The organism is Saccharopolyspora halophila (assembly GCF_039531955.1).
Lineage (GTDB): Bacteria > Actinomycetota > Actinomycetes > Mycobacteriales > Pseudonocardiaceae > Saccharopolyspora > Saccharopolyspora halophila.
On sequence record NZ_BAAARA010000008.1, the window covers coordinates 399,712 to 511,354 of the forward strand.

115 protein-coding genes, 3 tRNA genes, 1 pseudogene and 2 riboswitches (1 of these 121 cut by a window edge) are annotated in these 111,643 nt (G+C 69.6%); of the genes and pseudogenes, 45 read left to right on the top strand and 74 right to left on the bottom strand.

Annotation, left to right across the window (positions count from 1 at the left end; translation table 11 throughout):
• Positions 1 to 263: 263 nt before the first annotated feature.
• From ABD289_RS14420 to ABD289_RS14445, 6 genes are all read right to left on the bottom strand, one after another.
• The gene (locus tag ABD289_RS14420; RefSeq protein ID WP_344131623.1) at positions 264 to 650 is read right to left on the bottom strand and encodes a hypothetical protein; all 387 of its coding nucleotides are present in this window, start codon (positions 648 to 650) and stop codon (positions 264 to 266) included.
• 570 nt (positions 651 to 1,220) lie between these two features.
• Positions 1,221 to 1,937: an HIRAN domain-containing protein gene (locus ABD289_RS14425; protein ID WP_344131626.1), complete on the bottom strand. Its 717-nt coding sequence runs from the start codon at positions 1,935 to 1,937 to the stop codon at positions 1,221 to 1,223.
• Positions 1,927 to 2,817, bottom strand: a complete 891-nt coding sequence (locus ABD289_RS14430) for a HipA domain-containing protein (RefSeq protein ID WP_344131629.1) — start codon at positions 2,815 to 2,817, stop codon at positions 1,927 to 1,929. The genes ABD289_RS14425 and ABD289_RS14430 overlap by 11 nt, the downstream gene beginning before the upstream one ends.
• A 152-nt stretch (positions 2,818 to 2,969) precedes the next feature.
• Positions 2,970 to 3,041, bottom strand: a tRNA-Val gene (locus ABD289_RS14435).
• Between the two features lie 103 nt (positions 3,042 to 3,144).
• Positions 3,145 to 3,609 (bottom strand): peroxiredoxin, encoded by a 465-nt coding sequence (locus tag ABD289_RS14440; protein ID WP_344131632.1) that lies wholly within the window; start codon positions 3,607 to 3,609, stop codon positions 3,145 to 3,147.
• Positions 3,610 to 3,748: 139 nt separating this feature from the next.
• Positions 3,749 to 4,183, bottom strand: a complete 435-nt coding sequence (locus ABD289_RS14445; RefSeq protein WP_344131635.1) for a DUF3052 domain-containing protein — start codon at positions 4,181 to 4,183, stop codon at positions 3,749 to 3,751.
• 298 nt (positions 4,184 to 4,481) lie between these two features.
• On the opposite strand from ABD289_RS14445, the gene aceE reads away from it, so the two are divergent.
• The gene (gene aceE / locus ABD289_RS14450; protein ID WP_344131638.1) at positions 4,482 to 7,244 is read left to right on the top strand and encodes a pyruvate dehydrogenase (acetyl-transferring), homodimeric type; all 2,763 of its coding nucleotides are present in this window, start codon (positions 4,482 to 4,484) and stop codon (positions 7,242 to 7,244) included.
• A gap of 95 nt (positions 7,245 to 7,339) precedes the next feature.
• Positions 7,340 to 8,383, top strand: coding sequence for an isocitrate/isopropylmalate dehydrogenase family protein (locus ABD289_RS14455; RefSeq protein ID WP_344131641.1), 1,044 nt, complete (start codon positions 7,340 to 7,342; stop codon positions 8,381 to 8,383).
• Between the two features lie 40 nt (positions 8,384 to 8,423).
• Here the strand turns inward: ABD289_RS14455 and ABD289_RS14460 are convergent, their stop codons facing one another.
• Entirely contained in the window at positions 8,424 to 9,071 is a 648-nt protein-coding gene (locus ABD289_RS14460) for a nicotinamide mononucleotide transporter family protein (protein ID WP_344131644.1), read from the bottom strand.
• 93 nt (positions 9,072 to 9,164) lie between these two features.
• Positions 9,165 to 9,294, bottom strand: a riboswitch (FMN riboswitch).
• Between the two features lie 149 nt (positions 9,295 to 9,443).
• Here ABD289_RS14460 and ABD289_RS14465 point away from each other — a divergent pair.
• Complete coding sequence (locus tag ABD289_RS14465; protein ID WP_344131648.1) at positions 9,444 to 9,680, top strand: DUF3263 domain-containing protein; 237 nt, start codon at positions 9,444 to 9,446, stop codon at positions 9,678 to 9,680.
• A gap of 103 nt (positions 9,681 to 9,783) precedes the next feature.
• Here the strand turns inward: ABD289_RS14465 and ABD289_RS14470 are convergent, their stop codons facing one another.
• Positions 9,784 to 10,716 (bottom strand): peptidoglycan recognition protein family protein, encoded by a 933-nt coding sequence (locus tag ABD289_RS14470; protein ID WP_344131651.1) that lies wholly within the window; start codon positions 10,714 to 10,716, stop codon positions 9,784 to 9,786.
• 131 nt (positions 10,717 to 10,847) lie between these two features.
• A complete protein-coding gene (locus tag ABD289_RS14475; protein WP_344131654.1) occupies positions 10,848 to 11,639 on the bottom strand; it encodes a mechanosensitive ion channel family protein in 792 nt (263 codons plus the stop codon).
• A 221-nt stretch (positions 11,640 to 11,860) separates the two neighbouring features.
• On the opposite strand from ABD289_RS14475, the gene ABD289_RS14480 reads away from it, so the two are divergent.
• From ABD289_RS14480 to ABD289_RS14505, 6 genes are all read left to right on the top strand, one after another.
• Positions 11,861 to 13,075, top strand: a complete 1,215-nt coding sequence (locus ABD289_RS14480) for a PucR family transcriptional regulator (RefSeq protein ID WP_344131657.1) — start codon at positions 11,861 to 11,863, stop codon at positions 13,073 to 13,075.
• A 186-nt stretch (positions 13,076 to 13,261) separates the two neighbouring features.
• Positions 13,262 to 14,182, top strand: a complete 921-nt coding sequence (locus ABD289_RS14485) for an ACP S-malonyltransferase (RefSeq protein WP_344132085.1) — start codon at positions 13,262 to 13,264, stop codon at positions 14,180 to 14,182.
• Positions 14,179 to 15,159 (top strand): beta-ketoacyl-ACP synthase 3, encoded by a 981-nt coding sequence (locus ABD289_RS14490; RefSeq protein ID WP_344131660.1) that lies wholly within the window; start codon positions 14,179 to 14,181, stop codon positions 15,157 to 15,159. Before ABD289_RS14485 ends, ABD289_RS14490 begins: the two co-directional genes overlap by 4 nt.
• 65 nt (positions 15,160 to 15,224) lie before the next feature.
• Positions 15,225 to 15,464, top strand: a complete 240-nt coding sequence (locus ABD289_RS14495) for an acyl carrier protein (protein ID WP_344131663.1) — start codon at positions 15,225 to 15,227, stop codon at positions 15,462 to 15,464.
• Positions 15,461 to 16,705: a beta-ketoacyl-[acyl-carrier-protein] synthase family protein gene (locus ABD289_RS14500; RefSeq protein ID WP_344131666.1), complete on the top strand. Its 1,245-nt coding sequence runs from the start codon at positions 15,461 to 15,463 to the stop codon at positions 16,703 to 16,705. The genes ABD289_RS14495 and ABD289_RS14500 overlap by 4 nt, the downstream gene beginning before the upstream one ends.
• 81 nt (positions 16,706 to 16,786) lie before the next feature.
• Positions 16,787 to 17,356 carry a carboxyl transferase domain-containing protein gene (locus ABD289_RS14505; protein WP_425564689.1) on the top strand — a complete coding sequence of 190 codons (570 nt, stop codon included), beginning with the start codon at positions 16,787 to 16,789 and terminating at the stop codon, positions 17,354 to 17,356.
• Between the two features lie 216 nt (positions 17,357 to 17,572).
• On the opposite strand, the gene ABD289_RS14510 is transcribed toward ABD289_RS14505, so the two are convergent.
• Positions 17,573 to 18,133 (bottom strand): hypothetical protein, encoded by a 561-nt coding sequence (locus ABD289_RS14510; RefSeq protein ID WP_344131670.1) that lies wholly within the window; start codon positions 18,131 to 18,133, stop codon positions 17,573 to 17,575.
• Positions 18,134 to 18,188: 55 nt separating this feature from the next.
• Positions 18,189 to 18,704: a DUF3145 domain-containing protein gene (locus tag ABD289_RS14515; protein WP_344131673.1), complete on the bottom strand. Its 516-nt coding sequence runs from the start codon at positions 18,702 to 18,704 to the stop codon at positions 18,189 to 18,191.
• Positions 18,705 to 19,095: 391 nt separating this feature from the next.
• Here ABD289_RS14515 and ABD289_RS14520 point away from each other — a divergent pair, with 391 nt between their 5' ends.
• Positions 19,096 to 20,307, top strand: a complete 1,212-nt coding sequence (locus ABD289_RS14520) for a hypothetical protein (RefSeq protein WP_344131676.1) — start codon at positions 19,096 to 19,098, stop codon at positions 20,305 to 20,307.
• Here ABD289_RS14520 and ABD289_RS14525 read toward each other — a convergent pair.
• The 3 genes from ABD289_RS14525 to ABD289_RS14535 all read right to left on the bottom strand — a co-directional run bounded on the left by ABD289_RS14525 (position 20,294) and on the right by ABD289_RS14535 (position 22,599).
• Positions 20,294 to 20,938, bottom strand: a complete 645-nt coding sequence (locus ABD289_RS14525) for a hypothetical protein (RefSeq protein ID WP_344131679.1) — start codon at positions 20,936 to 20,938, stop codon at positions 20,294 to 20,296. The genes ABD289_RS14520 and ABD289_RS14525 overlap by 14 nt on opposite strands.
• Before the next feature lie 108 nt (positions 20,939 to 21,046).
• Positions 21,047 to 22,060 carry a hypothetical protein gene (locus tag ABD289_RS14530; RefSeq protein WP_344131682.1) on the bottom strand — a complete coding sequence of 338 codons (1,014 nt, stop codon included), beginning with the start codon at positions 22,058 to 22,060 and terminating at the stop codon, positions 21,047 to 21,049.
• Positions 22,057 to 22,599 (bottom strand): SigE family RNA polymerase sigma factor, encoded by a 543-nt coding sequence (locus tag ABD289_RS14535; protein WP_344131685.1) that lies wholly within the window; start codon positions 22,597 to 22,599, stop codon positions 22,057 to 22,059. Before ABD289_RS14535 ends, ABD289_RS14530 begins: the two co-directional genes overlap by 4 nt.
• A gap of 235 nt (positions 22,600 to 22,834) precedes the next feature.
• Here ABD289_RS14535 and ABD289_RS14540 point away from each other — a divergent pair, with 235 nt between their 5' ends.
• The gene (locus ABD289_RS14540; RefSeq protein WP_344131688.1) at positions 22,835 to 23,659 is read left to right on the top strand and encodes an LLM class F420-dependent oxidoreductase; all 825 of its coding nucleotides are present in this window, start codon (positions 22,835 to 22,837) and stop codon (positions 23,657 to 23,659) included.
• A gap of 182 nt (positions 23,660 to 23,841) precedes the next feature.
• Here the strand turns inward: ABD289_RS14540 and ABD289_RS14545 are convergent, their stop codons facing one another.
• Positions 23,842 to 24,447, bottom strand: coding sequence for a TetR/AcrR family transcriptional regulator (locus ABD289_RS14545; RefSeq protein ID WP_344131691.1), 606 nt, complete (start codon positions 24,445 to 24,447; stop codon positions 23,842 to 23,844).
• A gap of 146 nt (positions 24,448 to 24,593) precedes the next feature.
• Between ABD289_RS14545 and pobA the strand changes: the two genes are divergently transcribed.
• From pobA to ABD289_RS14570, 5 genes are all read left to right on the top strand, one after another.
• Positions 24,594 to 25,766 carry a 4-hydroxybenzoate 3-monooxygenase gene (gene pobA / locus ABD289_RS14550; RefSeq protein ID WP_344131694.1) on the top strand — a complete coding sequence of 391 codons (1,173 nt, stop codon included), beginning with the start codon at positions 24,594 to 24,596 and terminating at the stop codon, positions 25,764 to 25,766.
• A gap of 54 nt (positions 25,767 to 25,820) precedes the next feature.
• A complete protein-coding gene (locus ABD289_RS14555; protein WP_344131697.1) occupies positions 25,821 to 26,519 on the top strand; it encodes a class I SAM-dependent DNA methyltransferase in 699 nt (232 codons plus the stop codon).
• A gap of 55 nt (positions 26,520 to 26,574) precedes the next feature.
• Complete coding sequence (locus ABD289_RS14560; RefSeq protein WP_344131700.1) at positions 26,575 to 27,396, top strand: LLM class F420-dependent oxidoreductase; 822 nt, start codon at positions 26,575 to 26,577, stop codon at positions 27,394 to 27,396.
• Between the two features lie 217 nt (positions 27,397 to 27,613).
• Entirely contained in the window at positions 27,614 to 27,934 is a 321-nt protein-coding gene (locus ABD289_RS14565; protein WP_344131704.1) for a hypothetical protein, read from the top strand.
• 197 nt (positions 27,935 to 28,131) lie between these two features.
• Positions 28,132 to 28,206: transfer RNA gene (locus ABD289_RS14570), tRNA-Ile, on the top strand.
• Between the two features lie 185 nt (positions 28,207 to 28,391).
• Here the strand turns inward: ABD289_RS14570 and ABD289_RS14575 are convergent.
• From ABD289_RS14575 to ABD289_RS14635, 13 genes are all read right to left on the bottom strand, one after another.
• Positions 28,392 to 29,567, bottom strand: a complete 1,176-nt coding sequence (locus tag ABD289_RS14575) for a site-specific integrase (protein WP_344131707.1) — start codon at positions 29,565 to 29,567, stop codon at positions 28,392 to 28,394.
• Positions 29,567 to 29,749, bottom strand: coding sequence for a helix-turn-helix domain-containing protein (locus ABD289_RS14580; protein ID WP_344131710.1), 183 nt, complete (start codon positions 29,747 to 29,749; stop codon positions 29,567 to 29,569). Before ABD289_RS14580 ends, ABD289_RS14575 begins: the two co-directional genes overlap by 1 nt.
• 2 nt (positions 29,750 to 29,751) lie before the next feature.
• Positions 29,752 to 31,278 carry a replication initiator gene (locus ABD289_RS14585; protein ID WP_344131713.1) on the bottom strand — a complete coding sequence of 509 codons (1,527 nt, stop codon included), beginning with the start codon at positions 31,276 to 31,278 and terminating at the stop codon, positions 29,752 to 29,754.
• Between the two features lie 107 nt (positions 31,279 to 31,385).
• On the bottom strand, positions 31,386 to 32,294 hold the full coding sequence (locus ABD289_RS14590; protein ID WP_344131716.1) for a hypothetical protein: 909 nt from the start codon (positions 32,292 to 32,294) through the stop codon (positions 31,386 to 31,388).
• 9 nt (positions 32,295 to 32,303) lie between these two features.
• Positions 32,304 to 32,495: a hypothetical protein gene (locus ABD289_RS14595; RefSeq protein ID WP_344131718.1), complete on the bottom strand. Its 192-nt coding sequence runs from the start codon at positions 32,493 to 32,495 to the stop codon at positions 32,304 to 32,306.
• Positions 32,496 to 32,537: 42 nt separating this feature from the next.
• Positions 32,538 to 33,926, bottom strand: a complete 1,389-nt coding sequence (locus ABD289_RS14600) for a cell division protein FtsK (protein ID WP_344131721.1) — start codon at positions 33,924 to 33,926, stop codon at positions 32,538 to 32,540.
• A gap of 90 nt (positions 33,927 to 34,016) precedes the next feature.
• Complete coding sequence (locus ABD289_RS14605) at positions 34,017 to 34,205, bottom strand: hypothetical protein (protein ID WP_344131724.1); 189 nt, start codon at positions 34,203 to 34,205, stop codon at positions 34,017 to 34,019.
• Positions 34,205 to 34,465 carry a hypothetical protein gene (locus ABD289_RS14610; RefSeq protein WP_344131727.1) on the bottom strand — a complete coding sequence of 87 codons (261 nt, stop codon included), beginning with the start codon at positions 34,463 to 34,465 and terminating at the stop codon, positions 34,205 to 34,207. The genes ABD289_RS14605 and ABD289_RS14610 overlap by 1 nt, the downstream gene beginning before the upstream one ends.
• Positions 34,466 to 34,474: 9 nt before the next feature.
• The gene (locus ABD289_RS14615; protein ID WP_344131730.1) at positions 34,475 to 34,663 is read right to left on the bottom strand and encodes a hypothetical protein; all 189 of its coding nucleotides are present in this window, start codon (positions 34,661 to 34,663) and stop codon (positions 34,475 to 34,477) included.
• Positions 34,660 to 34,995 (bottom strand): hypothetical protein, encoded by a 336-nt coding sequence (locus ABD289_RS14620; protein WP_344131733.1) that lies wholly within the window; start codon positions 34,993 to 34,995, stop codon positions 34,660 to 34,662. Before ABD289_RS14620 ends, ABD289_RS14615 begins: the two co-directional genes overlap by 4 nt.
• Positions 34,959 to 35,252, bottom strand: coding sequence for a hypothetical protein (locus ABD289_RS14625; RefSeq protein ID WP_344131737.1), 294 nt, complete (start codon positions 35,250 to 35,252; stop codon positions 34,959 to 34,961). Before ABD289_RS14625 ends, ABD289_RS14620 begins: the two co-directional genes overlap by 37 nt.
• A gap of 134 nt (positions 35,253 to 35,386) precedes the next feature.
• Complete coding sequence (locus ABD289_RS14630; RefSeq protein ID WP_344131740.1) at positions 35,387 to 35,599, bottom strand: hypothetical protein; 213 nt, start codon at positions 35,597 to 35,599, stop codon at positions 35,387 to 35,389.
• A 412-nt stretch (positions 35,600 to 36,011) separates the two neighbouring features.
• Positions 36,012 to 36,374 (bottom strand): hypothetical protein, encoded by a 363-nt coding sequence (locus tag ABD289_RS14635; RefSeq protein WP_344131743.1) that lies wholly within the window; start codon positions 36,372 to 36,374, stop codon positions 36,012 to 36,014.
• A 125-nt stretch (positions 36,375 to 36,499) separates the two neighbouring features.
• On the opposite strand from ABD289_RS14635, the gene ABD289_RS14640 reads away from it, so the two are divergent.
• The 3 genes from ABD289_RS14640 (at position 36,500) to ABD289_RS14650 (ending at position 38,245) form a co-directional block, all read left to right on the top strand.
• Positions 36,500 to 36,859, top strand: coding sequence for a winged helix-turn-helix domain-containing protein (locus tag ABD289_RS14640; RefSeq protein WP_344131746.1), 360 nt, complete (start codon positions 36,500 to 36,502; stop codon positions 36,857 to 36,859).
• A gap of 165 nt (positions 36,860 to 37,024) precedes the next feature.
• Positions 37,025 to 37,768 (top strand): helix-turn-helix domain-containing protein, encoded by a 744-nt coding sequence (locus ABD289_RS14645; protein WP_344131749.1) that lies wholly within the window; start codon positions 37,025 to 37,027, stop codon positions 37,766 to 37,768.
• A gap of 6 nt (positions 37,769 to 37,774) precedes the next feature.
• Complete coding sequence (locus ABD289_RS14650) at positions 37,775 to 38,245, top strand: NUDIX domain-containing protein (protein ID WP_344131752.1); 471 nt, start codon at positions 37,775 to 37,777, stop codon at positions 38,243 to 38,245.
• On the opposite strand, the gene ABD289_RS14655 is transcribed toward ABD289_RS14650, so the two are convergent.
• Positions 38,238 to 38,783, bottom strand: coding sequence for an HD domain-containing protein (locus tag ABD289_RS14655; protein ID WP_344131755.1), 546 nt, complete (start codon positions 38,781 to 38,783; stop codon positions 38,238 to 38,240). The two genes, ABD289_RS14650 and ABD289_RS14655, sit on opposite strands and share 8 nt — an antisense overlap.
• 106 nt (positions 38,784 to 38,889) lie before the next feature.
• Here ABD289_RS14655 and ABD289_RS14660 point away from each other — a divergent pair, with 106 nt between their 5' ends.
• From ABD289_RS14660 to ABD289_RS14670, 3 genes are all read left to right on the top strand, one after another.
• Positions 38,890 to 39,585, top strand: a complete 696-nt coding sequence (locus ABD289_RS14660; protein ID WP_344131758.1) for an HIT family protein — start codon at positions 38,890 to 38,892, stop codon at positions 39,583 to 39,585.
• A 580-nt stretch (positions 39,586 to 40,165) separates the two neighbouring features.
• Complete coding sequence (locus ABD289_RS14665; RefSeq protein WP_344131762.1) at positions 40,166 to 40,468, top strand: hypothetical protein; 303 nt, start codon at positions 40,166 to 40,168, stop codon at positions 40,466 to 40,468.
• A gap of 474 nt (positions 40,469 to 40,942) precedes the next feature.
• Positions 40,943 to 41,629 (top strand): AAA family ATPase, encoded by a 687-nt coding sequence (locus ABD289_RS14670; protein ID WP_344131765.1) that lies wholly within the window; start codon positions 40,943 to 40,945, stop codon positions 41,627 to 41,629.
• 152 nt (positions 41,630 to 41,781) lie between these two features.
• On the opposite strand, the gene ABD289_RS14675 is transcribed toward ABD289_RS14670, so the two are convergent.
• Both ABD289_RS14675 and ABD289_RS14680 read right to left on the bottom strand, forming a co-directional pair.
• Positions 41,782 to 42,084, bottom strand: a complete 303-nt coding sequence (locus ABD289_RS14675; RefSeq protein WP_344131768.1) for a hypothetical protein — start codon at positions 42,082 to 42,084, stop codon at positions 41,782 to 41,784.
• A gap of 85 nt (positions 42,085 to 42,169) precedes the next feature.
• Entirely contained in the window at positions 42,170 to 42,406 is a 237-nt protein-coding gene (locus tag ABD289_RS14680) for a winged helix-turn-helix transcriptional regulator (protein WP_344131771.1), read from the bottom strand.
• A gap of 210 nt (positions 42,407 to 42,616) precedes the next feature.
• Here ABD289_RS14680 and ABD289_RS14685 point away from each other — a divergent pair, with 210 nt between their 5' ends.
• Positions 42,617 to 43,138, top strand: coding sequence for an AAA family ATPase (locus ABD289_RS14685; protein ID WP_344131774.1), 522 nt, complete (start codon positions 42,617 to 42,619; stop codon positions 43,136 to 43,138).
• 26 nt (positions 43,139 to 43,164) lie between these two features.
• On the opposite strand, the gene ABD289_RS14690 is transcribed toward ABD289_RS14685, so the two are convergent.
• The 3 genes from ABD289_RS14690 to ABD289_RS14700 all read right to left on the bottom strand — a co-directional run bounded on the left by ABD289_RS14690 (position 43,165) and on the right by ABD289_RS14700 (position 46,937).
• A complete protein-coding gene (locus ABD289_RS14690) occupies positions 43,165 to 44,190 on the bottom strand; it encodes an HD domain-containing protein (protein WP_344131778.1) in 1,026 nt (341 codons plus the stop codon).
• Positions 44,191 to 44,557: 367 nt separating this feature from the next.
• Positions 44,558 to 45,082, bottom strand: coding sequence for a hypothetical protein (locus ABD289_RS14695; RefSeq protein WP_344131781.1), 525 nt, complete (start codon positions 45,080 to 45,082; stop codon positions 44,558 to 44,560).
• A gap of 142 nt (positions 45,083 to 45,224) precedes the next feature.
• The gene (locus ABD289_RS14700) at positions 45,225 to 46,937 is read right to left on the bottom strand and encodes a carbon starvation CstA family protein (RefSeq protein ID WP_344131784.1); all 1,713 of its coding nucleotides are present in this window, start codon (positions 46,935 to 46,937) and stop codon (positions 45,225 to 45,227) included.
• Positions 46,938 to 47,077: 140 nt separating this feature from the next.
• On the opposite strand from ABD289_RS14700, the gene ABD289_RS14705 reads away from it, so the two are divergent.
• A complete protein-coding gene (locus ABD289_RS14705) occupies positions 47,078 to 47,911 on the top strand; it encodes a hypothetical protein (protein WP_344131788.1) in 834 nt (277 codons plus the stop codon).
• A 249-nt stretch (positions 47,912 to 48,160) separates the two neighbouring features.
• On the opposite strand, the gene ABD289_RS14710 is transcribed toward ABD289_RS14705, so the two are convergent.
• Genes ABD289_RS14710 through ABD289_RS14720 form a run of 3 tightly spaced genes read right to left on the bottom strand, consistent with a single transcriptional unit; the run spans position 48,161 to position 51,041 of the window.
• Positions 48,161 to 48,979, bottom strand: a complete 819-nt coding sequence (locus ABD289_RS14710; protein WP_344131791.1) for an ABC transporter ATP-binding protein — start codon at positions 48,977 to 48,979, stop codon at positions 48,161 to 48,163.
• Entirely contained in the window at positions 48,976 to 49,971 is a 996-nt protein-coding gene (locus ABD289_RS14715; protein WP_425564690.1) for a FecCD family ABC transporter permease, read from the bottom strand. Before ABD289_RS14715 ends, ABD289_RS14710 begins: the two co-directional genes overlap by 4 nt.
• Positions 49,972 to 50,006: 35 nt before the next feature.
• A complete protein-coding gene (locus tag ABD289_RS14720; protein ID WP_344131797.1) occupies positions 50,007 to 51,041 on the bottom strand; it encodes an ABC transporter substrate-binding protein in 1,035 nt (344 codons plus the stop codon).
• Positions 51,042 to 51,097: 56 nt separating this feature from the next.
• Positions 51,098 to 51,299: riboswitch (cobalamin riboswitch) on the bottom strand.
• Between the two features lie 129 nt (positions 51,300 to 51,428).
• On the opposite strand from ABD289_RS14720, the gene ABD289_RS14725 reads away from it, so the two are divergent.
• Positions 51,429 to 52,385 (top strand): alpha/beta fold hydrolase, encoded by a 957-nt coding sequence (locus tag ABD289_RS14725; RefSeq protein WP_344131800.1) that lies wholly within the window; start codon positions 51,429 to 51,431, stop codon positions 52,383 to 52,385.
• A gap of 242 nt (positions 52,386 to 52,627) precedes the next feature.
• Here ABD289_RS14725 and ABD289_RS14730 read toward each other — a convergent pair whose 3' ends face one another.
• Entirely contained in the window at positions 52,628 to 52,831 is a 204-nt protein-coding gene (locus ABD289_RS14730; RefSeq protein ID WP_344131803.1) for a hypothetical protein, read from the bottom strand.
• 398 nt (positions 52,832 to 53,229) lie between these two features.
• Here ABD289_RS14730 and ABD289_RS14735 point away from each other — a divergent pair, with 398 nt between their 5' ends.
• Complete coding sequence (locus ABD289_RS14735) at positions 53,230 to 53,553, top strand: hypothetical protein (protein ID WP_344131806.1); 324 nt, start codon at positions 53,230 to 53,232, stop codon at positions 53,551 to 53,553.
• 56 nt (positions 53,554 to 53,609) lie between these two features.
• The gene (locus ABD289_RS14740) at positions 53,610 to 54,473 is read left to right on the top strand and encodes an SAM-dependent methyltransferase (protein WP_344131809.1); all 864 of its coding nucleotides are present in this window, start codon (positions 53,610 to 53,612) and stop codon (positions 54,471 to 54,473) included.
• Positions 54,474 to 54,523: 50 nt separating this feature from the next.
• Here the strand turns inward: ABD289_RS14740 and ABD289_RS14745 are convergent, their stop codons facing one another.
• The 6 genes from ABD289_RS14745 to ABD289_RS14770 all read right to left on the bottom strand — a co-directional run bounded on the left by ABD289_RS14745 (position 54,524) and on the right by ABD289_RS14770 (position 64,817).
• Positions 54,524 to 54,724: a DUF4177 domain-containing protein gene (locus tag ABD289_RS14745; RefSeq protein ID WP_344131812.1), complete on the bottom strand. Its 201-nt coding sequence runs from the start codon at positions 54,722 to 54,724 to the stop codon at positions 54,524 to 54,526.
• An 88-nt stretch (positions 54,725 to 54,812) separates the two neighbouring features.
• Positions 54,813 to 57,011: an ADP-ribosylglycohydrolase family protein gene (locus tag ABD289_RS14750; protein ID WP_344131815.1), complete on the bottom strand. Its 2,199-nt coding sequence runs from the start codon at positions 57,009 to 57,011 to the stop codon at positions 54,813 to 54,815.
• A gap of 2 nt (positions 57,012 to 57,013) precedes the next feature.
• On the bottom strand, positions 57,014 to 63,097 hold the full coding sequence (locus ABD289_RS14755; protein WP_344132088.1) for a WXG100-like domain-containing protein: 6,084 nt from the start codon (positions 63,095 to 63,097) through the stop codon (positions 57,014 to 57,016).
• Positions 63,098 to 63,105: 8 nt separating this feature from the next.
• Positions 63,106 to 63,420: a WXG100 family type VII secretion target gene (locus ABD289_RS14760; protein ID WP_344131818.1), complete on the bottom strand. Its 315-nt coding sequence runs from the start codon at positions 63,418 to 63,420 to the stop codon at positions 63,106 to 63,108.
• On the bottom strand, positions 63,420 to 63,989 hold the full coding sequence (locus ABD289_RS14765; RefSeq protein ID WP_344131821.1) for a YbaB/EbfC family nucleoid-associated protein: 570 nt from the start codon (positions 63,987 to 63,989) through the stop codon (positions 63,420 to 63,422). Before ABD289_RS14765 ends, ABD289_RS14760 begins: the two co-directional genes overlap by 1 nt.
• Before the next feature lie 192 nt (positions 63,990 to 64,181).
• The gene (locus tag ABD289_RS14770) at positions 64,182 to 64,817 is read right to left on the bottom strand and encodes a TetR/AcrR family transcriptional regulator (RefSeq protein WP_344131824.1); all 636 of its coding nucleotides are present in this window, start codon (positions 64,815 to 64,817) and stop codon (positions 64,182 to 64,184) included.
• 90 nt (positions 64,818 to 64,907) lie between these two features.
• Between ABD289_RS14770 and ABD289_RS14775 the strand changes: the two genes are divergently transcribed.
• The 3 genes from ABD289_RS14775 to ABD289_RS14785 all read left to right on the top strand — a co-directional run bounded on the left by ABD289_RS14775 (position 64,908) and on the right by ABD289_RS14785 (position 68,478).
• On the top strand, positions 64,908 to 66,374 hold the full coding sequence (locus ABD289_RS14775; RefSeq protein ID WP_344131827.1) for an MFS transporter: 1,467 nt from the start codon (positions 64,908 to 64,910) through the stop codon (positions 66,372 to 66,374).
• Positions 66,371 to 67,570 (top strand): FAD-dependent monooxygenase, encoded by a 1,200-nt coding sequence (locus ABD289_RS14780; protein WP_344131830.1) that lies wholly within the window; start codon positions 66,371 to 66,373, stop codon positions 67,568 to 67,570. Before ABD289_RS14775 ends, ABD289_RS14780 begins: the two co-directional genes overlap by 4 nt.
• Before the next feature lie 116 nt (positions 67,571 to 67,686).
• Positions 67,687 to 68,478 (top strand): hypothetical protein, encoded by a 792-nt coding sequence (locus ABD289_RS14785; RefSeq protein ID WP_344131833.1) that lies wholly within the window; start codon positions 67,687 to 67,689, stop codon positions 68,476 to 68,478.
• A gap of 204 nt (positions 68,479 to 68,682) precedes the next feature.
• On the opposite strand, the gene ABD289_RS14790 is transcribed toward ABD289_RS14785, so the two are convergent.
• The 4 genes from ABD289_RS14790 to dnaG form a co-directional block, all read right to left on the bottom strand.
• Positions 68,683 to 68,754 (bottom strand) — tRNA-Asn (locus tag ABD289_RS14790).
• A 111-nt stretch (positions 68,755 to 68,865) separates the two neighbouring features.
• Complete coding sequence (locus tag ABD289_RS14795) at positions 68,866 to 69,627, bottom strand: trans-aconitate 2-methyltransferase (RefSeq protein WP_344131836.1); 762 nt, start codon at positions 69,625 to 69,627, stop codon at positions 68,866 to 68,868.
• 73 nt (positions 69,628 to 69,700) lie between these two features.
• Positions 69,701 to 70,213, bottom strand: coding sequence for a hypothetical protein (locus ABD289_RS14800; protein ID WP_344131839.1), 513 nt, complete (start codon positions 70,211 to 70,213; stop codon positions 69,701 to 69,703).
• Positions 70,210 to 72,102 carry a DNA primase gene (gene dnaG / locus ABD289_RS14805; RefSeq protein WP_344131842.1) on the bottom strand — a complete coding sequence of 631 codons (1,893 nt, stop codon included), beginning with the start codon at positions 72,100 to 72,102 and terminating at the stop codon, positions 70,210 to 70,212. Before dnaG ends, ABD289_RS14800 begins: the two co-directional genes overlap by 4 nt.
• Positions 72,103 to 72,171: 69 nt before the next feature.
• Here dnaG and sigJ point away from each other — a divergent pair.
• Positions 72,172 to 72,918: pseudogene (sigJ, locus tag ABD289_RS14810) on the top strand (RNA polymerase sigma factor SigJ); the annotation flags it as partial.
• 53 nt (positions 72,919 to 72,971) lie between these two features.
• Here sigJ and ABD289_RS14815 read toward each other — a convergent pair.
• From ABD289_RS14815 to ABD289_RS14840, 6 genes are all read right to left on the bottom strand, one after another.
• Positions 72,972 to 73,538 carry a carboxymuconolactone decarboxylase family protein gene (locus tag ABD289_RS14815; protein WP_344131846.1) on the bottom strand — a complete coding sequence of 189 codons (567 nt, stop codon included), beginning with the start codon at positions 73,536 to 73,538 and terminating at the stop codon, positions 72,972 to 72,974.
• Positions 73,539 to 73,621: 83 nt separating this feature from the next.
• Complete coding sequence (locus ABD289_RS14820; protein ID WP_344131850.1) at positions 73,622 to 74,713, bottom strand: serpin family protein; 1,092 nt, start codon at positions 74,711 to 74,713, stop codon at positions 73,622 to 73,624.
• A 314-nt stretch (positions 74,714 to 75,027) separates the two neighbouring features.
• On the bottom strand, positions 75,028 to 75,213 hold the full coding sequence (locus ABD289_RS14825; protein WP_344131853.1) for a hypothetical protein: 186 nt from the start codon (positions 75,211 to 75,213) through the stop codon (positions 75,028 to 75,030).
• Between the two features lie 185 nt (positions 75,214 to 75,398).
• Positions 75,399 to 76,694 carry a deoxyguanosinetriphosphate triphosphohydrolase gene (locus ABD289_RS14830; RefSeq protein ID WP_344131856.1) on the bottom strand — a complete coding sequence of 432 codons (1,296 nt, stop codon included), beginning with the start codon at positions 76,692 to 76,694 and terminating at the stop codon, positions 75,399 to 75,401.
• Between the two features lie 40 nt (positions 76,695 to 76,734).
• Complete coding sequence (locus ABD289_RS14835) at positions 76,735 to 77,388, bottom strand: YdcF family protein (RefSeq protein WP_344131859.1); 654 nt, start codon at positions 77,386 to 77,388, stop codon at positions 76,735 to 76,737.
• A gap of 73 nt (positions 77,389 to 77,461) precedes the next feature.
• Positions 77,462 to 78,847: a glycine--tRNA ligase gene (locus ABD289_RS14840; protein ID WP_344132091.1), complete on the bottom strand. Its 1,386-nt coding sequence runs from the start codon at positions 78,845 to 78,847 to the stop codon at positions 77,462 to 77,464.
• Between the two features lie 234 nt (positions 78,848 to 79,081).
• Between ABD289_RS14840 and ABD289_RS14845 the strand changes: the two genes are divergently transcribed.
• On the top strand, positions 79,082 to 79,510 hold the full coding sequence (locus ABD289_RS14845; protein WP_344131862.1) for an ArsR/SmtB family transcription factor: 429 nt from the start codon (positions 79,082 to 79,084) through the stop codon (positions 79,508 to 79,510).
• Complete coding sequence (locus ABD289_RS14850) at positions 79,507 to 79,932, top strand: Fur family transcriptional regulator (protein WP_344131865.1); 426 nt, start codon at positions 79,507 to 79,509, stop codon at positions 79,930 to 79,932. The genes ABD289_RS14845 and ABD289_RS14850 overlap by 4 nt, the downstream gene beginning before the upstream one ends.
• A gap of 166 nt (positions 79,933 to 80,098) precedes the next feature.
• Here the strand turns inward: ABD289_RS14850 and ABD289_RS14855 are convergent, their stop codons facing one another.
• The 5 genes from ABD289_RS14855 to recO form a co-directional block, all read right to left on the bottom strand.
• Complete coding sequence (locus ABD289_RS14855; protein WP_344131868.1) at positions 80,099 to 80,788, bottom strand: TIGR03943 family putative permease subunit; 690 nt, start codon at positions 80,786 to 80,788, stop codon at positions 80,099 to 80,101.
• Entirely contained in the window at positions 80,788 to 81,792 is a 1,005-nt protein-coding gene (locus tag ABD289_RS14860; RefSeq protein ID WP_344131871.1) for a permease, read from the bottom strand. Before ABD289_RS14860 ends, ABD289_RS14855 begins: the two co-directional genes overlap by 1 nt.
• Before the next feature lie 197 nt (positions 81,793 to 81,989).
• Entirely contained in the window at positions 81,990 to 82,409 is a 420-nt protein-coding gene (locus ABD289_RS14865; protein ID WP_344131874.1) for a hypothetical protein, read from the bottom strand.
• Positions 82,406 to 83,242 (bottom strand): isoprenyl transferase, encoded by an 837-nt coding sequence (locus ABD289_RS14870; protein WP_344131877.1) that lies wholly within the window; start codon positions 83,240 to 83,242, stop codon positions 82,406 to 82,408. The genes ABD289_RS14865 and ABD289_RS14870 overlap by 4 nt, the downstream gene beginning before the upstream one ends.
• A gap of 67 nt (positions 83,243 to 83,309) precedes the next feature.
• Entirely contained in the window at positions 83,310 to 84,107 is a 798-nt protein-coding gene (gene recO, locus ABD289_RS14875; RefSeq protein ID WP_344131880.1) for a DNA repair protein RecO, read from the bottom strand.
• Positions 84,108 to 84,231: 124 nt separating this feature from the next.
• Here recO and ABD289_RS14880 point away from each other — a divergent pair, with 124 nt between their 5' ends.
• Positions 84,232 to 84,591, top strand: a complete 360-nt coding sequence (locus tag ABD289_RS14880) for a DUF4190 domain-containing protein (RefSeq protein WP_344131883.1) — start codon at positions 84,232 to 84,234, stop codon at positions 84,589 to 84,591.
• A 37-nt stretch (positions 84,592 to 84,628) separates the two neighbouring features.
• Here the strand turns inward: ABD289_RS14880 and ABD289_RS14885 are convergent, their stop codons facing one another.
• From ABD289_RS14885 to hemW, 13 genes are all read right to left on the bottom strand, one after another.
• Positions 84,629 to 85,048, bottom strand: a complete 420-nt coding sequence (locus ABD289_RS14885; protein WP_344131886.1) for a DUF2752 domain-containing protein — start codon at positions 85,046 to 85,048, stop codon at positions 84,629 to 84,631.
• Complete coding sequence (locus tag ABD289_RS14890) at positions 85,048 to 85,509, bottom strand: CD225/dispanin family protein (RefSeq protein WP_344131889.1); 462 nt, start codon at positions 85,507 to 85,509, stop codon at positions 85,048 to 85,050. The genes ABD289_RS14885 and ABD289_RS14890 overlap by 1 nt, the downstream gene beginning before the upstream one ends.
• A gap of 84 nt (positions 85,510 to 85,593) precedes the next feature.
• Entirely contained in the window at positions 85,594 to 86,406 is an 813-nt protein-coding gene (locus tag ABD289_RS14895; protein ID WP_344131892.1) for an RDD family protein, read from the bottom strand.
• Between the two features lie 126 nt (positions 86,407 to 86,532).
• Positions 86,533 to 87,438, bottom strand: a complete 906-nt coding sequence (gene era / locus ABD289_RS14900; protein ID WP_344131895.1) for a GTPase Era — start codon at positions 87,436 to 87,438, stop codon at positions 86,533 to 86,535.
• 95 nt (positions 87,439 to 87,533) lie between these two features.
• Positions 87,534 to 87,899: a cytidine deaminase gene (locus tag ABD289_RS14905; protein ID WP_344131898.1), complete on the bottom strand. Its 366-nt coding sequence runs from the start codon at positions 87,897 to 87,899 to the stop codon at positions 87,534 to 87,536.
• Positions 87,892 to 89,214, bottom strand: coding sequence for a hemolysin family protein (locus ABD289_RS14910; RefSeq protein WP_344131901.1), 1,323 nt, complete (start codon positions 89,212 to 89,214; stop codon positions 87,892 to 87,894). Before ABD289_RS14910 ends, ABD289_RS14905 begins: the two co-directional genes overlap by 8 nt.
• A 9-nt stretch (positions 89,215 to 89,223) precedes the next feature.
• Entirely contained in the window at positions 89,224 to 89,781 is a 558-nt protein-coding gene (gene ybeY / locus ABD289_RS14915) for an rRNA maturation RNase YbeY (protein WP_344131904.1), read from the bottom strand.
• Entirely contained in the window at positions 89,778 to 90,842 is a 1,065-nt protein-coding gene (locus tag ABD289_RS14920; RefSeq protein ID WP_425564681.1) for a PhoH family protein, read from the bottom strand. Before ABD289_RS14920 ends, ybeY begins: the two co-directional genes overlap by 4 nt.
• Before the next feature lie 258 nt (positions 90,843 to 91,100).
• Positions 91,101 to 91,466 carry a histidine triad nucleotide-binding protein gene (locus ABD289_RS14925; RefSeq protein ID WP_344131907.1) on the bottom strand — a complete coding sequence of 122 codons (366 nt, stop codon included), beginning with the start codon at positions 91,464 to 91,466 and terminating at the stop codon, positions 91,101 to 91,103.
• A gap of 210 nt (positions 91,467 to 91,676) precedes the next feature.
• Positions 91,677 to 92,408 carry a 16S rRNA (uracil(1498)-N(3))-methyltransferase gene (locus ABD289_RS14930; protein WP_344131910.1) on the bottom strand — a complete coding sequence of 244 codons (732 nt, stop codon included), beginning with the start codon at positions 92,406 to 92,408 and terminating at the stop codon, positions 91,677 to 91,679.
• Between the two features lies 1 nt (position 92,409).
• The gene (gene dnaJ / locus ABD289_RS14935; RefSeq protein WP_344131913.1) at positions 92,410 to 93,582 is read right to left on the bottom strand and encodes a molecular chaperone DnaJ; all 1,173 of its coding nucleotides are present in this window, start codon (positions 93,580 to 93,582) and stop codon (positions 92,410 to 92,412) included.
• A 66-nt stretch (positions 93,583 to 93,648) separates the two neighbouring features.
• Positions 93,649 to 94,674, bottom strand: coding sequence for a heat-inducible transcriptional repressor HrcA (gene hrcA / locus ABD289_RS14940; RefSeq protein ID WP_344131916.1), 1,026 nt, complete (start codon positions 94,672 to 94,674; stop codon positions 93,649 to 93,651).
• Between the two features lie 184 nt (positions 94,675 to 94,858).
• The gene (gene hemW / locus ABD289_RS14945; RefSeq protein WP_344131919.1) at positions 94,859 to 96,085 is read right to left on the bottom strand and encodes a radical SAM family heme chaperone HemW; all 1,227 of its coding nucleotides are present in this window, start codon (positions 96,083 to 96,085) and stop codon (positions 94,859 to 94,861) included.
• Between the two features lie 65 nt (positions 96,086 to 96,150).
• Between hemW and ABD289_RS14950 the strand changes: the two genes are divergently transcribed.
• The 11 genes from ABD289_RS14950 (at position 96,151) to ABD289_RS15000 (ending at position 110,983) form a co-directional block, all read left to right on the top strand.
• On the top strand, positions 96,151 to 96,243 hold the full coding sequence (locus ABD289_RS14950) for a putative leader peptide (protein WP_344131922.1): 93 nt from the start codon (positions 96,151 to 96,153) through the stop codon (positions 96,241 to 96,243).
• Between the two features lie 120 nt (positions 96,244 to 96,363).
• Positions 96,364 to 98,061, top strand: coding sequence for a nitrite/sulfite reductase (locus ABD289_RS14955; RefSeq protein WP_344131925.1), 1,698 nt, complete (start codon positions 96,364 to 96,366; stop codon positions 98,059 to 98,061).
• A complete protein-coding gene (locus ABD289_RS14960; protein WP_344131928.1) occupies positions 98,058 to 98,216 on the top strand; it encodes an Insertion element protein in 159 nt (52 codons plus the stop codon). The genes ABD289_RS14955 and ABD289_RS14960 overlap by 4 nt, the downstream gene beginning before the upstream one ends.
• Entirely contained in the window at positions 98,213 to 98,938 is a 726-nt protein-coding gene (locus ABD289_RS14965; protein WP_344131931.1) for a phosphoadenylyl-sulfate reductase, read from the top strand. Before ABD289_RS14960 ends, ABD289_RS14965 begins: the two co-directional genes overlap by 4 nt.
• Before the next feature lie 107 nt (positions 98,939 to 99,045).
• A complete protein-coding gene (gene cysD / locus ABD289_RS14970) occupies positions 99,046 to 99,981 on the top strand; it encodes a sulfate adenylyltransferase subunit CysD (RefSeq protein ID WP_344131934.1) in 936 nt (311 codons plus the stop codon).
• A gap of 411 nt (positions 99,982 to 100,392) precedes the next feature.
• Entirely contained in the window at positions 100,393 to 101,727 is a 1,335-nt protein-coding gene (locus tag ABD289_RS14975; RefSeq protein WP_344131937.1) for a sulfate adenylyltransferase subunit 1, read from the top strand.
• Entirely contained in the window at positions 101,724 to 102,473 is a 750-nt protein-coding gene (locus ABD289_RS14980; protein WP_344131941.1) for a sirohydrochlorin chelatase, read from the top strand. Before ABD289_RS14975 ends, ABD289_RS14980 begins: the two co-directional genes overlap by 4 nt.
• A gap of 143 nt (positions 102,474 to 102,616) precedes the next feature.
• On the top strand, positions 102,617 to 102,859 hold the full coding sequence (locus ABD289_RS14985; RefSeq protein WP_344131944.1) for a hypothetical protein: 243 nt from the start codon (positions 102,617 to 102,619) through the stop codon (positions 102,857 to 102,859).
• A 227-nt stretch (positions 102,860 to 103,086) separates the two neighbouring features.
• A complete protein-coding gene (locus ABD289_RS14990) occupies positions 103,087 to 107,859 on the top strand; it encodes a type VII secretion system-associated protein (protein ID WP_344131947.1) in 4,773 nt (1,590 codons plus the stop codon).
• 6 nt (positions 107,860 to 107,865) lie between these two features.
• Positions 107,866 to 110,151, top strand: a complete 2,286-nt coding sequence (locus tag ABD289_RS14995; protein ID WP_344131950.1) for an ADP-ribosylglycohydrolase family protein — start codon at positions 107,866 to 107,868, stop codon at positions 110,149 to 110,151.
• 55 nt (positions 110,152 to 110,206) lie between these two features.
• Entirely contained in the window at positions 110,207 to 110,983 is a 777-nt protein-coding gene (locus tag ABD289_RS15000; RefSeq protein ID WP_344131953.1) for an enoyl-CoA hydratase family protein, read from the top strand.
• Positions 110,984 to 111,198: 215 nt separating this feature from the next.
• On the opposite strand, the gene ABD289_RS15005 is transcribed toward ABD289_RS15000, so the two are convergent.
• Together ABD289_RS15005 and ABD289_RS15010 are read right to left on the bottom strand one after the other, a co-directional pair.
• Positions 111,199 to 111,600, bottom strand: coding sequence for a barstar family protein (locus tag ABD289_RS15005; protein WP_344131956.1), 402 nt, complete (start codon positions 111,598 to 111,600; stop codon positions 111,199 to 111,201).
• A gap of 5 nt (positions 111,601 to 111,605) precedes the next feature.
• Positions 111,606 to 111,643: the end of a guanyl-specific ribonuclease gene (locus ABD289_RS15010; RefSeq protein ID WP_344131959.1), read on the bottom strand. Its footprint extends 382 nt past the window's final position; the window shows 38 of its 420 coding nt (coding positions 383–420); the start codon falls outside the window, past its right edge — the gene reads right to left on this strand; it ends in the stop codon at positions 111,606 to 111,608.

A 111,643-nucleotide genomic window follows, 5' to 3' on the forward strand; every position in this document is an offset into this window, starting at 1 on the left:
TCGATTCCCCGCGTTCGGTTGTAATCCGCCTCGCGTGACAGGAAGTCGGCAGGAAGAGGTGGAAGACGCAACATCGCCGGGCCAAGAACGACTTCCACGTGCGGCCGACTCGTGAAACCGTGTCCGCCTGCGTCTTCGGGGATCAGCCTGCGCGAAACGGCTCAACCTGGCCTTCCAGTTGATACGGGCACGGACGCGCAGCGAAATCTCCGGGCGCGCTGTGGGGGATCAGCGTGCACCTGATCCCCCACAGACTTTCCCGACTAGACCGTCTTGACCATCAGTGTGATCACTGCCGCGCCAGCTGAGACAAGTGCCCCCACTGCCGAGAAGCTCGCAGCGATCCCGTTAAAGCCCGAGAGCAGACGCTTGATCAGCTGACCCCAAGCTGACTTTCGAACGAACCACTTGAGCTTCTGCCACCGATGTTCCCTGATCCAGCAGCCCATCAGGATCCCGCTCGCGTTATTTCGACAGAACTCTTCTTTCCGGGTCTCAGCACAGCACCACACGGGAGCTTGAAAGAGACTGTAGAGAAAAGCTATTGCCGACAGAACGACCAGGATATTCGGCCCTAACGAACCGCTGAACCAGCCGTACACAACAACAATCGCAACAACGTATCCCCAGTACTTCCGTAGCGACTTCACGTGACGTCAACGTAGTTGATCAACGGCGATGCACCGCAGGACCAAACGGGTGTTTCTGGGGTGCGCGCCCTTTCAACACCCCTCGATCCCTGACCAGAATGCTCGACTCCGACGTAGCGAGCCGACGGGGCAATGGCGGCCACGACGCTGAGATCGAAGGGGACGACTGGGATGGATGCACCGCAGCGGGTGCGATCACGTTCGGCCCGGCGATCGCCGCCATCTTCAACAAGGCCTCTGGCTGGATTCACGCATCTTCCACGGCGACCTGCCCCCGGAAGACGACTGGCTCATCCGGAAGCGATAACACTGGAGTCAGCAAGCCACCACGATGATCCTCCCACCGCGCCCTGAGCCCCGCACGGGTGAACCGCGCCCTCCCTTGGCGTCGACCCAGCGGCGAGATCTCCCCGTCAGGAGCCCGAGGCAGGTGTTGCCCAAACCGCCCGAGGGCTGAGGTCCCACGTTGGAGCACTACCGCGAACCCGAGCGCAGTGCGTTGCTCATCACCGGCGTATGAGCGCTGCGAGCTGGTCGGCCGCATGGCGCAGCTGGCCGGGAGCTTGGAACCTATCCGGCTTCGATCTTGCACAGCAGGCGCAGGTGCGGCGGAGCATCCATGTTCACGCGCTCTGCGGTCAGGACCAGCGAGGATGCCTGGTTCCGCAGATTGTGCACATCGTCCACTAGCCAGTCGGGCACATAGCCGACGGGCTCATCCACGACCATGTCAATGAGAATCGCTCGGTTGTTGACCGGATTATCCGGTTCGCATCGCAGTTCGAGTCGCTGGCCTTCATGGAGCTGTTCGAGCCGCTCGTTCGCGCCGGGAACGTGTCGCACTCCGGACGCCAGGAATCGGCTGACCACGCTACCGTCCGACCCGAGACGCAGGTCATCGACAATGTGAAACGTGTCAGTAGCTCGCGGCGCACCGGTTCGCGCCATCACCTCGAACGGGGTGTCCGAGCCTGGTTCGTCGAGCCCGATCCAGTGCCGGTAGGTCGGGTACGAGTCTCGTCGGTGTGACATCACCCGGTTGCCGAAGAAGGCCGGAAGCTTGTCGGACACGTAGACCGAGTCGAAGTCCGGAAACTCGACCAATGGCTGGAAATCGCCGCGCCGTGCCGCTTCCAGGTAGCGGAACGCGTAGCGCCCGTCAACCAAGTGGTCAAGCGCGGCGACCCGCACGAACGCACGAGTCTCCGGGTTCTGCCAAATCAGGAGCAGTCGGCCTGCGCTGCGGACGGGGAGCGCCTGCATCTGGGTTAGCACCTCAGTCGCCATCGAGCACTCTCCTTCGGTTCACCGTCAGCAACTCTACACAGAAGCTACGGGCCGGGTCTGACATTATCGACGCTGGAACGCGCTGTACCAGCGCTTCCAGCTCGATTCGCTTGACGGCAGCCAGCCGTTCTAGCCAGTAACAGCGTGCTTCAGGCTCTGCCAGCGCCAAGGCACCCCTGGCGATTTCCACCAGGGTGGGCTGCCCCGCGAAGTGATGGCTGCGCCCTTTTCGCACCCAGGTCATGAGCTGATCCGGGTGTTCTACACAAGACCGCCGTTTGGAATCCTTCTCCTGGAAACCGAGGCAGTTGCCGTGATCATAAGACAGGTAAAGCCACCGTTCCGTTCCGCCGGTCACAGCCGCCCAGTTCTCATGGTGTCGGTCACGACCACCTATCCACGCGTCCAAGAGCAAATACCCGCACCACACGTCGAACGCCGTAAACCTGCTGAGGTCGTCGTGCCGCTCCGGCGGCAACACGTCGTTCAGGCACCGGCGAACAGCCTCGGGCGTATACCGTGGATTCGGACGACTGAGTTCTGGGTCGTAGTCAGGATCGACACGGCGGAGCAACTCGTTACCGTGCTCCAGCCTGCAGCCTGATGGCACGAGAGACCGGGAGACAATACCGCGCTTGTCGCCGTGCAGGGCTGGTCGGACCTCCACGGTTGGCACCCCGATGAGTTCCCCGAGCTGATGCGCGACCCACTCTGCCCAGTCCTCACCGCGTACGACGCCATCCCGCAGTCTGGCGTATTTGAACAACCACGAGGTGCCAGCAGGATCCCGGACCCAGTACTTCTCCTTTGTACCGAGCTGCTCTTCGGTTTCGTCGGAGTCCCACTCCTTGACTTCTACAGGATGCCAGGCTGGAAACATTTCGCTGCCATTTCGGGTTGGCCATAGTATCGACGTTGCCTCGGCCCCTGTAGGCCTTCTTAGAATCCGGCACGGGACCAACAGCAGAGGGCCCCACGTCCACGAAGAGTGACAAGGAACCTGGCAGAACCGTTATAGGCGTTCAAAGACGGTGGGCACAGTTGGGTTCGAACCAACGACCCCCTGCTTGTAAGGCAGGTGCTCTTCCGCTGAGCTATGTGCCCTGGTGGTGGTCGCACCGGCGGCGCCGGGTGAACACGCCGGAAACCTTACCGGGGTGTTCTGCCCGGTTTCGCAACCGGTCGACCACCTGTGCGCTGCGGCACGTCAGCTGGTGACCTCGGCCAGCGCCTTCTTCCAGACGTCCTGGTCGCGGGCCTCGCCCGGCTGGTTGACCTCGGCGAAGCGGACCTTGCCCTCGGTGTCGATGAGGAAGGTGCCGCGGTTGGCCATACCTGCGGCGTCGTTGAACACGCCGTAGGCCTTGGAGATCTCGCCGTGCGGCCAGAAGTCGCTCAGCAGCGGGAAGGTGTAGCCCTGCTGCTCGGCCCAGGCCTTGAGCGAGAACGGCGTGTCCACCGAGACGCCCAGAACCTGAACATCGTCGTTCTGGAACTCGCTGATGTCGTCCCGGACCTGGCAGAGCTCGCCCTGGCAGACCCCGCTGAACGCGAACGGGTAGAACACCAGAAGCACGTTCTTCTTGCCCCGGAAATCGGCCAGCGAGACCTTTTCCTTGTTGTAGTCGGGCAGCGTGAAGTCCGGCGCCTGCGCACCGACCTCGACCGTCATGAGAACACCCTCCTGCTCGAGGTGACCTTGTCGTCGCCGAACCTACACGCCGCGCGACTAGTGGGCACCGATGGCGCGCCACGGTGCCCACTGGCCGGACGTCATCGGGTTGGACGTCGTCGGTCGGACGTAGTTCGGTTCAGCGCCGTGCCTTGGCCCGGCGGTAGGCCAACCTGGTACCGATCCAGCCCTCGCTGATGCTGGAATTCCCGGTCTGGGCCAGGTTCGCCGTCGATGCCGCCTCCGCAATGTCGGCGGGCTCGACGTAGCCGTCCCGGCCGGTCTTGGGCGTCAGCACCCAGATAACCCCATCATCGGACAGGGGCGTCATCGCATCGAGAAGCGTGTCCGTGAGGTCACCGTCGTCTTCCCGCCACCACAGCAGCACGACATCGACCACTTCATCGGCGTCTTCGTCGAGCAGTTCGCTCCCGCAACGCTCCTCGATCCGGGCCCGGACATCGTCATCGACGTCCTCGTCCCAGCCGAGCTCCTGGACAACCATCTCCGGCTCGATGTCGAGCTTCTCGGCGACGTCGGCTTCGCCTTTACCGGCGTCTCCCGCGGCGACCACGGTTTGCTCACTCCTCCAATGCACCGGTGCGGTGACCATCCGGCCCCGCACGTCTTCTCAACCTGGCCGATAGCGAACACTGCGGACCGCTACCAGCGCAACTGCTAGGCGTACGACACGCCGTAGCAACGCGTTGAGATCCGACTCTAGACCGGCTTCGCCCGCACGGACAGCCCGCAGTCCCCGATAACCCGGATCCGGTACCTACATCCGCGCCGGATATGCGGGACGATGGCAGTGTCGGATGTCACCTTCCGATCGACCCTGCCACGCATCCCGACGTAGTCGAGGAGTTCCCTTGTCCCCGCTCAACAACGACGCAGCCGCTACCCAGCGGGTCCGGGTAATCCGGGAAGGCCTTGCCTCTCACCTGCCCGATATCGACCCCGAGGAAACCGACGAGTGGCTGCAGTCCTTCGATTCGGTGCTTTCGGCCGGCGGGCAGCAGCGCGCCCGCTACCTGATGCTGCGCATGCTGGAGCGCGCCCGCGAGACCGGAGTCGGCGTCCCCTCGCTGACCAGCACCGACTACGTCAACACCATCCCGACCGAGCAAGAGCCGTGGTTCCCCGGCGATGAGGAGACCGAGCGCCGCTACCGGGCGTGGATGCGCTGGAACGCCGCTGTGATGGTGCACCGCGCGCAGCGTCCGGGCGTGGGCGTAGGCGGCCACATCTCCTCGTTCGCCTCCTCGGCCAGCCTCTACGAGGTCGGGCTCAACTGGTTCTTCCGCGGCAAGGACCACCCCGGCGGTGGCGACCACCTCTACCTGCAGGGACACGCCTCCCCCGGCATCTACGCGCGCGCGTTCCTGGAAGGCAGGCTCAGCGAGCACCAGCTCGACGGGTTCCGGCAGGAGCACTCGCACGCCGGGGACGGCGGCGGCCTGCCGTCCTACCCGCACCCGCGGCTGATGCCGGACTTCTGGGAGTTCCCCACCGTGTCGATGGGCCTCGGCCCGATGAACGCGATCTTCCAGGCCCGGTTCAACCGCTACCTGCACGACCGCGGCATCTCCGACACCTCCCAGCAGCGCGTGTGGGCCTTCCTCGGCGACGGCGAGATGAACGAGCCCGAGTCGCGCGGGCTGCTGCACACCGCGGCCAACGAGGGCCTGGACAACCTCACCTTCGTGATCAACTGCAACCTGCAGCAGCTGGACGGGCCGGTGCGCGGCAACGGCAAGATCATGCAGGAGCTGGAGGCGTTCTTCCGGGGCGCCGGCTGGAACGTGATCAAGGTGATCTGGGGCCGCGAGTGGGACTCGCTGCTGCACGCCGACCGGGACGGCGCCCTGGTCAACCTGATGAACACCACGCCGGACGGCGACTACCAGACCTACAAGGCCAACGACGGCGCCTTCGTCCGGGAGCACTTCTTCGGTCGCGACCCGCGGACCAAGGAGATGGTCAAGCACCTCACCGACGACGAGATCTGGGGCCTGCGCCGAGGCGGGCACGACTACCGCAAGGTCTACGCCGCGTACAAGGCTGCCACCGAGCACCACGGGCAGCCGACGGTCATCCTGGCCAAGACGATCAAGGGCTACGGCCTGGGCGCGCACTTCGAGGGCCGCAACGCCACGCACCAGATGAAGAAGCTGACCGTCGAGGACCTGAAGCTGTTCCGCGACAGCCTGCGGATCCCGATCCCCGACGAGCAGCTCGACCCGTACCTGCCGCCCTACTACCACCCCGGCCAGGACTCCCCCGAGATCCAGTACATGCAGGAGCGGCGCAGCCAGCTCGGCGGGTACCTGCCCGAGCGGCGGGCGAAGTCCAAGCCGCTGGTGCTGCCCGGCGACCAGGTCTACGAGGTGATCCGGAAGGGCTCCGGCAAGCAGGAGGTCGCCACCACGATGGCGTTCGTCCGGCTGCTCAAGGACCTGGCCAAGGACAGCGGGATCGGCGAGCGGATCGTGCCGATCATCCCGGACGAGGCGCGGACCTTCGGGATGGACTCGATGTTCCCGTCGCAGAAGATCTACAACCCGAACGGGCAGCTGTACACGCCGGTGGACTACCAGCTGATGCTCGCCTACCGGGAGAGCGAGCAGGGCCAGATCCTGCACGAGGGCATCAACGAGGCGGGCTCGACGGCCTCGTTCACCGCCGCGGGCACCAGCTACGCCACGCACGGCGAACCGATGATCCCGGTCTACATCTTCTACTCGATGTTCGGCTTCCAGCGCACCGGCGACGGGTTCTGGGCCGCGGCCGACCAGATGGCGCGCGGGTTCGTGCTGGGCGCCACCGCGGGACGCACCACGCTGACCGGTGAGGGCCTGCAGCACGCCGACGGGCACTCGCAGCTGCTGGCCGCGACCAACCCGGCGGTGATCGCCTACGACCCGGCCTGGGCGTTCGAGGTGGCGCACATCGTCAAGGACGGGCTGCGCAAGATGTTCGGCGAGGACCCGGAGAACGTCTTCTACTACCTCACGGTCTACAACGAGCCGTACCAGCAGCCCGCGGAGCCCAGCGGACTGGACGTGGACGGCCTGCTGCGCGGGTTGTACCGCTACCAGGCCGCGCCGTCGGGTTCCGGGCCGCGCACCCAGCTGATCAGCTCCGGCGTGATCCTGCCGCAGGTGGTCAAGGCCGCGCAGATGATGGCCGAGGAGTGGGGCGTGCGGGCCGACGTGTGGTCGGCGACGTCCTGGTCGCAGCTGCGTCGCGAGGCCGAGCAGATCGACCGGCACAACCTGCTGCACCCGGACGCCGAACCGCAGGTGCCGTACGTGACCCGCGCGCTGTCGCAGTCCGAGGGCCCGGTCGTGGCGGTCAGCGACTGGATGCGCGCGGTACCGGACCTGATCCGGCCGTGGGTGCCCAACGAGATGGTCAGCCTCGGCGCCGACGGCTTCGGGTTCTCCGACACCCGTCCCGCCGCCCGCCGGGTGTTCCTGGTCGATGCCGAGTCGACGGTGGTCGCCGCGCTGCAGGCGCTGGCCCGGGCGGGCCAGGTCGACAAGAGCAAGGTCGTCGAGGCGGTCCGCAAGTACCGCCTGGACGACGCGCAGGCGGCGGGCCCGCAGACCTCGGACTCGGGCGTGGCCTGACCCGCGAGCCCTCCGGCGGTCGCGCACGAGCGTGCCGGCCGCCGGAGGGCCTCCGGTCGTCGGACGGGCTTCGGCCCTGGTTCATACTGCGGCGCATGGTGCGGATCGGCTGCGTTGACGGTGACGGGATCGGGCCGGAGCTGATGGATTCCACCCGCGAGATCCTGCGGGCGGCGGCCGAGCTCGACGGTGTCGAGCTCTCGTTCGGGCAGGAGTCCGGCGGTGCCGGGACCTACCTGGCGACCGGCGAACCGCTCGCGCCCGGAGCGCTGGAGCGCTTCCGGACCGACTACGACGCGGTGCTCAAGGGCCCGGTCGGCCTGCCCGAGGTGCGCAAGCCGGACGGCACCGAAGCGGGCGTGCTCGGCGGTGTGCTGCGCAACGGCCTCGACACCTTCGCGAACGTGCGCCCGGTGCGGCTGCTTCCCGGCGTGCCCGGGACCGCGGAGCGGATCGACTACGTCCTGGTGCGGGAGAACACCAAGGGCCTGTACCTGTCCAGGGGCAGCGGGGTGCGCAACGAGCACGCGGCCAGCGATCAGCTGCTGATGACCCGCGCCGGGGTGGAGCGCGTGGTCCGCTTCGCGTTCGAGACCGCGCGCGGGCGCCGGGGCGCCCCCGAGGACGGGGTGCGGCGGGTGACCTGCGTAGACAAGAGCAACGTCCTGCGCAGCTTCGCGTTCTTCCGGGACGTCTTCGACGAGATCGCCGCGGCGTACCCGGACATCGAGGCCGAGCACCGCTACACCGACGCGGCCGCGCACGACCTGGTCGCCGATCCGGGGCACTTCGACGTGCTGGTCACCGAGAACTTCGTCGGCGACATGCTCAGCGACCTCGGCGCGGCTACCGTCGGCGGCCTGGGCATGTGCCCGGCGGCCAACATCGGCGACGCGGCGGCCTACTTCGAACCCGCTCACGGCAGCGCGCCGGGAATCGCCGGGCAGGACCGGGCCAACCCCATCTCGCAGGTGCTCTCGGCCGTGCTGCTGCTGGAACACCTCGGCCTCGCCGGGACCGCGAACCGCATCGCCTCGGCCGTCGAGTCGGCTTGCGCGGACGGCGCGATCCGGCTGACCGGCGGCGTCCCGGAAGGCGGCACGAAGGCCGCCACCGCGGCGATCACCGACCGGCTCTGAGACCTGCCCGCTCACTCGTGGCGCGCGGGACGCCGCCGCGTCAGGCCTCGGCGGAGGTCGGCTGCTGGGCGCGCTGCAATCGCGCGGTGCGGTTCCAGCTCCAGAAGCCGTGGATCACCAGCGCCGCGAAGACCAGGTAGATGGCCGCGCTGAAGTGCAATCCGGAGGCGAACTGCAGCGGCACGCCGACCGCGTCGACGGCCAGCCAGACCAACCAGAACTCGACCAGTCCGCGCCCCTGCGCCCAGAACGCCACGGCGGTTCCCACGAAGATCCACGCGTCCGGCCAGGGCGCCCAGGAGGCGTCCAGCGCCGAGAGCAGCAACGCGAACGCGGACGTGCCGGCGGCCAGCACGCCCACCAGCACCAGGCGTTCCAGCCCGGTCGCGCGGCGGATCGCCACGCCGTAGACCGGGTCGGTGCGGCGCTTCCAGGCCCACCAGCCGTACACCGAGATCAGCAGGATCACGACCTGCCGGATCGCCAGCCCGCCAAGGTGAGCCGAGGCGTAGACGGCGAACAGCAGCACCGTCGCCGAGACCTGGACCGGCCAGGTGGCGACCCATCGGCGCTGCGCGAGGAAGACCACGGCGAGCGCGCATAGCTGCCCGACCAGTTCGGCCCACGAAATGTGCTGGCCCAGCACGGTGATCCCGTTGTCCAGCAACCACTGCCCCACTGCTTGCACGCCCGCTCCTCCCGCCTGGACGCGCCGGGGCGTGCGCGGGCCGTCGAAGCGCCCGCGGCACCGAAAGCGCGCGCACGCGGGCAACGACCGCCCGTGCGCGTCCTCTCATCCGGACTATCACCGTCGGTACCGGAGTTCCACCGGTTCGGCCGGCTCCCCATCCCGGGAGCGGTTCGCGGACTGTCACCGCCGGTTCGGATTTTCACCGAGCCCCGGAGCGCACGAGTTCGTACGAATCCGTCCAACATCATTCGCCCGCGGATCTGTTCCCGGCAGCGGAGGTAAGCCGGATCACAGCTGCCCGGATGGCCGATCGAACAGGCGTGCCCTGATCGGTAGACTCGATCAGTCAGATCCGAGGAGGGAGCGCCGATGAACGACACCGACCGCGCCATCCTCGCTTTCGAGCTCGAGCACTGGCACTACCCGGGCAACAAGGAGCGCATCATCCAGGAGCGCTTCGGGTTCTCGCCCAACCGCTACTACCAGCGGCTCAATCGGCTGCTCGACGAGCCCGAGGCCCTGGCGCAGCAGCCCGCGCTGGTCAAGCGGCTGCTCAACCGGCGCGACCAGCGCGCTCAGCGCCGCCGGGTCACGCACGAGAGCTAGGCCCGCTCGCGGGTTGCTCTGCCACTCCCGCTGCGTGCCACACCGGCGGCCGTTCCGACTGCGGAACCCGGCTCGTGCCACGCGGGTTCGCACCCGGAAGCTCCTAGCGCTGCGCGGGCTGCCGTTGTTGTTGAATGCGGACCAGCTCGGCCAGCAGCGGAGCGGCCTCCTGCGGGGAGAGGGCCTCGAAGGCCGCTTTGATCGCAACCGGCCCCTGAACCGGTGCGTGCGCGCCCTTTTCCGGAACCGGCGCTTTCCCCGGCCCGGGCGCCTGCCCCGCCGGGGCACCTTCCGGCGCCTTCTGCGCCGCGGGCTCGTCGTCCGCGGGCACCACTTTGTTGACCAGGTCCACGAGCATCGCCACGATCGTGCGCGGGCCGACCTCGGTCTGCCAGCCCCTGATCTCACCGTTGGGCCCGCGCGGACCGAGCAGTTCGTGTTCCAGGCGCCGCAGCACGGCATCCTGCTCCGGAGTCATCTCGTCCTCCCGATCCTTGCCCACCAAGTCGGCGCGGAAGCGATCCATGTCCACGTGCCCTGGGTCGATCTTGCCGGTCACGCTGGTCTCCTTGTGCCCGCGCGCGGCTTCCACCGGCAGTCCGAGGTGCCGCAGCACGGCGTGCGTCGCGGTGATCGCCGCGCCGTACTGCTCCGGGCTGGGCCCCTGCTCGACGCCCTGGTAGTCCCATTCGAAGCCGACGTAGAGCGTGTTGCCGTCACCGGCGGGATTCGGGCCCGAAGCCTTGGCCTCGCCCGCGTGGTGGGCCCGGCCCGCCGCGATCAGGTGCACCACGCCGTCGAAGCCGATGACCGCGTGGCACAGCGGCCCGGGCAGATCGGATCGCCCGTCGATGCACAGCCGCACGCTGGGCGCCGGATCCTCGTAGGAGGCCGGCGTGGCGGTGTGGTGCTCGAGCACCCCGATCGGCGCGGGCTGCTCTCCGGAAGCGGTGCGTTCCCGCCAGCCACCGGTCTCCACCACCGCCAGCCCTTCCGCGCGCAGCACGTCGGCGAGCCAGTCCAGCGGCAACGCCACGGGCGATCACCCCCAGGTCCGATCTCCTCCGGCTCATGGTGTCCGGACTCCACGCGCCCGAATACAGCCAACGGCGTGAAAAATCGGGGCCCACCCGATGGGCGGACCCCGATTCATCCAGTGCGCTCAGGTCACTGCTGCGGCGGCTGCTCCCCCGGCTGCGGCATCTGCTGAGTCTGCTCGGCGCTCGCGGCACCGCCTGCGGCACCGCCTGCGGCACCGGCGGAGGCACCGGCGGAGGCACCGGCGGAGGCACCGCCCTTGCCGCCGAACTGCTGCTCGGCGTTGTCCAGCCAGCGGCTCCAGCGCTGCTGCATCGGCTGGATCAGACCACCGCCGACGCCGACGATGATCACGCCGGCGGCCGCGGCGAGCGCCGCGATCAGCACCGGGGTGGTCACGGTGACGGCGATGCCGATCTGGTTCAGCGCCGCGATGATGCCCAGCGCGAGGATGACGCCGAACGCGATCTTGCCCATCAGCGGGCCCACCGGGCGGTTGCCCAGCGCGCTCTGGACCAGGTCGCCGACCGCGCGACCGATCGCCGCGGCGACCAGAACGAGCACGACCGCCACCAGAATGTGCGGCAGGAACAGCACGACCTGGTCGATGAGGTCCTTCACCGCGTTCGGGCCGAATGCGCTCAGCGCCAGCTGCAGGAAGATTAGGAAGATGAAGTAATAGACCAGCTTGACCAGAATGTCAGCGATATCGATGTTCGAGTTCTTGGTCATGTCGCCGAGGCCGGACTTGGCGATGAGCTTGTTGAACCCGAGCCGGTTGAACAGCATCGAAATGGCCTTGGAGACGGCCTTCGCGATCAGCCACCCGACCAGCAGAAGGATCAGGAAGACGATCAGCTTCGGCACGAAGGTGGCAACCGCCGACCAGGCCGCCGCCAATCCCTGTTGGAGAGCTCCCACTATTTCTCCTCAAAAGCAAAAGGTGAAGTCGCGTCGTCGCGGAATCGTTCTCGATCAACTTCGGAGCGGCAACTACAACATGCCCCACGAATTGATGAATGCGACCACACGATAGGTAACATAGTGATTACTTAGCGCGTTCGAACATGGATCGGCGACCTCGCTCACGCCTTCCGCCCGCCGTGCAACGGGGCAAATCGGCGGCGTGCGATTCTGTGGCCATGAGTACCGAAGACGCTGGTGAGCGGGACACCGGTACACGCACTGAAATCTCGGCAACCACCCTGCGCGGCATCGAACGGGCCTCCGGCGGCCTGGCCACGGCCAGCATCACCGCGATGGAGCAGCAGCTTTCGTGGTTCAACCGGCTGCCCGCCGACCAGCGGGCCAGCGTGCAGCTGGTGACCCAGACCGGCGTGGCCAACTTCGTGGCCTGGCTGGAGGACCCCACCCAGTCGATCCGGCTGACCGCCGAGGCGTTCCGGCACGCGCCCCAGGACCTCTCCCGCTGGGTCAGCCTCCGCCAGACCCTGGAACTGGTGCGGGTCGCCATCGACATCTTCGAGCAGGACCTGCCCGGCCTGGCCGAGCAGGAGCACGAGGAAGCCCTGCTGCGGGAGTCGATCCTGCGCTACACCCGCGAGGTCGCCTTCGCCGCGGCCACCTCGTACGCGGCCGCGGCCGAGGCCCGCGGCGCCTGGGACGCCCGGCTCGAAGCGCTGGTGGTGGACGGCATCGTGCGTGGCGACGCCGAGGAATCGCTGCTGTCCCGCGCCGCCGCGCTCGGCTGGGACCCGGGCTCGGAAGCCACCGTGCTGGTCGGCACGGCGCCCTCGGACGACCCGCCGACCATCGTCTACCAGGTGCGCAGCAGGGCCGCCCGGGTCGGCTGCCCGGTGCTGCTGAGCGTGCAGGGCACCCGTCTGGTCGTGGTCTTCGGCGGCAGCGGCGAAGGCCGGGGACGCGAGCAGACCGTCGACCGGCTCGCCGAGGCGTTCGGCGACGGCCCGGTGGTCGTCGGCCCCACCACCCCCAGCCTCGCCGAGGCGCACCGCTCGGCGGGCGACGCGATGTCCGCGCTGCGGGCCGTCGTGGCCTGGCCGACCGCGCCCCGGCCGGTGCCCTCGGGCGACCTGCTGCCCGAGCGCGCCCTGGCCGGTGACCCCGAGGCCGAGCGCCAGCTGGTCGAGCAGATCGTGCTGCCGCTGGCCGATGCGGGCGGAGCGCTGATGGATACCGTGGACACCTACCTCGAGGTCGGCGGTGTGCTGGAGAACTGCGCCAAGCAGCTCTACGTGCACCCGAACACCGTCCGCTACCGCCTCCGCCGCGTCGCCGAGCTCACCGGCCGCACGCCCTCGAACGCCCGGGACGCCCACGTGCTGCGGAGCGGGCTCGCGGTCGGCAGGCTCGCCAAGGCGCGCGGGCTGTGGTGACCAGCCCGGGGGCCGCCGAAGCGGCTCCGTCACCTGTCGGCCACGTACGGGTCAAGTTCAACAACATTGCGAGATGTTTCCGGACCGGGTACGCGCCTCGGTTGTAGACACTCCACAATTTTGCCCGCCGGACTTCGTTTCTCCCGGCATCACCCCGATCAAGCCTTGGAGTGTTCAGTGTCAAGTGTGATCGCGCTTCTCGCCCCCGGACAGGGGTCGCAGACCCCAGGGATGCTTAACCCGTGGCTCGAGCTCGACGGCGTCGCCGAACGGCTGGCCGCTTGGTCGGAGCTGACCGGCCTGGACCTGACCCGCCTCGGCACCACCGCCGACGCGGAGGAGATCAAGGACACCGCCGTCACGCAGCCGCTGGTGGTCGCCCTGTCGCTGATCGCCGCCGACGAACTGCGGCGCCGGGTGAACGTCCCGGCCGACGCCCCGGTCGCGGGCCACTCCGTGGGTGAGCTCGCGGCGGCCGCGGTGGCGGGCGCGCTGAAGTCGGACGACGCGGTGGCCCTCGCCGCGGTGCGCGGCCGGGAGATGGCCGCGGCCTGCGCCCTCGAGCCCACCGGCATGTCCGCGCTGCTCGGCGGTGACGAGGCGGCCGTGCTCGCGCACCTGGAGAAGCTGGGCCTGGACCCCGCCAACCGCAACGCCACCGGCCAGATCGTGGCCGCGGGCAAGACCGGCGCGCTCGAGCAGCTGGCCGCCGAGCCGCCGAGCGAAGCCCGGGTCCGCCCGCTGCCGGTCGCCGGGGCCTTCCACACCCGGTTCATGGCTCCCGCCAAGGAAGCCATGGCCAAGCACGCCCAAGAGGTCAAGGCCAGCGACGCCGAGCGGCCGCTGCTGTCCAACGCCGACGGCGCGGTGGTCACCGACGCGGGCGAGATCCTGCGCCGCCTGGTCAACCAGGTGACCAGCCCGGTCCGCTGGGACAGCTGCATGGCCACCCTCGCCGATCGCGGCGTCGACGCGGTCGTGGAGTTCCCGCCCGCAGGCACCCTGGCCGGGCTGGTGCGCCGCGAGCTCAAGGGCGTCAAGACCGTCGCCCTCAAGACCCCTGCCGACCTGGACAAGGTCGCCGAACTGATCGGGAGCCCCGAGTGAGCCTGCCCCGCATCGCCACCAATCCCGCCATCGCGGGGACCAAGCTGCTGGGCTTCGGTAGCACCCAGGGCAACCGGATCGTCACCAACGACGACCTGGCCGAGTTCGTCGACACCAACGACGAGTGGATCCAGCAGCGGGTGGGCATCGTGCACCGCCGCCTCGCCGACGACGACCAGACCGTGGTCAGCATGGCCGTCGAGGCCGGGGCCAAGGCCGTCGCCGACTCCGGGCTGAGCCCGTCCGATGTGGACCAGGTGGTCGTCGCGACCTGCACCATGCCCGGTGGGATCCCGAACGCCGCCGCGCAGGTGGCCGATCAGATCGGGATCAAGGCCAAGGGCGCCTACGACCTCAACGCGGCCTGCGCCGGGTTCGTCTACGCGATCTCGCAGGCCTCCGACGCCGTTCGCGCCGGTTCGGCGCGCAACGTGCTGGTGATCGGCTCCGAGCGGTTCCAGGAATGGCTGGACTGGGAGGACCGCGCGAACTGCATCATCTTCGCCGACGGCGCGGGCGCCGCGGTGGTCGGCGCGGCCGAGGAACCGCAGCTGGGACCCGGTGTGCTGGGCAGCGCGGGCGACCTGGTCGACACCATCTACCTGCGCGAGAACAAGTACATCTACCAGGAGGGCCAGTCGGTCTTCCGTTGGGCGACCACGCAGATCGCCCCGGTCGCGGCGCGCGCGGTCGAGGCCGCCGGGCTGCAGCTGTCCGATGTGGACGTGGTGGTGCCGCACCAGGCCAACCTGCGCATCGTCGAGGCCATCACGCGCAAGCTGCAGAACCTGGGTGCCCGCGATGACCTGATCATGGCGCGTGACATCGTCTACTCCGGCAACACCTCGTCGGCATCGATCCCGCTGTCCATCGACCACATGCGATCGGCCGGGGAAATCCCGAGCGGGGCCGTGATGCTGCTCGTGGGCTTCGGAGCCGGGCTGTCCTACTCTGCCCAGGTCGCCGTCTGCCCCTGACACCCAGAAACCGCCGCGGGCTTCCTGCGCCCGCGGTTCAGCAAGAACCAGGAAGGGAAAACCCAGTGTCGAACGAAGAAATCACCTCCGGTCTGGCCACCATCGTCGAGGAGGTCGCCGGTGTCGACGCCGCCGACGTGACCACCGACAAGTCCTTCGTCGACGACCTGGACATCGACTCGCTGTCCATGGTGGAGATCGCCGTGCAGGCCGAGGACAAGTTCGGCGTCAAGATCCCGGACGACGAGCTGGCCAACCTCAAGACCGTCGGTGATGCGGTGGATTACATCACCAAGAACGCATGACCACGGATGTCGTGATCACCGGGCTGGGCGCGACGACGCCGCTGGGCGGTGACGTCGCGTCCACCTGGGACGGACTGCTCAACGGGAGGACCGGTGTCCGCCGCCTGGAAGCCGAGTGGCTGGACACCTACGAGCTGCCCACCAAGATCGGCTCGCCGCTGGCGGTCGAGCCGAGCGAGGTGCTGCCCCGCGTGCAACTGCGGCGGATGGATCGCTGCGAGGCCATCGCGGTGATCGCCGCCCGCGAGGCGTGGGCCGACGCGGGCATCGAGATGCCCACCGACGAGTCCGAGGCCGTGGACCCGGACCGGCTCGGGGTCTCGCTGGGCACCGGCATCGGCGGCCCGCTGACCCTGCTGGAGCAGAACGATCTGCTCAAGGCCTCGGGACTGCGCAAGGTTTCGCCGCTGACCGTGCCGATGCTGATGCCCAACGGCCCGGCCGCCATGGTCAGCCTGGACCTGCGCGCTCGTGCCGGTGTGCACTCGCCCGCTTCGGCGTGCGCTTCCGGCGCCGAAGGGCTCGCCAAGGGCTTCGACATGATCCGGTCCGGCCAGGCCGATGTGGTCGTGGCCGGTGGCGCGGAGGCCTGCATCCACCCGATCACCGTCGCCGGCTTCAACCAGGCGCGGACCCTGAGCACCCGCAACGACGACCCGGACCGCGCGTCCCGGCCGTTCGACGTGGACCGCGACGGGTTCGTCATGGGCGAGGGCGCCGGCGTGGTCGTGCTGGAGAGCGCCGAGCACGCCAAGGCGCGCGGGGCCCGGGTCTACGGCAGGCTGGCCGGTACCGGGATCAGCTCCGACGCGTACCACATCACCGGGAGCCACCCGGACGGCTTGGGTCAGATCTCGGCGATGCGCAAGGCGCTGGAGACCGCCGAGCTCACCGCGGGCGACATCGGGCACGTCAACGCGCACGCGACGTCCACTGTGGTGGGTGACGTGGGCGAGGCGAACTCGGTGCGCAAGGCCATCGGCGACGGCGCGGCGGTAACCGCGCCGAAGGGCTCGCTGGGTCACCTCGTCGGCGGCGCGGGCGCGGTGGAGAGCATCGTGACGGTTCTGGCGCTGCACCACGGCGTCATTCCGGCGACCCGCAACCTCGAAACGCTCGACGAGAAGGTGGAGCTGGACGTGGTTGCCGACAAGCCGCGGCACGTCGAGCACACCGCCGCGATCAACAACGCCTTCGGCTTCGGCGGGCACAACGTCGCACTCGCCTTCGCCAAGGCATAACCGCAGCTGACGGCGGGGACGGGCGCTCGGCCCGTCCCCGCCGTTCTCATGTGCGACTCGTTCGGCATCCCGCTGCTGGTGATGGTCGACGTGCCCGGATACTTGCCGGGTGTCGGTCAGGAGTGGGGCGGCGTGGTGCACTGCGGTGCGAAACTGCTGCACGCCTTCGGCGAGGCCGTGGTGCCGCGCGTGACGCTGGTGACTCGCAAGGCCTACGGCGGCGCCTACATCGCGATGAACTCCCGCGCGCTCGGCGCCACCGCGGTGTTCGCCTGGCCGGAAGCCGGAGCGGCCGTGATGGGTGCCAAGGCCGCCGTCGAGGTGCTGCACCCGCAAGAAGATCGCCGCGACCCCCGAAGAGGACCGCGAGGCCGTCATCGAGGACCTCACCGAGGAGCACCAGCGAGTGGCCGGCGGCGTCGACCGCGCCATGTCGATCGGGGTCGTCGACGAGATCATCGACCCGAAGACCACCCGCACCCGCATCGCCGAAGCCCTGTCCACCGCCCCGGACCACCGAGGCACCCACAACAACATCCCGCTCTAACCCGCAAGCTGACAGTTTTGCCTAAAACTGTGCGGACATCTCCGCCAGCCGCACCGCCACGCACACGGCAAGCGGAAAATCTCCTTGCAGGCTCACAGCTTTAAGGGTCCTTGCCGAGCGCGGTGGAGCCGCTGTTTCAGGTGGGGGACTCAGCCTGCGCCGCCGCGGGTTCTCAGACGTCGTCGGGCGAGGACAGCCGCAGCGCCGCGTAGGTGGCTACTCAAGTCGCGGATCCCGCAGCCCGGCGGCGTCTGAGGTTCCGCTCCCGGCACCGCCACGCAAACCCCGAACTGAAATATCCCCCTGGGCAGACGTGTCGATCAGCAGGGTGCGGCGATGGAGCTGTTGGGGAGCTTGCTGATGTCGAGCTGGGCGCTCCCGTTGCCCGAGAGGACCACCGGGTAGACGACGTTCCACTGCACGCAGCGCGATTTCACCTCGGGTGGAGCGTCCTCGAGGTCCTGCTCGCTCTTGAAGCTCATCATCACCAGCGCAGAACGATCCTTGGCCGGGTCGATGCGGTCGACGCGGATGTCGTAGTCGCGAGTGGAGTCGTAGGCCTCGTGCCACTGCCCCTTCGGCAGCTCCTTCCACTTGCTCGGAGGCACCGTGGACCGCCACAGCTCGTAGTTCTTGTGGTTGATGCTGTCGAAGTAGTTGTCCAGCAGGCCCTCGATGATCCGCTGGTCGGGATAGGCCGCGGCGTCCGGCGAGTACGCCACCCCGGACCGCGAGATGCGGTCCTCGACAGGCTCGTCCCCGGAGCGCTCGGCCGACGCGGCGGCCGCCCCGTACTCGCGCTGGGCGAGCACCGCGCCGCCGAAGGCGGCGGCGAGCAGCACGACGAGACCCAGCGGTATCCCCCATTTCAGCCAACCCACGCCACCAGCTTGGCACAACGGGGTCAGCGCGTGGGCCGGTTCCCGCGGGTTCGCCTCAGCCCACCCGGTGCAGCCAGGTCACCGGCGCACCGTCACCGGCGCGGCGGAACGGTTCCAAGGCGTCGTCCCAGGCCGTGCCGAGCAGCTGGTCGACCCGGTGCCCGAAGGCCTCCGGGCCCTTGGTGTTGGCCGCCAGCGTACGCAGTTGATCTTCGCTGACCATGATGTCACCATTGGCACCGGTGCAGGCGCGCCACAGGCCGAGTCCGGGTGCATGACAGAAGCGCTGTCCGTCGATGCCGGGACTCGGGTCCTCGGTGATCTCAAAGCGCAGCATCGGCCACGCGCGCAGGGCGGTAACCAGACGCGCGCCGCTACCCGGCTCGCCCGTCCAGTTGCACTCCGCGCGGAGCTGCCCTGGGGCTGCCGGTTGCGCCGTCCAGCGGAGTTCCGTCCGTATGCCGAGTGCGCCGGAAATCGCCCACTCGACGTGCGGGCAGACCGCAGACGGCGACGAGTGGACGTAGACCACACCGGTGGTGTGGCCACGGTCGCTGCCACGGGTGCTCACTGCTGACCTCCGCTGTTCGACGAGGGACGTCTTCCCCTACGACCTCACGAACCCGACGATCACCAGATTGCGGCGTCATTCTGCATTGCCGGTGGAGATCTCCGCCACCTCCGGAGAGCCGGTTCACCACGCCTGAAACTCGCCGCGAACGGCCCGTCGCCATACCCGACCGACTGCTCCGTTCTGCTGAAATCGCAGATCCCGGGCGCGGCAAAGGTGTTTCACGTTCCCTCGGACGCACCAACTCAGGCACGACAACAGGCCAAAAGAGTCCACTCGAATGGGCGAAAGCATGATCCCGGGGACAGCGGACGCGACCCCCGGCTAACGTCTGTGGTCGGCGCACCGGCGGTGAGAGAGCCCGGAGCGCAGCCGTCCTGGGAGGTCTCGAATGCACGTGGTGCGCCTCGGCGAACCATCGGCGTCGGTCGGCGCCGACGTCCGGGCGGCGCTGACCGCGTGGGGTGCGGGCGAATCGGTGCTGGGCGGGGTCGCGGTGCTGGGCTGCCGCCCGCCGGGGAGCCCGCGGCCGCTGGAAGCGGTGATCGTCCAGCCGCGCGGGATCGTGGTGGTGCTGGGCGTCGACCTGCCCGAACCGGCTGCGAAGCTGGACGCACCGCTGAGCACCCCGTGGACCGTCGACGGGTGGCCGCTGGTGCGCGCCGAGGGCAAGGTCAATCCCGGCCAGGACGCCCTCGAGTCGGCGGCCGCGCTGGCGCGCAGCGCGCAGTCGCGCGGGCTGGAACCGCTGCCGGTCGCCGCGATCGCGGCGGTGGGACCGTACGCGGGGCAGATCACCCAGCCAACCGCTGACCTGCACCGCGGGGTGCGGGTCGTCTCGCCGAACACGACCACCGTGCTGTCCGCCGCGCGCGAGCTGGCCACCTACGAGTGCCCCTGCTCGGTCGAGCAGGCGCAGGAGCTGCTGCGACTGCTCGGCGTGCACGCCGAACGCGACCTCGACACCGGAAAGCTGCTGGCCGAGGGATTCCCGGCATCCCCGGAGATGGAGCTGGCCGAACGCGCCACGACGCTGATCCCCAGATACACCGATCCCAGCGCTCCCGCGCGAGCGAACCCGCGGCGCACCAAGCTGATCGTCGGCGCGGCGGCCGCGCTGGTGCTGTTGTGCGCGGTGCTCGCGGTGGCGCTGCTGACAGCACCGAGCCCGGAGCCCACCGCCGTGCAGCAGGTCGACGGCGTGCGGTTCACCGAGCGCTCGGTGTCCACGGACGGCTCCTGCGCACGGCATTCCTTCGGCGACGTCCAACGCTGGTTCGAGCAGCACCCGTGCGTGAACCTGCGCCGCGAAGCGCACGACGCCCGGGCGAGCGGCGGCCCGATCTCGGTCTCGGTTGTCGTCGTGACCCTGGGCGACCCCGGCGCCGCCGCGGAGCTGCGCGCGATGGCGACCGCGACGGGCACCGGCGGCATCACCGCCCTGGGCGGTCCGGAGCGATTCGCCGACGCGGCGCGGGCCGTCCAGCAGGAGGGCGGGAGCGTGCGGATCGTGCAAGCCGCCTGGTCCGGGCGCGACTCGAACCCCGAGGACGTGGCGCTGCGCGCGATGACCGAACGGGCTCTCCGGCTCACCCCGCGCTAGACCGCGGCGATTCCTCGGCGACCGGGTCGTCCCCGCTGCGCGCGCTCGGGATCACCCGCGGCCCGCGAGTCAGGTAAGGCCTGCCGAGCCGGGAGAGGAACAGCATCGGGGCGAACAGCGGCACGACCGCCGACAACGCCGCGGCCGTGACTCCGGCGCGCAGGACGTCCGGTGGCAGCAGAGTGGTGAAGCCGAAGTGCCGGGCGAGCTGGGCGGCGGCCCACAGCACCGCGACGAAGCCGATCATGGTGGCCAGGGCGAACAGGATCGCGGGCCGGTACCCCACGCGCTCCGCCCCGAGCATCACCGCCACCCAGCCGAGCAGCGCGGGCGCCTGTCCCCGCTCGGTCGTGGCGGCCCACAGCAATCCGCCCAGAACGACGAGCGCGCCCCCGCCCTCGTGCCAGGCCACGGCCAGCTGGTCGGCCCATCGCCCGTCGACGAACCCGACCCGGGAGCCGAACCCGCCGAGCACGCCGAGCGCGGTCGGCGCCCCCACCGCGGCGACGTAGTGCCCGAGGATCCAGGCCAACGTCCACGACGACACGACGAACGCCACGACTTGCTGCCACCGCGGTCGCTGCAAAGCCACCCGGCACAACCGCACCACTTCAACCCGCTGCGTGCGCACGGACCACTCCACCCGTTCGAGGAAAACCGGAGCACATGCTCCCGTTCGGTGGCCGCCGAACGCGACGATTGGTCACATCGGGGGCGTGTCCGTCCGATCGCGGCCCGGTCAGAAGGTGGCCGGACCGTCCGTGCAGTACCCTTCCCGATCGCAGGCTGGCGGGATCCGCTTCACGTCCGCGCCGTCGACCAGCCACTGGCCCCGATCGATCGCCGAGACCAGGAAGCGGCCCACCTCGTCGGCGGAGAGGTCCGGTTTGCCCGGTCGCAGCCCCGGGGTCTCGAAGGGCGTGCCCGCGCTGCGCTTGCGCCCCGTGTCCCCGTCGTAGGTCGCCACCCGTGCGCGCCCGGAGGAACAGTTCACCGGTTCCAGCGCGGCGACCGCGTCCTCGCGCCAGGCGATCGCCAGCGGGCCGCACTCGGGGTTGCCGCGCAGCGCCACCGAACCATCCAATGTGGTCACATCCGTACCCGCGATCACGACCTCGCGGTTCGACCCGCGCTCGACCAGCAGGGCCAACCTGCCGTCGTCGGCGAGCGCCAGGTCGAGCACGGTCATCCCCCGCACCGGCAGATCCCGCCTGCCGTTGGGCCCGAGCGCCACGACGTAGTTGGCACCGTCCACGTAGGCCACGCGCCCGCCGCCCGCGGTCAGCGCACGGCCGTCGGCGACGGTGGCGATCTTCTCGCGCTCCCCGTCCCGGGTGATCTCGACGACTCCGCGGCCCTTCTCGGTCGAAACCGGGATGAACACCCGTCCCGCGTCGGTGGCCAGATCCGAGCCGTCGGCGCCGACGACCCGCGCGACCTCGCCCTTCTGCCGCCCGGTCCGCACGTCGAAGGCGGCGATCACGCCGGGCTTGGTGCTGGCGACGTAACTGTCCGGCTGCACGGCGATCGGAGTGCTCCGCGGCTGCGCGAAGTAGCCCGCCAGCACGGCGATGAACGTCGCGCAGGCCAGAGCCGCGGACACGCCCACCAGCACCGGCCTGCGCCTGCGCGCGCGCCTGCGACGCGCCGCCGACAGCAGCTTCGGCAGCGCGTCGGGCGCGGGCTCGACGTCCTCGACCAGCCGGTGCAGCTGCGCGCGCACCAGCTCGGCGTCCTCGGTGCCCTGACTCAAACCCGCTCCCCCAACAACGCCGAAAGCTTGGACACGCCGCGCGAGCAGTACGACTTCACCGTGCCCGGGCTGCAGCCCATCACCTCGGCCGTCCGGGACTCGCTGAGATCGGCGTAGTAGCGCAGCACGACAGCTTCCCGCTGCCTGCGCGGGAGTTCGTTCAGCGCCTGGGCCAGCACCATCCGGTCCATCCCGCGCCCGTTGTCGTCGGGCGCGTGTTCGTCGGTGGCCAGCTGCGCCCGATACCTGCGGAACACGGCGCGCTTGCGCAGCGCCGAACGGGCTCCGTTGACCACCGCGGTGCGCAGGAAGGCCAGCGCCTTGTCCGGGTCCTGCAAGCGCGTCCGCGAGTTGAACACGCGCAGGTACGCCTCCTGCACCACGTCCTCGGCCGCGGCGCGTTCGTCCACCAGCAAGGCCGCGATCCGCAGCAGCTGCTTGTAGTGCTGCTGGTACAGATCGGTCAGCTTGCTCGTCAGCTCATCCATCTCCGCCAGCCCGTCGCCCGGCCGGGCGGTCGCGGGCAAAGCGATCGACACCGTCACACTCGTGCATGACGCCCGAGACCCCTTCGTAGGTTGTGATCGGATCGGCGCGATTCATCGACTTCGCTGCGCCCAGCAGCGGTGCAGTCTACCCAGCGCGAGCGTCCGCGATCACCGATTCGCGCGAATCCCGCGAATTTCGGCCGTTCACGCCAGTTCGAGTCTGACCTTGCTGAGCGGGCGACGCGGCGGTACTCCTGTTGGCACAGCCACTTCGAGGAGGGTCCCGGTGAAATTCGGCGTTTCCACCTTCATCACCGACGAGGGCATCGCCCCGGCCGACCTCGGCAGAGGTCTCGAGGAACGCGGGTTCGACGCCCTGTTCATCGCCGAGCACACGCACATCCCGGCCAGCCGGGAAACGCCCTATCCGGGCGGCGGTGACCTACCGCGCATCTACTACCGCACGCTGGACCCGTTCGTGGCGCTGTCGGCGATCGCCTCGGTGACCGAGCGGCTGAAGCTGGCGACCGGGATCGCGCTGATCGTCGAGCGGGATCCGATCACCACGGCCAAGGAGGTCGCCAGCCTGGATCTGATCTCGAACGGCCGGGCGATCTTCGGCGCGGGCGCGGGCTGGAACCGCGAGGAGATGCGCAACCACGGCACCGACCCGCGCACTCGCGGCAAGCTGATGGACGAGCGGATCCGCGCGATGCGCGAGATCTGGACCGCCGATGCCGCCGAGTTCCACGGCGACCACGTCGACTTCGACCCGATCTACGCCTGGCCCAAGCCGGTGCAGCGACCGCACCCGCCGATCTACGTCGGCGGGGAGAGCGAGCGGTCGATGGCCCGGGTCGCCGAGTACGGCGGCGGCTGGCTGCCGCGCGGGGGCACCGAGAAGCTGGGCGATCTCATCGCCGAGGTCCGCGATCGCGCCGGCTGGCGGGTCCCGGTGTCGGTCTACGCCGCACCGCCGGACCGGGAGGAGCTGGCCTCCTACGTCGAGGCGGGCGTGGACACCGCCCTGCTGCTGCTCCCGACCCGGCGCCGCGACGAATCCCTGCGGCAGCTGGACGAATTCGCCGAGATCGCCCGCTCGCTGGGCTGAGGAGGTGCTTCAGCTCGGTTTGCTCGGCCGTGCAGGTGTTCTCGCCCGACGAGGTCTGAGAACCCGAGGCCGCGCCGGCCGAGTCCGCACCGCGCGGCTACCGCCGCGTGCTGAAAGGCCCGCTGCGCCAGCCCGACGCGACGAACCGCCCCGGCGAAGTCGCTTCGCCGGGGCGGTTCCCTTCACCCGGTTTCTCGGATGCCCGTCAGGGCCGTGTCCACGAGCCTGTCCACGTAGTCCGGGGACTCAGTCCCCAGCAGCGCGGGTGGCGTGGTGTTGACGTGGTTGGTGACCGCACCGGCGACGAGATCGGCCACCAGGGCCACCGAGGTGGTCTCCGGGAGCTCGCCGCGCGCGATGCCCCGGTGGACGATCGCCCGGGTCGCGCGGATGTGCTCCGGATAGGGGTCGTCGGCCATGGCCGCGGCCAGGTCCGGGAAGAACTGCGCGTCGACGTTGAGCCGCAGGATCAGCGCGCCTTCCTCGGTGCGCAGGTAGTCGCGCCAGCCGCGCGCGAACTCCAGCAGGTCGGCGCGCAGCTCGCCGGTGTCGATCTCGGCGATGAACCCGACCCGCTCGCGCACCGCGGTGATCAGCAACGATGCCTTGTCGGGCCACCGCAGGTACAGCGAGCCCTTCCCTATCCCAGAGCGGCGGGCGACCTCGTCGAGCGAGAACCCGCTCCAGCCGCGCGCGGCGTAGACCCCGCGCGCCGCCCGCAGCGCTCGCGGCTCGAGTTCGGGGTCGCGGGGCCTACCGGCCCGCTGCGCCTTCGCCACGTTCCTCATGCTGGCATCCCCGGCCGACCGCCAACACCGGCCAAGAGGCTGGCGTTCCGGGCGGAGATCTTCTCGCTCAGCGGAAGCCCACGGATGGCCCGCGGCGGCAGCACGACCGACAGTGGTGCGGTCCCGGTCGGAAAGCGAGGTTCGTGTTGCGCACTCAGGTCGCGATCGTCGGCGGAGGCCCCGCCGGTCTGCTGTTGTCCCACCTGCTGCACCTGCAGGGCATCGATTCGGTGGTGCTGGAGCGGCGCAGCCAGGACTACGTCGAGCAGCGCGTGCGGGCCGGCGTGCTCGAGCAGGGCACCGTGGATCTGCTGCACGAGTGCGGCGTCGGCGAGCGGCTGGGCCGCGAGGGCGAGGAGCACGAGGGCGTGTTCGTGCAGTTCGACGAGGAGCGCCTGCGCATCCCTTTCCAGGAGCTCACCGGCCGCTCGATCACCGTCTACGGGCAGAAGCAGGTGGTCCGGGACCTCAACGAGCGGCGCCTCGCCGACGGCGGGCGGCTGCTGCACGAGGTCGACGACGTGGCGGTGCACGACATCGCCACCGACCACCCGAGCGTCACGTTCGTCCATGAGGGCGAGTCCCAGGCGCTGGAGGCCGACTTCATCGCGGGCTGCGACGGCTTCCACGGCGTGTGCCGGGAGGCGATCCCGGCGGACGTGCGACGCGTCTACGAGCGGGTCTACCCGTTCGGCTGGCTGGGCATCCTCGCCGAGGTCGCCCCCTCGACCGACGAGCTGATCTACGCCAACAACGCCCGCGGCTTCGCCCTGCACAGCATGCGCTCGCCGAGCATCAGCCGCTTCTACCTGCAGTGCCCGCCGGACGAACCGATCGAGAACTGGCCGGACCAGCAGATCTGGGACGAGCTCGCCACCCGCCTGGACTCCCCCGGCTGGCAGCTGCGGCAAGGGCCGATCTTCGACAAGTCGGTGACGCCGATGCGCAGCTTCGTCGCCGAACCGCTGCGCCACGGCAGGCTCTTCCTGGCGGGCGACTCCGCGCACATCGTGCCGCCCACCGGCGCCAAGGGGCTCAACCTCGCGCTCGCCGACGTCGACCGGCTGGCCGAGGCGCTGGCGGACCACTACCGCACCGGCACCGAAACCGGACTCGACGAGTACTCGGCCGCGTGCCTGCAGCGGGTCTGGCGAGTCCAGCACTTCTCCTGGTGGATGACCTCGCTGACGCACCGCTTCGAGGGGCCCGACCAGGACTTCGATCGCCGCCTGCAACGCTCCCAGTTCGACTACCTGCGCACCTCGCGGGCGGCGGCGACCACCCTGGCCGAGAACTACGTGGGCCTGCCGCTGCGCTGAAAGCGTCGAAAAGTCGGTTTCCTCGCCGACCGCCGCCGGGCAACAATCCGAAGCATGGAGTTCAGCGGGTTCGACACCAGGGGATATCGGACGGTCGACGTGCGGACCGGGTACGGCGAGTGGGTGGAGTCCTACGAGGACACCGTCGAGGACGTGATGGATCTGGCGCTGCTGGAGCGCCTGGTGGATCCGGTGTGGCCGGAGGTCGAGCGCGCGGCCGATCTCGGCTGCGGCACCGGGCGCACCGCGAAGTGGTTGCGGGACAAGGGCGTCGCGCGCATCGACGGGGTCGACATCACCCCGGAGATGCTGGACCTGGCCCGCCGCCGCGGGGTGCACGACCGGCTGGTGGAGGGCGACGCGATCAGCACCGGGCTGCCATCGGCGTCCTACGACCTGGTGATCTGCTCGCTGATCGACGAGCACCTCGACGATCTGCGCCCGCTGTACCGGGAGGCCCGCAGGCTCGCCGCACCGAACGCGGCGTTCGTGCTGGCGACCTTCCACCCGCACTTCATCATGACCTCGGGGATGCCCACCCACTACACCAACGCCGCGGGTGAGGACGTCGCGATCAGCACCAACGTGCACCTGATCAGCGACCACGCGAACGCGGGCCTGCAGGCCGGCTGGCGGCTCGCCGAGCTGCAGGAGGGCGTGATCGACGACGCCTGGGTCGCGGTCAAGCCGAAGTGGGCGAAGTTCCGCGACCACCCGATCTCGGCGGCCTACACGTGGCGCACGAACGGTTGATCCACGACCGGGCGACATCAGGAATTCGCCTTCGCCGGAGTTCGTTGCGCGGGGCATGACGGCAAAGCTTGGCAAGATCGGCATCTGGCGCCCGCACACCGACCTGACCACCGAGCTCGCGGTCGAGGTCGAAAACCTCGGTTACGGCACCGTCTGGGTCGGCGGCTCCCCGCCGGCCGACCTGGGCGCCGTCGAGCGGCTGCTGGACGCCACCGAGCGGATCACGGTGGCCACCGGCATCGTCAACATCTGGAACTCGGACGCGAAGACCGTCGCCGAGTCCTACCACCGGGTGACGGAAAAGCACCCGGGCCGGTTGCTGCTCGGCATCGGCGCGGGCCACCGCGAGGCCACGGCCGAGTACGCCAAGCCCTACACCGCGCTGGTCAACTACTTGGACGTTCTCGACGCCGAGGGCGTGCCGAAGTCCGATCGCGTCCTCGCCGCCCTGGGACCGCGCGTGCTCGAGCTCGCCCGCGACCGCGCCGCGGGCGCGCACCCGTACCTGACCGTCCCCGCGCACACCGAGCAGGCCCGCAGCACGCTGGGCGATGGCCCGCTGCTCGCCCCGGAGCAGAAGGTCGTCCTGGACGCGGATCCGCAGCGAGCCCGCACCACCGCACGCCCCATGATCCGGTTCTACCTGCGCCTGACCAACTACACGCGCAACCTCCAGCGCTACGGCTACACCGAGGATGACGTCGCGGGCACCGGCTCCGACCGCCTGGTCGACGACCTGGCCGTGCACGGCACCGCGGAGGAGATCGCCGCCCGGCTCACCGCCCACATCGAGGCCGGCGCCGACCACGTGGCGATCCAGCCCCTGGGCGAGGACCCGCTGCCGGCGTACAAGGCACTGGCCAACGCCCTCGGCTGAGCCCTGCCCCGCGCCCCGATCTCCCTCCGAATCGCTTTCACCTTTTCGAGGGAAATCGGGGCGCACCGGCGAGACCGGTGACCACCGCCAGGACCACCCGCGACTAGGGAACATCGCACGGCATGAGGGCGGCGCAAGGCCCGATCACTGCGGTCGCGTTCATGGAACCGGCACTCGATACTCAGCTGGCTCCGAACCCGACCGCCGAGGAGGGGCGATGTCCAGGCCGATCGCGACCACCGCCCTGGCGATCGCACTGCTGGCGTGCGAAGGCGCACCGGTGACACCTCCGTCCTCGAGCACCACACCCCCGAGGACGGTCGTCACCACCTCCTCGGAAGGAAGCACCCGGCTCACCGAGACCGAGCAGTACCGGCAGTACCGGGAGAAGACCGGCTACCCGTACAGCCAGCAGCAGTACGCCCGGCTGCCCGAGCACCAGCGCTGCGGCACGGCCTGCGGCCAGCCACCCACCAGCGGCGAGCAGCAGCTCCGCTACCTCTGCGATCGAGGCCTGATAGCCACCGCCCGGTGCTGATCACCGGGCAACGGCCCGAGCCCTTGCCGGACCGACCGCCGATACCCGATGCTGATCACTAGACCGGGCTTCGCAACGGGACTGCGCAGGCGTTTCAACCGATCCGACCAACGAGGGGTAGGCCGGACGGCCCCTCCACCCGGCGCCTCCACCGCGCTGTGACCTCGCTACGATCTCGGTTATCGAGAGCACGGCCGGGGGCAGTAGCTCAGTTGGTAAGAGCAGCGGACTCATAATCCGTCAGGTCGTGGGTTCAAGTCCCACCTGCCCCACATCTTCCCTGGTCAAGCCGCACTCAGAAGTGAGCGCCTTGATCGTGTCCATGCTTTTTCCATGGTTTACCCGACGAACCACTCAACCTCGGACGGCCCGGTGACGACCGCTCGAGCTCCGGCTCAGGCTCATCGGAGCGGCAAACGAAATGAGGGAGGCACGGTTGATCCGCACCTCCCTCATTTCACCTACCGAACCATTCGGCCTTTCCCAGCGCCTCAGCGGCCTTGCGGCTCTTCACTCGGCGCCCCATGTAGATGTCCTGCGTCGTTGAGACCTTGGAGTGCCCCAGCTGGTCGGCGATCTCGCGAGCGCTGAGCCCGGCCTCATCCAGGATGGTCGCGACCGAACGGCGGAAGGTCTTGAAGGTCACCCACGGGTAGTCAGTCCCCGCTCGGAATTCTCTCCACCGAGCCAGGGTGTTGTGCTTGTCGCGGAGCCCGCCCTTGGTGTTGGGAAAGACCGGGCCTGTCAGCTCGTCGGGATCGCAGCCAAACCGCTCCCCCACCCTCGTGCGCCGATCACGCAGCATCGAGGTCAACCAATCCGGCAACACCAGGTCGCGTTCCGAGACCTCGGTCTTGCCATCGCTGACCATCAGGCCTGTTCCCTTTGCCCGGATCAGATTGCCCGCCCAGTCGGCAACTCCGGCTTCGAGATCCAAGTGCGTCCAGTGCATCGCCAGCGCCTCGCCGGTCCGGACTCCGGTCCCGGCATACCAGCGCACCAGGTCGGGCAGGTCGTGGCGGACAGCAAAGTCGCTGGTGTCGAGCTCGTGCAGCAAGTCCTTCATCTCGTCGGCCTCCAGCGCCCGGGATGCCTTGCGACGTCCTTCCAGTGCGCTCATGTCGCGGACAGGGTTCGTCTGCATAGCCCGGTAGCGAACGGCCAGACCGCAGATCCCCGAGATGATGTTGCGAACCGTCCGTGCCGAATCGACGCTCAGGTTGCGTCGAACCGATTGGCAGGTCTGCTCGACACGGAAGGTCGTGACCTCTCGTAGCCGGAGTTCGCCCAGCGGTGGAAGCACGTAGCTGTCGAGCCTGCCGCGATAAGTGTCGAGCGAGGTCGGAGAGCGCACGCCCTCCTCGACAGATCGCTCGAACTCCTCGACCCACAGCGCGGCGGCCTCTCGGAATCTCGAGTCGGCCGACAAGCCGGAGTTCTGCACCGGCGCGAGCCGGTCGGCGAGTTCCCTCTTGAGCTTCCGGGTCGCCTTCGCCGCCGACGGCCCCGTCCGCTCGACCTGCCGAGTCACGCCGTCGAAGTCACGGTACTGCGTGATGGCTCGGTAGCCCGTGGAGGTCTTCTGGGTACGGATCTTGCCGTACGTCCCGACTTCGAGTGACGGGCGAGGCATCAGATCACCTCCCCGGGAAGGTCCTCGAACCATCGTTCGACTTCGTCGGGCTTATAGCGGACGTGCTTGCCAACTCGCCGCCCAGGAGGTCCGCCACCACGGCTGCGCCACTGGTAGACGGTGCCGACGGGAACGCCGAGGTAGTCGGCGACGTCCTGGGGTCCCCAGAGGTTGCGGATCATGGCTAGTCCTTCCTTTCGTTGGCGAGGCGGTGTTTGCGGGTTTCGCGTTGGCGTTCGGCGATGGCCGCTGCGAGTTCGCGTTCTTCTTCGGTGCGGTGGCCGACGCTGACCAGGGACCAGTCGTTGATGACGGTGATCGAATCGTCAGAAACTCCGAGTTCGGTCAATGCTTCTTCGTGCCGGTAGCGGCGGCGGTCGTCGCGGATGTGCCGGAAGGGCACGGAGTAGTACTGGGACTTGGTGAGGAAGTGGCCCCGGAAGGCGAGCATGTGGGCCCAGTGGCGCGGCTTGAGCGCATCCAAGGGGTCCGGCTTGTCGGCCAGCTCGGGGTGGAGCCGGTGCAGGCGGGTGGTGCGGGTGACTTCGCCGCCGTTGCCGCAGGTGTGGCAGTACTGGGCGTGCCGACAGCCGCAGCCCTCGGTGGTGTGGAAGCCCTCGGGGTGGCAGTCCGGGCAGGGCACGGGGGCTACGAGGTCCCAGGCGGTCTGGATGATGCGGCGGTGGTGGTCGGTGACCGTCAGGCGGTCGATGTCGGCTTGGGTGCGGATGCGGCGGTCGACGGCTTCGCTCTTGCCGGTGCCCTTGGTGGCGTATTTGGCCACGTAGGAGGCCAGCCGGTCATCGGTGATGACACCGTGTTCGTCTTCGACCTGGCTGGCGTGGGCGGGCCGGATCGGGCGGATGTCGAGCTGTTCGCCGAAGGCCAGCTCCCAGGTGTGGCCGTTGACCTCGGGTGAGGTGATGACGGTGTTGGCGTGTGCGGTGCGGATGGCCTCGGTGAGCACCTCGGAGGTAGCCCAGCTCGGGGTCGGATCACCGGCGCCGTCAGGGCCGTCGAGGCGGATGACGGCGTGGAAGTGGATCACGCCGCGTCGCTGGAACTCGGCGACCTTGGCGAACGACAGCCGTGCCTGTTGGGCGAACTCGCGCTGCGGGAGTCCGGCGGCCTGGGCGAGGTGGCGCTTGAGGTAGGTGGTGAAGCGGTGCCAGAGCGCTCCGGCGTGGGCCTGCCAGAGCACGTGCCCCGTGTAGTCGTAGCCCTCGGGATCGAGGGGTTGGCCAATTCGCGGGTCGTCGGGGTGGTGGTATTCGCCGCAGCGGCACGGAATGGCCTTACCGGCGGGTGCCCGGCGGTTGTGGACCGGTCCGAAGCTCGGTGCGGTCAGGGTGAGGAACAGGCGGGGCTTGTCGGCGACCGAGGCGGGCACACCCTTGGTCTCGCCGGACAGTCCAGCTCGGAGGAGGTGGAAGGCGTCGGCGGCGTAGCGATCCGAGCACGAGGGGCAGACCGATTCGCGGCGGTTGCCGCACGCGACGGTGATGTGCCCGGTGCGGGAGGCCAGCGCCGAGCCGGTGGTGTTGTCCTGGATGGCCCAGGAGCCGGAGAGTCGGACCGGGTGGGTGCAGCCGCCGGTGCTGGCGGTCTCGGCGCGCCACTCGGCGAAGTGCGCGGCACGGGCGCGGCGTTGGAAGCCGTCAGCGGCCAGTGCGCGGTAGTCGCGTGCGGTCATCAGCGCGGTCGGTGACAACGGTCCACCTCCTGACGAAGGACAGGGGCGGGACGTCACCGGGGTCTTGTGCTCGCCGGGTGGCGTCCCGCCGAGCGATCGGTGCTTTTCAGTTGTGCGGCAACGGGTTACGCGATGGCGTGTCCGTTGGTGGGTTGGGTGTAGCTGGCCGCGATCTGGTCGGCCAGGTCGGGCGCGACCTTGATGACGGCGTGGATGTCGTCGGCGGTGAACTCGCGTCCTTCGCTCTGGGCGCGGGCGTAGGCCGACTGGACGGCCTGAGCCATCGGGGGCGGCAGCTTCGGCCCCTTGCTAATGGCCTTCGGGATCTCTGCGGTCGGACGCTCCACCGGTGCCGTGCCGACCGCAGGATCGGGAGGCTTCGGCGGTTCCGGTGGTGCTTCCGGAGCCGGTGGGCTGGCTGCCGTGGTGGTGTCGGCGGCTTCGTAGGCGGCGAGGATGACCTGCCGTTGCCGGGCTTGGATGACCGGGATGACTTCGGCGATGCCGTAGACGATCACCGGGATGATCGCGTGTACCGCCGCCGAGCCCAGGTTGAACGCCTCCCACCGGCCGGTGGCCAGCGGCATGATCTGCGGGATGACGTTCATGGCCATCGTGGAGGCCAGCAGCACGTGCTTGAGCCGTGACCACCACTCGTGATCGGGCTTGATGCCGTGGGACAGGATCACGGCCTCGAAGTTGAGCAGCACGATCAACAGGCCCGCGAACATCGGCTCGACGGTCCAGGCCGCCCACCACAACGGTTCCGCCATCGTGGTCTTCCCGGCGAGGAAGCGCTGCACGCCAGCGGTGGTGAACACCAGCCCCAGGCTCAGGAAGAACCACAACCCCACCAAGGTCCGCCGTCCGCTGCGTTCCATCTCCACGGCCTGCAGGTCCGGGTCGCGGATCAGGCCGCGCAGGTGACGGGCTTCGGAGATGCGGTCTCCGAGCTTGCGGACCCGCCGCGTCTGCCCCTTGTCCACCTCCGACGTGTCGGGCTCTGGCTGGTCGGGTTCGTTGGGTTCGGACACGCCAGCCTCCTACTCAGTGCTAGGAGTGAACAGGGCATACAGGCCCCGCACGAGCAGGACCACACCGATGCCTCCGGCGATCGCGTAGGCGGGGCTGATCAACAACCACACCAACGTCAGGATCGCGGTGGCGATGGCCAGTAACAGCAGCACGGTCTTGATCGCTTTGCCGGTCAGTTCCACGTGCACAACGGGCTTCATCGGTTCGTTCCTTCCTCTGTGAACAGTGCGTACTGATTCGGGTCAGGCGGCTTCGTCTTGCTCGTCGTTACGGCGGAACTCGACGACGTTGGAATCAATGGGCTCTGGAGTGCAGGTGCGCACGAGTTCGGTGATGTCGTCGTCGGCGACGTAGCCCGCGCGCACCCGCACCGGGCGGCGGGAGTACTGGTCGACGCGGAAGCCGATTCCGGCGTGTTCCTCGTCGGCGGGGATCTCGTCAGCCAGCGCACCCTTGACCCGCATCCCCTCGCCCAGGGCCATGTCGGCGTGGTTCTCGGCGGTGGTGCGCAGGCACATCCGGCGGGTGAACAGGTCCCGCACCGGGAGGATGTCCTTGGTCGGTTCCTGCAGGTAGGCGCACACCGAGAAGCCGGAGGCCCGGCCTTGGGTCATGATCTCGGCCAGGAGCTTGACGGCCTTGCGGGTGATGCCGGATTCGCCGAGGGCGGTCATCATGGCCAGCTCGTCGACCATGAGCACCCGCAGCGGGGTCTCGCGGCTGACGGTGAACTTGCGCTTGCCCGCCTCCCCGAGCTCGCGCTGGGTGGTCTTCATGTCGTCGCGGAAGGCTTCGATGACCTCGAGTGCCTCGCCGGGTTCGTCGGCGTACTCGTGGAACAGCGGGCGGGCGTTGCCTGCCTCCATGCCGCCTTTGACGTCGCACATGTCGACCCGCACGAGCCCGTCGCGGATGGCAGGTCCCATGGCGCGCAGGGGGTTCCAGATCAGCGAGCCCTTACCCGAGCCGGTGGCGCCGACTCCGAGCCAGTGCTGCCCGATCAGGGGTTCGGTCCAGTCGTTGCCGTACTCGTCCTCACCGAGATACAGCGCCGACAGGTCCACATCCGAGGAATCCGCGGGGATCTCTGCGGGGTCGATGACCTGCTCGAACGGGTTGCCCCGCACCACGGTCAGCGCGATGACCCCGGGCTTGACCTTCACGATCCCGAGCGCGTCAGCCCGTAGCGCCATCGCGAGTTCGTCGGTGGCGTCCTGGAAGCGCTTGAGCGACTGGCCCCGCAGGACCTTGACATAGAGCGTGTCGATCGAGGGCGAGGCCGAGCGGACCCGCAGCAGGCGGGGCACTTCGATGTGGCCGGTGCGGCGGTTCTCGCGGCCGAACTCGCAGTCGATCATCAGCCCGCGCCAGCGGTGCCCGACGTAGCGCAGCCATCTCCGCCGAGCCGAGCGCAGAGCGGGGGCGACCCAGCGGTCGAAGGTCTCGGGGTGGCCCCGGTACCAGGACAGCCCAGCCGCGCCGAGGGCAGCCACGGCACCGCCGGTGGTGACCGGGCCGAGTTCGAGCACGCTGGCCGCCAGCGCGGGCGGGGTGGTGGTGATGGCGGGGTGGCGTGCCATCCAGCCAGCCGCGCGCCATTCCATGCCCTTGCGTCGGTTGGCCCATGCCATGACTGATCAACTCCCATGCGTAGACGAAGAAAAGGGGCCCGGCCACCGCGTTGGCAGCCGAGCCCCTCTGGAGGTGCGTACTGGTTCGGGTTATTTCGCCTGGATGTAGGGGGCGACGTCTTCGAGGTCGACCTTGTAGTTGGCCACCGCCCGAGCCAGCTCGTCGTGGTCCTTCTTGAAGCCCGCCGTGCGCACTTGCAGGCCCTTCATGGCCTCGCGCAACGCCTTCATGGCCTTGTCGAGATCTTCGATCGTGGCCGTCACCTGGTAGCTGCTCATCAGACCCTCCATCCCTTCGAGACGAGTTCCTTTTCCCACTTCACCGTCGCGTCGTGAAACGAGGTCAACTGCACGGCCGCCTTGGAGTGCCCGCCCTCGATCTCGTCACGGCCCGGAACCCGCCAATCGGTCTCGCCGGGCTCCTGAATCTTCTTGTGGAGCTTTTTGGCCTCATCCAACGCGGTGCGCACCAGAGCAATCGCGGTCATCAACTCCTGGTACTTCGTCATCGCGTGGCGGTTGGCCGCCTGAACCTGCATCCCGTCCTCCTAGTCCTCGATATCGGTCAGTGCTTGCTCGAACGTCCACTGCGCCCGCTGCAGGGCGTCCATGAACGCCATGTACGTGCCAGCATCACGGAACTGGAATGGCCCGGTGACGGTGAATTGGGTTTCCATGTTCTGCAATCGCCGCAGACACGCGCCGGTTTGGCGAATCACCTCCTCGGGATCGTTCATCGCTGCTTCCTTCCCTCAACCTCATTCAGGTGGGTCTCGGCCCAACCCCGCATCGCGCCGATGGTGTCGAGTAGTTCGGCGCGGGTGTCGTTGACCTGGAATGAGAACGGCAGATCGGTGGATACGTCGACTTCCTTTTCGTAGAACTTCAGCTCGAACAGCACCGCCGCCAGCGCTTGCCGCAACTTCGCCTCGCCGGTCTCGCCCGGCCCGAGCGGCGCGAGGCGGCAGGATCGGCAGGCCGGATCGTCGGCGGCCTGGTCGCACCAGGGCGAGCAGGTTTTCGCCATCGCGATCAGGCCGCCTTCGGCAGCGGCTGCAGGGCGGCCCACCGGTAGGCCGTGCGTCGCGAGCGCGTCGGGATCAGCACCGACCGGGCTGGGCCTTGGTAGCGGTCATAGCGCACGTGGTGCGTGCCGCCGATTTCCAGCCACTTCGCCTCGATCAGCTGGTGCACCGCCGCGTCGATGTGCTCCGGCACGCGCTCCACCTCGTCGTCCTGGAGGCGCTTGTAGACGTCCTCACGAACGCCGACCAGCACGAACCCGACCCGCGAAGCCGCCCGCAGCACCTTCTCGATCAACTCCATGTCATTGACCTCGGGACGTCGCTGTTCACGCTTTTCCAGTGGGGCGACCGGGTTTCCAAACAAGTCCGTTTCAGCGTGCATGGCGGATCACCTGCTTTCCGCCCAGGCAGCCCGAGCCGTGAAAGCCAATACCGTTAAATCCCTTCATCAGCCCACTCCTCACTGATCTCGTCGAGGTCGTCGGCCGCCTGATCGACAGCCGAGCGAATAAACACCGTCTTCCACGCGCCCTGCGCGGTCTTTCGTCGCACCGCAGCCGCGCGATCACACCGTTGGATCTCGTCTTCAATCACCCGCAGCCTCCGCGCCAGATCCGCGAGACGAGCAGAGTTGGTCGAATAAGCCATCGATTCACTCCCTTCTCTTGCCTTGCCTTCAGCAGGCTTTCCAGCTGTGCGGGCAGTCCTGGCAGTGCGCCATCCCGTCGGGGTCGACGAAGAAAAACCAGTGCTGACAACCCATTAGCCACTCACCTCCCCCGCGATGCGGTGGCTGCAGAACTGATCCTGCGAATGCGAATACCGGTCGGCGCTGATGTCACACGCCGGGCAGTACTTCAGGGACATCACTCATCACTTCCCTTCGTTGAGAGCCATAAAGACCCCCGGAACACGCAGTGGCCAGGGGCCAATAAAGCCCTCCCGGCGGCGAATTCCCACCGGTTTTGGGCATAGCTCGGCCCACTCTGGAATTCTCAAACAGCAAGCAGCCGGAATTCGGCTTAGAAAGTCAGATAGAGAAGGTGCGAACGTGCACTCGTCAGGCGGCGGCCGACAGGTCCGCGCCCGCCGGGGTCAGGCCGTTCGCCTTGAACGACAGGCCTGAGCGGCCGTTGTTCTCCCAGTGGCTGACCGTCGCGTCGATCAGGTGGACGTAGGCGCCCTCCTCGAAGCCCTCGCCGGGGTCGGCGGTCAGGGTCACCCGGATCTCCTCGCCCTTGCCCGCGAACTCGCCGGGCTGAGCCTTGCGCTTCGCGAACAGCGACACGACGAACTGCTGCACACCGTTGCGGTCGGTCGCGATCTCCTGCATGCCGTTGTCGTTCTCGCGCATCTTGGGCTGCGGCGGCTCGGTAACCATCAGCTTGTAGCCCTGCATGTTCGCCGGAATGTTCCTCAGCATCTCTACCTCCGTGTATCAGATCGTTCTTTGTCGTACTAGTTCACCATAGCACTGTGCTAGTACGGTGCGCATTGGTCTGATCGGGTGATCTAGCGCGTATTACGTCGTCTAGGTACGGTGACCTCGTGAAATCGCAGCGTGTGGCCGCGCACCCCTACCAGGAGCTAGCCCTGTCGATCATGGAGAAGATCGACAACGGCGACCTTCCGCCCGGCTCGAAGCTCCCTTCCGTGCGCTCCTTGGCCAAGGACCACGACGTGTCCTCGATGACCGCGCAGAAGGCGCTTCTCCAGCTCGCTCAAGATGGCTACGCCGAAGCCGTTTCGGGGCTGGGGTACTACGCCCTGGAGCCACCAACGGACTCAGCTGCGGACGAGACTGGCGAATCACTGGCCGAGGTGACGCAGCAACTACGTCAGCTCCAGTCCGAGGTCCGCGCGCTCGCCGCTCGACTCGAGCATCTTGAGCAAGAGTCGGCCGATTAACTCCGTGGCCGGGCGCGATGCTCATCTCTGCTCCTCCTTCCCCGTCGAGCTCTTGCCCTACAACTCAAGGTTCGCCGAACAGCGCGGACGCGTTCACCGCACAGCCGGACGGCTCAGGACGTCCCGGCTTTCCCAGCCGTCCCAAGACGTCACGGGAGACGCCAAATGCAGAACGAACGGCTTCGCGACGCGATCGAGGCCAAAGGACTAACCCCGGAAGAGCTCGCGGCAGCGATCAAGGTTGATCCCAAGACCGTGGGAAGGTGGATCAGCAACGGCCGCGCCCCTTATCGACGTTACCGCCAAGCCGCCGCCGCGAAGCTGGGCGAGCGCGAGTCCTACCTCTGGCCCGACGCGGTATCGGCCGCAGAACGGGACCGCGTAAGCGAGTCAGAGATCGTGAAGGTCTACCCGCACCGCAGCGCCGTGCCGCCAGACCTCTGGGATCGGCTGCTTGCGGCAGCGACCAGCCAGATCGACATCCTCGTCTACGTCGGCATGTTCCTGACCGAAAAGCCCGGCCTGCTGAACCTGCTCGAGAAGAAGGCGCGCGATGGCGCGGAGGTGCGCCTGCTCTTTGGCGACCGCGACAGCGACGCCGTGATCCAGCGAAGCCTTGACGAGGGGATCGGCAAGTACACGATCTCCGCGAAGGTCGACCACGCCCTCGCGTACTTCGAGCCGATCGTGGATGTCCCAAACGTAGAGATCCGGACCCACGGGACCGTGCTCTACAACTCCATCTACCGCTTTGACGACGAAATGATCATCAATCCGCACGTGTACGGCAAGGTTGCCGCACACGCACCGGCGCTTCACTTGCGGCAGCTCACCGATGGCGACATGTTCGCCACATATGCCGACAGCTTCGATGTCATCTGGGCGTCCGCTGACCACGGGAATCGGTAGGCCACCATGCCGAAGAAGGACTACTACAACGCCCCCAACGCACCGGCTGCGAACAGCCTGGTGGTCGCCGTTGCTGCGGTCGTCACGAATGACGCGGGCGAGGTCCTCATGATCGAGCGCACCGACAACGGGCTGTGGGCGATCCCTGGCGGCGCGCAAGATCTCGGCGAAACGACCCGCGAAGCAGTCATTCGGGAAGTCGAGGAGGAGACAGGGGTCTTGGTCGAGGTCGTCGACGTCACCGGCATCTACTCAGACCCCAGCCACGTCATCGCCTACGACGACGGCGAAGTCCGCCAGGAGTTCTCCATCACCTTCCGCGCCAAGCCCGTCGGCGGTGAGCGGCGCACGAGCTCGGAATCCAAGCGAGTGGAGTGGGTTCCGGGCGCGCGAATGCCGAGCCTGAACATCCACCCGTCCGTGAGGCTCCGGATTGATCACGCGCTGGAGAACCGGCGCAGGCCCTATCTCAGCTAGCCTGCCGGACCCTCGTCCAAGTCTGGTCGACCGCGGCAAGCAGTTCCGGGGACGCGTTCGTGATGAAGGTCGTCACGAGATCGCCAGGGCCGTACCGCTGCTTGATCTCCGCGATCCGGTCCCGCGCGTCCGTGGCCTCACCGTCCGGCGTGGTCGTCAGGTCGCAGCACCACAGCGCATCTCGCGTGGCCGTGCCTTCATCCTTGTAATCGGCCAGTTCGTCGGCCAGCCCGCGAAGTTCGGCTTCGAGCGCGGCGTAGGAGTGATGCGCGACCAGATGAATGAGGCGATCCGGCGCGTCGATCTGCTCGAGGTACCGGGCTCCGTCGAGCGGGTGGAAACCAGTCGTAGCGAGATCCGGCGCATACCCCACGTCGTGGAGGACAGCAGCAGCCTCGAGAAGGGCAGCGTCGTCACCCACGGCGCTGGCGACCTCTCGAGCGCGCGCCGCGACGCCCTGGACATGCGCCCAACGCCTCGGAAGCGGCTCCGCCAATTTCGCTTGTGACACCTCGTACGCCCACTCGACCAAGGTCATGCACCAACCGTACTGGCGAGACCGACACTTGAGGACCCAAGATGGCGACTCGTAGCCGAACGCGTGCTCCGCGCCTACGAGTAGCAGGAAAGGCGACATCAAGCCAATGACCAGCGGATGGCCGCCTGATTGGGCCGACAGGATCAGCGGCGCGAGCTGCGAGATGTGCCGTTCGGAGCGCAAGGACGAAGACCAGTACGGCATTCGCATCCACGCCACCGAGCACACCGACGCGGTGCTGCAACGAGCCGCGATCCAGCCCGGCTACACACTGGTTATTTGGCGCGGCCGGCACGTCGTCGAACCGTTTGAGCTCACCGACGCCGAAGCGTCCGCGTACTGGCGGGACGTCCTGACGGTTGCCCGAGCGCTGAACGACTTCTACCAGCCGCTCAAGATGAACTACGAGACCCTGGGCAACACCGTGCCGCACCTGCACACCCACCTGCTGCCGCGCTATGTCGAGGACCCAGCACCAGGGCGGCCTTTCCCTCTCCTGCCCCAAAACGGGTCTGAGGCCATCACCGACTCGAACCGGCTTGCCGAGGATGCAGCTGCCCTCCGCACCCTCCTGAGCTGGCCCAACACGCCCCTACCGGCCGGGACCCTCTCAAGCCACACGGTGCGTGTGTTCAGAGTTTCTTTTCTTCATCAAGGGCGGCCCCTGCGGGGCCGCCTGCCTGCTGTTTCTTGGCCGGGACAGCGGGACGCCGGGCATGCGGCCTCCGGCCGGTCCGGGCGCCCGCGTCCCGGCCAGACCGGAAGGCAGGCGGCCCCGCGCCGCATGAGAAGTCCACGCTGAAGCTCAAAGATGTCCTCGCCGGACGGGCAGGTCTCCGGGGTGAGGGGGGCAAGCACATCGGCTGCGGTCCGGTCGTGGCAGCTCTGTCCTCACCCCATCGACCTCCACAAGGGCTATCAGCCCGCGTCAAGGGGGCAAGCTCACGCACGTGACGTCCCGTGGCCATCGGCGGTTGCCCCCTTGACACGGCCTGATGAGGGCTTCGCCAGGTCGACGGGGTGAGGACAGAGGCCCTCCCTTGGGATGTTCCCAGGAGAAACGGCCACAACCGCGCTTGCGCAGCGTAAAGTTCACGATCGTGACGAACTACTCAGAATGGCCGGTCTTACTGCGCGCATGGGCCGAGGAAGTCCAACGGCTTATCGAAGACTTCCGCACCGTACGGGATGAACATTATCGCCTTAGCCGATTCCAAGAACGCGAGGGCGACTGGGCGGTCTCGGACGCAGAACTCGTTCGACTATTTCGACGGCATTGGGTCGCTTCTCAGAAAGTCGTCTGGGCTGCCTACCAGTTCCATCGGTGGCACGCGCGACACGCTCGCGGCAGGCAGCAGCAACCGCCGAGCACCGACACTGACTTGAAGAATCTTCGGGACGCCCTTGAACACCTCGACGAAGCCATATGGCTGGACGACGTCACCCTTGGCTCGCCTGGAGAGAAGGGCAATGCTGGTCGAGCCCTCCGGGAACTCCCGGGGGGAAGCCTCATATTCGGACTCGGATTCGATGAAAAGATCATGGACTTGGTCGACGTTGGAGCACTGAGTAGGGAGACAGCGGCTGTCATTGCCACGCTTGACCGCGAGGAGGAAGAAGTCTGGCAAGCCGAAGCGGAAGATCTTTGGGCACTCGGTTACTTCGATGAAGAGGACCATCCGTGACGAAGCGGGCACGGACGAAGCGCTGATACTGGCCGAACGACACGGATGCCGATGATCGCTGGGATCTCGACGAGGCCAAACCACAGTGCCCCCCGCGAGATCATCTCCATGCTTTACCCATGGGAAATGGCGGCAAACATCGCCAGAAGGCGGCACGTAACTGCGTTTGCGGCCGCAAACCCGCCTGGCTGTGTCAGGTAGTGGCAACGATCGTCGAACTAGTCCCATGATCCGTCAGGTCGTGGGTTCAAGTCCCACCTGCCCCACCTTTTCGCAGGTCAGCAGGACCCGATCCGGAGGTCAGCAGGGCCCGATCCGGATCTCGCGGGGTCGGGCTGTGCACTCCAAGTGCGCCAACCCCCGTCACTCTGATCTGTGAGCCGGATTCAGGACGGCCGACCGAAGGACGCGAAGTCACCGATCGATCAGAACTGGTAAGCGCTGAACGCGGTGCGTGGCAACGGCCCTTTCCTGGTGGCGGAGCTGGTCCGCGTCTTTGATCCGAACGGGTTGACTCACCGGCACCATGCCTGTTTGCGCATCTCGATCGGACGTGCGGGGAGCAGGAAGGGGGCTCTGGGGCCTGTTGTGAGCGGAGTTGAGATCGACCGGTTCGTGGTGGTGACCGGCGGGCCGGGATCCGGCAAGAGCACGTTGTTGGAGGCCCTCAGCCGCGACGGCCTGAGCAGTACAGAAGAAGCCGGTCGCGGGGTGATCCAAGATCAGGTGGCCATCGGTGGACCGGCTCTGCCCTGGTCGGATCGGACGCTGTTCGCCGAGCTGATGCTGGCGTGGGAGATGCGGTCTTACCGATGGGCACAGCGACGGTCCGGGCTCGTGCTGTTCGATCGAGGCGTTCCCGACGTGGTGGGGTACCTGCGGCTGGCCGGTCTCACCGTGCCTGCGCACGTTTACGCCGCAGCCCGGAAGTTTCGCTATCACCAGCGCGTGCTGATGGCGCCACCGTGGCCGGAGATCTTCGAGCAGGACGACGAGCGACGACAAGATCTCGCCGAAGCCGAACGGACCTACGAAGCGATGGTCGAGGTCTACGCCGAGCTCGACTACCAGATCATCGATCTTCCCCGAGCCGACGTAGCAACCCGGGTCGAGTTCGTCGCGAAGCGGATCTGCCCACCTTCCGGTCCCACCGCCCGCTGAATGATGGAAGATCTCGCCCAACGATGCGACCGGACACCAGGAACCAGCTCAATCATCGGCACGGCAGCAGACATCCATCGGCGGACTGCGAGAAGGGTTCGTTGGAACGGATTCCCAGCGGGCTCCTCGAAGCCGATCCCACTTCCGTCATCTCACCCGAGTCCCGTCAGCCAAAATGCGACGAAGGCAAGAGCAACGGTCCCGGGCAGCAGAACGAAGACCTGCCACGGCTTGACCACGCGCCCTCCGCAGAAGTTCACGACGATCGACAGGATCCCCACCAAGGCGCTCAACAATCTGGTCGGCGAAACATCGTCGACCAGCAGAAGGACAGACACGACGATCGCCATCCCCGGCAGGACGTAAAGCCCCCAGTGAGCACGCCGCCAGTCGGCCCGCCAATCGATCACCGGTTTCGGCGCCGGAGCCGGTCCGGCTGTCGGGTCAGGGGCCATGACTCAACCCTCCTCATCACGAGAAATACACGCATGACCACACCGGAAACTCGCAAAGCCTTCCGATGACATGCCTGCATCCGGTTCATTTGAGCAACTGCTCCTCGGCCAAGTCGTCGGACGGATCCGTGCGCTTACTTCCTGGCTGGTCAGGCCTGGCTGTTCGAGGTGGTTGCCACCAGTCCCACAGCGCCTGCACCACCGGCATCAAGGTGCGCCCGTGCTCGTTCACCGAATACGTCACGTGTGGAGGGACTGCTTCGGCGTCGTCCCTGTCGATCACACCGTCTGCCACCAGTTCTTGGAGGTGGCGAATCAGCATGCGTCACTGATGTTCGGGCCGTCGTCCGGGCGAGGACAGTCGCAGCGCCCCGCAGGTGGCTACTCGAGTCGCGGATCCCGGAGCCCGGCGGCGTCCGAGGTTCCGCTCCGAGTACCGCCACGCACACCCAAAATGAACATCTCCTAAGGCCGGTTCCGCCTGCTTTGGTAGGTCCAAGGCCGGTCTTCATCATTCCCCTAGCATCAGGGCGTGATCGTGTGGATCAACGGCACCCACGGAGTGGGTAAGACGACGACCAGTGCGCTCGTTCAGCAGCTGATCCCGGACGCTCGAGTGCTCGATGCCGAGAAGGTCGGCGAGACGCTCATGGACATCACCCCGGGTCTGCCTTGGACGGGAAGTTTCCAGCACTGGCCGCCGTGGCGACCGCTGGTCGTCGAGACCGCCCGTCACGTTCTCGAATACACCGGCGGCACGCTCGTGATGCCGATGGCAGTCCTGATCGAGCAGCACTGGCGCGAGATTTCCGCGGGTCTCGCCCAGCACGGCATCCCGGTGCGGCACTTCGTCCTGCACGCCGACCTGAGCACGCTCCGCCGTCGCATCGAGAGCGACGCCGACCTCGGTCCCTCCGCGTTCCGCCCGCAACACCTCGAGCCCTACGCGGCGGCGTCCCGCGCCTGGCTCCACCACGAGGCCGAGGTCGTCGACACCACGCACCGCACGCCCGACGAGGTCGCCCTGCAGATCGCGGAAGCCGTCAAGCGCTGAGCTCGGATGCGGCCGTCCAACGGACTTCACCGGTGACCGCCGATGTCCGGTGGGGGCCGGAGGTCGCATCGCCACGGCATGTCGGGCAGGTGCTCGAAGGCGGGATGCGTGGCTGCGAGGGGTGAGCCGTCGACCCTGGGCATGTCGAGGTAGAGCTGCTTGACCTCGTAGGTCGGACCGGTGGTCGGTTGGTCGCCGGGTTCGACGATGCTCCAGGACCACGGATCGCTCCGCAGGCTCCGCGCGTGGGCCGCGGTCCGAGGGTGGGTCAGCAGCAGCGCCCAGAACTCGGTATCCGTCATCGCGGCGACCTCGTCGCGGCGATGCGAGTCGGCGTCCCGGAGGATCAGACCGGCGAGGTAGCGCGTCGCGCCATTCGTGATCGCGTTGGTTTCGGAGCACAGCCAGCGCGCTTCACCGGCCACCAGTCCTGCGAGGTACTCCGCGGTCTCGGCGTCGGTCGTGACGCAGCCGTCCCGGACCCGGACTCGCGCCAGCGTAGCGCTCGGTGTTTCCGCCGTGCGTCCGTGCGCCTGCCCGCTGCGCAGCAAGGACTCGAAGTGGTCCAACTTCAGCGAACCGGGCGCTCCGCTGAGCGCGGACCTGCGCTTGCCCGTCTCGGTCGCGACGACCGAATCCGGGTCGAGTCCGTGGCGATGCAGCGTGTCGGCTAGGTCTGCGATGCGTCGCTTTCCGAGATCGTGGTGATCGAGCCCGGCCACCCCCTCGAAGGTATGACTGAGTGGCAGGTGCCCGACGTCGTGCAACAGCGCCGCCACCCGTGCCGTCCGATCATCAGGGGTGAAGTGCGCCGTCAGCGCCAGCAACCCCAGTGAGTGCTCCAGGCGCGAATACGTCTGAGTGGTGCCGATCGCGGCTGCCCCGGCGTGCGCGACGAAGTGCAACCGGCGCACCCACCAGCACGTCATGAGCTCCCGCTCGACCGGTGTCAACTGCACCGTCAGCTGCCACACCGGGTCCCGGTACGCACCGTCGCGGCCCAGCACGTCGGCTACCGCCGGAAGCACCGGCCGATCAGGCGCCGAGGACATGACATCCCACCCCCGCACGAAACGGATGCGCTGCCACCGTATTCGATCGGAAGGGGTTGGGACGAACCGAACCGGTGCTGCTGCGTCAGCTACTGCTGGTCGGAATGGGCGCGGACAAGCATCAGGAACCTTCACCCCGCAGCCGACCCGATGCGCTCGGAGCAGTTGCGCCTCACGTGCCTTCCGGTCCCGAAGAGGTGTGCTCGACAGTCGGTGTGCGGGCACGGGTATTCGAACAGACTTCGGAAGGTGCTTCCGGCTTCGGCATCGATCTTGCTCTGAGCGCCGGTTGGGGCCGCGGCGTCCCATCAGCGAAGGTCGCGGGCTCGCTGATCTGCTTCCCGGGCCGCCTCGGCACGCGAAGGCTCTAGTTCTGGTCGCCGTAGATGGTCTCGCAGGGCCAGCCGTCGCGATCATCGTCCATGTCCTGCGGCAGGCCCAGCGACGACCAGTACCCCAGCACCTCCGAATACGTCATCCCCCGCCCCTGCAGGACCTGGCAATCATGCGTGGTCAGACCCGGTTGCGCGGTTGAGAGGCCGGGATTCTGGTCGCCGTAGATGGTCTCGCACGGCCAGCCGTCGCGATCATCGTCCATGTCCTGCGGCAGGCCCAGCGACGACCAGTACCCCAGCACCTCCGAATACGTCATGCCCCTGCCCTGCAGGACCTGGCAGTCGTGCGTCGCCGGGCTCGGTGCCGCCCGAGGTGCGGCTGCCGGCGGTGCCTGGGGTGCGGCAGGTGGCGGCTGGGGTGCTGCGGCAGGAGGTGGCGCGCTCGGCGCCGGAGGTTCCGGTGGGGCGGTCACGGTCGTCGGGAACTCGATGGTGCACCCGCCCGCGACGAGCGCGATCGTCGCGGTGCACAGCACGGCGTAGCGCAGGCTCGGCATCTCCACCACCACCCCAGGTGCGCTCGGGATACGAGCGTGGCACGCCTCGGCCGGAGGGCACAGGGGCCTTCGTCCTGCCCGCGCGCGAGAACGGGCCGCGTCCAGCGGTGTGGACGCGGCCCGTTCTGCTGCGGATTTCCGGTCAGCGCTTCTCCGGTGCCGTCTCGTCGATGCCGGTGCGCTGCCGCCACGCATTGCGGAAGGCGATCGCGGCTTCGACGACCATCCACAGCGCCAGCACGAAGATGACGCCGTCCAGCGGCGCCAGGAAGTACGCCTGCAGCGGGTCGTTCGAGGTGACGAACTGCTGGAACTGCACCACCAGCGCCCACGAGGTCATGACGACCAGGAACGCCCACGGGATGAGCACCGCGAGGGGGTTGCGGTTGCTCTTGGTCACCCACACCGCGACCACGGCGAGCGCCAGGCCGGCCGTGAGCTGGTTGGTCGTGCCGAACAGCTGCCACAGCGTGCCGAAGGCGAAGTCGCCGGGCATCAGCGCGACGCCCAGCGGCAGCAGCACCGCCAGGAAGCTCGCCGCGGTGATGTTGCGGGCCAGCGGCCGGATGTGCACCAGTTCGGCGATCTCCTGGATGATGTAGCGCTGCAACCGCACCGCGGTGTCCAGGCTGGTCGCGGCGAAGCTGATGACCACCAGCGACGCGAAGATCGTGCCCAGCCCCATCGGGATGCCCAGGTTCGTGGCGAAGTGCGCGACGCCGTCGACGAAGTAGCCGACCGCGCCGTCGGAGGCCGTGTCGAAGTCGGTGTAGAGCGAGTTCCACTCGCCCGCGGTCGCGGCCACGCCCGCGGTGCAGGCCAGGATCGCGCACAGCGCGAGCAGGCCCTCACCGGAGGACGCCAGGTAGCCCACGTAGCGGGCGTCGGCCTCGTTGTCCAGCTGCTTCGACGTCGTCCCGGAGCTGACCAGGCTGTGGAAGCCGGACACCGCGCCGCAGGCGATGGTGACGAACAGCAGCGGGAACCACGGCGGCGAGTCCGCGGGCACCTCGTTGACGGCGGGCGCGACGATGTAGTCCCAGCCGACGATGACGCCGATGATGATGACCGCCAGCGCCAGCACCATCTGCATCTGGTTGATGTAGTCGCGCGGCTGCAGCAGCATCCACACCGGAAGGCGCGAGGCGAAGAACGTGTAGGTGAAGATCAGCAGGATCCACAGCGTCTGGGCTTCCATGCCGATCGCCGCCGCGGGCGCGTCCAGCGTGATCGGCATGACCTGACCGATCGGGATGCTCAGGTAGATCAGCACCATCGCCAGCAGCGCGGGCACGATCGCCACGCTGCGCTTGCGGTAGACGTACTGCCCCACGCCGATCGCGAACGGCACGGTGAGCAGCACCGGCAGGACCGCTTCCGGGTTCGAGGTGAACAGGATCGCGATCACCACGGCGAACACCGCGTTGACCATCGTCACCAGGAAGAAGATGATCAGCAGGAACAGCGTCCGCGCGCGCGGTGTGATGATCTCGCTGGTCAGCGTGCCGATGCTCTGCGCCTTGTGGCGGACCGAGATCACCAGCGCGCCGAAGTCGTGCACACCGGCGGCGAAGATCGTGCCCAGCACGACCCACATCAGCGCCGGTCCCCAGCCCCAGAACACGGCGGTGGCCGGACCGACGATCGGCGCCGCGCCCGCCACCGAGATGAAGTGGTGGCTGAACACGATGTGCTTGTTCGTGGGGATGAAGTCGACGCCGTCCCGGAACGTGTGGGCGGGCGTGGTGAAGCTCGGATCGAGCGCGTAGACCCGTTTGGCCAAGTAGGCCGAGTAGTAGCGGTAGGCTAGCGCGAGTGCCGCGAGTGCGGTTGCCAGCACGACGACTGCGGGCATGGGGTTCCTCGTATCGCACTGTAGGGTTCGGTTCCTCCGAGCGAGCCGTCGCGGAGCTGAGCCCGGCACGGGAATCCCGGAGAGACCGACTAAAGTTCGCGTCAGAACGTAGCAATTCACCCCGGCGTTACACAGGTGTCATGCGGGACGAAATGGTTGCGGCTTGGTCTCGGGCCTTCGCCGCCGAGATCCTCTGGGCGACTCCCGGTGCCGCGCGGGGCATGCCGGTCGTCCCCCTGACGTGGCTCGCCGACCGCACACCGTGCGCGGCGGTTCCACTGTCCCAGCTGGACGATCTCGACGCACTGCCGGACCGCGCCGCGTTCGTCGTGCGCGAGCCGTCGAGGACGCTGGTCGCCACCGGCGACGTCGAAGTGCGGTGGGATCTCGAGGGCGAGGAGTTCGTCGAGCACCTGCTCCCGCAGGAGATCGCGAAGCATCCGCCCACCCGGCTGCGCGCGGACAGCCTGCTCGACCGCAGGGAGAACTGGTGGTGGGTGCCGCGCGCCCTGGTCACGCTCACGACCTTCGGTCAGGTGCGCGCACTGCCCGCCCGCGCGAATCCCGGCGACGCGATGTTGGTTCGGCCTTCCCGCGATCCCGAGCACCCGGCGAACGAACCGCAGGCCACTGTGGTCACCGCCGCCCGCTGGCCGGAGCCGGGACAGGACTCGCGGGTGGAGCTGTGGCCCCGCGACGGCGCCTCGCTCGAGGGCGACGGTGAGCCCGCCTACGTGCTGGGGCACCGCAACAGCCCGGATTTCGAGCGCTGGGAGCGCTGGTATCGCGGCGGAACCCTGCACGGCGAGGTCCTGCACGTGCTGGCCGGTGACGGCGGTCCGCGTCCTGGCGACGAGGAACCCGGTTCGGCCGAGCCGTTCGGCCTGCTGGAGCGGTTCGCACGGCACCGGCGCGTGGCCAAGGACTGCAAGGCCGGGATCGCCACCGTGGAGAACCGCCGGGCCCAGCCCTGAGCTCGACTCCGCCGGGAATCAACCCGCACCGCCGCGGGTCTCAGCGGACTCGGTGGCGAGCACGTCGCGACGCCGTTTCGCGGCCTCCATCAGGAGCTGCGGGCGGAGTCGCAGAGCTGCTCCCCCCGGCCCGGGCGAAGAGCTCCGGAGCTAGAGGAGGATCCGCTCGGGCGGGTGAGGATTGACAGTTTTGCCTAAAACTGTGCGGACATTTCGGGCGCCGTGAGCTTGCAGTTCTAGGCAGAACTGTCACGAGCCTGCTCGGGCACCGCTGCGCGCATCGTCGAGTCGCGCCCGGGCCCCGGTGCGGAGGAAGCGGACGTGCGGGTGGCCCTCGGGCTCCTGGGTGACCTCGGCGCGCACGCCGTAGACCTGCTCGATCAGGGGCTCGGTGAGCACCTCGGACGGTTCGCCCGCCGCGACCACCGAGCCCTGCTGCAGCACCACGATCCGCTCGCAGAACATCGCCGCCAGGTTCAGGTCGTGCAGCGCGACCACGGTGGTCAGCGGCAGCTCGACCAGCAGCTCGAGCAGTTCGAGCTGGTGCTGGACGTCCAAGTGGTTGGTCGGTTCGTCCAGCAGCAGCTCGCGGGGTTGCTGGGCCAGGGCGCGGGCGATCTGGACCCGCTGGCGCTCACCGCCGGACAGCGTCTGCCACCGCTGATCCACCTTGCCGGTCAGACCGGTGCGCTCCAGCGCGGCGCGAACCGCTTCGGCGTCCTCGGCGCTCGCCTGCTGCCAGGCCTTGCGGTGCGGGATGCGGCCCAGCCGCACCACGTCCCGCACCGTCAGCGGGACCTGCGTGTCGGTGTTCTGCTCGACCACGGCCACCCGCCGCGCCAGCGTGCGGCGGTCCACCCCGGAGAGCTCGCGCCCGTCGAGGGTGACCACGCCCGTGCTGGGGTTGAGCAGTCCGGCCAGCAACCGCAGCAGCGTCGACTTCCCCGACCCGTTGGGCCCGAGCAGGCCTACGGTCTCGCCTTCGCGCGGGGCGATGCTGACGCCGTCGACCACCGGCTTCCCGCCGAGCGCCCGGGAGACCCGGTTCGCCGCGAGTCCTTCGCTCATCGCGTCTCCCTCGCGCGGTAGAGGATCAGCACGAACGCGGGCACGCCGATCAGCGCGGTCATGACTCCCACCGGGATCTCCTGCGGGTCCAGAACGGTGCGGCTGAGCGTGTCGACCCACACCAGGAAGATCGCACCGGACAACGCCGTCGCCGGTAGCAGCCGCGCGTGGCCGGGACCGGACAGGGCGCGGGTGGCGTGCGGCAGCACCAGGCCGACGAACCCGATCGCTCCCGAGGAGCTCACCAGCACCGCGGTCAGCAGCGCGGTCACGCACAGCAGCACCAGCCGCGTGCGGGCCACCCGCACGCCGAGCGTGGCAGCGGCGTCCTCGCCGAAGGCGAACGCGTCCAGCGCACGCGCGTGACCGGCGCACACCAGCATGGTCAGCACCAGCGCCCCCGCGCACAACCCGACCTCGGTCCAGCTGGAGTTGCTCAGCGAGCCCAGCAGCCAGAACAGCACGGCGCGGGTGGTGTTCGCGTCGGCGGAGGTGAGCACGATGAACGAGGTCAGCGCCGAGAACAGCTGCATCGCGGCGACGCCGGAGAGCACCACGCGATCGGTGGTTCCGCCGAGCACGTGGCTCAACCACAGCACCAGCGCGAACGAGAACAGCGCACCGCCGAACGCGCCCGTCGACAGCGACAGCGCGCCGCCGCCCACCCCGAGCACGATCACCAGCACCGCACCGGTGGAGGCCCCCGAGGACACACCCAGCACGAACGGGTCGGCCAGCGGGTTGCGCAGCAACGACTGCATGATCGCCCCGCAGACCGCCAGCCCGGCGCCGCAGATCGCGGCCAGCAGCGTGCGCGGCAGCCGCAGGTTCCACACGATGCCCTCGCGGATCAGCGACAGCTCCGAGGCCGCGAGGCCGAGCCGGTCGGCGACCACCGCCCACACATCACCGACCCGCAGCTGCGCGGGGCCGATCGTGATCGCCACGGCGATCGACAGCAGCAGCGCAACGATGCCGCCGACCAGCAGCAGCGGTAACCGGAAGTGGTCGCGCACGTGCGCGGCCCTCACTCGGACAGCCGGAATTCGCGCAGCTTGGCGGCCACCTTCTCCGCCCCGGTGACCGTGCGGATGGTCGGGTTCATCGCCTGTCCGCTCAAGGTGACGTAGCGCTTCTCGCGGACGGCGGTCATGTTCCGCGTGACCGGGTGCGATTCCAGGAACTCGATCTTCGCGCGGGCGGATTCCGCGGTCTGCGAGTCGCGGGTCAGGTCGCCCAGCACCAGCGCGTCCGGATCGCGCTCAGCCACGACCTCCCAGTTGATCTGCGGCCACTCCGCGCGGGTGTCGTCGAACGCGTTCTCGGCGCCGAGCTCCCTGGTGATGATGCCGGGCGCTCCGCAGCAGCCCGCGATGTAGGGCGATTCGGAGTTGGCGAACCAGTACGCCACGGATGTGTCGGGAGCTGCGAGCTCGCGGGTGGCGCGGTCCATCCGGCCGCGCAGCTCGGCGACCAGCCGCTCGCCCCGGTCCTCGACGCCGAAGAGCCGGGCGAGGTCGCGCACCTCGTCGTAGATCAGTTCCATGGTCAGCGGCTCGTTCCGGCGCCCGTCGCCCGAGCCGCTGTTGTCCTTGACGCAGTCGGCCGGGGACAGGTAGCTCGGCACGCCCAGCTCGGCGAACTGCTCGCGCGTGGCGACACCGCCGGTGCCCAGCGTGGATTCGAAGGAGGCCGTGACCAGGTCCGGTTCGGCGGCCAGCACCGACTCGTAGGAGGGCCGGTCATCGGCGAGCCGGGGAACGCCCTCGTTGGCCGCGGCCAGGTCTTCGGGAAGCGGATCGGTCCACATCGCGGTGCCGGCGATGCGGTCGGCCAGCCCGAGCGCGAGCAGGATCTCCGTGCTGCCCTGGTTCAGCGAGACGACCCGCCGCGGCGGCGCCTCGACCTCGGTGCGCTGGCCGCAGTTGTCGACGACCTGCGGGAATCCGGGTGCGGAGCGCTGCCGTTCCTCGCTCCCGGCACCCGCGCCGCAGCCGGCGAGCGGGACGAGCAGTCCGAGGACGAGCGGTAAGGCAAGACGATGCCAAGCGATCAAGCGCACGAACGTTCCTTCGCGTCAGGGCTCTGCACGCGGAGCCCGGTTGCCATGGCAAACCCGGATCGAGCCGGGGGCCAGCAGGTCTTCGGACTCGGGGTCTTCCGGACGGAACGCCTTCCCAGGGCTGCGATCCGCGACGATCTCGGATCCCCAGTGGCCTCGTGCTCCGCCGTCCCCCACACCGCTGCGCGTCAGTTCCGGATTCGCACCGGATTCCCTGTTCACGGGGTACGTGAATCGGCTGGCTTCGCGAAGTTATCACACGGCCGTGCAGGTTGATCGTCTTTGTGACCTGCCCCGCCGTTGGCTCCGTCGGCGAAATACACCATTTCCGAACACGTTCGGCGTTGTGCTAACTACGATCGGTGACGACGTCGACCTGGAGGAGAGATGACGAAGCGAGCACGTCGCCAATGGGTGCTGGGACTCACCGCGGCGGTACTCGCCGCAGCCGTGATCGGAGCGTTCGCGCTGCGGACGCCCGCACCGATCGGGCACTGGAACAGCGCGGAGGGGCGTGCCGAGTTCCTGGCGGCCTACGACGCGGCGATGACCGACCTGCCCCGGCCCGCTGAAGTGCGCGACGTGCGAACGGACTTCGGCTTCGTCCGCGTCTACCGCTTCGACGGAGCGGGCGGCGAACCGCTCGTCCTGCTCCCGGGACGAGCGGCGGCCTCCCCGGTGTGGGCCGACAACCTGCCCTCGCTGCTGCGCATCGGCGACGTCTACACCGTCGACCTGCTCGGCGAGCCCGGGCTGAGCGTGCAGGAAGCCCCGATCACCGACGAGGCCGATCAGGCCGCCTGGCTCGACCAGGTGCTGGCCCGACTGCCCGAGCAGCGGTTCCACCTGGTCGGCCTCTCGATCGGCGGGTGGACTGCGGCCAATCTCGCGATCCACCGGCCACAGCGCGTCGCCAGGGTCACCCTGATCGACCCGGTCTACACCTTCGACGACATCCCGCTCAGCACGGCGATCCGGGCGATCCCGGCGTCCGTGCCCTGGTTGCCGAAGTCCTGGCGGGACTCGTTCAACTCCTACACGGCAGGCGGCGCGCCGGTGCGGGACGTGCCGGTGGCCGACATGATCGAAGCGGGAATGCGCTACTACTCGATGCGCCTGCCCCAGCCCGCGCTGATCGAACCCGATGAGCTGCGCGGCTTGCGGATGCCGGTGCTGGCGCTGATCGCCGGACGGTCGGTCATGCACGATCCGGACACCGCTGTCGCCACGGCCACCGACGTTCTGGTCAACGGCACGGTCGAGGTGTTCCCGGACGCCTCGCACGCGGTCAACGGCGAGCGTCCGCGCGAGGTGGCCGATGCGATCGATCGTTTCGTCCGATAGGGGCCCTTCAGCGTGCGGCGGCAGCCGCACGCGGTGCGGGGCTCAGCTCGCACCGCCGCGCGGGTCCTCAGGCGCCTTCGGGCCAGGACAGCCGCAGCGCCGCGCAGGCCGCTGCTCGAGTCGCGCTCCCGCAGCCCGACGACGTCTGCGGCCCGGCACCGCCACGCAAACCCCGAGCTGAAACATCTCCCACGAGAAGGGCCGGTGCACCGCGCGATGCACCGGCCCTCGGCTTCTCCGGGTCAGATCAGCTGAAAGATGTCGAAGGCCCCGGACAGCTGGCCGATGACCGCGATGGTGGCCGCGAGCGCCCCGAGCGCCGCCACCGTCAGCACTGCCATGACGACCAGGTACACGAGCGCCCTGACCGGCTTCGGCAGCTTGGCCACCGAATCGAAGTCGGGCAGCGTGAAGTGTGGTTCCTTACCGATCCCTGGTGCGGACATCCTGACTCCCCCGTCCTTGTCAGTTCTCTCGAACAGTTGCTTCTGATCGAGAGACGGAGCGCAACCCCAGCCAGTTGCGCCGTTTCGCATCACGAATTCGTCTCGGCTGGAAATCGATCAGATCGTCCAGCGCGGGCGACCCGCACGACTCCCGTCGGCCACCTCGGCCCGGCACCAATCATCCGCATCGAAGCCGTTGATCGCGAGCCGACCTGAAGAGGTGATCGCGCTTTGAACTCGGATCGTTACTCCGCGGGCCACCGGGCCCGGGCGGACGGACGACGCTGGTAGATCACGGTGTGGCACCGTTGGAACACCGAGCGACCAGATCAATTTTCTCACACGTGCCACTTCGATCTTCACTCGGGTCGGACAAGAGCGACACCGCCGATCGGGGAATGATCATCCGCTTCATCCGCCTCCGAGCGGCCGCTCTCGAATGGAAATTCGACATTCTGACCGAGCGGTGCGAACGGGATTGCGAAATTTCGCTGAACCCCCGAAAAGCGAGAAGCAACGATGCGGATACGACCGAACCGATCATTCACGACATCGGTCCGCGCAAAATGATCACGAGCGCGCTCCGAATCGATCACGTTCTGCCGCGGGGCGGCGAAAATGTCCTGATCAGCGCGCCTGACTACCCTCCGCAGGCGTCGGCTCAGCCTGATGGACTGGTGACCACTCCTCCGCTTAGTGGCAAACTGCGGCGCTACAGTTAGCGTGACGTGATCACTACGATCCGTCATGTCGTCGACCGATGGAAGGGGCGCACCTCGTGAGTCAGCCGAGGCCGGAAACGCTCACACCGGAGGGTGTGGACCTGGAACACCCGAACGTCGCCCGGGTCTACGACTTCTACCTCGGTGGCAGCGCGAACTACGCGATCGACCGGGTCTTCGCGGAGAAGGCGCTCGAGCGGTATCCGTTCGTTCGACCAGCCGCCATGGCCAACCGCCTCTTCCTGCACCGGGTGGTCCGCTACCTGGCCAAGCGGGGCATCCGCCAGTTCATCGACGTCGGCTCCGGCGTGCCGACCATGGGCAGCACCCACCAGGTCGCCGACGAGATCGTGCCGGACGCGCACTGCGTCTACATCGACAACGAGGCGGTTGCGGTCGCGCACTCGCAGATGCTGCTGGAGCGCGAAGACGTCACCGATCGGCACACCGTCATCCAGGCCGACCTCCGCGAGCCGGACTTGCTCTGGTCGAAGATCGCCGATTCGGGCGTGATCGACCTGGACCAGCCGGTCGCCCTGCTGCTGATCGCGGTCCTGCACGTCACGCAACCCGGCCCGGACGGCGAGGACGTCGGCCCGCAGTCGGTGGCCCGCTTCCGCGACCTGCTCCCGTCCGGCTCCTACCTGGGCATCACCCACGGAACCGACGACGACGTGCCGGAGTACCGCAAGCGCGAGATGTCCGACTTCGGCAAGATGTACGACAAGTCGGCGACCCCCGTGCTGTGGCGGTCGCACGCCGACATCGAGAAGTTCTTCGGCGAGCTGCCGATGGTCGAGCCCGGCGCGACGTGGATCCCGCTGTGGCACCCGGAGGAGAGCAGCGAGAACGCTCCCGAGATCGAATTCGATGCGCCCAACGACTCGGTCCTCTGGGCCGGTGTGGCGCACAAGCCCTGACGACGAACCCGCGGCCCGCCGCCGCTGGGACGGCGCGGGCCGCGGTTCGGCTACACCGGACGCTCGAAGGTCACCAGCAAGCCCTCGACGCCTCCGGGGCCGAGCTTGCCCTTCACGTCCGCTCCGGTGATCGCCTTGAGCTGCCAGCCCTCGGCGGCGTGCTCGTTGAGCACCTTCTCCAGCTTCTCGCCGGACATCTTCCCGCCGAGCCACTTCTCCCGAAGCTCGACGACCTTGTACTCGTAGGCCACGATTCCTCCCCAGCGCGACGGACCTCACCGGTCCAACGGTCACTCGCGCGCCGGGGTTCCACCACTCGGCGGCCCGCGCGCTCCCGCCTCACCAGCGCGGGTAGCGCTCGTCCCAGTTCTCCCGCTCCTCGTGCGGGTTTCGGCGGGAGAAGTGCCAGTAGAGGTCGTTGGCGACCTCCTCCAGGACGTCCCGCAGGTCGAGGGCTTCCACCCACTCCTCGGGGAGTCCTGCCACACCAGCTCGCGCACCGATCAGCGCACCGGCCAGGGCACCCGTGAGGGCACTGCGGCCGGTGTGGTTGACCGCCACGCCGAGTGCCATGCGCGGGTCGTACTCGCGGCGCGAGGCGGCGAACAGGGTCCTGCCGAACACCGAGAGCGTGCCGGCGCCGTCGCCGAGCTGCTCCATGTTGTCGATGTCCCAGCTCATGTAGGTCTTCCAGCGCCGGTCGACGTCGCGCACCACGTCGGCGACCTGGGCGACGACTGGATCATCGGTGGCGGTGAGGGTCTTCTCGAGCACGGTCGAAGTCTGCATCCAGATGGGGTTCATCCAAGGACCCTTGTCGACCAAGCGCGCGAGGATGCTCTTGAGCGCGGCGGTCGCGACCTGCTCGACGTTCCCGCTCGGAGTTCCACTGTGCCCGAGAGCCACCTGCGGCACGGCGCCGATCATCCGGAACGGTCCCGCCAGCGGATTCCGCCACGGCTCCGCGGTCGCCGCGCGCACCGCGTCGATCAGCTGGGGCGAAGCACCGCGGTGCGCGTGCAGTTCGGGCACCCGCACCAACCAGCCGCCGGGATCCGGGTGCTCAGCGGCCAGCGAACCGGCGGCCTCCTGCCACGGCATTCCCTGCGTGACCAGCCACCGGGCGTAAGCCGAGCAGTTGGCTTCCGGGGAGAACCCGGTCCCGCTGCGGTCCGCGCCCCGCATCAGACCTTCTGCCCGGAACAGCAGGAGCTGGGTCAACCACCCCGCCTGCCCCGGGCGTTCGAAGACCACGTCCAGGTCCTGGATGCCGTGCGGACCGTAGCGCTCCTGGATCTGCGGCCACGTCAGGCCGTCCACCGCCGCACCCAGGGCCTCCCCGATCGCGAACCCGACGAAGGAGCCGACGACGCCGTGCCACGAGATGTTCGGGTCGCTTCCGCCCACCAGCGGGAACTTGCCGCAGGTGTTGAGCACCAGGTGCTCCTCGCCCGCCTCGTCGTGCCGCACCGCTAGACCGTTGGCATGCAGGTTCTGCGGCCACTGATCCCTGGTGATGTCCGAAGATCGCCACGACGCTCCGAGCAGCAACCTCTCCCGCTCCTCGCGGGTGAGCTCGTAGCCGCTCTCCCTCGCCTGCAGGACGCGGTTGAAGTAGAACCGCAAGGTCGGCGCCTCGCGCAGACCGAAGCGCCGCTGCAGCTCCGCGCCGTACTCGTCCAGCGAATCGTCCAGCCCGCACTCCCACTCGAACACCGGTTCACCGGGCTGGATGCCCGACGGACTCATGATCTTCGAGCTCGGCGGCCGCGTGAAGTGCTTGAACTGCGCGTCGAGCTCGGAAGACTGGATCGAGATGGTCGGCTGGTGATCGACGTTGATCTTCAGATCGCAGTTCGGGTAGTTGGCCACGAACGTCAAACCGTTCATGCGCCACCACGAAGTCGCATCGCCGAGCTTGCGGCGGGAGGTGACCGCGCGCAGCACGCCGCGGTTCTCCGGCATCTTGTCGGCGCTACCCGGGATGAAGATGTCGCCGACCATCAACGCGCTCAGGAAGGCGCGCCGCGGAACCTCCTTGAGCTCCAGGTAGTTCAGGATCAGCTCGAGTCTGTTCTCACACCTGGGCAGGCCGAGCCGCCGCGGTCCCGGACGGTAATTCGGGTTGATCTTCTCCTCGGTCCGGCCATCGGGATGGGTGATCCGCCAGCCGGCGACCCGGCGCTTCGGCACGCCGAGGCCGTAGAGCGCGTCCTCCTGGTACTCCGGATCGATGATCTCGGAGATCTCCGGCTCGCCGGGCCAGTTCAGCGGTGTTGAGAACCCGGGGTGGGGCGTGGTGTTGGCCATCCGCAGCTCACCGTCCGGCTCGGTCACGATGAAGGCCGGGAACGGGACGATGAGCTCGACGGGATCGCCGGTGTCCACGCCCTCCGTCGTGTTGATCGGGACGTACCAGCCCTCGGCGTTCAGCTGCACCACGTCCGCGTCGACCTTGCGACCACCCGGCACGTCGAGTTCGAGCCCTTCAGCCCGCAGCCACCGCTCGACGAGCTCGATCGCTTCTTGCTTCTCCACGGTTAGCGGGTCCTCCCCCAGTCGTTGCCATCGTCCTGCGCACCCGCCAGCCAGCGGTTCCCCTGCGGAGTGGGATTCCACAGCCCTGCCTCGAAGCTACCCAGCAGGACTTCGGAACCGTCCGCGCCCCTCGCGCAGATCTCCGCACCACCGGCGAACTCGTCGTCGCGCATCAACTCGTCGTCGAAGGCGACGCCGGTACCGGAATCCGCGGATTGGTAGCGCAGGTGCAGCGCGGTTTCCGGTACATCACCCGGTACTCCGGGGCCCACGTCGAACGGGCTGTCCCGGCGGAACAGCACCTGGCGGCCGTCCCCGGGCAGGAGCGTCGTCGGTTCGTGGTTGCCCAGGTACAGGGCCGCCACATCGGCCGGGATCGTGACTTCCCGGTTGTGCGTCACCGAACCCGGCTCGGGCGAATGCCTCTCGCGGGGCGACCCATCGGCGCCGCTCTGCGCCGGAGGAGCGCCGGCCCCCATCGGCGCACCCGCCGCGCTGCCGGTGGACGAACCTCTGCCAAGGCCGCCCGAAGCGGCCGTTCCAGCCTCCTGCTCCGGGAATCCGGCGCCGGACGTACCGCCCGGGCGCATTCCGCCGGGTGCTTCCGGAGGCCGAACACCGGTCGCCGCACCCATGGCACCTGCAGCGCCACCGGGGGCCCCCGCTGCGTGGCCGGTTCGCGCGCTGCTCGTCGCAGCCGGATCGGGAGTCCCTCCCATCTCCGGCATCGAGCCCATCTCCGAATCGAAACCGGCATCACCGGCAGTCAGGTCGCCGGAGAGCGAGCGGTTCGCGCTGCCCGCGAGCGGCGGCGGAGTCGCCGGTGCCCCGGCGGGCGGACCGGCAGGCAGACCAGCACCATCAGGCATTCCCGACCGCCCGAACTGCGGCGTCGACGGCTGCGGGTGCGGCTGCTCCCGCTGCGGCTGCGAGAGCTCGGCGGCCTGCTCCACGGTCGGCACGATGCGCTCATCGGGAAACCGACCGAGGTCGTACTCCTCCTCGGGCGGCTCGGTGCTGAACGGGTTGACGTGCTGGCCGAACCACGGGCCTTCCTGCCGCCACGACCTCTCGCCCCCGGCTCGCCCCTCGCCCCCGGCTCGCCCCTCGCCGTCCGGCTCGTCGCCGGGTCCGTCAGCGTCGACGTGGTCATCCACCGGCTCGTCTCCGGTGGTGTCCCGAGCGCGTTCGTACTCCGCACCGCGATCCGGTCCGGCCCGCGACTCGGTGTCGGCGAGAGAATCCGCTTCGACTTCGACCTCGTTCGCGCTCTCGGCCGTCCCGCGATCGACCTGCGGATCACTCGAACCATCGGCCGCGGATGCCGCCGAGCCGGGATCGGCGGCATCCGCACCGGGTGAACCGAACGGCAGCAGCATCAGCTGCTTGGGCGGATACGGAAGGTTCATCAATCGCCCGGTTTGCGGGTCGATGAACGCCACGCCGTCCGACGTGTTCGTCACCAGTGCGACGTGCGCAGCCGAGTCGGGGCCCGCCGAACCGTCGGCCGACGGCAGGTCGTAGGCGACGTAGACCGAGGCCATGGATCCCACCGGTTGCTGACTCATCCGGTCGATCACGCTGTCGTAGCTCGGCGGGAGTCCCTCCCACCGGGTTCCGAGCTCGTCGGCCATCCAGCCCATCCGGTCTTCCTTCGGAAGATCCCTCGGCCGCACCGGTTCGACGGGTTCCTCGATGCCCATCAGGCGCTTGGCGTAGTTCACCACGCACTTCGAGCAGTTCGTCTGCCAACCCGTGTTCCAGGCTTCCCTGGTGTAGTAGTTCGGGTTGACCTTCGGCAGGTCCGGGTGGTGCGCGGCCACGTAGGCATCGCCGTGCGGGGTCGCGGCGCTGCCGCCGTGCAGCGCGGGCCGGGTGGTGACCGGAGGTGTCGGGCCGGACAGCATCCGCCAGTTCGGCGTGCCGTCCTCGTTGAGCGGCAGCGGCGGAACCTCGCCGTGCCCCGGCTGCGGCAGGTCGGCGTGGCCGGGCTGCAGCTCGCCCGGAGTCGGCAGCTCGTCCTGCCCGTTCAGCCGCTGCTCGATCCCGCTGGGGCGGTCGGCTCCCTCGGCAGAGGCGTTGTCCCGCGTGGGTTCCGGTGCCGCGTCGGAGCTCCCGAGGGCTTCCGAGATCCCCGTGCTCTCCTGCGCGACCGACGAGGATTCGGGCGCCGCACCGGAATCGCCGAGCTTCTCGGCGACCGACTGGTCATCGCTCGCCTGCTCGCCACCACCGGAGTTGGCGAATTCGGTCTGCGCGTCGAGCTTGTTCTCCGTCTTCGACGGCCGGGAATCCAGGACGAGCTGTTCGCCGAGGGTCCGGTACTGGCGCTCGGCGACCTGCTTGCTCGCCGTGTCCGGGTCCAGGTAGCGAGGATCGCCGGGCACGATCTCCTCGGCGTGGATGATCCACTTCTGCTTGTCCTCCAGCTCCCCGTCTCTCCCGATCTCCTGCCAGGTCTCCAGCTCCTTGCTGTGCACGTAGAGCTGGGACATCGGCGTGAGGACCGCTTCGCGCTCATCTGCTTTGCTGGCCAGCTCCTGCAGCCTGCGAGCGGTCTTCGACTCGATGTGCATCTCGACATCACCGGGGACCGCGGGCTTCTCACCGGCCTCCGCCTTCATCGAGCAGCTGGTGATCTGGTTCTCGACGGTGACCGCGCCCGGTTCGTAATGGGCCGCGGCGACGTTGCCCGCCTCCGCGTCACCGTTCAAGTACAGGCCGCGCACCATCGGACCGGTGTAGCGCGGCTGCTCGTTCAGACCGGACACGATCGCCTGCAGCTGGTGGCGCTCGTTCTCGGTCATCATGCCCATGCGGCTGGCCGCGTTGAGCGGGTGGAAGATCTCGTGCCCGGTGTAGGCGTGCGCGGCCATCGCACCGCGCTTGGACAGCGACTGCAGCTCCGGCGCGGCAGCGATGCGGGCGTTGATCCGCTCAGCCAGGAAGGCACGCCGCGTGCGGACCGGCTCGTCGGTGTCCCGGGCCGACCTTCCGTCGAGGCCGTCGTCCGTGCTGATGGCGCTCAACCTGCGGTCGAGCACGTCGAAGGCTTCGTCAGGTGCGCGGTAGTCCGGATCCTGGCAGAAGTCCAGGCTCTGGTCCTCGCTGACGTGCCAGCCTTCCTTCAGCGCCGCGTCGGCTTGGGCCGTGTCCCACCGCTCGCGCCGCTCAGATTCGTCGAAAGGCCCTGTCTGCTCACCGGTTTCACGCAACGGGGCAGACTGGTCGACGACCGGGTAGTTGGATTGGTCATCCGCCGCGCCGGAGCGGGCATCGGCCTCCTCGCGCTGGGACGCGTTCGAAGCGTCCGCGTCGAAGTCGGTCGCCAGCTCGGGGTCCGCCCTGCTTTCCGCAGCGCCGTCGTCCTGGCCCGGCCGGTGCTCTGGCGTCTCGGACCGAGCCTGGGCGGGTTCGGCGGTCTGCTCGGGCGGTTTCTCGGCCCGGTCCTCGTGCGGCAGGTCCTCGCTCCGGCTCGTTTCCGGGCCGGGACCGACTTCGCCGTTGTGCGACTGCCCGGTCCCGGAACGCGCTTGATCGCCTCGCGGTGGTTCCGGCGGGCGGGGACCCGTGGCCGGCGGGCTGGTCGCCGGTCGCTGGCCGGATTGCGGTGTCGCGACCGGGCCGCCCTGCTGTCCGGTCTGCGGTGGCTGCGGTCCGGGGGCGGGTGGCTGGGGCGCTTCCCGGGATGGCTGTCCCTGGTTCGGCAGCCCGCCTCGTTGCGGGGGCCGGGTGAACGCCTCATGGGACTGCGGCGGGCGTTGTCCCTGCGCAGCAAGGCCCTGCTGCGGTGAGCCGCCTTTCGGCGGCATCGGCGCGCGCTGGGGTTGGCCGCCCTGCTGCGGAGGCATCGGACGTGGGGCCTGGTTGGGGTTGTGCGGCGGCGGGTAGCCGCCCGGGCCGCCCTGCGGACCCGGTTGCGGCTGCGCTTGCGGGAAGCCCTGCTGGTGCGGGCGTTGCGGCACGTTCGGGCCGGGCTGGCCGGTCGCCTGGTAGGCGGCCGGATCGACGTTGGCCGGTCCCGTCTGTTGCGGACCGCCCTGGTACGGCCCGGGGTGCTGAGCATGAGGTTGCTGCGGGCCCCACTGCTGAGGTCCGAATTGCTGCGGTCCCGGCTGTTGTGGTCCCGGCTGCTGCGGTCCGGGCTGCGGTCCCGGTTGTTGAGCACGCATCTGCGGCGCAGGAGTTTGCTGCGGGCCGGCAGGGTGCTGCGGAACGGGTTGCTGTGGACCTGGCTGCGCCCCCGGCCCGAACTGCGGAGCGGGCCTGCCGTGGTTCGGCCCGGCCTGGCCTCCGGGATGCTGTCCTCCCTGCGGTGTCTGCTGCGGGCTCTGGGGCGGTCCGGGCGGGAACTGCTGCTGCGGTCCGTGGCGTCCCTGCGCGTGCTGCGGGCCGGGCGGCTGGACGCCCTGCTGTCCCTGGGCGCCCTGCTGTCCCTGGACGCCCTGCTGTCCCTGGGCGAACCCGCGCTGCGGCGCTCCGCCCTGGTGCGACGGCTGCGGGCCCGCGTGCGGTGCGCGCGACGGATCGGAGGCTCCGCCCGGGCCGAAGCCGCCCGGTCGCGCGCCCTGCTGGCCGAGATCACCGCGCGGGGCCGCGCCCGCGCTTCCGGGCGCGCCGCCGCCCGCGGGCGTGCCGTAGTTCCCGGGTTGCCCACCCGAGGGCTGCCCGCCCGGCTGCGGACCACCTGCCGGTTGCCCGGCACCGCTGGACACGGCGGGACCGCCCGCGCTCGGGGCCGAGCCCATCGCGCTCTCCGGGCGCTCCGGCGCCACGGCACCGGCCGCGGAGGTGGTGGACGGGCCGTCGTCACCGGCGCTCGCGCTCGGCGTCGCACCACCGGAAGCCGTGGTGCCGCCCGCTGCCGCGGCACCGCTGGAATTCACCGCGCCGCCGGAGGAATCCGGCGCGGACGCTGGAACTCCGCCCGAAGCCGCGGATTCCGCACCGCTCGCTCCCCCGTCAGCCGCAGGAGCCTGGGTGCTGGACGCTCCGGCATCCGTCGGGGACTGGCCCGCGGGTGCACCCGAGTCCACTGCGGACAAAGCGCCGTCGGCGGCCGAACTCGCGCTGCTCGCGGCGGAATTGGCCGACTCCGCCGCGCTGCTCGCGTCCTGGAACCCGTCCTTGGCTCCCCCGGTACCGCCGTCGACCGCGCCACCGGAGGCGCCCATCAGCACGTCGCCGGCCTCGAGGTTGCCGAGGTTGCCGGTCATCGCGCCTTCGGTGACGCTGCCCAGCGCCCCCTCGGCCGCTCCCCGAGCCGCGTGTCCCGCGATGCTGCCCGTCCCGTGCGAGGCCGCGTCCGACGCCGCGTTGCCGACCGCGCTGCCGCTGACCAGGTGCCCGGCGATGCCGCCCGCGACACCGCCGACGGCGGCGTCGCCGGTCTTGCTCCAGTCCCACGACTGCCGGTCGCCCTTGGCCATCTGCACGCCCTGGATGCCCGCGTCCATGGCCATCTCGGCGCCGGTGTTGATCGCGACCTGCTTGCCCAAGCTCTTCAGCGCGCCCTTGCTGACCAGCTTCTCCAGGCCGTTCTTGAGGACCTTCTCCAGCGCCTCCCGGACGACCTTCTTCACGCCCTGCTGCATCAGCTTCTGCACCAGCTGCTTGAAGATCATCTGCACGGCGTAGCGGGTCGCCATCTGCGCGGGCACGATGCCCGCTGAAGTCGCACCGAAGCTGACGAACGCGGCGGCGACCATCGCGGCGATCTGGATGGCCAGCAGGATCAGCGCCGCGATGATCATGTACTTGGTGTACTCGACGTCCAGCGCCGCCTTGTCGCACGCTTCGGCGAGGCCGTTGGACCCCTCCTCCAGCGAGGCGAACACGGCTTCCTGCCCGCCGCCGCCCTCGCTGAACTTGCGCCAGGTCTCGTCGAACTTCCCGGCCGCCTCACCCCTCCAGGAGGCCAGGACCTCGCGGGCGGCGCGGTTGCCGGTGTCCAGCGCATCGGGCAGCTCCTGGGCGACGGCCAGCCAGGCGTCGCGCAGTTCGCGCAGCTTGTCCTCGTCACCCTCGGGCCAGCTCTCACCGACGACGATCGGCAGCAGCCACTTGACCTCGTCGGGGATCTCCATTCCCACGGCTAGATCTCCACGCCCGAGATGTCGTCGGAGTTGCGCTGGTCGATCTTCTCGAAGTCGTCGGCCGCGCCCTCGACCTGACCGCGCAGGTCGTGCAGCGCCTCCTTGACCGTCGACAGGGCCTCGGTGATCCCATCGGCCCCGGGCACGTAGTCCTTGGCGAACGCCTGGCCCGACTCGTCGTGCCCCCAGCACTCCCCGGCGGCCAGCAACGCCTGCTCGAGTCGCTGCGCGATCGCCTCGACCTCACCGGAGGCGGAATCGAACTTGGCCGCAGCACCGCGAACGCGGTCCGGCTCCATCCGCGATCCGGGCATCAGTTCACCAGCCAGGAGTCGGGCAGATCGTCATCGGGATGGCCGCCGGCCGGACGGCGGCGCTGCGGCCTGCCCGTCTGCTCCGGCTCGGCCCGTTCGGACTTCGGCGGCTCGGCCCGGGGCGGTTCCGGCGCGGGTTCCGAAACCTCGGAGAAGTCCGGCATCTCCGGCATCAGGCCGCGCAACGACGGGGCACCCTCGACGAGGTCGGACAGATCCGGCAGGTCCTGGGTCACGGGCGCGACCATGTCCGCCATCGCCTTCTTGACCTGCATCGAGGCGGTGTGCACGGTCTGCATCACGGTCTGCGCGAACTTCGTCGGGTCGGCCTGCTTGAACGCCTTGGCCTCGAACTGCAGGTCCGTGATGGCCCCGGTCGCGTCCACGGTGACCGTGACCGCGCCGTCCTCCGAAGTCGCCGTCGCGGTCGTCGCGGCAGCGGCCTGCTGAGCTTCCTCCAGCAGCTTGGTCTGCTCGTTGAACTTGTCGAGCAGACCGTTCATCTGCTCCTTCATCGCCGCGTTGCGCGCTTCCATCGACGCCCGGTCGTCGTCCCCAAGCCCGGCCACCGGTCACCCCTCGCCTCGGTTCGGTCTGCGACCGGAGACCTTACCGATCTTGATCCGGCCGCGGCCCCGGACGAGGAAATCGACCCGATGTTCATCCCTGCCGGGCAGCGGTAGCCGCGGAAGCGAGGACGGTGAGCGGCTGTTCTGCAACGCCGGCAACCGGCGCCCGGATGTTCGGCGCCGTCACCGCGATCAGCGGTAAGCGCGGAGGAAGGCGTCCACGCCGTCGGCGATGAGCGCGCGGAGCTCCGCCTCGTCCACCTCGCCCGCCGGCGACTCGTCCAGGACCTCGATGGCGAGGCGCATGGTCAGGGCGATGAAGTGCTGGACGGCGCGATAGGTGTCGGTTGCCGCGAGCTCCCCTCCGGCGACGAGCTCGGCGAAGCGCTCCTGCAGAAGGCGCTCCGGTTCATCGCGCTGCGCCTCCGGCAGCCGGGGCGCCGGTGGCGCCTGGGCGTTCAGCCGCCGGAACCTCGCGTAGATCGAGGAGCGGAAGGTCTCGGTCAGCATCCGCTCGGCGAAGGCGAGCAGCGCGTCGCGCAGCTCCCGCCCTTCGACGAGCTCCTGATCGATGGACGCGCGCACGGTCACCAGCAACGCTTCCCCGCAGCGCTCGAGCACCCCCTGGAACAGCGCGCGCTTGTCGCCGAAGTGGTCGTAGACGGTGCGCTTGGACACCTCCGCCCTGGCGGCGATGGCGTCAACGCTGGCGGTCTCGTACCCGCTCGAAACGAACAGCTCCTCGGCGGCGTCCAGGATCGCCGTCCGCTTCATCTCCGCCCGCTGCCGCCGTCCCGGCGTCTGCGCGGCCGCCCTCGGTGTCGTCATGGCCTCATCGTATTCTCAGCCTTTCCACACTGCACGGTGTAGTGTAGTAATTGGCGCCGGGCAGACCCCCGATTCGATGGAGAGCCCCACATGCACGAGACAGCCGCAGGCGACCGGGAAACCGGCCTGCACACCAGCTGGAGCCCACCGCTGATCGGCCTGGTCGCGGTACTGGTCCTGGTGAACTTCATGGTCGACACCGCCATCACCGCACCGCTGATCGTCCTGCCGCAGATGCTCGATCACTTCGGCACCGATCACACCGCCTGGCTCAACGCCAGCGCGATGCTCGCCGGGGCCATGTGGGCACCACTGCTGGGCAAGAGCGCCGATGTCCACGGCAAGCGCCGAGTGCTGGTGCTGACGCTGCTGATCAGCTGCGCGGGCGCCCTGGTGTGCGCGCTGGCGCCGAACGTGTGGGTCTTCGTGGCCGGACGCCTGCTGCAGGGCTCGGCCGTGGCGGCCATGTTCTTGACCGTGGCGATCGTGCGCGACGTCTGCGCGCCGCGAATCGCGATGCTCATCGTCGGCATCGTGACCTCGGGGTCCGGCGTGCTCAACATCGTCTCGCGCTTCGCGACCGAAAAGCTGGCCGCCGCGCACGGTTTCCAGATCCTCTTCGTCGTCTCAGCGATCGTCGCGGTCACGATGGCGCTCGCCGTGCGCGGCGTCGTCCCGGAATCCCGGATCACCACACCGGGGCGGATCGATTTCGGCGGGGCGCTCCTGATGGGCAGCGGCCTGCTCGGCGTGCTCAGCTACATCAGCCTCGGCTCCGAGCTCGGCTGGCTTGCCCTCGGGCCCGTGGCGCTGCTGCTCGGCGGCGCGGTGGCGCTGACCAGGTGGTCGCTGGTCTCCAGCCGCAAACCCGAGCCGCTGATCGACATCCGCGGGCTGGGACTGCCGCTGGTGCTCACGCTGCTGGTGATCGTGCTGGCTACCGGCTCGTACCAGAGCCTGCTGCAGCTCATCCCGCTGCTCACCGAGGTTTCCGGCTCGCAGGGGCTCGGCTACGGGCTGGGCGGGCAGGGGTCGCTGGCCCTGCTGCTGGCCGCGCCGGGAATCGGGGTGATGCTCGGTGGTCCGCTGGCCGGAGCGCTCGCGGCCCGCATCGGACCGGCCGCGACGCTGGCAGGCGGAGTGGTCGTGGGAACGCTGGGCGCGCTCGGCATGTTCGCCGGGGCCTCGATGTTCCCCGCCGCGGTGGTCTTCGCCTTCCTGCTGGGCTTCACGGTCGGGGCGCTGGGCACCTCCGGTTTCAACATGGCGGGCAGCCTGGCCCGGCCCGAGCAGCAGGGCCTGGTGTCCAGCCTCGTCATGGTCGTGGTCGCGATCGGCTCCGTGGTGCTGAACTTCGTGGGATCGGCGGTGCTGCGGGCCACCGCGGTGACCGTCGACGGCGCCGCGGTGAACTCCGGCACCGGTGTCTTCAGCTACCTCGCGATCGCCGCCGGCGCTTTCGCCCTCGCGGCCGTGCTCGCCCTCGCGCTCGCGCGCCACGTGCGCCGCGAGCGCAACACCCCCGCACACATCCAGTTCGAACGGAGTCACTCGTGAACGATCGAGGCACTGTCCTGATCTCCGGTGCCGGCATCGCCGGTGCGGCGCTGGCCTTCTGGCTGCGCAGGTACGGTTTCGAGGTCACCGTGGTGGAGAGGTCCGCCCGGCTGCGCAGCAGCGGCTATCCCATCGACGTGCGCGGCACCGCCGTGGACGTGGTGCGCAGGATGGGGCTGCTGCCACGACTGCGCGAGGCCCACATCGAAACGCGGCTGATCACCTTCCGCGACGCCGACGGCAACCGGGCCGCGGCAGTGCACCCGCAGAGCATCGTCGGCGGCGTCGAGGGCGAGGACATCGAGCTGCGCCGCGGCGACCTGGTGCGGACCCTCTGCGACGCCGTGCCCGAGGACGTGGAGTTCTGGTTCGGCGACTCCGTCGAATCCCTCGACGAGCACGCGGGCGGCGTGCACGTCAGCTTCCGCAGCGGCGCCCGGCGCGACTTCGACCTGGTGGTGGGCGCGGACGGCCTGCACTCGCGCACCCGCGAACTCGTCCTGGGCCCGGAGCAGCCGTTCCACCGCTACCTGCGCTACTGCTTCGCGGGGTTCACCATGCCCAACACCTTCGGCCTCTCGCACGAGGGCGTGATCTGGAACGCGCCCGGCAAGGCGGCCGCGCTCTACGGCGTGCAGGACTCCGACGAGCTGCACGCCTTCCTCAACCTCGCCCGCCCCCAGCCGCCGGCCGAGGTGCTCCGCGATCCGCAGGCGCAGCGGGACCTGATGGCCGACGCCTTCGCCGGTGAGGGCTGGGAGATCCCGGCGATGGTCGCGGCCATGCGCGAGGCCGACGACCTGTTCTTCGACACGGTCAGCCAGATCCACCTGCCCAGCTGGTCCAGCGGCCGGGTCGCGCTGGTCGGCGACGCCGCCTACGCCCCGTCCTTCCTCACCGGCCAGGGCTCCAGCCTCGCGCTGGTGGGGGCCTACCTGCTCGCGGGCGCGCTGGCGACCCACGCGGACCACCGCGCGGCCTTCGCCGCCTACGAACGGGACGCCCGAGAGTTCGTCGAGCTCAACCAATCCCTGGTGGGCGAGGGCGACGCGGCCCTGTTCCCCACCACGGCCGAGGCCCTCGAACAGCGCAACGAACACCTGCGCAACCTCACCACCGCTCCGCCGGACGCCGGCCGCGAAGCCCATTCCGCCCTGACCCTGCCCGATTTCGAGGAGGCACCGGCCACGAGCTGACCGAGTGATTCCGCTCGTCCGTTCCAGCCGGTCGGGCGAAAGCGGTATGTGGATCATCCGGCTCGTGATTCACTCGGCTCCGGGAAGGACGAAGGTCGGCGAGCCGAGGACGCGAGATGAGCACGGTAGGAACGCTGCACGAACCCGGCGCGTGGCAGCGCGGGAACGACCGGAAACCGCCGTTCGCGATCGCCTTCATCGGGCTGGGCGCCCTGATCATCGTGCTGATCGGGGTGTGGGCGACGGTGCGGGGCGAACCGGAGCTGCTGCCGCGCAGTCTGCTGATGGGCGCGTTCTTCAGCACCCTCGCCGCGTACGTCTACTCGACGAGGGTGCGGTCGCGCCACCACGAATCCCATATCGCCCTCACCACCTACCGGAGGACACGGGCTACGGAGATCCGCTACTCGCGGACGCAGCACCTGCTCTTCACCGCCAACATCGCTTCGCTGGCCGCGTGGGCCACCGCGGGCGCCTTGGAGTTCACCTTCACCGGCGAGCCCCCGGATCCGACGCTCGTCGCGGTCTGGGGCGCTTGCGCCGCGCTGTCCGCGGGCTGCTTGCTGCTCATCGCGGTCGGCCGCGTCCAGCGCGGCAGGCTGCTGCTCACCGAAGCAGGCGTCCATCAGGAGGGGCAGTGGGGCAAGTCGTTCCTCGCCTGGGATTCCGCCACCGGCATCGAACCGGCCCACGACGGCCGCAGCGCCACCATCACGCTGCCCGCTCCGGAAGGCGCGGCACCGGAGAAGACCGGCTCGCCCGGGCTGCACATCAACACCTCGGTGTTCGACCTGGACAGAGCGCTCGTCTACCACCTGCTCCGGCACTACCTGGAGAACCCGCAGGACCGTGCCGAGCTGGGCACCAACGCTTCCCTCGAGCGAATTCGCTCCCGAGCGTTCCGCTGATCGACCTCCACCCGCGGCGACACCGGCCTCGGGTGCGGGGCTCGTCCCGCCGCTGGCCGGATCCAGGCCACGTGCGCGACCTACCCAGCGGGGCGCGATCAGCAAGCCGCGCGGCACTTCCCACCTCGCCGGGGCGCGCCGGGTGTTGCACCGACTCCGAAACGCGAAACGGGCCGCCGGGAAAACCGGCGGGCCGTTCGAATGCTCCTCCGACTGGACTCGAACCAGTAACCTTTCGGTTAACAGCCGAATGCTCTGCCATTGAGCTACGGAGGAATGTTTTGTTGTGTCCCGCTCTCTCGCGCTGACGTGTAATACTTTAGCGGATCGCCGCGGGCGGCTTCACGGGGGGTCCCCCTTTTGCCGTGCCACCACCGTATCAGCTGGTCAAGGGCGCTGAGCCACGACGAAGACGCGGCGGAAGGCGAACCAGGTCACCCCGTCGGAACGACGCGGGTACGCCGCGGCGAGTTCGGGTGCGAGCTCCGCGCGGAACAGCTCCCACTCGGCGTCGTCCAGCGCGGCGCGGATCGGGCGCAGCGCGGTGCCGGCGACCCACTCCAGCACCGGGTTCTCCCCGCGCATGGCCTGAACGTAGGTCGTCTCCCACGCGTCGACGGCGGCGCCCGCGTCGGCCGCGATGTCGGCGTAGTCCTGCGGATCCAGCACCGCGTCCTTGCGCAGGGGAACCTCGCGCAGGCGCTCGCCCCAGCGGGAGGAGCCGGCCAGCTCGCGGATGATGTTGTGCGACGGGGCGTCGAAGTTGCCCGGCACCTGGAAGGCGAACCACGCCCCGGCGGGCAGGTCCGGGATCCAGCCGCGGAGCAGCTGCACGTGCTCGGGGACCCACTGCAGGACCGCGTTGCACAGCACGACGTCGACGTCCGGACCGGGCCTCCATGCGCGGACGTCGCCCACCCGGGCGGGCACGCCGCGCTCCCGGGCGGCTCGGACCATGTCCGGGGACGAGTCCAGCGCCTCCAGCTCGGCGTCCGGCCAGCGGTCCGCGAGCAGATGGGTCAGGTTGCCCGCGCCGCAGCCGAGATCGACCACGCGACGGGGGCTCGCCGCGCCGACGCGAGCCATCAGCTCGTGCGCCGGTCGAGCGCGGTGGTCGCTGAACGCCAGGTACTCGCCCGGATCCCACATGACCCCTCCCGCAAACAGTACGTCCGTACTGTATCGCCGCGAGCTAGCGGCGCCAAGGGGAGACGAGCGGGGGCTACTCCCCGCCGAGGCGGCTCACCACCGCCTGCGCCAGGGCGCGCGCAGCGGCGTCGCTGGTGTCCCGGTCCGGCCGGATCTGCAGCGTCATGCCGTCCCGACCGGGAATCTTGCGCTGGACCACCCACGCTCCGCCGTTGGGCAGGTCGCGGTGGTGGCGGGAGCGGATCGAGAGGTTGACGCGCTCGTGGACCACGTCCGGCAGCCGAGCCGGACGAGTCAGCCGCAGCCGCCGAATCGGCTGGTCGCGCAGCAGGACCGCGCCACCGACGTCGTCGATCTCCGCCGCCTCGGTCAGGGTCAGCACCCCGTCGCGCCAGGTCGCCTTGCTGACCAGGTGCCAGCCGACGCGGCGCGCCTCCGGCAGCCACAACCCCAGGTGCGTGGCGACCACCGGGCCGTCCTCGGTGCGGCCGGAGGCCAGCACCTGCTCCTCGGCGTCCAGGTTGCCCTGGAAGTCGCTCGGGACCTCGGCCGTTCCGGACAGCCGCGCCAGCAGCCGCCGGATCACAACTGGCCCATCGCCTGGTCGAGCAGCGCCTTGCGATAGCCCTCGAGAGCCACCAGATCACCGAACAGCGCGTTGTACTCCTCGGCGTCGTCGATCGGCGACATCCGCTGGACCTTCGACTTGATGTCCGCGATCTGCCTGCTGACCAGGCGTTCCTGCAACCGGGCGATGACCGCGGCCACGTAGCGGGGATCGTCCTCGCTCTGCCACTCCAGCGCCTCGACCGCCAGCTGGGTGCACAACCGCGCGCCCACCTGGTTCTCGCACCGCTGGGAGACCGCCTCGATCAGCACCGCGCCGCTGAGCCCGGCGGAGGTGCCGCCCGCGTTCAGCAAGGCGCGGTGCACCTCGGCGTATACCGGCTCGGTGAAGGCCTCCTCGGGCAACGAGTCGTAGAGCGGGCCCGCCAGGGACGGGACCTGCAGCGCCGCCTTGAGCGCCTCGCGCTGCAGCCAGCGCGGATCGTGCCGGGGCGGGCGCTGGGGCAGCTCGACCTCCATGCCCAGCGACTGCTGCGACTCGTCGCGCCGGGGACGGCGCTGCTGCTTGCGCACCGGGGCGCCGGATTCCTCCCGGACCCGCTTGACCACCTGGTTCTCGTCGTTCCACCCGGCCCACCAGGCCAGCTTCGCGGCGTAGCCGTCGCGGCTGGCCGGGTCCTTGATCTGCGCGACCAGCGGGACCGTGCGCTTGAGCGCGGCCACCCGGCCGTCGACCGAGTCGAGGTCGTAGTCCTCCAGCAGGCTGCGGATGGCGAACTCGAACAGCGGCCGGCGGCGGGCCACCAGGTCGCGGACCGAGGCGTCGCCCTTGGCCTCGCGCAGCTCGCACGGGTCCATGCCCTCCTGGGTGATGGCCACGTAGGTCTGCCCGGCGAACTGCTGCTCGCCCTCGAAGGCCTTCAGCGCGGCCTTCTGGCCGGCCTCGTCGCCGTCGAAGGTGAAGATGACCTCGCCGCGGAAGGTGTCCTCGTCCATCATCAACCGGCGCAGCACCGAGATGTGCTCGTCGCCGAACGCGGTCCCGCAGGAGGCGATCGCGGTGGGCACGCCTGCCAGGTGCATGGCCATCACGTCGGTGTAGCCCTCGACGACGACCGCCTGGCGGCGCTTGGCGATCTCGCGCTTGGCCAGGTCGATGCCGAAGAGCACCTGCGACTTGTTGAAGATCGGGGTGGCCGAGGTGTTGACGTACTTCGCCTCGATCGGGTCGTCGTCGAAGATCCGCCGCGCGCCGAAGCCGACCACGTCACCGCCGAGGTCCTTGAGCGGCCACAGCAGACGCCGGTGGAAGCGGTCCATCGGGCCGCGCCGGCCCTCGCGGGACAGCCCGCACTTGATCAGTTCCTCGACCTCGAAGCCCTTGTTCAGCAGCAGCTTGGTCAGCTTGTCCCAGCCGCTGGGGGCGAAACCGCAGCCGAAGCGCTGCGCGGCGGCCTCGTCGAAGCCGCGCGAGGTCAGGTATTCGCGAGCGGGCCGGGCCTCCGGTGAGCGCAGCTGCTCGGCGTAGAACTCGGCGGCGATGCGGTGCGCCTCGACCATCCGGGCGCGGGTGCCGCGGTCGCGCTTGGGCCCGGGGGTACCGCCCTCGTAGGTCAGCTGCAGCCCGGCGCGGTCGGCGAGCCGCTCGACGGATTCGACGAAGCCGAGGTGCTCGGTCTTCATCAGGAAGGCGATGACGTCCCCGCCCTCGCCGCAGCCGAAGCAGTGGAACGTGCCGTGACTGGGGCGGACGTTGAACGAAGGAGTCTTCTCGTCGTGGAACGGGCACAGGCCCTTCTGCGCACCACCACCGGCGTTGCGCAGCGCCACGTACTCGCCGACGACATCGTCGATCCGGATGCGATCGCGCACCTCGGCGATGTCGCTTTCCCGGATCCTGCCTGCCACGTCGCCCAGTTTAGGCCCAACGTGATCGTTCACGACCGGGTGGCCGCCGGATGCGGCAGAATCCGGGGCGTGGACGCCAGCGACGCGACTCTCGCCGCCGAGTTCGACCAGCACCGCAGCCGGTTGATCGGGTTGGGCTACCGGCTCACCGGCCGGTTGGCCGATGCCGAGGACGCGGTGCAGGACGCGTGGTTGCGGCTGGCCGCCGCCGAGCGGCCGGAGATCCACGACCTCGGCGGCTGGTTGACCACGGTGGTCAGCCGGCTGTGCCTGGACCGGATGCGCTCGGCCACCGCGCGGCGGGAGCACTACATCGGCCCGTGGATACCGGAACCGCTGGTCAGCGCGTTGGACGAGGACCCGGGCGAGGTGGTGGCCGGGCAGGACGACCTGCGGCTGGCCGCGCTGCGGGTGCTGCACGAGCTCTCCCCCGACCAGCGACTGGCGTTCGTCCTGCACGACGGCTTCGACCTGCCTTTCGCCGAGATCGCCGAGGTCCTCGACTGCAGCGCCGCGGCGGCCCGGCAGCACGCCTCCCGGGCGCGCAAGGTGATGGCCGACGCGGCGCCGCCGGAGCGCGCGCCACTGCCCGCGCAGCGGCGCGCGCTCGAGGAGTTCCTGGCCGCGGTCGCCTCCAAGGACGTCGCGGCGATCACCAAGGTGCTGCACCCGGACGCCGTGGTCTACGGCGACAGCGGCGGCAAGGCGCGCACCGCCCGCAGGCCGGTGGTCGGGGCCGACAAGGTCGCCCGGTTCGCCGCTGGCCTGATGAGCAAGTACGGCGCGGCGCTGTTAGCCGGCGCCCGACCGATCCTGGTCAACCCCGCAAGCTCGCCCGGGTCGACCTCTGAGCCGAAGCCGGCGCTCGATCAGGGCATCGGCGCCCGGCACGCCTCTCCGCTGGTGAAGCCCTGGGAGGTGAGCCCGAGTGCGTGGTTGAAGCGGGTGCGCTGGTTCTCCACGGCGATCATGTGGGTCAGTTCGACCACGCCCTTGTGCCCCAGGGCCGCGTCCAGCCCGGCCACTTGCTCCTCGGTGACCGTCATCGGCTCGTTGGTCATGGCGTCGGCGTAAGCGATGACCTCGCGCTCGAGTTCGGTGAACCGCTCCGAGGCCGCGTAGTCGTCGATCTCCTTCAGCCGGTCGATGTCCAGGCCCTCGTTGCGCTGCAGCATCGTGCCGAAGTCGACGCACCACGAGCAGCCGAGCTTGGTCGCCACCCGGTAGACCGCCAGCTCCCGCAACCGGGCGGGCAGGGCGGTGGCCGCCTTCTCGACGGCGCCCTCGGACATGCCGGAGGCGGCCAGCAGCCGCGGGTGGTGGGCCATCACGGCCAGCGGGTCCAGCACCGCGCCGAAGCGGCGCTTGGAGTACCAGTAGAACAACTTGACCAGCGGGTTCGCCTCGCGCGCCGACACGCTGGGGATGCGTGGCATCGTCTCTCTCCCTCCTAGCCGCCCCGCGGTTTCGGGGCGCTCGTGCAGAGAGGACGAGACGGCGCCGAACGTTGTGACGAGCGCTAGCTCGGACGGGTGACGCGGGAGAGGAAGTAGATCGCGCCGGTCTCGCGGTGGCGGACCAGCAGCAGGAACGGCCGATCGACCTCGACGCGCAGCGGTGCGGGTTCGCGCACCACGGCCGTCAGCCGCATCATCATCGCCGTGGCGGCCGCGCCTTCCAGGCCGCTCTCGTCCACGTCCAGCACCGACTCGTGCACCGCCGTGGAGACCCGCAGCGGTAGCGACGTCAGCGGGGAGAAGTCCGCGCCCGGGGTGAACAGCTCGTGCACGCCCAGCGCCGCCAGCGAGTCCGTGAGCTCGGCACCCCCGGTGACCTTGAACTTCGGCAGCGACAGTGCGATCCGCCGCTGCTCGAGCGAATCCAGCAGCTCGCCGAGCTCCGCCGCGCCCAAGCCGGCTTCGGCAGCGGCCAGGTCCGCGTCCGGCAGCAGCACCACGGCCTCCACCCCACCGGCCGCGGGCAGGCTGACCGCCTGCCAGCCGTGGGCGGCGGCATGTCCGAACGTTCGGGTGGCATGCATGGTCGGCACGGCGCGTTCCCCGCCCGGGGCGTGGAACGGGCGGTCGGTGGTCTCCGCGGTGTCGAAGGCCTCGCGCCAGGAGACCTTGAGGTACAGCGCGTTGACCAGCGCGGCGACCGTGCGCGTCTGCACCGAGCCCTCGGGGAGCAGCTCCGGGATGAGCTCGCGGGTGGTCTCGGCGACATCGGCGTTGATCAGCTGCCGGGAGCGCTCCGGATCGGCCAGGAAGGGAGCGTTGCGCACCGAGCTGCCCGGCCAGTCCTCGAGCGCCACCCGGTAGGACTCCTCGATCGGCAGGTCCTCGTAGGCCCACAGGGTGTTGGCCACGGCCAGCACCGGCGGCTCGCCGGAACCGGCGGGGAGCTCCGCGGCCGGGCCGAGCAGGTCCAGCAGACCGGATGGTTCGGCGCGCAGCGCCCCGACGATCTGCTCCCTGGTCTTGCCGCCGGTCGCGGTGGCGGCAAGACCCAGCGCACTGCTCACCGAGTACGGCGACCAGCAGAACGAGCGGTCGGCGGCCGGAGCCAGCTGGTGGTGCAGGGCGAGGGTGAAGTCGAGGTGTTCGCGCACGTCCGCAGGGCTCCGTTCCGCGTTCGGCAAGGCTTCGGCCGAGTCCGAGTCTGCCAGAGCGAGAAGCCGCCACGGCCGGATCGAACCCACCGCTTTTTCCCGGAGGTGCGCGGGAGGGCTGACAGCTCTCGGGGTTGTTTCGGGTGTGGAACGCAGCCTGCGCCGCGGCGGGTTCTCAGACGTCGCCGGGCGAGGACGGCCGCGGCGCCGCGCGGGCCGCTACTCGAGTCGCGCGGCCCGGCGGTGTCCGAGGTGCCGCTCCCGGCACCGCCACAAACCCCAAACCGAACAGCTCCGGAGGCAAAGCTGCGGGTTCAGCGCAGGGATTCCTCGATGTCGGACAGGCCCATCAGGCGGAGCTCCTGGGCGATGTACTCGGCCGCGTCCTGGGCCGCAGGGTCCTGCCACTGCAGGTCCTTGATCCAGTCGGCGAGGTTGTCGGTGTTGACGTAGGGCTCGCCGCCCGCGACGAGCTTCTGGATGTAATGCCGGTTGCGCATTGGGTTCTCCTCACGGCCCGGCCTTCGGGGTGGCCGGACCGCCTGGCCGTTCGACACTGCGATGCCGAACGCCCAACGGGATCGGGGGTCTGGTGTCGAGACTCTACAGCCCATCGACACTCTGCGTAAGCATTCTCCGAGCCAACTGAGATCGACTCACGTCTTATAGGTGAAGGTCACATCGACTAAGACACGCTGCGTACATGTTGTGTATGCCATGCCACTGCCTGTGCATCGGTCAACGACGCGATCTGGTCCAGGACCACCCGAAACCGGGCGGAATCGTCCGAAGCGCGCAAGTAGGCATCCCGCATCGCCAGGTCGAGCGAATCGGGGGCTCGCTCGACCAATGCTTCGAACAGCTCGGCGAGCATCGCTCGCTGCTGCTGCACCTTCTTGCGGTGCGTGGCCGTGCGCAGCACGTAGCGCACCGCGACCGCCTTGAGCACCGTCACTTCGGCCGCCACCGACTCCGGGATCACCAGATCGGCGGCATATCGGGTTAGTCCTGGCCCATATCGCTGGAACGTTCCGGTCACCGCAGCGGCCACGAACCGCCCGACCAGCTCGCTGGTCAGCCGCTTGAGCGCCACCTGTGCGGTGAAGCTGTGATCATAATCCAGCACGGCCGCCACCACCGGCCAACTCGCCAGGTCCTCGGCCGCCCGCTCCAGCAACGCCCTGTCCCCGTTGCCGCCCAGGAACCGCTCATCGGCTTCCGCGGCGATCTCCGCGCGCTCGGCGGAGCTGGTCAGCGCGCGCAGCGAGATGCGCCCGGAGATCACGCCGTCCTCGACGTCGTGCACGGAGTAGGCCACGTCGTCGGCCCAGTCCATGACCTGGGCTTCCAGGCACCGCCGCTGCTTCGGGGCACCGGCGCGCAGCCACTCGAAGACCGCCATGTCCTCGGCGTAGACGCCGAACTTGAGCTCCCCCTCGCGCCGCGGCCACGGGTACTTCGTCGTCGCGTCCAGGCACGCGCGGGTCAGGTTGAGCCCGCGTCCGATTCCACCGGATTCGGTGACCTTGGGCTCGAGCCTGGTGAGGATCCGCAAGGTCTGCGCGTTGCCTTCGAAACCACCGTGCGCGGATGCCAGCTCGTTGAGCACCGACTCCCCGTTGTGCCCGAAAGGGGGATGACCGATGTCGTGCGCCATCCCGGCGGTGTCGACCAGATCGGGATCGCAACCGAGCGCCGAGGCGAGGCCCCGGCCGATCTGCGCCACCTCCAGCGAGTGCGTCAGGCGGGTGCGCGGCTCCCGGGTCGAGCTGGGCTCGTCGGCGCTCTCGAACGGCCCGACGACCTGCGTCTTGCCGGCGAGCCTGCGCAGCGCGGCGGAGTGCAGCACGCGCGCGCGGTCGTGCTCGAACGCGGTGCGGTCGTCCGGGCGCGCGCCCTCGGGCAACGAGCCCTTCGGAGCCTCGGGCAGCAACCGCTGCAGGTCGTGCTCGCCGTAACCGGCCGGGATCTTGGACGTCATCGCCCAAAGGCTAAGGCCCGGAGATGACTTTCCCGCGAACTCAGCCCAGCCCGGCGCCGTTGATTTCGGCCGAAGCGTGCGTGAGGCGGTAGTACAGCAGCGCTGCGGTCTCCCGCAGGATGTAGCGCGCCTGGATCTCCCGCGTCTGCACCACCGGTCCGGTGCGAGCGGGCGAGGCGTAGGCGTCCAGCCCCATGTCGCTGGCCATCGTGCGGGAACGCAGCGAGTGCCACGGATCGCTGACGATCAGCGCGGAGCTCCAGTTCCGCTGGTGCGCCTGCTCGGCCACCGCCTGGATGCTGCCCAGCGTGTCGCTGCCGGTCTCCACGTCGACGATCTTCGAGGCGGGCACGTCGTGCTCGACCAGCCAGTCCTTGCCCGCCTCGGCCTCGGTGTAGGCATCGCCCGCCTTGCGACCGCCGACGGTCATGATGTGGTCGGTCACGCCGTCCTCGTAGAGCTTCAGCGCGTGCTTGAGCCGCGCTTCGAGCACGTCGGAGGGCTCGCCGTGGTACTGCGCGGCACCGAGCACCACGCTCACGTCCACGGCCTGCCGCTGATCGGCGCGGGCGACCTGCCAGACGCGAAAGGCAGTTCCGCCGACCACGAGCAGGGCCACCAGTAATGCGCCGAGCACTGCACGGCGCGCGACCCGGCCGGGCCGCGAACGAGATGCGGGGTGTCGAGCGCTCACCGCGACATCCTCGCAGATCCGATCGCGCAGGACCCGGCGCCGCCCAGCGGCGGCACCGGGCAGCCTGCTGACCTCAGCAACCGACCAGGCGGGCCGCCAGGTATTCCTCGAGCTTGTCGATCGACACGCGCTCCTGGCCCATCGTGTCGCGCTCGCGGACCGTGACGGCGTGGTCGGACAGCGTGTCGAAGTCGACCGTGACGCAGAACGGCGTGCCCACCTCGTCGTGCCTGCGGTAGCGGCGGCCGATGGCACCGGCGTCGTCGAAGTCGACGTTCCAGTTGCGGCGCAGCATCGCGGAGATGTCCTTCGCCTTCGGCGAGAGGTCGGAGTTGCGCGACAGCGGCAGCACCGCGACCTTCACCGGGGCCAGCCTGCGGTCCAGCTTGAGGACCGTCCGCTTGTCCACGCCGCCCTTGGCGTTCGGGGCCTCGTCCTCGGTGTAGGCGTCGATCAGGAACGCCATCATCGGACGTCCCACACCGGCAGCGGGCTCGATGACGTACGGGCGGAAGCGGGAGTTGCTGGCCTGGTCGAAGTAGGTCAGGTCCACGCCCGAGTGGTTGGAGTGCGTCGACAGGTCGAAGTCGGTGCGGTTGGCGATGCCCTCGAGCTCGCCCCACTCCTGGCCCGCGAAGCGGAACCGGTACTCGACGTCGACGGTGCGCTTGGAGTAGTGCGAGAGCTTGTCCTGCGGGTGCTCGTACTCGCGCAGGTTGTCCTTGTTGATGCCCAGCTCGACGTACCACTTCATGCGCTCGTCGATCCAGTACTGGTGCCACTGCTCGTCCTCGCCGGGCTCGACGAAGAACTCCATCTCCATCTGCTCGAACTCGCGAGTCCGGAAGATGAAGTTGCCGGGCGTGATCTCGTTGCGGAACGACTTGCCGATCTGGCCGATGCCGAACGGCGGCTTCTTGCGCGCCGTGGTCATCACGTTCGCGAAGTTGATGAAGATGCCCTGCGCCGTCTCCGGGCGCATGTAGTGCAGGCCCTCTTCGCTCTCCACCGGCCCGAGGAACGTCTTGAGCATCATGTTGAACTCGCGCGGCTCGGTGTACTCGCCGCGGTTGCCGCAGTTCGGGCACGGGACGTCCGAGAGGTCGTCCTCGCTGGCCTCCTTGCCGGTGCGCTCGGTGTACTCCTCGGCGAGCTGGTCGGCGCGGAAGCGGCGGTGGCAGGAGGTGCACTCCACCAGCGGGTCGTTGAACGCGTTGACGTGGCCGGAGGCCTCCCAGACCTGCCGGGGCAGGATCACCGAGGAGTCCAGGCCGACGACGTCGTCGCGGCCCTGCACCATGTGCTTCCACCACTGGCGCTTGATGTTGTCCTTGAGCTCGACACCGAGCGGTCCGTAGTCCCAGGCCGACCGGGTACCGCCGTAGATCTCACCCGACGGGTAGACGAAACCACGGCGCTTGCAGAGATTGACGATCGTGTCGATCTGGTCGGCGGGCACGTTCACTCCGGAATAATCACTGGATACGTCGAACCAGCTGGTCGGGCTGGAGTTGCCCAGCGTACCGACCAGCCACGCGTCCCGTACGCCCGGTCCTGGCTCGAACGAGCGGGACCGCGCTGCGCTGGCCCGGAGGAGTCGATCATGCAGGTGGGTATGCCCTTACCCGTAGGATGGTCGGTGTAGAACGTCCTGGCGTTCAGGCGGGCGTGATGGTCCGCCGGGAAGGAAGCGATGCCCGCCGTCAGCCCGGAATCCACCCCGGCCCGGCCGGCCGCGGACCGGCCCGAGGACCACGTCCACTCCCCCGAGCGCGCGGCCCAGCCGGCCCCGGCCCGCGACCAGCAGACCTTGCACGAGGCGGGCGAGCTGCTGCGCGCGCTGGCCGCGCCGGTGCGCATCGCCATCGTGCTGCAGCTTCGGGTGGCCGACCGGTGCGTGCACGAACTCGTCGAGTCGCTCGGCGTGGCGCAGCCGTTGATCAGCCAGCACCTGCGGGTGCTGAAGTCGGCCGGAGTGGTCTTCGGCGAGCGGCACGGCCGCGAGGTGGTGTACCGGCTCGTCGACGAACACCTGGCGCATATCGTGGTGGACGCCGTGGCGCACTCGGAGGAGCTGGCCCGCGGTAGTGACGGAAACGGCGAGGAGACGGATACAGCGTGACGACCGGCCAGGAACCCGCGGTGGGCGTACCCGGCCTGCGGGCCACCAAGCAACGGGCCGCGGTGTCGAACCTGCTGGACCAGGTCAACGACTTCCGCTCGGCTCAGGAACTGCACGAGGAGCTTCGGCGGCAGGGCGAGGGAATCGGCCTGACCACCGTCTACCGCACGCTGCAGACCCTCGCCGACGCGGGCGAGGTGGACGTGCTGCGCAACCCGCAGGGCGAGGCGGTCTACCGGCGCTGCTCGAGCCATCATCACCACCACCTGCTGTGCCGGGAGTGCAGCCGCACGGTCGAGGTGGCCGACCCGCCGGTGGAGAACTGGGCCGAGCGCATCGGTCAGGAGCACGGATTCTCCAACGTCAGCCACACCGTCGAGATCGTCGGCACCTGCCCGGACTGCAGCGCCAAGGGCCTCTGAGCAGCTTCTTCGAGGCACTGCTCCGCTCGACGGTGCAGGTAGCGGAAGCTGAGCGGCTCCGCGTGCCACTCCTGATGCGGCCACCTACGCGGCTTCGCGGCGTGCTCGCAACGAAGCCGCTGGAGAACCCGTCGCGGTGCGAGCTGAGTCCGGGCAGAGCGCCACCTCAGTACTCGTACTGGTCCTTCGGGGCTTCGATCGGGCGCAGCTCGGTCGGGGCGAAGGTCGGGACGTAGTCGTTCTCGTCGGTGGCCGAGCCCGGCCGCAGCTCTCCGGTGACCTCCAGCCAGGTGTCCTCCGGCAGGTCCGCCACCCGCGGGTGCTCCAGGTTGACCACGACCGGAGAGGCATCCGCGGCGCAACAGCTGATGCGCATCCGCGCCAGCCGGGTGACGCCCGGCTGTGGATGGACGACGAAGCCGCGCAGGTGCACGGTCCTGCCGTTGAGCTCACCCGTGGAGTCCCAGACCGCGCGGGTGACGAACTCCGAGACCGGCAGCAGCGGTTCGCCCGGGGGCAGCGGCGGGAAGCGCGATTCGGCGGGCTCGGCCGGGGCGGTGATGCTGTCCCGCGTGACCGAGTCCGAGCCCAGCGCGGGTGGCGCGACCAGGAAGATCGCGAACACCGGCAGGGCCAGCAGCCACGGGCTCCGGGTTCCGTGCTCGCCCGCCACGCGGTCGCCGCGCACGTCCCGCGCGATCGCCAGCGCGGCGAGGACCACCATCACCACGCCCGCCGCGACCAGCCACGGCAGCAGCGAGGCCTTGACGTAGCGCAGGTAGGTGCCGGTCAGCGCGATCTTGAGCAGGGCACCGCCGAAGAGCAGCAGCAGGATGTTCTGGGTCTCGCGGCGCATCAGGCACCTCCGAGCAGCAGGGCGCCCGCGGCGCACGCGGATCCGATGGCCACGACGAAGGTGGTGGGCGCGAACCGGGCCGCGAACCGCCTGCCGAACGCACCGGACTGCAGGGCGATCAGCTTGACGTCCACGGCCGGGCCGACGACCAGGAACACCAGCTTCGCCGTCAGCGGCAGACCGGGCATCGAAGCGACCACGAACGCGTCCGCCTCGCTGCACAGCGCCAGCACGACCGCCAGCACCGCCATCACCAGCACGCCGAGCAGCAGCTGACCGCCGAGGCTCTCCATCCAGGACGCGGGCACCAGCACGTTGAAGGCCGCCGAGGTCAGCCCGCCCAGCACCAGGAATCCGCCCGCCTCGACCAGGTCGTGCCGGGCGGATTCGGTGAAGACCGTCCAGCGGCTCCCGCCGGAGTCGTGGCACTCCAGGCGGCGCAGCGCCCACTCGGCCAGCCATTCGGACTTCCCCAGCCGCACCCAGAGCCAGCCCATCGCGCAGGCGGTCAGCAGCGAACCGAGGAAGCGGGCGAGCACCATCCGAGGTTCGGCCGGGAACGCCACCGCGGTGGAGACCAGCACGACCGGGTTCACCGCCGGGGCGGCCAGCAGGAACGTCAACGCGGCCGCAGGAGCCACCCCTTGCTGGATCAGCCGGCGGGACACCGGCACCGAAGCGCACTCGCACCCCGGCAGCGCCAGCCCCGCGAAGCCCGCCACGGGAACGGCCGCCGATTGGTTCCGCGGCAGCGCCGCGCGCAGCGCCGAGGGCGGCACGAAGGCCGCGATCAAGCCACTGACCAGCACGCCGAACACCAGGAACGGCATGGCTTGCACGCACACGGCGACGAAGATCGTCGACCCGGTGCGCAGCGCGGGCACGTCCAGCAACGCGGCCAGCTGCCCCTGGAAGACGATCGCCAGCACCAGCAGCCCGCACACCACCTCCAACGAGGTGACCGCGGGACGCCGCGTCCGAGGCGGCTCAACGAGATCGGTCACGCACCGAATACTGCCACCGGGCAACGGCGCACTACCTCAGCGAACGGGAACACGCTGCAAAACCCCAGCGCACCGGGAACCCCAACACGCCACCACGTCACCCGAACGAGCTCGAGTTGACAGTTTTGCCTAAAACTGTCCGGACCAAGCGGACATGATCATGGGACAGTTTTAGGCAAAACTGTCAGCGCCGAGAGTCAGGCGCCTTCGGTTTCGAGGAGTTCGCTGCGCAGCTGGGAGGCCGTGGCCACGACCAGCATCAGCAACGTGCCCAGCGGCGAGGCGTCCATGCCCTCGGCCGGGAAGGCGTAGCGCAGGGTCACGTCCACACCGCGCTCGGTGCGGACCACGCCCAAGGTGCCGAACAGGCCCTGGCCTGCGCGTTCGGCCACGGACCGGGCGAGTTCGTCACCCGCGGGAAGATCCCAGGCCACCACGCAGGTCAGGCTCAGCACCGTGAGGCCCTCGGCCAGCTGCATCGCCTGAACCGCGCACGGCACTTCGGAATGCCGGAAGGTCAGCGCGCCGTCGTCGTCGACCTGCACATCGTGATAGCTCTCCAGCGCTTCCTTTGCCGCGGTCATCAACCGCGCGGTGGTTGCGGCCTCTTGAGTCATGAATCGTCCTCCGGGGCGGCCGCGGAGGCCGCCGCCTTATCGATGGCGCCGCCGAAGCGGCGATCCCGGCGCGCGTACTCCTCGCACGCGGCCCACAGATGCGTCCGGTCGACGTCCGGGAACAGCGTGTCCTGGAAGACGAACTCGGAATACGCGGATTGCCAGAGCATGAAGTTCGACGTGCGCGCCTCGCCGGACGGACGGATGAACAGGTCCACGTCCGGCATCTCGGGCTGGTACAGGTGCTTGGCGATGGTCCTCTCGTCGACCCGGTCCGGGTTGATCTTGCCCGCCGCGGCCAGCCGCGCGATCTCCCGCGCGGCGTCGCCGACCTCGGCCCGACCACCGTAGTTCACGCACATGGTCAGGTTCATGACCTCGTTCTTCTGGGTGCGCTCCTCGGCGGCCTGCAGCGTGTTGACCACGCTGCGCCACAGCTTCGGCTTGCGACCTGCCCAGCGCACCCGCACGCCCAGCTCGTCCAGCTCGTCCACGCGGCGCGCGATGACGTCGCGGTTGAAGCCCATCAGGAAGCGGACCTCCTCCGGACTGCGCTTCCAGTTCTCGGTGGAGAACGCGTACAGCGACAGCCACTTGACGCCCAGCTCGATCGCGCCCTTGGCCAGCTCCAGCACCACGGCCTCGCCGCGCTTGTGCCCCTCGACCCGGGGAAGGCCGCGCTCGTTGGCCCAGCGCCCGTTGCCGTCCATCACGATCGCGACGTGGTTGGGCACGAACTCCTGGGGCAACGCCGGCGGCTCGGCCCCGGACGGGTGCGGCTCCGGCGCCTTGACGGTCGGGTCGTCCTTGCCCCGCCCACGGCGTCGCAACATAGCTCGGTTCTCCTTCGGACGTGCTCGAGGTGCTGGCCCATTGTCCCGGTCGAGCACGCTCATCGATTCATCGGCCGTCGGTTACCGCCTCGACCAGCGCCGCGTCGGCCGCGCGCTCGCGGATCAACTCGGGCACGGTGCGCTCCACCAACGGCAACGAGCGCAGCTGCCGCTCCATGTACCACTGCAGATGCGCGGCGATCAGCCCGCTGGCCTCCCGCCGCACCTGGCCCGGTGCTTCCTCCGCGGTCTCCCAGTCGCCGTGCAGCAGGGACTCCATCAGCGGCAGGGTGTGCGCCGATGGCCGCACCGAACCCGCCGGGCGGCACTGCGGGCACACCGCTCCCCCGCCCTGCACGTTGAACGCCGCGTGCGGGCCTTTCCTGCCGCAGCGGGCGCACTCGGTCAGCGCGGGCGCCCAGCCCGCGAACGCCATCGCGCGCAGCAAGAAGGCGTCGAGCACCTGCGAGGAGTCGCGTTCGCGGCCTGCCAGCGCGCGCAGGGCGCCGATGGACAGCAGGTGCAGGCGCAGCACCGGCTCGCCCTCCTCGGCGGCGAGCCGATCGACGGTCTCCAGCACCGCGCAGGCGGCGGTGTAGCGCTGGTAGTCGTCCACGATGTGCACGCCGAAGGCGTCGATGGTCTGCACCTGGGTGATCACGTCGAGCGTGCGTCCGGTGTAGAGCTGCACGTCGACGTGGCAGAACGGTTCGAGCCGCGCGCCGAAGCGCGAACTCGTGCGGCGCACGCCCTTGGCGACCGCGCGCAGCTTGCCGTAGCGGCGGCTGAGCAGGGTGATGATCCGATCCGCCTCGCCCAGCTTCTGAACCCGCAGCACGACAGCGGTATCCCGGTAGAGGCTCACCCGTCCATCTTCGCACCTCGCCACCGCGCGATTCACCGCGTCGCCCGTGCGGTTCGGCCGGTTCTTCGGATTTCGACGGCACCGGAGTGGATAATCGGACCGTTCCAGCCTGGGAAGGAAAGAGATGACGAACCCGTACGGCTCAAACCCGTACCAGCAGTATCCGCAGCAGCCCGGCCCGACCCCGTATCCGCACCAGACCTACCAGGGGTTTCCGGCGCCACCCAGCAACAACGGCTTGGCCATCGCGTCGATGTGCGTGTCGCTGGGCGCGCTGACCACCTGCTACGTGGGCTTCGTGGTCGGCCCGGTCGGGGCCATCCTCGGGCACGTCGCGCTGCGCCAGATCGACCGCGAACCGCAGCGGTTCACCGGCCGCGGCATGGCGCTGGCCGGCATCATCATCGGCTGGATCCAGTGCGCCGCATGGCTGATCTTCGGCACGATCGTCGCGATCGCCATCATCAACGCACCGGCCTCCTGAACCGATCCCGTCCGCCCGCCCTGCCGGGCGGGCGGGTTCAGGCGCGGAGCTGGGTGAACGGCGGGAAGGGCAGGTTGCGGGCGACCGTCCACACCGCCACCAGCCCCAGCAGGACGAACGGTGTCCAACGCCACGATCCCCAGGTCCGGAAGCGCGTTCCCCGCCAGCGACCCCCGACCCAGGCTCCCCACAGCCACAGGAAGAACGGGATCAGGAGCACCGCGAGCGCGTTGTAGTCCAGCGCCGCGGGCAGATCGCCGTGCAGCAGGCTCCAGACCGCTCGCGTGCCACCGCAGCCCGGGCAGTCCAAGCCGGTCAACGCGTTGAACGGGCACGGCGGGAGCCAGGTCCCGGACTCGGAGGTCGGGTCCGCGGCCAGCACGAGGCCGACTCCGGCGAACCCGACCAGCGCGGTAGCAGCGGGCATCCGCATCGCCCGCGCGCTGGCCGGCAGCATCAGAACCGCTGCATGTCCTGCTGCATCCTGCTGAACATGTAGAACATGAACACCACGTAGGCGATCATGAACACGAGCAGCAGCCCGTAGAGCACCGCGCCCGCGATGACGCCCGCCTTGCCCCAGCTCTTGGCCGCGCGCGAGGAGTCCTCGGCACCCCGGTAGTTGCCCTGGTACCACAGCGGGGCGACCTCGACGCACTTGATCAGCGCCGGGATCCCGAGCGGCCAGAACAGCAGGATGCCCGCGATGGCCCAGCCGACGTGGTTCTTGATCGGCATCGGCGGCTGCGGGGTGAAGGTGAACTGCGGCTGCGGGTACTGCTCCGCGGGCTGCAGCGGGAGGCTCTGCTGCTGGGCGGCCTGCTGCTGGGCGGCCTGCTGCTGGGCGGCCTGCGACTGATCGGCCTGCGGCGCGTCGGCCTGCGGCTGCTGGGGGTTCTGCGGTTCGAGCTCGGTCATCGGCTCATCCAAAGGTTCGTAGCGGTCGGTGCGAAGCGGTGCGGCCGGCCGGAGATGCCGCGCACCTCCGACCGGCCGCCTGCGTCACTGCGGGGGCTGCCCGAAGGGCGGCTGGCCCGGAGGCGGCGGGTACCCGCCCTGCTGCGGCTGCCCACCCTGCGGCGGCTGCCCGGGCGGCGGGAACCCGCCCTGCGGCGGCTGCCCCGGCATGCCCGGAGCGCCCGGCATCGGACCGTGCGGCATCGCACCGGGGCCGTCCTCGGCGGAGACCACGACGGTGCTCATGATCTTGTCGGCCCAGGTCTGCTTCTTGTCGTCCCACAGCGGGGAAAGCCAGCCGATGGGCAGACCGCAGATGATCGAGTCGACGATGTGCGCGAGCTGCCGGACGAAGGCCATGCCGAATCCGATCGGCTGCCCGGTCTGCTCGGAGACCGTCTTGATCCGCATGTACTTCTGGCCGATGGTCTGGCCGGTGGTGCCCCGCCGGTAGCAGAGGTTCCAGATGCTGAAGCCGAGGATGCCCAGGTAGGCGATCCCGACGAAGACCAGCAGGATCACCACTCCGACCGGCATCCCCTCGCCCGAGGCACCGCCCGCCGAGGCGATCCCGGCGATGGCCACACCGGAGATCAGGTAGAGCACGAGCATCAGCGCGGCCGGGATCGCGCCGTCGATCAGGTAGCCCAGGGCTCGGGTGCCCCACTCGGCGAGCGCACCGGGTCCGCCACCGAAGACCGGCGGCCCGAAGGCCGGCTGCGGGTAGCCGCCCGGGTAGGGCTGCTGCGGCTGCGGGCCCGAAGGCGGACCGTAGGGCTGCTGCGGCTGCGGGCCCGAGGGCGGGCCGCCGTAGGGCTGCTGCGGTCCGGATGGCGGGCCGCCGTAGGGATTGCTCACGTCAGAAGTCCTTCGTCATCAGGTCGAAAACGCCATTTCCGCCGGGCGTCGAGGCCGGACCGGAACGTACTTCAGACGAGGGACGTCCATGACCGGTTTCGGCCAAAACCGGACGCGGAATGTGATCTAGAACCCGAGTTTGCCCAGCTGCTTGGGGTCGCGCTGCCAATCCTTGGCGATCTTGACGTGCAAGTCGAGGTAGATCTTGCTGCCCAGCAGCGCCTGGATCTGCCTGCGCGCCTCCGAGCCGACGTTGCGCAACCGCTCACCGCCGCGACCGATCACGATGGCCTTCTGGCTGTTGCGCTCGACGTGGATCACCGCGTGCACGTCGATGAGGTCCTCGCGGCCCTCGCGCGGGATCATCTCCTCGATGGTCACCGCCAGCGAGTGCGGCAGCTCGTCGCGCACGCCCTCCAGCGCCGCCTCGCGGATGAGTTCGGCGATCAGCGTGCTCTCGGGCTCGTCGGTGATGTCGCCGTCCGGGTAGAGCTGCGGCCCCTCGGGAAGCTGCCCGACCAGCACGTTCGCCAGTTCGTCGATCTGGAAGGCGTCCTTGGCCGAGACCGGGATCAGCTCGGCGAAGTCCATCAGCTCCTGCATGGCCAGCAGTTGCGCGGCGACCTGCTGCTTGCCGACCAGGTCGGTCTTGGTGATCACGCCGATCACCGGCGTGTGCCGGGCGACCTTCTTGAGCTCCTCGACGATGAACTTGTCGCCGGGGCCGATCTTCTGGTCCGCGGGCACGCAGAACCCGACGACGTCGACCTCCGACCAGGTCTCGTAGACCAGGTCGTTGAGCCTGCGGCCGAGCAGCGTGCGCGGGCGGTGCAGTCCGGGCGTGTCGACGATGATCAGCTGGGCGTCCGGGCGGTGCAGGATGCCGCGGATCGCGTGCCGGGTGGTCTGGGGCTTGCTCGAGGTGATCGCGACTTTGGTTCCGACGAGGCTGTTCGTCAGCGTCGACTTGCCGGCATTGGGCCGACCGACGAAACAGGCGAAGCCGGAACGGTGCGCATCTTCGGTGCTCACCCGACCATTGTGCCGTTCCGGCCGACCGGTGCCCGCTCGGGGCGTCCCGCCCCGGCTGCCCGGGCGAGACGTCCGGGAACCGGGGCGATCACACGTCAGCCCTTGATCACGCCCTGCGCTTCGCCCTTGGCGTTGGCCCGGATGACCAGCGAGTTCTTGGTCAGGTCGTGGGCCGCGGCGATCGAGTCGTGGTCGATCTCGGCGGCGTCGGTGACCACGGCTGCCGCCTCGAGCCCCTCGGCACCGCTGGAAACCGCGGCCGCCACCGCCGACTGCAGGGCGGTGAGCCGCAGCGACGGGAGCTCGACGGTCGTGGCCGCGTAGGTGCGGCCATCGGTGTCCCGGACGGCGGCCCCCTCCGCGGCGCCGTTGCGCGCGCGGGAGGACCGCGCGAGCGTGACGATCTTGGCGTCCTCCGCGTCGAGCTCTTGCGGGGCGGCCTGTTCGACGTGCTCAGCCACGAGCGTTGGTTCCCTCCTGCTCGGCACCGCGCAGCGGTGCTTGATCTGTGTCCACCGACCGGACCAGCAACGCGTTGATCCGGATCCGGCCGCGGTGGTCCTTGCCGCCCTCGGCGCGCAGCCGCAGCCCGGCGATCTCGGCTTCGGCACCCGGTAGCGGCACCCGGCCCAGTCGTTGCGCCAGCAGCCCGCCCGCGGTCTCCACGTCCGAATCGTCGAGCTCGACGCCGAACAGCTCCCCGAGATCGGCCACCGACAACCGCGAGCTGACCCGCACGGTGCCGTCGTCGAGGTGCTCGACCGGGCGGTGTTCCTCGAGGTCGGACTCGTCGGTGATCTCACCGACGATCTCCTCGACGATGTCCTCGATGGTCAGCAACCCGGCGGTGCCGCCGTACTCGTCGACCGCGATCGCCAGGTGGCTGCGCGAGAGCTGCATCTCGCGCAGCAGCTCGTCGAGGCGCTTGGTGTCGGGCACGAAGCTGCCCTCGCGCATCAGCTCGGTCAGCGACGGCGCCGGCGCGTCGGAGGAGCCGAGCACGGCCTCGGTGAGGTCCTTGAGCGTCACCACGCCGACGATGTCGTCGACGCTTTCGCCGATGACCGGCACGCGGGAGAACCCCGAGCGCAGGCACAGCGCCAGCCCTTGCCGGGCCGATTTGGTCTGCTCGATCCAGATGATCTCGGTGCGCGGCACCATCACCTCGCGCGCGAGGGTGTCGCCGAGCTCGAACACCGAGTGGATCATTTCCCGCTCGCCCGCTGCGACCACGCCGCGCTCGCCCGCCAGGTCGACCAGCTCGCGCAGCTCGACCTCGGTGGAGAACGGACCCTCCCGGAAGCCCTTGCCGGGGGTGATCATGTTGCCGATCAGGATCAGCAGCCTGGTCAGCGGGTTGAGCACCCGCGCCAGCACCCGCACCGGCGCGGCGACCTTGACCCCGATGCCGTAGGGGTGCTGCCTGCCGAGCGTGCGCGGGCCGACGCCGACCACCACGTACGAGATCACCAGCATGATCAGCACCGCGATGACCAGCGCCCAGTTCTCCGACTCGGCGATGCGCAGCGCCACCACGGTGACCAGCACCGTCGCGCCCATCTCGCAGGCGAGCCGGAGCAGGAGGAGCAGGTTGACGTGTCGCGGACGGTCGCCCAGCAGCTGCGCGAGCTGCCGGGCGCCGGTGCGCCCTTCGCGGGCGAGTTCGTCGGCGCGGGCCTGCGAGCCCACGCTGATGGCCGCTTCGGAGGCCGCGAACAGGCCCGCGGCGAGCACCAACAGCACCGCGAGCACCAGGAACGCGGTGGAACCGGTCACCGGTACTCCTTACTTCGCGGGAGCCGGACCCGTGTCCGGGTCGTCCAGTCCGACCGCACCGAGCACCTTGTCGTCGGCGTTGCGCTGCGCGTGCTCGCGCTCGGCCTCGTCGCGCGCCTCGCGGAACTCGGCGAGGATGCGGTTCTGCAGGGCGAACATCTCGCGCTCCTCCTCGGGCTCGGCGTGGTCGTAGCCGAGCAGGTGCAGCACGCCGTGCACGGTGAGCAGGTGCAACTCGTCCAGCGTGCTGTGCCCGGCCTGCTTGGCCTGATCGCGAGCGAACGACGGGCACAGCACGATGTCGCCCAGCAGCTCCGGACCCGCGCCTGCGGAGTCCGGCCTGCGGGGTGAGTCGTACTCGTCCATGGGGAAGGACATCACGTCGGTGGGACCGGGCAGGTCCATCCACCGCTCGTGCAGGTCGGCCATCACGTCCAGGTCCACCAGCACGATGGACAGCTCGGCGAGCTGGCTGACGTTCATCTTGTCCAGCGCGAAGCGCGCGCACGAGACGATGGTCGCCTCGGGAACCGCGACGCCGGATTCGTTGGCGATCTCGATGGTCATTCTCGTCCTCGTCGCTGGCCGTTGCGGCGCCGATCCTGCTGCTCTTCGTCGTCCTGGCGTGCCTGCCAGCGGTCGTAGGCGTCGACGATGTCGGTCACCAGGCGGTGCCGCACGACGTCCTGGCTGTCCAGCTGGGAGAAGTGCACGTCGTCGACGTCGGCGAGGATTTCCTGCACCATCTTCAGACCGCTGCGCTGCCCGCCGGGCAGGTCGACCTGGGTCACGTCACCGGTGACCACGATCTTGGAACCGAAGCCCAGCCGGGTCAGGAACATCTTCATCTGCTCGGCCGTGGTGTTCTGCGCCTCGTCGAGGATGATGAAGGAGTCGTTCAGGCTCCTGCCGCGCATGTAGGCCAGCGGCGCGATCTCGATGGTGCCCGCCTGGGTCAGCCGCGGCACCGATTCCGGGTCGACCATGTCGTGCAGCGCGTCGTAGAGCGGCCGCAGGTAGGGGTCGATCTTCTCGTAGAGCGAGCCGGGCAGGAAGCCCAGCCGCTCCCCCGCCTCGACCGCGGGGCGGGTGAGGATGATCCGGTTGACCCGCTTGGACTGCAACGCCTGCACGGCCTTGGCCATCGCCAGGTAGGTCTTGCCGGTACCGGCCGGGCCGATGCCGAACACCACCGTGTGATTGTCGATGGCCTCGACGTAGCGCTTCTGGTTGAGCGTCTTGGGGCGGATGGTGCGTCCGCGCTTGGACACGATGTCCAGGCTGAGCACGTCCGCGGGGGACTCGTTGTGATCCGCGGAGAGCATTCCCACGCTGCGGCGCACGGCGTCCGGCGTGAGCGGGTTGCCCTTGCCGACCAGCGCGATGAGCTCGGCGAAGACCCGTTCGGCGAACGCCACTTCGGCGGGCTCCCCGGACAGCTTCACCTCGTTGCCCCGGACATGGACGTCGGCGGTGAGCATGTCCTCGATGACCTTCAGGTTCTCGTCCCTCGAACCGACCAGCGCCAAGACCGCGTCGTCGGGAACCGTCACCTGCGACTGGGCGGTTGCCCCCTGAGGTTGCTCTCCGGATTGGGCGGCAGCACCGCCCGCTGCAATACCGGCCACGTAGTTCGGGCCTACTTTCTGCGCGTTCCGCGCTGGTCGTGCGGTCAGTTCTCCCTGGCCCCGATGGTAGTCCAACCGGCAATCGGATTGCCGTCACAGCCACCCCGGCCGCGGGTGCGAGCTAGGTCGCGAACTCCCGGACCGGGCGTGTCCGGTCCGGCCATCCGCGACCGACCGACTCCGATCGCTGCCGGGGTCGTTGGTCGCCTCGGGCGCGGGAGGCGGGCTCGCAGCCGTGCGCTCGGGTGCCCGCGGCTGCTAGCCCTTGATCTCGCCGCCGGTCATGCCGCCCAGCCACTCACCACCGAGCAGGTGCAGGTGCACGTGGAAGATGGTCTGCCCCGCGTCGGCGTTGGTGTTGAACAACAACCGATAACCGGATTCGGAGATTCCCTCGGATTCGGCGATCTCGCCTGCCGTGGTGAACAGCTCGGCCAGCAGCTGGGGGTCCGCGGCGGCCAGCTCGGCGGCGTTGCGGTAGACCTGCTTCGGGATGACCAGCACGTGGGTCGGGGCCTGCGGGTTGATGTCGCGGATGGCGATGATCCGGTCGGTCTCCCGCACGATGTCGGCCGGGATCTCGCGCTCGATGATCCGCAGGAACAGCGAGTCCATGTCACTCATGCCGCGAAGATTAGCCGAGCCACCCGCCCCACTTCGATCACCGGGCACCCCGCGCCGCATTCCTGTGCCCCTCCCCACTCAACCCGAGGAGCACTGACAGTTTTGCCTAAAACTGTCCGGACATTTCGGGCGCGAGCCCCTCACAGTTTTAGGCAAAACTGTCACCACGGCGGGCGCTCAGCGGCGAAGGCGGTCTCTCGGGCGCACCCGTCACCAGCGGGTGGTGAGGGGTCCTAGGGCGCCTAGGGTTACTGCGCCTGCTGTGGAGGCGCGCAGGACCGTGGGGCCCAGGCGAGTGCGGCGGGCGCCCGCCGCTTCGAGGGTGTCGAGCTCCTGATCGGTCAGGCCACCTTCCGGGCCGACGATCAGCAGGAGCTCTCCCGAGGCGGGCAGCTCCACCTCGGTGATGCGCTGCTCGGCCGACTCGTGCAGCAGCAGAGCGGCGTCGGCCTCGCCGACCAGGCTCGCGAGCTGCTTGGTGGTGACCGGCTCGGCGACCTCGGGGATCCAGGCGCGGCGGGCCTGCTTGGCGGCCGCGGCGACCGTGCTGCGCCAGCGCCCGAGCGCTTTGGCCCCGCGCGGGCCGTCGTCCCACTTCGCCACGCAGCGCGAAGCCCGCCACGGGGTGACCGCGTCCACACCGGCTTCGGTGGCGAGTTCGACCGCGAGCTCCCCTCGGTCGCCCTTGATCAGGGCCTGCACCAACCGCACGCGCAACTCCGGCTGCGGCTCGTGCCAGGTCTCGGCCACCTCGAGCTCCAACGAGTCCTTGGCGGCCTCGGCGACCGAGCAGTGCGCCAGACCACCGCGCCCGTCCGAGAGCAGCAGCTCCTCGCCCGCGCGCATGCGGCGGACGGTGGCTGCGTGCTTGCCCTCGGGCCCGTCGAGGGTCGCCGGACCGACGCCCGGCAACCGCTCGACGGAAAAGACCGGCAGCGACACGTCAGCGGTGGCCGAAGGAGCGGAACCGCGAGAACAGCCCCTTGCCACCGTTGCCGTTGGCGGTGACCGCGGCCTCCGGCTGCTCCTCGCCGCGCAGCGAGGCCAGCTGCCGCAGCAGGTCGGCCTGCGCGTCGTCCAGCGAGGTGGGCGTGACCACGTCGAGGTGCACGTGCAGGTCGCCGTGCCCGCTGACGCGGCCGTTGGAGCGCAGCTTCGGCAGCCCGCGCCCGCTGATCACGTGCTCGGTGCCCGCCTGGGTGCCCGGCTCGACGGCGATCTCCTCGAAGGAGCCGTCCAGGGTCTCCAGCGTGATCACCGTGCCCAGCGCCGCGGCGGTCATCGGCAGCTCGATGTTGCAGTGCAGATCGGCACCGTCGCGGGTGAACCGCTCGTGCGGCTGCTCCTCGACCTCGACGAACAGATCACCCGCGGGACCGCCGCCGGGGCCGACCTCGCCCTCGCCGGCCAGGCGCACGCGCATGCCGTCGCCGACACCGGCGGGGATCTTGACCGTGATGGTGCGCCGCGCGCGGACCCGGCCGTCGCCGCTGCACTGCTGACAGGGGTCGCTGATGACCTCGCCGAAGCCGCGGCACGCCGGGCACGGGCGGGAGGTCATGACCTGGCCCAGGAACGACCGCTGGACCGACTGCACCTCACCGCGACCACCGCAGGTGTCGCAGGTCACTGGTGCGCTGCCGGCCTTCGAACCGCCGCCGTCGCACACGTCGCACAGCACGGCGGTGTCCACCGTGATGTCGCGATCGACGCCGCTGAGGCACTCCTCCAGCGTCAGCTCCAGGCGCAGCAGCGCGTCCGAGCCCTGCTGCACGCGGCTGCGCGGGCCGCGCCCGCCGCCACCGGCGCCACCGCCGAAGAAGGCGTCCATGATGTCGCCGAGGCCGCCGAAGCCGGCGAACGGGTCTCCGCCCATTCCGCCGCCTGCGCCTCCGCCGTTGCCCATCGGATCGCCGCCCATGTCGACGATCTCGCGCTTCTTCGGGTCGGAGAGCACCTCATAGGCCGTGGTCACCTCGGCGAACCGCTCCTTGGCGGCGTCGTCGGGGTTGACGTCCGGGTGCAGTTCGCGTGCGAGCTTGCGGTAGGCCCGCTTGATCTGCTCGGGTGTCGCGTCCTTGGACACGCCCAAAGTCGCGTAGTAGTCCCTGGCCACGTTCTCCGTACTTCCTCTGCTCGATGGTCTCGAGAATTGCCGGTCACTTTCCGGTACGCCGCGACGTCACCGGCCGACCAGGATCTCACCCACGTATGCGGCCACTGCGCGGACCGCCGCCATCGTGCCCGGATAATCCATCCGAGTGGGGCCGACGACGCCCAGTCCGCCGAGCACCATGCCATCCGAACCGTATCCGGTGGAAATCACCGAGGTCGTCTGCATCTCCAGCGCCTCGTTCTCCATGCCGATGCTGACCTGCACGGTACTCGAATCGCGCGCGGCGGCGAGCAGCTTGAGCACCACCACCTGCTCCTCCAGGGCCTCCATGACCTGGCGCAACGAGTTCGGGAAGTCGGCGACGTTGCGGGTCAGGTTCGGGGTGCCCCCGAGCATCATCCGCTCCTCGGGGTGCTCCACGAGCGACTCGATGAGCACGCTGCACACCCGGACGAGCACGTCGCGCAGTTCCGGAGGGGCTTGGTCGGGCAGCTCGGCCACCGCCGCGGAGGCGTCCGGCAGGCGCTGCTCGACCATCGCCGAGTTGAGCACGTTGCGCAGCCGGGCCACGTCTTCATCGCTGATCACATCGCCCAGGTCGACCATGCGCTGGTCCACGCGACCGGTATCGGTGATCAGGACCAGCATCAGCCGGGCCGGGGTGATCGCCACGACCTCGATGTGCCGGACGGTGGAGCGGGTCAACGTCGGGTACTGCACCACCGCGACCTGCTGGGTGAGCTGGGCGAGCAACCGCACGCTGCGCCGCATCACGTCCTCGAGGTCCAGCGCGCCCTCCAGGAAGTTCCGGATGGCCCGGCGTTCCGCGGTCGTCAGCGGCTTGACCTCGTTGAGGCGATCGACGAACAGGCGATAGCCCTTGTCGGTGGGGATCCGTCCCGCGCTGGTGTGCGGCTGAACGATCAGCCCTTCCTCCTCCAGCGCGGCCATGTCGTTGCGTACCGTGGCACTGGACACACCGAGGTCGTGCTGCTCGACGAGGGCCTTGGATCCCACGGGCTCCTTGGTCGACACGAAGTCCGCCACGATCGCCCGCAGTACCTCGAATCGGCGTTCCTCCGCGCTCGCCACGCGCCACACCTCCTCAACGTCCCAGCGCAGCGGAGGCGCACCGGCGTGCGCCCGTGCGCGACCGCGCACCCGGGCGGCATTCGATCCCGGGTACCACCCTCGAGTTTACGGTGTTCGTCGCGCAGAACCGAGAGCCGACGACCAGGACCGCACCCGGCGAACCCGGCACGCGGGCCCGGCGCGGTCAGGTGATGAGGTCCTGAACCACCGCGTCGGCCAGCAGCCGCCCCCGGTCGGTGAGCACGCAGCGGCCCTCGGCCAGCTCCTCGGACCGCAGCAGGCCGTCGGCGACCGCCTGCTGCGCGGCCCGGCGGCCGTCCTCGTCCAGCACCTCGGCGGACAGGCCCGCCTTGACGCGCAGCTCCAGCATGATCCGCTCGATGCGCTGGTCCTCGGCGGTCAGCAGCTCGCGCGCCTGGGCCGGCGAGCTCCCCTCGGCGAGCAGCGCGTTGTAGCGGGACGGGTGCCGGACGTTCCACCAGCGGACCCCGCCGACGTGGCTGTGCGCGCCCGGGCCCGCTCCCCACCAGTCGCCGCCCTGCCAGTAGCCCAGGTTGTGCCTGCACTCCGCGGCCGGCCCGGAGGCCCAGTTGGACACCTCGTACCAGCCGAGACCCGCCTGGCCGAGCATCCGCTCGAGCATCTCGTAGCGGTCGGCGAGCACGTCCTCGTCGGGCATCGGGAGTTCGCCGCGGCGGACCTTGCGGGCCATCGCGGTGCCGTCCTCGACGATCAGCGAGTACGCCGAGACGTGATCCACCCCGGCTTCCAGCACGGCTTCCAGCGAACGGCGCAGGTCCTCGTCGCGCTCGCCCGGCGTGCCGTAGATGAGGTCGAGGTTGACGTGCTCGAACCCGGCCGCGCGCGCCTCGCGGGCGGCCTCCACGGCACGCCCCGGGGTGTGGTTGCGCTCGAGCACCTTGAGCACGTGCTCGGCGGCCGACTGCATCCCCAGCGACACCCGGTCGAAGCCGGCCGAGCGGATGCCCTCGAAGAACGACGGCGATGTCGACTCCGGGTTGGACTCGGTGGTGACCTCGGCGCCGTCGGCCAGGCCGAACGTGTCGCGAATCGCATCGAGGACCGAACCGAGCCGCTCGGCACCCAGCAGGGAGGGCGTGCCACCACCGACGAAGACCGTCTCGGCGGCCGGAGCCGGTCCCCGCGCCGAGAGCGTCTTGGCGCCCAGCTCCAGCTCGGCGCGCAGCGCCTCGAGCCAGCTGCCGAAGCTCGAGGCCGATCCCAGCTCATCGGCGGTGTAGGTGTTGAAGTCGCAGTACCCGCAGCGGGTCGCGCAGAACGGGACGTGCACGTACACCCCGAACGGGCGGCTGCCCACGCCGAGCAGGGCCGAGTCGGGCAGCGAACCGTCGGCCGGAGCGGGTTCGCCTGCGGGAGGTTGTCCAGGCACGCTTCCACTGTCTCACCATTCGGATGGGGTTGGACCGCCTGGTGAGCGCGTGGCACGCTCCAGCCATGGGTTTGACCGCGCTGCGCCTGCACCTGGTCGCCCGTCGCTACGTTGACCTGCGGCGGGTGGCTAGCGCGCTGTGCATGCGCGAGGTCTGACAGCCCGCCGTCTTTGTTCATTTCTCGCCCAGTCGGCGCGGTCCTTTCGGAGTGAGAACCGTCACCGCCGACGGAACTTTCGTGCGCCAGGACCGCGCCTGAATCTCGGAGGTCGCGGACATGGTTCCTCCTGCGGAATCGCCTGCACGCCCTGCCCGCAAGCGCAAGAGCCGTGGCGAGGGCCAGTGGGCGCTCGGCCACCGCGAACCGCTCAACGGCAACGAGCAGTCCAAGAAGGACGACAACCCGCTCAACGTCCGGCAGCGCATCGAGAACATCTACGCGCACCGCGGCTTCGAGTCGATCGACCAGGCCGACCTGCGCGGGCGGTTCAAGTGGTGGGGCCTCTACACCCAGCGCGCCGAGGGCATCCCCGGCGCGCGCACCGGCACCATCGAGCCCGAGGATCTCGACGCCCCGTACTTCATGCTGCGAGTGCGCATCGACGGTGGCGCCCTCACCACCGAGCAGCTGCGGGTCCTCGGTGAGGTCTCGCAGACCTACGCGCGCGACACCGCCGACATCACCGACCGGCAGAACGTCCAGCTGCACTGGATCCGGGTCGAGGACATGCCGACCATCTGGGAGAAGCTGGAAGGCGCCGGGCTGTCGACCACCGAGGCCTGCGGCGACTGCCCGCGCGTGGTGCTCGGCTCCCCGGTGGCCGGCATCGCCGAGGACGAGATCATCGACGCCACACCGGCCATCGACGAGATCTCCGAGAAGTTCATCGGCGACCGGTCGCTGTCGAACCTGCCGCGCAAGTTCAAGAGCGCGATCTCGGGTTCGCCGCGCTGGGACACCGTGCCGGAGATCAACGACATCTCGCTGGTCGGGGTGGAGCACCCCGAGCACGGACCGGGCTTCGACCTCTGGGTCGGCGGCGGGCTCTCGACCAACCCGAAGCTCGCCGTGCGGCTGGGCACCTGGGTCCCGCTGGACGAGGTCGCCGAGGTCTGGCACGGGGTCGTGCAGATCTTCCGCGACTACGGCTACCGGCGCCTGCGGCACCGCGCCCGGATCAAGTTCCTCATCGCCGACTGGGGAGCGGAGAAGTTCCGGCAGGTGCTGGAGGACGAGTACCTGGGCCGCAAGCTCATCGACGGCCCCGCCCCGGAGGCCCCGGCGGGCCAGCGCGACCACGTCGGCGTGCACAAGCAGGTCGACGGCAACTACTACGTGGGCGTGAAGTCACCCGCGGGCCGGGTCAGCGGTTCCACGCTGATGGAGGTCGCCAAGGCCGCCGAGCGGATCGGCTCCAAGCGGGTGCGCACGACGGTCGAGCAGAACCTGCTGGTCCTCGACGTCCCGGAGCACGAGGTCGATGGCCTGACCACCGAGCTGAACGACCTCGGCCTGCAGAGCGACCCCTCGCCGTGGCGGCGGGGCGTGATGGCCTGCACCGGCATCGAGTTCTGCAAGCTGGCCATCGTGGAGACCAAGCAGCGCTCCATCGACCTGATCGCCGACCTCGAGCAGCGGCTGGCCGACATCCAGGGCGACATCGACAACGCGGTGACGGTCAACCTCAACGGCTGCCCGAACGCCTGCGCCCGCACCCAGGTCGCCGACATCGGGTTGAAGGGCCAGATGGTTCCGGACGGCAACGGGAACCAGGTCCCGGGTTTCCAGGTGCACCTCGGTGGCGGCCTCGCGATCGATGCCGGTTTCGGCCGTAAGATTCGCGGGCACAAGGTGACCTCCGAGGAGGTCGGTGATTACGTCGAGCGGCTGGTGCGCAACTACCTCGACCAGCGCGAGGATGGCGAACGCTTCGCGCAGTGGGTGTTGCGGGCCGAGGAAGATGACCTCAAGTGAGCGAACGGGTGGTTGCGCAGTATTGCCCGTACTGCGGTGACGAGGACCTCACCCCGGAAGAAGAACCTGACGGGGCGTGGAAGTGCCACGCTTGCCTACGAGTCTTCACCGTGCGGCTCGTGGGCCTGGCGCTGGGAGGGAGCGGAGAAGCATGACCACCGAAACCGCGAACATCGGTTCAAGGCGCAGTGACGAAGAGCTCAAGGCGCTGGTCGAGCAGGCGGCGCCGCAGCTGGCCGAGGCCACTGCCGAGGAGTCGCTGCGCTGGGCCGCGGAGAACTTCGGCGACGGCAGGTTGATCGTCGCCTCGAACATGCAGGACGCGGCGCTGGTCGACCTGGCCGCCAAGGCCGTGCCGGGCGTGGAGATCCTGTTCCTGGAGACCGGGTACCACTTCGCCGAGACGATCGGCACTCGCGACGCGGTCGAGCAGACCTACGACGTGACGGTCGTCAACGCGCTGCCCGAGCAGACCGTGGCCGAGCAGGACGAGGCGGAGGGGCCTCGGCTGTTCGAGCGCGATCCGGAGCGCTGCTGCTTCCTGCGCAAGGTGGTACCGCTGCGCAACACGCTGTCCCGCTACGAGGCGTGGGTGACCGGCGTGCGGCGGGTGGAATCCCCGACGCGCGCCAACACCCCGATCGTGACCTGGGACGACCGCAACGGACTCGTCAAGATCAACCCGCTGGCCGCGTGGTCCGACGAGGAGATGCAGCGCTACATCGACGACAACGGCGTGCTCGTCAACCCGCTGGTGCCCGCCGGCTACCCGTCGATCGGGTGCCAGCCCTGCACCGCCAAGCCCGCGCCGGGAGCCGACCCGCGCAGTGGCCGCTGGGCGGGTAGTTCCAAGACCGAGTGCGGACTGCACGGCTGACCGAAGACCTTCACGACCACCCGGGCACGAACCCGGACCATGCGACGATGCGGGCATCGCGAGTCGGGAGCGGTGCAGGTGCCCCGCGCGACATCCACGGAGGGGAAATGACCACAGCAGAGACCGAGGTGTCCACACCGGGCGCGCCGCCGCAGGTGGACAACCTGGCCGCGCTGGAGTCCGAGGCCATTCACATCTTCCGCGAAGTAGCAGGCGAGTTCGACCGCCCGGTGATCCTGTTCTCCGGCGGCAAGGACTCCACGGTGCTGGTGCACCTGGCGATCAAGGCCTTCTGGCCGGCTCCGGTGCCGTTCACGCTGCTGCACGTGGACACCGGGCACAACTTCCCGGAGGCCATCACCTTCCGCGATGAGCTGGTGGAGAAGAACCAGCTGCGCCTGGTCGTCTCGCACGTGCAGGACTACATCGACGACGGCAGGCTGCAGGAGCGCGCCGACGGCACGCGCAACCCGCTGCAGACCCAGCCGCTGCTGGACGCGATCTCGGACAACAAGTTCGACGCAGTCTTCGGCGGCGGTCGCCGCGACGAGGAGCGGGCCCGGGCCAAGGAGCGCATCTTCAGCCTGCGCAACGCCTTCGGCCAGTGGGACCCGCGCAGGCAGCGGCCGGAGTTGTGGAACCTCTACAACGGCAAGCACCGCCCGGGCGAGCACGTGCGGGTGTTCCCGCTGTCCAACTGGACCGAGCTGGACGTCTGGCGCTACATCCAGCGCGAGAAGATCGAGCTGCCGGAGCTGTACTACGCGCACCGCCGCGAGGTCTTCGACCGCGACGGCATGTGGCTGACCTCCGGTCCGTGGGGCGGGCCGCGCGACGGCGAGACCGTGGTCTCCAAGACCGTGCGCTACCGCACCATGGGCGATGGTTCCTGCACCGGCGCGGTGGAGTCCGAGGCCTTCACGGTCGACGACGTGATCGCCGAGGTCGCGGCCAGCAGGCTCACCGAGCGCGGCGCGACCCGCGCCGACGACCGGATCTCGGAAGCAGCCATGGAGGACCGCAAGCGCGAGGGCTACTTCTGAGGAAAATGCCTTCGTTCGCGGTGTGCGTGGCGGTGCCGGTAGCGGAACCTCGGACGCCGTCGGGCTGCGGGATCCGCGACTTGAGTAGCCACCTGCGCGGCGCTGCGGCTGTCCGCACCCGACGACGTCCGAGAACCCGCGGCGGTGCGAGCTGAGTTTNACGACTTGAGCAGCCGCCTACGCGGCGCTGCGGCTGTCCGCACCCGACGACGTCCGAGAACCCGCGGCGGTGCGAGCTGAGTTTCACACCTGAAACGGCGGCTCCGCCGCACAACGCAACCACCGAGCTGCCGATCCGGNTTTCACACCTGAAACGGCGGCTCCGCCGCACAACGCAACCACCGAGCTGCCGATCCGGTTCCCGACAGCACGATTAGTCAAGCCCTTGACCACCAGGAGTGGGTTTCCCTCATGACCGAGACCACCACCCGTACCGCGCCGGACAGCGGCACCGAGGTGACCTTGCCCGTGCACACCGACCTGCTGCGGCTGGCCACCGCCGGTTCCGTCGACGACGGCAAGAGCACGCTGGTGGGACGGCTGCTGCACGACACCAAGTCGGTGCTGGCCGACCAGCTGGACGCGGTGCACCAGGCCAGCGCCGACCGCGGTCTGTCCGCACCGGACCTGTCGCTGCTGGTCGACGGCCTGCGCGCGGAGCGCGAGCAGGGCATCACCATCGACGTGGCCTACCGCTACTTCGCCACCCCGAAGCGCTCCTTCGTGCTGGCCGACACCCCGGGGCACGTGCAGTACACCCGCAACACCGTGACCGGTGCGTCCACCGCGCAGCTGGCGGTGCTGCTGGTCGACGCCCGCAACGGCGTGGTCGAGCAGACCCGCAGGCACGCGGCGGTGCTGGCGCTGCTGGGCGTGCCGCGCCTGGTGCTGGCCGTCAACAAGATCGACATGGTGGACTTCGACGAAGCCACCTTCACCGGTATCGCCGAGGAGTTCTCCGCGCACGCCCGGGCGCTCGGGTACACCGACGACGCCGTGGTGACCATCCCGGTCTCCGCGCTGCTCGGCGACAACGTGGTGGATCGCTCGGACAACACCCCGTGGTACTCCGGCCCGTCGCTGCTGGAGCACCTGGAGAGCGTCCCGGTGGCACCGGACCCGCACGACGCGCCGTTCCGGATGCCGGTGCAGTACGTGATCCGGCCGCGCACCGCGGAGTACCCGGACTACCGCGGCTACGCGGGCACCATCGGCGCAGGCGTGGTCTCGGCGGGCGACGAGGTCGTGGCGCTGCCCGCGGGCGTGCGCACCAAGGTCGCCAAGGTCGACACCGCCGACGGCGAGCTCGAGCAGGGGGCGGCCGGTCACTCGGTGACCCTGCTGCTCGAGGACGACCTGGACATCTCCCGGGGCGACCTGATCGCGACCGCGGCCACCGCGCCGAAGCTCACCGACGAGCTGGACGCCACGGTGTGCTGGCTGGCCGAGAAGGCGCTCAGCGCCGGGCAGAAGGTGCTGGTCAAGCACGGCACCCGCACGGTGCAGGCGATGGTCACGGACCTGTCCGCGCGCTTCGACGAGCAGCAGCTGTCCAGCGTGGCCGCTCCGGACTCGTTGCAGCTCAACGAGATCGGGCAGATCCAGCTGCGCACCGCCGAGCAGCTGCCGGTCGACGACTACGCCGACAGCCGCCGCACCGGCGCGTTCCTGGTGATCGACCCGTCCGACGGCACCACCCTGGCCGCCGGGATGGTCGGCGACCCGTTGGCCCCGTTCGCACGATGACTCCGCTGATCGCCGTCGCGCACGGCAGCCGGGACCCGCGTTCGGCGGCCACGATTCACGGGCTGCTGGACGTGGTCCGGGCGTTGCGTCCCGAGCTGGACGTGCGCGCGGCGTTCCTGGACCTCTCCGAGCCGCTGCTCGGCGACGTGCTGGACGCGGTCCGGGACGACGGGCACCGGGACGCTGTGGTGCTGCCGCTGCTGCTCGGCCGCGCGTTCCACGCCCGCGTCGACGTTCCGGCGGCGGTCACCGACGCCCAGCGCCGCCACCCGGACCTGCGCGTGCGGGTCGGCGACGTGCTGGGCCCGGATCCCCGCCTCGACGAGGCGGCCTGGCGCAGGCTGCTGGAGGCCGGCGCCGACCCGTCCGACCCGGACCTGGGCGTGCTGCTGGCCGGCGCGGGGTCCTCGCACGCCCCGGCCAACCGCCTGGTCGACGAGGTCGCGGCCCGCTGGCAGTCCCGCACCTCCTGGGCGGGCGCGGTCGCCACCTTCGCCGCCGCGGCCTCCCCGGACGTCCCGGCCGCGCTGGAGCTGTTGCGCGACCGCGGCGCGCGCCGCATCGCGGTCGGCTCCTGGTTCTTGGCACCGGGCCTGCTGCCGGACCGGATCATCGAGCTCGCGCGGGGGAACGCCGACTCGCCGCTGATCGCGGGTCCGATGGCCAACGATCCGGGCGTGGCGGATCTGATCCTGCACCGCTACGAACTCGCGATGACGCAGGACCGCCTTCCCATCGCCGTCTGAGCCTCGCTGTTGCCGGCCTGTCCGGCCGATCCCGATGTCCGCTCCGCAAGACATTGGCGGGAAGTCGCCAACTTTGGGGTGCGACCGGCCCCGGTCGGCATGATGTGTCCCGTCGAGCGGGTTTTCGAGCTGGGGTGATCGCCGTGGGGCCGGTGCCGCATCTGATCGCGCGGGTGCGCGCCGAGTTCGCGCGCACCGAGCAGGACAAGTCCTGCCACTTCTTCCCGCTGCCCCGGGACAACGACGGCGAGCTTCCCCCGACCTTGCGCGCCTACTGCGGGTTCGACATCGTCCCCGGTCAGGCCGAGGCCTTCGAGGGTCCCGTCGGGATGCCGTGCCTGACCTGTCTGATGGCCGCAGCGTTGTCCGAATCCGAGTCGGCCTGATCTTCCTCGCTGGTCAACGCGCCGAGGCCTATTGACGCAGAGTTGTTCTGCGAAAGACTACGATTCACCCCGTGGGGTCATGAGAGAGTGCATGACAGCGCCTGGGCGGGGAATCAAGCCGCTCCCTGTGCACGCCGTCCCCGTCAGGCCCGCGCTCTCGAGTGACCGTTTGGTGTGCGGGGCGAGAATTGCAAGGCTGGACGAGGAGTCGGGGACAACAGCGCGAGATGAACACGCAGCAGCCGAGCCGACCGGTCATCACACCGGCTATGCAGGAGCAGGCCAAGAAGCAGCCGAACACGTGGCTGTACGTGGTGGACCCGATCTTCACCGATCCGAACGCGGAGGTCCCGCCCTGGGGCTTTATCGGTGGCTACCGGGTCGACGAGCAGGGCGAGATCACCGACGACTTCTCCCCGAACCCGAACTACCGCCCATCGCCGGTCGCGCTGCGGCTGCCCGCTCCGTCCAACGACGTCGAGCGCGCCCTGCAGCTGACCACCACCGGCTACGCGCAGGGCAGCGCGCTGCTGACCGCGATGCTCGATTCCGAGCTGATCCTGTTCGCCCAGCCGCAGGGCAGCGGGCTGTTCACCGTGGAGCACGAGTCCGGCCGCAGGCAGCTGCAGCTGTTCACCTCGGAGAACTTCCTGCCGTCGAACTGGACGACCTGGCAGCGGATGACCGGCCGCCAGCTGGCCGGCTGCGGTCTCAGCGGAATCGACCTGCAGGTCAACCCGACCAGCGCGGTGAAGGCCCGGATGCCAGCCGAGGAACTGGTCAAGATCGCCCACACGGTTCCGCCGCAGCCGGTCGGCGTACCGATGTCGCCCCCGACGGGCAATCCGGCCGCCCCTCCGGTGCCCTCCGCTCCGGCATCCCCTCCCGCAGGGGCCCCGCAGCAGGCCGCAGCGGGACCGCAACCGGTCGACACCGAGTTCGGCCGCCGGTTCCTGGGTTCGGTGCTGGCCGGTGCGATCGGCGACGCGCTCGGCGCGCCGGTGGAGTTCTACCCGGTCGACCAGATCCGCAGCCGCTTCGGCGCGGACGGCGTGACCGAGTACGACCGCTCCGGTGAGCACCCCGGTGAGTTCACCGACGACACGCAGCTGGCGATGTTCACGCTGGAGGGCCTGATCCGGGGCCACATCGCCGACCCGGACAACTTCCCGCTTCCCGCGCTGCAGCTGGCCTACCAGCGCTGGCTGCACACCCAGGGCTACAACTGGGAGCGCGCCGCCGGCCCGTTCGCAGCCGAACACCCGCAGCCCACCGGCTGGTTGATCGCCCAGGCCGAGCTGTTCGCGGTGCGGTCGCCGAACTCCAGCTGCATCAGCGCGCTGCGCGAGTTCGCCTCGGCAGGCGCGCCCGGCACCTTCGACCGAGCGATCAACGATGCCGAGAACTGCGGCGGCGTGGTCCGCGCGGCCCCGATGGCGCTGTGGTCCGAGGACCCGCGCGAGGTCTTCGAACTGGCCGCCGCTGCCGCAGCGCTGACGCACTCCAAGCCCAACGGCTATCTCCCCGCGGGCGTGCTGGCGGTGCTGGTGCACCGGCTGCTGCACGAGGAACCGCTGGCGAAGGCGCTCGAGCAGGCCCGCGAGCTGCTGGTCGGCTACCGCGATCACGAGGAGACCGAGCGGGTGCTCGAGGCCGCCGAAGAGCTGGCGAGCCGCGGCAAACCGACTCCGGAGCAGCTCAAGGACGACCTCGGTGGGGGCTGGTCCGGCCACGAGGCCTTGGGCATCGCCATCTGCGCGGCGCTGAGCACCGACAGCGTGGCGAGCGCGCTGATCATCGCGACGAACCACTCCGGGGACAGCGACTCGACCGCGTCGATCTGCGGCAACATCGTCGGCGCGATGTACGGCGCGACCGCGTTGCCCGGTGTGTGGGTGCGCGACCTCAAGCAGCGCGAAACGCTCGAGACGCTGGTCAAGGACGCCCTGCTGCAGTTCGGCGGGGCGCCGCCGACCGGCGAGGCGTGGACCGCGCGCTACCCGGGCGCCAAGGACGTCTCCAGCCTGGACTTCACCTCGGTGCTGCCGACCGCCGACGAGCCCACCGGCCAGAGCCAGAGCGACGGCGGGACGGGCACGGAGACCACGAGGGTCACCACGCCGGTGCCCCCTCCCCCAGCGGAGCAGGAGGGCACCGAGATTCCCGAACCGCAGGACTCCGATTCCGCGCCGAAGCCCGACGACGCCGAGGCGGCTCCGCAGCCGGTCGCCGCAGCCGCGGAATCGGTGGTCCAGCCGCCGGAGTCGGCCGCTCCCCGGCCGTCCTCCCCCGCGGACCTGCACGCGCAGCGGATCCGGGGAATGCTGCTCGGCGCCGCCGCCGGTGACGCGCTGGGCTATCCGATCGAAGCCGATTCGCTGCCGGAAATCCGCGCGAAGTACGGCGATTCAGGGCTCATCGACTACGTCGACGCGCACCACCAGGGCGGATCGGTCAGCGACGAGACCCAGCTGACCCTGTTCGCCACCGACGGCCTGATCCGCGCCTCGATCGCACGTCTGCAAGGCGGGATCACCGACCCGACCGAGCAGGTCGGGTACGCCCATCTTCGCTGGCTGCACACCCAGGGCTTCGAGTGGGCCGAGGCCGGTGGGCCGCTGGCCACCCAGCGGCCGGACGGCCACCTCGTCGAGCACGACGAGCTCTTCGTGCGCCGCTCCCCCGCCGCGACCTGCCTGCAGGCACTGCAGGCGTACGCGGGAGGCGGCGAACCCGGCTCGCTCGGAAACCGGGTCAACGAGGCCACCGACTGCGGCGCCCTGGTGCGCGTGGCGCCCGCGGCGATGTGGTCGGACAACCCGGCCGAGGTGTTCTGGGCGGGCGCCGCGATCGCCTCGCTGACCCACGGCCACCCGGACGGGCACCTCCCGGCCGGTGCGCTGGCGGTGCTGGTGCAACAGCTGCTGGCCAACCGATCGCTGCCGCAGGCGGTCGAACGCGCGCTGCTCGAACTGTCCAATTGGGACGGGCACGAGGAGTCGACCGCGGCCCTGCGCAAGGCCGTCGAGCTGGCAGCCACCGGCGCGCCGACCTCCGAGCAGATCGAGAACTCCTTCGGCGACCTGCGCTCGGGCGCGCAAGCGCTGGCCATCGCGGTGTGCGCGGCGCTGACCCATCCGGAGTCGTTCCCGGAGGCGGTCGTGCTGGCGGCCAACCACTCCGGCGACAGCGACTCCACGGCCGCGGTCTGCGGCACCGTCATGGGCACGGCGCACACCGCCGCCGCGATCCCGCAGCACTGGCAGGACAAGATCGAGCTCGCCGAGCTCATCACTGCCGTCGCCACCGATGCGAGCAAGGCTTTCGGCCCCAACCCGCCGGAGATGCAGGACCGCTACCCGGTCAACGAACCCGCCGAGCAGCAGCCGGAACCGATGGCCGTCGCTCAGCCCGAGGTGGCCGCCGAGGAGCCGGTCGACATCGTGCCGCAGCCCGAGCCGGATGCCGAGCCCGCCGCGATGGCCGAGCTGCCCGACGAGGTCGACGCCGAACCGGTGCTCCCGCAGCGCGAACCGGAACCGGAAGCGCAGCCGGTCGGTGAATCCGAGCCCGATCCCGAGCCCGAGGCCGTTCCCGAGGCCGAGACGGCCGTGGCGCAGCCCGCCCCGGAGCAGGAACCCGAGCAGGCACCCGCGAGCTCCCCCCAGGAGGCGTCCGCACCGCATCCCGCTGCCGAGCACGAGGACTCCGCGACGCCCGATTCCGCCGAGGCCAAGACCGAGGACCCGGACCTGTCCAGCGAGGAGCTCCGGCTGCTGGCCGCCTGGCGGAAGTTCCGGGACAACGAGGAGGGCAACCCCAGCGAGCTCACCCAGGGACTGCACAAGCTGCTGGTCGAGGCGTTCGGCGAGCAGCGCGCCGCGCAGCTGATCGGGGAAGAGGTCGCGGCCGCTCCCGAGCCCGAGGAACCGGCCGAGGACCCCAGGCCGCAGCCGAGCAGGCAGGAGCGGCTGTCGGGCTGCGTGTTCGGCGGCGCGGTCGGCGACGCGCTGGGCGCTCCCTGGGTGTTCAGCGATCTGCTCACCACGCTGCGCGAAAACCCGGACGGCGTGCGCGAGTTCGCCGAGCACTTCGGGGCCCGCGGTACGGCCACCGGCATCACCCAGCAGTCCGCGTTCCTGCTGTCCGGCCTGATCGGCGCCCGGCTCAACTCGGCCGACCGGCCGACGATGGTGCGCAACGCCCTGCGGCACTGGCTGCACGCCCAGGGTGCCCGGGTCACGCCGCCCGAGCCCGGTGACCCGCTGGAGGGCTTCACCGCCCTGCACGCGCAGCGGTTCCCGGACGAAGCGACGCTGACCGCACTGGCTCGCTGGGGCGATCGCAGCGAGAACCCGACACCGAGCAACCCGCCGAACGACGCCCGCTCCGCATCCGCGACCGCCCGCGGTGCGGTCGTGGGCTTCGAGACCACCGGCCACGCCGAGGCGATCTCGCTGGGCGTGGAGATCGGCGTGCTCACGCACGGCCATCCCGACGGCTACTTCCCGGCCGCCGCGCTCGCCGGTCTGATCAACGCGCTGGCCGCCGGTCAGCCGCTCGGTGCGGCCATCGAGGCGGTGCTGCCCGAGCTGGACCGCATGGAGGGCGCCGAAACCACCGCGCAGGGGCTGCGCTCGGCCGTCGAGGTCGCCACGGCCGGTCCGGTCTCGCCGACCGTTCTGGAGTCGCTCGGGCTGGGCTTCAACGCCCCGGAGGCGCTGGCCATCTCCGTCGCCGCGGCCCTGTCGCACCCCGCCTCGTTCGACGACGCGGTCTCGCTGGCCGCGACGCACGCGGGCAACAGCGCGGCGACCGCTGCGATCTGCGGCGCCCTGCTCGGCGCCGAGCGCGGCATCGCCGAAGTCCCCCAGGAGCGGATCGAGCAGCTGGAGCTGCGCGAGGTCCTGCACCGGCTGATCGCCGACGCGGAAGGCGCGCGCGGCGAATCGGAACCGGACGAGCCCGCCCCCGAGTGGGCCGAGCGCTACGCCGGATAGTCCGACGTGGACGGGAGAGGGCTGGACGACACCGAGCGGGCGCTGCTGGGCGCGTGGCGCGCTCAGCAGCACCTCGACCCGGTGGAACGACGGCTTCTGGAGCTCTCCCGGCACTGGCGGCGGCACCCCTCCCGGCGACCGCTGTGGGCGCATTCGCTGCTCGGCGAGAACGAGCTCCCGGCGCGGCTGCTCGGCATGCTGCTGGGCGGCGCGGTCGGCGAGTTCGCCGTGCTGGGCCGGGTGGGCCAGCGCTCCACCGCGTTGTTGTTCGTGCTCGAAGGCCTCATCCGCGCGCACACCCGGTACCGCGCCACGGGAACCGGAGAACCGGTGGAGGCCGCTCTCGACGGCCTGCGTCGCTGGCTGCACACCCGAGGTCTCCCGTGGCGGGACTGCGGGTCCGAGGCGCCCCGCCCGAACGGTCCGCTGGTCGGAGCACCGGAGCTGCGCGACAGCCACAGCGACGACCCGACACCGCTGACCGCGCTGGCCCGGGTCACCGCCGGGCACCCGGCGGGCAGCAGGCAGCAGCCGATCAACACCTCCAGGACGGCCTCGGGCGCTCCGCTCGGCGCGGTGGCCGCGCTGTGGTCGGACGATCCCGGCATCGTGCAGGCCCTCGGCGGCGATCTCGCCGCGCTCACGCACGGCCACCCGCACGGGCACAACCCGGCAGGCGTGCTCGGCGCGACGACGCTGTGGCTGCTGCGCCGCCACGACCTGGAAACCGCGCTGGCACAAGGCATTTCCGGCTGGCAGTCGGCTCGGAGCACGCTCGGCGACGCGGTGCGGCTGGGACGGCTGAGCCCCGCCGGATTCCGGCCCGGACCCTCCCACCTGGCACGCCCCGGCCGCAGCGGCCTGGACACCCTCGCGGTGGCAGCCCGGGTCGCGCTGGCCTGCCAGGACGACTTCGATGCCGCGATCGCCTCGGCCGGGGTGCACGGCGGGGACGCCGCAGGTTCGGCCGCGCTGTGCGGGCAGCTGCTCGGCGCGCTGCACGGCCCCACTGCCATCCCCGACGGGTGGCGTGACCGGCTGCCGATCACCGAGCTCGTCGAGCGGCTGGCCACGGATGCCGCCGTGGAGTTCGGCCCGAATCCCGATGAGTCGGCGGCCTGGGAGCAGCGCTACCCCGCCTCCGACGCGAGCGCACCGGAGACGTCGACGCAGCACTACGGCACCGCGCTGTCCGCGGCTCCGCGCTCGGCCGCGGCTCGGGACCGCTTCCGCGGCGCCGTGCTGGGCTGCGCGATCGGTGAGGCGCTGGGCGCGCAGGTCGCCGCCGAAAGCTGGGACGAGATCCGGGCCCGCCACGGCCCCGAGGGACTGACCGGCTACATCCCCGCAGGCCACCCCTCGGGCCGACTGGGCAGCGAGACGCAAGTGCTGCTGTTCTCGGTGGAAGGGATCCTCCGCGCCAACATCGCCCGCCGCGGCACCGGTCCGGACGATCCGGTCCGGCACCTACAGCACGCCTACCAGCGCTGGCTGCACACCCAGCACCTGAGCTGGCCGCGCGCCGCGGGCGAGTTCCGCGGCGCCACCCCGGAACCCGACGGCTGGCTGATCGGGCAACGCGCGCTGTTCCAGACCCGCAATCCGGGCCGGACCATGATGCGCACCCTCATCTCCTTCGCCAAGGGCCAGCAGCCGATGGGCACGCCGGCCGCACCCGCCAGCGACTCGGCCGACAGCGGCGCCGTCCTGCGCGCCATCCCCGCCGCGCTGTGGAGCGCGGATTCCCCGGCGGCCTTCGACCTCGGGATGCGCGCGGCCGCCCTCACGCACGGCCACCCCACCGCCCTGCTCGGCGCCGGAGCGATGGGCTACCTCGTCTCCCGCCTGATGTTCGGCGAGGACCCGCCGGAGGCGGTCGCAGGCGTCCTGGAGCAGCTGGCGCCCCACCCCGGGCACGACGAGCTGACCGAGCGGCTGGGCGCGGCGCTGCGCCTGTCCGGCAGCGGTCTGTCTCCCGAGGAGCTCACCGGCGAGCTCGGCACCGGCAACACGGCCGACGAGGCGCTGGCGATCGGCTGCTACGCCGCGCTCACCGCGGGCCCGGACTTCGATGTCGCGCTGCCCATCGCGGCCAATCACTCCGGCCACAGCGCCACCGCGGCCGCGATCGCCGGCGCGCTCGTGGCCGCGGCCATCGGCGCCGAGTCGATCCCGCAGCACTGGTCCGCGCAGCTGGAGCTGCACGAGGTCATCGACGAGCTCACCCGGGACGCGGTCCGCGAGTTCGGCCCGCACCCGCCGGAATGGGCCGAGCGCTACCCGCCGACGTGATCTCGGCGACGCGCTGCCGTTGGCCGGAGCGAATCGGATCGTTAACGTCTCGGGCATGGATGAACTCGTGCACCTCGACGTGTCCGACGGGATCGGCACGATCACGCTGGACTCCCCGCACAACCGCAACGCCCTGTCGGCCCAGCTGCGCAAGGAGCTGAAGGAACGCCTGGACGCGGCGATCGCCGACGAAGCGGTGCGGGTGATCGTCCTCGGTCACACCGGGAAGGTCTTCTGCGCCGGGATGGACCTCAAGGAGTCCCGGTCGGCGGACGCCGACGCGCAGGGGGTCAACGAGTTCCCCGCGTTGCTGGAGCAGATCTGGACCTGCCCGAAGCCGGTGGTCGCCAAGGTCGGCGGGCCCGCGCGAGCCGGCGGCGTCGGTCTGGTGGCCGCCTGCGACATCGCGGTGGCCGCCGAGGAGGCGACCTTCGCGTTCTCCGAGGTGCGCATCGGGGTCGTGCCCGCGGTCATCTCGGTGACCGTGCTGCCCCGGCTGAACGCGCGCAGCGCCCACGAGCTGTTCCTCACCGGAGAGACCTTCGGCGGGAGCCGGGCCGCCGAGATCGGCCTGCTCAACTCGGCCGTTTCCGCCGACGGGCTCGATGTCGAGGTCAAGCGCTACACCGACATGCTGGCGCTGGGCGCGCCCGGTGCGCTGGCGTCGACCAAGGCGATGCTGACCGCGCAGCAACCCGCGAAGATGTCCGAGGCCTTCGAACAGATGCTGGAGCTCTCCGCAGAGCACTTCGCGGGCAAGGAGGGCCAGGAAGGGATGCTGGCCTTCGCCGAGAAGCGCAAGCCGTCCTGGGTTCCGGAGGCGCTGCGATGATCCGCTGTTGAGAGGTCCGCGCCGTGTGCGGCGGCGGCCGCCTTTTCGAGTGTGGGACTCGGCCCGCGCCGCCGCGGGTTCTGACGCGTCGTGTGGCGCGGACAGCCGCGACGCCGCGTGTCGCTGCTCAAGGAGCGGATCCCGCAGCCACGCGGCGCGTCAGGTTCCGCACCCGCACCGCCACGCACACCGACCATGGAAACAACAGCTGGTCGTCATTCCTTGGTGAGCACGGCGGTGAAGGTGCGTCCGCACATGGGGCGTTCGGCGGCATCGCGCAGCACGGAGTTGATGCCGTTGAACGCCCGCGGATCGTGCTCGGCCAGGTTCTGGAAGCCGGACCAGACCAGCACGTGCTCGCCCTCGGGCAGCCAGGACAGGTCGGTCAGGCAGTCGAACAGCGCGTCCAGGTTGCGGCCCGCCCACTCGGGGAAATCCAGCACCGCGGCGATGCCGTCCATGGTGGTGCGCTTGCTGTCCAGGTCGGCGCCGTCGAGCACGTGGACGGTGGCGCCGCGCTCCTCCGCGTCGGCCACCACCTGCCGGGTCGTGCGCTCGCAGGAGGGCTGCTCACTCACCGGGCGCTCCTTCCGCAACCTCAGCTTCGTCGCAAACATCGCGCTCAACCGTCCGTATCGACGACGACGAACGACTCGTAGT

Excerpts from the sequence above, each read along its gene's own strand:
- cysD (WP_344131934.1), top strand. The coding sequence starts at position 99,046 with ATGACCACAGCAGAGACCGAGGTGTCCACACCGGGCGCGCCGCCGCAG.
- ABD289_RS14635 (WP_344131743.1), bottom strand. The coding sequence starts at position 36,374 with ATGCTGAGGAACATTCCGGCGAACATGCAGGGCTACAAGCTGATGGTT.
- ABD289_RS14695 (WP_344131781.1), bottom strand. The coding sequence starts at position 45,082 with ATGCCGAGCCTGCGCTACGCCGTGCTGTGCACCGCGACGATCGCGCTC.
- ABD289_RS14650 (WP_344131752.1), top strand. The coding sequence starts at position 37,775 with ATGCCGAAGAAGGACTACTACAACGCCCCCAACGCACCGGCTGCGAAC.
- ABD289_RS14520 (WP_344131676.1), top strand. The coding sequence starts at position 19,096 with ATGCACGTGGTGCGCCTCGGCGAACCATCGGCGTCGGTCGGCGCCGAC.
- ABD289_RS14700 (WP_344131784.1), bottom strand. The coding sequence starts at position 46,937 with ATGCCCGCAGTCGTCGTGCTGGCAACCGCACTCGCGGCACTCGCGCTA.
- ABD289_RS14730 (WP_344131803.1), bottom strand. The coding sequence starts at position 52,831 with ATGTCCGCACCAGGGATCGGTAAGGAACCACACTTCACGCTGCCCGAC.
- ABD289_RS14625 (WP_344131737.1), bottom strand. The coding sequence starts at position 35,252 with ATGGAGTTGATCGAGAAGGTGCTGCGGGCGGCTTCGCGGGTCGGGTTC.
- ABD289_RS14955 (WP_344131925.1), top strand. The coding sequence starts at position 96,364 with ATGGTTCCTCCTGCGGAATCGCCTGCACGCCCTGCCCGCAAGCGCAAG.
- ABD289_RS14615 (WP_344131730.1), bottom strand. The coding sequence starts at position 34,663 with ATGAACGATCCCGAGGAGGTGATTCGCCAAACCGGCGCGTGTCTGCGG.
- ABD289_RS14710 (WP_344131791.1), bottom strand. The coding sequence starts at position 48,979 with ATGAGCGAAGGACTCGCGGCGAACCGGGTCTCCCGGGCGCTCGGCGGG.
- ABD289_RS14655 (WP_344131755.1), bottom strand. The coding sequence starts at position 38,783 with ATGACCTTGGTCGAGTGGGCGTACGAGGTGTCACAAGCGAAATTGGCG.
- ABD289_RS14825 (WP_344131853.1), bottom strand. The coding sequence starts at position 75,213 with ATGCGCAACCGGCATTACATCCAGAAGCTCGTCGCGGGCGGCGAGCCC.
- ABD289_RS14555 (WP_344131697.1), top strand. The coding sequence starts at position 25,821 with ATGGAGTTCAGCGGGTTCGACACCAGGGGATATCGGACGGTCGACGTG.
- ABD289_RS14775 (WP_344131827.1), top strand. The coding sequence starts at position 64,908 with ATGCACGAGACAGCCGCAGGCGACCGGGAAACCGGCCTGCACACCAGC.
- ABD289_RS14500 (WP_344131666.1), top strand. The coding sequence starts at position 15,461 with ATGACCACGGATGTCGTGATCACCGGGCTGGGCGCGACGACGCCGCTG.
- ABD289_RS14735 (WP_344131806.1), top strand. The coding sequence starts at position 53,230 with ATGATCATCCGCTTCATCCGCCTCCGAGCGGCCGCTCTCGAATGGAAA.
- ABD289_RS14645 (WP_344131749.1), top strand. The coding sequence starts at position 37,025 with ATGCAGAACGAACGGCTTCGCGACGCGATCGAGGCCAAAGGACTAACC.
- ABD289_RS14980 (WP_344131941.1), top strand. The coding sequence starts at position 101,724 with ATGACTCCGCTGATCGCCGTCGCGCACGGCAGCCGGGACCCGCGTTCG.
- ABD289_RS14815 (WP_344131846.1), bottom strand. The coding sequence starts at position 73,538 with ATGCCACGCATCCCCAGCGTGTCGGCGCGCGAGGCGAACCCGCTGGTC.
- ABD289_RS14660 (WP_344131758.1), top strand. The coding sequence starts at position 38,890 with ATGACCAGCGGATGGCCGCCTGATTGGGCCGACAGGATCAGCGGCGCG.
- ABD289_RS14480 (WP_344131657.1), top strand. The coding sequence starts at position 11,861 with ATGAGTACCGAAGACGCTGGTGAGCGGGACACCGGTACACGCACTGAA.
- ABD289_RS14630 (WP_344131740.1), bottom strand. The coding sequence starts at position 35,599 with ATGGCTTATTCGACCAACTCTGCTCGTCTCGCGGATCTGGCGCGGAGG.
- ABD289_RS14545 (WP_344131691.1), bottom strand. The coding sequence starts at position 24,447 with ATGAGGAACGTGGCGAAGGCGCAGCGGGCCGGTAGGCCCCGCGACCCC.
- ABD289_RS14565 (WP_344131704.1), top strand. The coding sequence starts at position 27,614 with ATGTCCAGGCCGATCGCGACCACCGCCCTGGCGATCGCACTGCTGGCG.
- ABD289_RS14610 (WP_344131727.1), bottom strand. The coding sequence starts at position 34,465 with ATGCAGGTTCAGGCGGCCAACCGCCACGCGATGACGAAGTACCAGGAG.
- ABD289_RS14855 (WP_344131868.1), bottom strand. The coding sequence starts at position 80,788 with ATGCGCCGCGAGACCCAGAACATCCTGCTGCTGCTCTTCGGCGGTGCC.
- ABD289_RS14725 (WP_344131800.1), top strand. The coding sequence starts at position 51,429 with ATGACGAAGCGAGCACGTCGCCAATGGGTGCTGGGACTCACCGCGGCG.
- ybeY (WP_344131904.1), bottom strand. The coding sequence starts at position 89,781 with ATGACCATCGAGATCGCCAACGAATCCGGCGTCGCGGTTCCCGAGGCG.
- ABD289_RS14455 (WP_344131641.1), top strand. The coding sequence starts at position 7,340 with ATGGTGCGGATCGGCTGCGTTGACGGTGACGGGATCGGGCCGGAGCTG.
- ABD289_RS14575 (WP_344131707.1), bottom strand. The coding sequence starts at position 29,567 with ATGCCTCGCCCGTCACTCGAAGTCGGGACGTACGGCAAGATCCGTACC.
- ABD289_RS14990 (WP_344131947.1), top strand. The coding sequence starts at position 103,087 with ATGAACACGCAGCAGCCGAGCCGACCGGTCATCACACCGGCTATGCAG.
- ABD289_RS14975 (WP_344131937.1), top strand. The coding sequence starts at position 100,393 with ATGACCGAGACCACCACCCGTACCGCGCCGGACAGCGGCACCGAGGTG.
- ABD289_RS14890 (WP_344131889.1), bottom strand. The coding sequence starts at position 85,509 with ATGACCGAGCTCGAACCGCAGAACCCCCAGCAGCCGCAGGCCGACGCG.
- ABD289_RS14845 (WP_344131862.1), top strand. The coding sequence starts at position 79,082 with ATGCCCGCCGTCAGCCCGGAATCCACCCCGGCCCGGCCGGCCGCGGAC.
- ABD289_RS14440 (WP_344131632.1), bottom strand. The coding sequence starts at position 3,609 with ATGACGGTCGAGGTCGGTGCGCAGGCGCCGGACTTCACGCTGCCCGAC.
- ABD289_RS14950 (WP_344131922.1), top strand. The coding sequence starts at position 96,151 with ATGGGTTTGACCGCGCTGCGCCTGCACCTGGTCGCCCGTCGCTACGTT.
- ABD289_RS14755 (WP_344132088.1), bottom strand. The coding sequence starts at position 63,097 with ATGGAGATCCCCGACGAGGTCAAGTGGCTGCTGCCGATCGTCGTCGGT.
- ABD289_RS14865 (WP_344131874.1), bottom strand. The coding sequence starts at position 82,409 with ATGACTCAAGAGGCCGCAACCACCGCGCGGTTGATGACCGCGGCAAAG.
- ABD289_RS14795 (WP_344131836.1), bottom strand. The coding sequence starts at position 69,627 with ATGTGGGATCCGGGCGAGTACCTGGCGTTCAGCGACCACCGCGCTCGA.
- ABD289_RS14885 (WP_344131886.1), bottom strand. The coding sequence starts at position 85,048 with ATGCTGCCGGCCAGCGCGCGGGCGATGCGGATGCCCGCTGCTACCGCG.
- ABD289_RS14925 (WP_344131907.1), bottom strand. The coding sequence starts at position 91,466 with ATGAGTGACATGGACTCGCTGTTCCTGCGGATCATCGAGCGCGAGATC.
- ABD289_RS14465 (WP_344131648.1), top strand. The coding sequence starts at position 9,444 with ATGAACGACACCGACCGCGCCATCCTCGCTTTCGAGCTCGAGCACTGG.
- ABD289_RS14580 (WP_344131710.1), bottom strand. The coding sequence starts at position 29,749 with ATGATCCGCAACCTCTGGGGACCCCAGGACGTCGCCGACTACCTCGGC.
- ABD289_RS14880 (WP_344131883.1), top strand. The coding sequence starts at position 84,232 with ATGACGAACCCGTACGGCTCAAACCCGTACCAGCAGTATCCGCAGCAG.
- ABD289_RS14680 (WP_344131771.1), bottom strand. The coding sequence starts at position 42,406 with ATGCTGATTCGCCACCTCCAAGAACTGGTGGCAGACGGTGTGATCGAC.
- ABD289_RS14595 (WP_344131718.1), bottom strand. The coding sequence starts at position 32,495 with ATGAAGCCCGTTGTGCACGTGGAACTGACCGGCAAAGCGATCAAGACC.
- ABD289_RS14965 (WP_344131931.1), top strand. The coding sequence starts at position 98,213 with ATGACCACCGAAACCGCGAACATCGGTTCAAGGCGCAGTGACGAAGAG.
- ABD289_RS14505 (WP_425564689.1), top strand. The coding sequence starts at position 16,787 with ATGGTCGACGTGCCCGGATACTTGCCGGGTGTCGGTCAGGAGTGGGGC.
- ABD289_RS14770 (WP_344131824.1), bottom strand. The coding sequence starts at position 64,817 with ATGACGACACCGAGGGCGGCCGCGCAGACGCCGGGACGGCGGCAGCGG.
- ABD289_RS14785 (WP_344131833.1), top strand. The coding sequence starts at position 67,687 with ATGAGCACGGTAGGAACGCTGCACGAACCCGGCGCGTGGCAGCGCGGG.
- ABD289_RS14760 (WP_344131818.1), bottom strand. The coding sequence starts at position 63,420 with ATGCCCGGATCGCGGATGGAGCCGGACCGCGTTCGCGGTGCTGCGGCC.
- ABD289_RS14870 (WP_344131877.1), bottom strand. The coding sequence starts at position 83,242 with ATGTTGCGACGCCGTGGGCGGGGCAAGGACGACCCGACCGTCAAGGCG.
- ABD289_RS14560 (WP_344131700.1), top strand. The coding sequence starts at position 26,575 with ATGACGGCAAAGCTTGGCAAGATCGGCATCTGGCGCCCGCACACCGAC.
- ABD289_RS14430 (WP_344131629.1), bottom strand. The coding sequence starts at position 2,817 with ATGTTTCCAGCCTGGCATCCTGTAGAAGTCAAGGAGTGGGACTCCGAC.
- ABD289_RS15005 (WP_344131956.1), bottom strand. The coding sequence starts at position 111,600 with ATGTTTGCGACGAAGCTGAGGTTGCGGAAGGAGCGCCCGGTGAGTGAG.
- ABD289_RS14830 (WP_344131856.1), bottom strand. The coding sequence starts at position 76,694 with ATGACGTCCAAGATCCCGGCCGGTTACGGCGAGCACGACCTGCAGCGG.
- ABD289_RS14600 (WP_344131721.1), bottom strand. The coding sequence starts at position 33,926 with ATGGCATGGGCCAACCGACGCAAGGGCATGGAATGGCGCGCGGCTGGC.
- ABD289_RS14705 (WP_344131788.1), top strand. The coding sequence starts at position 47,078 with ATGCGGGACGAAATGGTTGCGGCTTGGTCTCGGGCCTTCGCCGCCGAG.
- ABD289_RS14675 (WP_344131768.1), bottom strand. The coding sequence starts at position 42,084 with ATGGCCCCTGACCCGACAGCCGGACCGGCTCCGGCGCCGAAACCGGTG.
- ABD289_RS14605 (WP_344131724.1), bottom strand. The coding sequence starts at position 34,205 with ATGAGCAGCTACCAGGTGACGGCCACGATCGAAGATCTCGACAAGGCC.
- ABD289_RS14690 (WP_344131778.1), bottom strand. The coding sequence starts at position 44,190 with ATGTCCTCGGCGCCTGATCGGCCGGTGCTTCCGGCGGTAGCCGACGTG.
- ABD289_RS15000 (WP_344131953.1), top strand. The coding sequence starts at position 110,207 with ATGGATGAACTCGTGCACCTCGACGTGTCCGACGGGATCGGCACGATC.
- ABD289_RS14425 (WP_344131626.1), bottom strand. The coding sequence starts at position 1,937 with ATGGCGACTGAGGTGCTAACCCAGATGCAGGCGCTCCCCGTCCGCAGC.